Source organism: Acuticoccus sediminis, from assembly GCF_003258595.1.
Lineage (GTDB): Bacteria > Pseudomonadota > Alphaproteobacteria > Rhizobiales > Amorphaceae > Acuticoccus > Acuticoccus sediminis.
In genome coordinates, this window is the sequence record NZ_QHHQ01000010.1 from 1 (window position 1) to 111,741 (window position 111,741).

A 111,741-nucleotide genomic window follows, 5' to 3' on the forward strand; every position below is an offset into this window, starting at 1 on the left:
ACGGTTCCGTCGGCGTGGCGGGGGCAGCAGGTGCCGGCGTCGCGGCACGCTCGACGGCGCGCGGTGCGGCGGACGGCGTCGGCGCCGGGCGTGCCGGCGCGGCGGTCGCCGCGCGGGACGGCGCGGACGGCTCCGGCGTCAGACGGATGGGTCCGGACGGCGCCGGCTCGGCGGGGGCGAGGGAGGATGCCGCGGTCGGGTACTGGGGCGTGGCGCCGGTCCCCGCGACGCCCGCGGCCGGCGCGGCCGGTGCCGGCTGCGCGGGCGACAGGACCATCGGCCCGGCGCTCTCCTCGTCGCTGTCGCGGCCGAACGAGGGCACAAGGCCGCGCACGGTCCCCGTCACCCGGTCGGTCATCCGTCCGGTGAAACGGCCGATGCGGCCGAGGGGGCCGGGCTGCTGCTCGGCCTCGGCGGGTTCGCCCGCAGGGGGTGACTGCGCCAGCACGGGGGCCACCGTCGACGCAGCGACAATCCCTGCCGCGAGCGCCACCATCGCGCGCCTCACGATGTCACGGCGCCTTCTCGTAGCAGCGCGTTGATGGCCGCCACCCGACCAGCGGGATCGGCGTCAGACTCGAACACATTCACCGCGATGAACTCCACACGTGTCGCGATCATCAGGGCCATGGCGGCGTCGTCCGCCGGCCCCGCGAGGACGGCCGGGACTTCGAACAGGGCCTGCCACCAGCAGGCCATTTCCGCCGCGGACTCCAACAAGCTCGCCGTCGTCCCGAACCATACATAATCGGACCCGGCTTCGCCTAGGGTCATCGCCTCATGTCGGGATGCGGCGCTCGCGCCCACCGTCAGCCCCTCGGGCCGTGTCTCGACCGCGGCGATCCGTGCGGCAAAATCGCCCGTCAGGTGCACCCCGTCGGCGATGTCGGGCACCGGCCAGGCGTTTCTGCCCTCGGTCAGCTCGCGCTCGACGAGCGCCGCCGCGCCCGCATTCTGCGCCGCCAGAATGAGTTCAGAGGGCACATCGGGCCCTCCGAACACCACCGCAGCGACATCACCGCTCTCCAGCGCCGCCGCGACGCGTTGCGGCGCGGTGCCGGAGGGCACCGTGAGGATCAGCCTTTGCATGCCATGAACCTCACGATCATCGCTCTCGACCGGTTACGCAGCTTCGCGCTCGTCCTCGGCACGCCAGCGGCCCAGCGCGGCGAGACCGTTCATCTTCGCGCGGTGCTTGAAGGCGGCCTGCGCGGCGGGGACGTTCTCCTTCTTGCCGCTCCACGCCTTCAGGCACGCCTGCTGCAGGGCACGGCCGTAGGAGAAGGTCATCTTCCACGGGAAGCCGCCGATCTGGTTCATGATCGCGAGGTGCTCGGTCGCCGCCTCGTCGGACTGGCCGCCCGACAGGAAGGCGATGCCCGGAACCGCCGCCGGCACCGTCGCCTTGAGGCACTCGACGGTCCGCTCGGCGACCTCGCGGGTCGACACCTGCGGCCCGTTCTGCCCCGGCACGATCATGTTCGGCTTCAGGATCATGCCGGTGAGGTCCACGCGCTGCGCATAGAGCTCGTCGAACACGATGTTCAGCGTCAGCTCGGTCACCTTGTAGCAGGTGTCGACGTCGTGGTGGGAGTTCGGGCCGTCCATGATCACTTCCGGCTCGACGATCGGGACGATGCCGTTCTCCTGGCAGAGCGCCGCATAGCGCGCCAGCGCATGGGCGTTGCAGGCGATCGCGCCCGTGGTCGGCAGGCCCTCGGCCGGCAGGATGTCAATCACCGCGCGCCACTTCGCGAAGCGGGCGCCCAGCTTGTAGTACTCCTGCAGGCGGCCGCGCAGGCCGTCGAGGCCCTCGGTCACCTTCTCGCCCGGGAAGAGGGCGAGCGGCTTGGCGCCGGCATCCACCTTGATGCCCGGGACGGCGCCCGCCGCCTTGATCACCTCGGCGAAGCGGCGACCGTCCAGCGTCGACTGCCGCAGGGTCTCATCGAAGAGGATGACACCCGAAACATAGTTTTTCATTGCCTCGTCGGCAGTGAACAGCAGCTCACGATAAGCTTGGCGGTTCGCCTCGGTGTTCTCGACACCGATCTGGTCGAAACGCTTCTGGATCGTACCAGTGGACTCATCCGCAGCCAGGATGCCCTGACCATCGGCCATCATGGCCGCGGCAATGTCCTGCAACGTCTCACTCATCTCAAACCTCTCGGCGCTTTAGATTTCGTTTCGCTTCTTCTACCGCTTAATCGTGCGGCTTCAAAGCTTCGACGCCCGGCAAGGGCTTGCCTTCCAGCCACTCCAGGAAGGCTCCGCCGGCCGTCGAAAGATAGGTGAACTTGTCCGCCACACCGGCATGCGCCAGCGCCGCCACCGTGTCGCCGCCACCGGCCACGGACAGCATGCCCGCCGCGGTGCGCTTGGCCGCATGGCGCGCGACCGCGACCGTGCCGCGGTCGAACGGCTTCAGCTCGAACGCGCCGAGCGGACCGTTCCAGACCAGCGTATTCACGCGGTCCATTTCCTCGTTGATCTGGTGGACCGTGCGGCCGCCGACATCGAGGATCATCTTGTCGTGGTCGATGCCTTCGTTGACGCCGACGTGGATGTGCGGCGATTCCGCCTCGAACTTCTCCGCGGCGATCGCGTCCTTAGGCAGCATGATCGCGCAGCCGGCCCGCTCGGCCGCCGTCATGATCCTCAGCGCCGTGTCGGCCATCTCCCGCTCCACCAGGGAGTGCCCGATGTCGACGCCCAGCGCGTGCAGGAACGTGTTGGCCATGCCGCCGCCGACGACCAGCGCGTCGACCTTGGAGACGAGGTTCTCGAGCAGCTCGATCTTGGTGGAGACCTTCGCGCCGCCGATCACGGCCATCACCGGCCGCTTGGGGTGCGACAGCGCCTTGGCGAGCGCGGTGAGCTCGGCTTCCATCGAGCGGCCCGCGTAGGCCGGCAGACGGTGGGCGATCGCCTCGGTCGAGGCGTGCGCGCGGTGCGCGGCGGAGAAGGCGTCGTTGACGTAGATGTCGCCGTTGGCGGCGAGGGCGTCGGCGAAGGTGGCGTCGTTCTTCTCTTCGCCCTTGTGATAGCGGGTATTCTCCAGGACGAGGATGCCGCCGTCGGGGAGCCTGGCGATGGCCTCGGCCGCCGGCTCGCCGATGCAGTCGGACGCGAAGGCGACGTCGCGGCCCAGCGTCTCGGCCAGCGCGCCGACCACCGGCTCGAGGCTCATGTCCGCGATCCGCTCGCCCTTCGGCCGACCGAAGTGGGCGAGAAGGATCACCTTCGCGCCCTTGTCCGCAAGCTCCAGGACCGTCGGCTTCACCGCGACGAGACGCGCCGTGTCCGAGACCGCCCCGTCCTTCATGGGCACATTCAGGTCGACACGGACGAGGACGCGCTTGCCGGCGACGGGTCCAATGTCATCAAGGGTACGGGCGTCGGACAACGGATCCTCCAGTCACCATTCAAAACCGCAGCTTTCTTAAACGCGAAGCACGCTTGTGGGAACGGTCTACACGGTCAGAACGAGACGAGTGCGGCATTGCCATGGCCGGATGACGCATTCGATTAATGCGGTGAAAAAATTACTGAGATGTCATGAAACCCGGTCGTGTCCCGAACATTTGTTAGGTCCCACCGCCGCTTCGACGGTGCGGACTTAACCTGAAAGGTTCGTGTCATGGGTGAGTTGAAAGACAAGGCCAAGGGCCACGCGAAAGAGGCCGCCGGTTCGGTCAAGGTCGCGGCAGGCCGCGCGACCGGCGACCGCAAGATGGAAGCAGAGGGCCACGAACAGAAGGCCCGCGGTGAAGTCGACAAGGCGAAGGGCGCCGTAAAGGGCGCGCTTGGCGACAAGGTCTGAGCCCAGCCTGACTGAACGGAGGGACGATGTCCTCGCCCCTCCCCTCGGACCCCTGGTTGGTCGAGGAGCGCCCGCGCGGTTCCGCCGTGCGGGCATTTTCGTGCCATACGGGCGACGTCAGTCCGCCTTGCGCAGCCCGCCGAGCACCGCCTCCCGGTGACCTTCGAGGTAGGATCGCTCGGCCTCCGTCACGCGGTCCATGCCGTTGAGCGCGCGGTGCCACAGCGGGAAGATCGCCGCCGGACGGCCCACGATCTCGATTCGCGCCGCCTGCTCGGGCGTCAGCGTCAGGTCGAGGGCCCCGAGGTTGTCCTCCAGATGTGCCGCGGTTCGCGCGCCGAGGACGATCGAATGCACGTTCGGCCGGTCGCGCAGCCACGCGAGCACCACCTGCGGCACGCTGCGCCCGACCTCCGCCGCCACGCCCTTCAGAACGTCGATCACGTCCCAGAGCCTTCCGGTGTCGATGATGTGCGGCTCCGGCCAGTCGGCCTGGCGGGTGCCGGGCGCGGGCGGCGTGTCGCGGTCGATCCGGCCCGTCAGCAGCCCCTCGCCGAGGGGGCTCCAGATCATCGCCCCGACGCCGAGGTCCTCGCCGGCCGGGAGCAGCTCGTACTCGGCCTGCCGCGCCTCGGGCGTGTAGTTGATCTGCTGGGCGATAGGCTGCGGGGCGCCCATCATCCGCGCTGTCATCACCGTCTTGGCGAGCTGCCAGCCGGAATAGTTGGAAACGCCCCAGTAGCGGATCTTCCCGGCTCGGATCAGGTCCTGCATGGTCCCGACCGTCTCCTCGACGGGCGTCACGCCGTCCCACTGGTGGACCCAGTAGAGGTCGATCCAGTCGGTCTTGAGCCGCTTCAGGGACGCGTCGATCTGGCGCATGATGTGGACGCGGGAAGCGCCGCGGTCGTTCGGTCCGTCGCCCATCGCGGTGCGGACCTTGGTGAAGACGAGGACGTCGTCCCGCCGGTCATGGATCGCCTCGCCGAGGACGATCTCCGAATCGCCGCGCGAATAGATGTTGGCCGTGTCGAAGGCGTTGACGTCGGCGTCGATCGCCATGTCGATCAGGAGGCGCGCGTCGTCGACACCCGTCGAGCCGACCTGATGGAAGCCGTGGGTGCCGGCGAAGGTGACGGTGCCGAACACGAATTTCGAGACCATCATGCCCGATTGGCCGAGCGGCGAATATTCCATCCTGAACTCTCCCACCGGCCGGATCGTCGCATCGCGGGTGGCCGCCGGCCTCCGGCGCCCGCTTCGGTTCAGGAGAGACTCTTGCGCAAAAGGACCCAGTCCGTCACGGGGTTCTCCCATCCGTCCTTCACCGCGGGACGGCGCGCCGCCTCGCCGTAGCCCTTGCGCTCGTAAAGTCGCCGCGCACCGCGGTTGGCGTCCGAGACGATGATCGACATCTCGCCGATGCCCTCCTCGGCGGCGATGCCCTCGGCGAGGTCGATGAGCCTGCCGCCCCAGCCCTCGCCGCGCGCCTGCGGCAAGGTGGCGAGGACGTGGATATAGTAGGAGCCGACCGCGAGGTTCTCGAGCTCCTGCAGCGGGACGAAGCGGGGCGGCATGCCGTCGGTCCCCTCCGTGTCGCGGATCGGGTAGCCCATCAGCCCCGCGACCGCCGCCCCGTCCCGGTCCGCGACGATGACCTCGCCGGCCTCGGCCTTGCGGGCCATCCGTTCCCCGCCGATGGCCCACGGATCGCCGCCGTCGCCCGCGAGGTCCTGCCAGACGAGCATCGGAAGCCCCTCGCCCGCCCACATGATGAATCGGGCGAGGATCGGGCCGTCGGCCGCGGTGGCCAGACGGAACGGCGGTTCGATGTGCATGCGATCGGCTCCGTTGGGCCGCGAGCGCAATGCGGCCGGTGATGTGGATCACTCCCGGATGGGAGATTGCACCAGCCAAAACGGCAGGCTGTGCTCCTCAACACAGAGTGGCGGGACCGATCGCGCTAGGATTGCGGGATTTTGCGCCGCCGGAACGGGCGGCGGCCGCGTTCCGGGCCGGCGTACGCCGAAGACGACGTGGCGGCCGGACACCCCGAAACGCCACGATCGTCAACGTGCTGCCCCGGCAACGGACGGCGTGCTCGCCGGCACAGGGTTGCGTCCGGGCAGTCACTACCTCGGGCTGGGCGGCCGGTTCTGGTCGTCCGCCAATGAAGGGAGTGTCGCCATGTCGACGGAAGAGCGCGCGGAAAACCGCAGGGTGGAAATCGTCATCGCGCCGGACGTCGCGTCCTCGAACCTGCAGGACGCCCCGGCGGACCAGGGGACGGCGCCGGCCGCGAACGCGCCGGACATCTTCGACGAGATCCTGTTCCAGGATTCGATCTTCGGCCCGGAGGAGGACGACGCGTCCTTTGCCGCTCCGAACGATGCAGGCCCCGCCGTCACGTTCGAGGACTTCGGCGCCGCCGATTTCGCGATGCAGACGCACGACCTCTTCATCTGACCCGCGCCGGGTCGGCGATTCGCCGCGCGACGGCGGTCTGCCTGATGAAGCGTAGGGTGAACGTCGTCGCGTGCGGCGCGGACGAAGGCCGGGGTGGCAGGCGGTTGCATGCCCTGCGGCCGGAGGCGGATTTCAGCCTTGCCCGGCAGGTCCGGCCGCCGGTCGTGGTGGCCCGGAACGGGGATCCCGGCCACGGAAGGCGGCCGGGACGGAGTGCCGGCGCGCCAGACGGGCGCGCCGGGCCTTGCGAGCTAGATGAGCTTCGCCAGCGCGACCGCGGTGTCGGTCATGCGGTTCGAGAAACCCCACTCGTTGTCGTACCAGGAGAGGATGCGGCAGAAGTTGCCGTCCATCACCTTCGTCTCCGGCGTCGCGAAGATCGACGAGTGCGAATCGTGGTTGAAGTCCATCGAGACGAGCTTGTCGTCGGTGTAGCCGAGGATGCCCTTCAGCTCGCCGTCGGCCGCGGCACGGATCGCGGCGTTGATCTCGTCCACGGTGACGTCGCGCGCCGCCTCGAAGGTGAGATCGACGACCGACACGTTCGGGGTCGGGACGCGGATCGACACGCCGTCGAGCTTGCCGTTCAGCTCCGGCAGGACGAGGCCGACGGCCTTGGCGGCGCCGGTCGACGTCGGGATCTGGTTCATCGCCGCGGCGCGGGCGCGGTAGAGGTCCTTGTGGAGGGTGTCGAGCGTCGGCTGGTCGCCCGTGTAGGAGTGGATCGTCGTCATGAAGCCGCGCTTGATGCCAATCGTCTTGTTGAGGACGTAGGCGACCGGGGCGAGGCAGTTCGTGGTGCACGACGCGTTGGAGACGACGAGGTCGTCCTTCGTCAGCGCCTTGTCGTTCACGCCGAAGACGACCGTCCTGTCCGCACCCGTCGCCGGGGCGGAGACGAGGACGCGCTTGGAGCCGTTCTCGAGGTGCAGGGCGGCCTTATCACGCGCGGTGAAGATGCCGGTGCACTCCATCGCGACGTCGACGTCCGACCAGGGCAGCGCCTTCGGGTCGCGCTCGGCGGTGACGCGGATCGGACCGCGGCCGAGGTCGATGGTGTCGCCGTTCACGGTGACGGTGCCGGGGAACCGCCCGTGCACGGAATCGTAGCGCAGGAGGTGCGCGTTGGTCTCGACCGGCCCGAGATCGTTGATGGCGACGACTTCGACATCGGTGCGCTCGTTTTCAACGATTGCGCGCAACACGTTGCGTCCGATACGCCCGAACCCGTTGATAGCCAGCTTGACGGTCATGCCGTGCCCTCCAGAGAATTGGTCTTTGGGAGCGCATGTGCGTCATCCGCGAGCGAAGGGCAAGATAGCGCTACACTCAGGATTTACCGAAGCGCGAAAAATCGGGTTGTGCCGAGGGAGGTTGGGGGAGTGCCGAGGGGCACGATGCCGGTCGCCGCGGGAGGACCGCCGCCCGTGCCGGGCGAGCCCCGAAAGGGGATGGGGGGCGAAGCCACATCGGCCGTCGGACGGTTCGATCCCGGGACCTACAAAGTAGGTGGGCGCCGTTTTGCTCCAGCCCACGAGCCGGAACAGGGACAGCTCCCTTTAGGATCGATAAGGCCCCGGGGATGCAATTGTCCTAACGAACCGCGCAGCCTCGCCTGGGTCCCAATATAGTCGTGCCCAAGGGTCTGGAAAAGGGCGATTTCGCGCTCCCCGGACGTTTCCGAACACCCGCGTCCGGCCGGCCCCGGATTCGTGCTCGCGGCGATGCCGGGAGGCGCATCCGCCCCGGACCCGCGGGCGCCCACGCCGCCCGCGGAACGCGCCGCGGAACGGCGACAAACGGCCGCGTCGGACCTTCGCACGAGGTGCGCCGCCGCGGGGCGCGTGGCGGCGGCAGGCGCCGCTTCAGCGGCGGGCGAAGGCGAGCGCGGTGCCGCCCATGACGAGGAGGCCGCCGGTCAGCCGCTCCGCCAGCCGCACGCGCGAGCGGGTCAGGAGCTGACCGGCCCGCCCGGCGAGGACCGCGTACATGCAGTCGAAGATGCCCGCGACCAGCATGAAGATCCCGCCGAACACCGCGATCTGGATGCCGATCGGCTCGCTACGGTCGACGAACTGCGGGATGAAGGCGCCGAAGAACAGGAGCGCCTTCGGGTTCGCCCAGATCACGAAGAAGCCCTGCACAGCGTAGCCGAGGAGGGAGCGCGAATCGCCCTCCACCCGCGCGAGCTCGCCATCCGAGCGCAGGTGCTTGATGCCGAGCCAGACGAGGTAGGCCGCGCCCAGGAGCTTCAGCACGACGAACGCCTCGCCGATCATCGTCACGATGGCGTCGAGACCCGCGATCAGCACCAGGATCATCGTCGCGACGCCCACTTGCGTGCCGGCGATGTTGGCGAGGCCGGCGGCCGGCCCCCGTCGCAGCGAATTGGCCACGATGAGGCTGACCGTCGGGCCGGGGACGATCGCGAGCGCGGCCGAGGCCAGCACGAAGGTGATCAGGATCGAGACGTCGAACATGTCTGGAAGGCCGCCGGACCTAGAGCGAGAACGCCTTGCCGACCTCGGGGATGGTCACGATGCCGGCCTTGTCGCCCAGTTCGGCGAGGAACGTGTCGGGCGTCTGGTCGAGCATCGGGAAGGTCCCGTAGTGGCAGGGCACGACGGTATCGAAATTGAAAAACTTCCTGCACGCAAGAGCCGCGAGCTTGCCGCCCATGGTGAAGCGGTCGCCGATCGGCACGAGGCCCACCTTCGGCTCCCAGATCTCGTTGTAGAGGCCCATGTCGCCGAAGATGCCGGTGTCGCCCATTACGTACACGGTCTTCTCGCCCGGCGCGGTGATGATGAAGCCGAGCGGGTTGCCGAGGTAGACGGGGCTGCCGTCGACGTCGAAGCCGGACGAGTGGAAGGCGTTGACGAAGGACACCGCGACGCCGCCGAGGTCGAGCGTGCCGCCGTGGTTGCCGGGGTTCACCTTCTCGATGCCCTGGCGCCCGACGAAGTTGCAGATGTCGAAGCTCGACACGACGGTCGCGCCGGTCGCCTTGGCGACGGGGACGGTGTCGCCGATGTGGTCGCCATGGCCGTGCGTCAGCAGGATGTGGGTGATGCCGTCGGCGGCCTCTTGCCAGCCTTTGCCCCACGTCGGGTTCCCGGTGAGGAACGGGTCGATGAGAATCGACTGCCCGGCGATGTCGAGGCGGAAGGTGGCGTGGCCGTACCAGGTGAGCTGCATGGAATCCTCCAGACGCTTGCGTCGCGTGTTTCACGAGGACCTAGCACGCCCGGGCGCGATGCATAGAGGGAACGCGCGTCCGCACGCTTCCGCCACTCCCTGTCCCGACCCCGCGCCGCCCCCGGGCGCCGGCGCCCGGGGGCGACGCATAGCCGAATCCCGACACCAATTCGCCCCGCGCCGGTTGACGCAGCAGATTGACGACATACACCTAGATCCTATCCCCAGAAGGAAAGGTTAGCCGTCTTGGAGGCAGATGCCGCGCTCTCCGTCAAAAACCTCTTCAAGGTTTTCGGACCCGACCCGGATAAAGCAATCGCGCTTTATCATGAAGGTTTCACCAAAGATGAGGTGTTCCGTCGTACGGGGATGACCATTGGCGTCTGCGATGCCACCTTTGACGTGAAGGAAGGCGAAATATTCGTCGTGATGGGTCTTTCCGGCTCCGGAAAATCCACGCTGGTGCGGATGCTCAATCGCCTCATCGACCCGTCCGCCGGGGAGATCGTCGTCAAGGGCAGCGACATCGCGCAGATGAGCGAGAAGGAGCTCAACGCCTTCCGCCGCGAGCACATCTCGATGGTGTTCCAGTCGTTCGCGTTGATGCCGCACATGACCGTGCTGCAGAACGCATCGTTCGGGCTGGAGCTGTCCGGCGTCTCGCTCGCGCAACGCGAGGCCCGCGCCCGCGCCGCGCTGGAGCAGGTCGGCCTCGCCCCCTACGAGCAGAGCTATCCGAACGAACTGTCGGGAGGCATGCAGCAGCGCGTCGGCCTCGCCCGCGCGCTCGCCAACGACCCGTCCATCCTCCTGATGGACGAGGCGTTCTCCGCCCTCGACCCGCTCATCCGCACCGAGATGCAGGACGAGCTGCTGGCGCTGCAGGAGAAGGAGAAGCGCACGATCGTCTTCATCTCCCACGACCTCGACGAGGCGATGCGCATCGGCGACCGGATCGCCATCATGCAGGGCGGTCTCGTCGTGCAGGTCGGCAAGCCGGACGAGATCCTCTCCAACCCCGCCAACGACTACGTGCGCTCCTTCTTCCGCGGCGTCGACGTCTCCACGGTCCTGACGGTCGGCGACATCGCCTCCAAGCAGCAGGTGTCGATGTTCGACCGGGACGGGACGCTGCGCGCCGCGCGCGAGCGGATCGCCAAGGCCGACCGGGACTTCGCCTACATCGTCGACCGGCAGCAGAAGTTCCACGGCGTGGTCTCGTCGGCGAGCCTGGAGGATCAGCTCGGCAAGTCCGAGACGCACCTCGCCGCGGCGTTCCTCCCCGACGTCCAGCCGCTCGCCGCCGACCGGCGCATCGGCGACGTCATCGGCGAGGTGAACGCGGCGCCCTGCGGTCTCCCGGTCGTCGACGAGAAGGGGCGCTATCTCGGCGTCGTGTCCCGCGCGGTCCTTCTGGGCGCGCTCCACCGGGACGACGCCCCCGCCGCGGATACCGACGCCGAGGTCGCCCATGTCTGAGTTCACACACACATCGACCACGACCTCCGACCCCGCCGCGCCCGGCATCGAGCTGGCGCAGGCCGACAACCCGTGGGCCGCCCAGAGCGGCGGCGGGAACGGCAGCGACGCTCCCGCCAGCAGCAACCCCTGGGCCACAGGCTCCGGCGGCTCCGACGCGGCCGCCCCCACCCCGCAGGCCGACGCCCCGCAAGCCGACACCCCGGCCGGCGTGGACGCATCTGCGGCTGACGCGGCGCCTAATCCGTGGGGCGGCACCTCCGGCGGCGCGGCGGGCGGAGCCGACGGCCCCGGCGCCTCGGACGGCGCCAGCACCGACTGGCTGTCCGGCCTCGACGCGCCGACCGACGCGCCGAGCTTCGACATCCTCGACCCCTTCAACCACGCGATCATCCCGCTGGAGGCGTGGGTGGAGCGCGCGCTCGACTTCGTCGTCGCGAACTTCCGCCCGGTGTTCCAGGCCGTCCGCTGGCCCATCGACGGGGTGCTGTCGACCATCGAATCGACGCTGCTCGGCGTCCCCGCGCTGGTGATGCTCGTCCTCATCGGCCTCCTCGCCTGGCAGGCGGCGGGGCGGCGGCTCGGCGTCGGCGCCGTGCTGTCGTTCGCCTTCATCGGCCTGATCGGCGCGTGGGACCAGGCGATGGTGACGCTCGCGCTCGTCTTCACCTCGGTGTTCTTCTGCATCCTGATCGGCCTGCCGTCGGGCATCCTCCTCGCCCGCAACGACCGGGTGGCGGCGATCACCCGGCCGGTGCTCGACGCGATGCAGACGACGCCCGCCTTCGTCTACCTCGTGCCCATCGTCATGCTGTTCGGCATCGGCAACGTGCCGGGCGTGGTGGTGACGATCATCTTCGCGCTGCCGCCGCTGATCCGCCTCACCAACCTCGGCATCCGCCAGGTGCCGGAGGACCTCATCGAGGCGGCGAAGAGTTTCGGCGCCTCGAAGGGGCAGCTCCTGCGCAAGGTGCAGCTCCCGGTGGCGATGCCGACCATCATGGCCGGCGTGAACCAGACCCTGATGCTGGCGCTCTCGATGGTGGTGATCGCGTCGATGATCGCCGTCGGCGGCCTCGGCCAGATGGTGCTGCGCGGCATCGGCCGGCTCGACATGGGCCTCGCCACCGTCGGCGGCCTCGGCATCGTGCTGCTCGCCATCATCATCGACCGGATGACCCAGGCGATGGGCGTCTCCAAGCGCGATCGCGGCAACGTCGCCTGGTACGAGACCGGGCCGATCGGCCTGGTGCGGCGCCTGTTCGTCCGCTCCCGGCGGGCCCCATCAACCACCGCGGGCGTCAGTCCCGCCGAATGAGCCGTCCGGCGCCCCGCGCGCCGGCCCGGCACCGACACGCGGCTCGCGGAGAGCCGCACCCGAAACCCAGTCCAGGAGATTTCATGTTCCGCAAGTTCACCCGCACCAGCGTCGCCGCGATCACCGCGGCCGGCCTCGGCCTGGCTGTCGGCGGCACGGCGTTCGCACAGGACAAGCCCGGCGAAGGCGTCACGGTGATCCCGCTGAAGTCGTCGATCGCCGAGGAGACCTTCCAGACGATGCTCGTCATGAAGGCGCTCGAGGAGCTCGGCTACGACGTCCAGGACATCAAGGAGCTCGAGTATGCGGCGGGTCACGTCGCGCTCGGCAACGGTGACGGCACCTTCATGGCCGACCACTGGGACCCGCTCCACATCGACTTCTACAACGCCGCCGGCGGCGACGAGAAGCTCTACCGCGAGGGCGTCTACTCGCCCGGCGCGCTGCAGGGCTACCTGATCGACAAGAAGACCGCCGACGAGCACAACATCACCGAGATCTCGCAGCTCTCCGACCCGGAGATCGCCAAGCTGTTCGACAACGACGGCGACGGCAAGGCCGACCTCACCGGCTGCACCCCGGGCTGGGGCTGCGAGAAGGTGATCGAGCATCAGCTCGACGCGTTCGACCTGCGCGACACGGTCACCCACAACCAGGGATCCTACTCGGCCATCATCGCCGACACGATCACGCGCTACGAGAACGGCGAGCCGATCCTCTACTACACGTGGACCCCGTACTGGGTCTCCGGCGTGCTGGTCCCGGGCGAGGACGTCGTCTGGCTGCAGGTGCCGTTCTCCTCGCTCCCGGGCGAGCGGGCCGACGTCGACACCGCCCTTCCGGACGGCTCGAACTACGGCTTCCAGGCGAACGACCAGCGCATCGTCGCGAACCGCGAGTTCGCGGAGGCGAACCCGTCCGCGGCCAAGCTCTTCTCCATCATGAAGCTCTCGGCCAACGACATCTCGGCCGAGAACCTTCTGATGCGCGACGGCCAGGATTCGGAGGCGGACATCGAGCGCCACGCCGACGCCTGGATCAAGGGCCACCAGGAGCAGTGGAACGGCTGGCTCGAGGAGGCCCGCGCCGCCTCGGCCGACTGAGGCAGGCCCCTTCCCGCCCCTCGCGGGAGGTCCGGCGAACACGCATCCAAGGCGTCGGCCCCCGGGCCGGCGCCTTTCTTCATGGCCCCTCCCGGCGACACGACGCCCGTGCGGCAACACCGGCACGGCCCAGCCTGTTCCTCGGACCCAGCCGTCGCTGAAGCGCGGCAGGACGGAGCGCGAGGGCTTCATTCAGCGATGGCTGGGTCCGGGGGACAGGCGACCCCCGTTCCCCGGTGAAGCCCGAGCCCTTCGGGGCCCGGCGTCAGCCCGCCATCGCGAGGGCGCGGACGACGACCTTCTTCATGACCGTCGGCAGGCCCGCGTCGTCGGGGAGCGCCCACCACGCGCCGGCCGGGGTCGGTGCGTCGGCGGGGACGGCGGCGCTGTAGACGTCGACGGTGAGCTCGGCATGGGTGAAGCCGTGCGTGATGCTGCCGACGCCCGCCCAGCCGCCGTCGAACGGGGCGTGCTCGAGGGGCACGGCGACAGGCCCGCCCCAGGCGGAGCCGAACACCTCCGCCATGCCGCCCAGCAGCCCCCTGGCGGGCCGGCGGCGCAGCAGGATGGCTCCGTCCGGGCGGACGGCAACGAACGCCACGCCGTGCCACACCGAGCGGGCGCGTCTGGGCGCCTTGACGGGATAGTCGAGCATGTCGCCGGCGGCGGAGGCCGCGCAGCCCTCGCGCAGCGGGCAGATGCCGCAGGCGGGCGACTTCGGGGTGCAGATGGTGGCGCCGAGGTCCATCATCGCCTGGGCGAAGTCGCCGGGACGGTCCGCCGGCAGCATCGCCGCGACGATCGCCTCGACCTCGCGCCGGACCGTCTTCGGCGGCCGGGCGAGACGTGTGAGGCGGGCGACGACGCGCTCGACGTTGCCGTCGACCACGGGCGCCGGCTCGCCGAAGGCGATCGCGGCGATGGCGGCCGACGTGTAGTCGCCGACGCCGGGGAGCCCGGCGAGGCCCTCGCGGCTGACCGGAAAGCCGGTCGCCGCGACGACACGGGCGCAGGCGACGAGGTTGCGGGCGCGGGCGTAGTAGCCGAGGCCGGCCCACGCCGCCATGACGTCCCCATCGTCCGCCGCGGCAAGGTCGGCGATGGTCGGCCAGCGGGTCAGGAACGTCTCGTAGTAGGACTTCACCGCGGCGACGGTGGTCTGCTGGAGCATGATCTCCGAGAGCCACACGCGGTACGGATCGGCCGTCTCGCCGGGCTCGGCCCGCCAGGGCAGGCTCCGGCGGTGCCGGTCGTACCAGGCGAGGAGCGCACGCCCCGCCGCGCGGTCGGGCGCCGGAAGCGCCCTGAGGGCCGGCCGTCCCGACCCCGCTGCGGGCGCCGCGGCGCCATGCTCCGGTCCGTCTCCGTCGTCTGTGGCGGCGAAGAGGCTCGAGACGACGGAGCGCTGCGCCGCCGCGGCCCGGCGGGTGCGGCCCGGCTTCGCGGGCTCCGGCGCAGGTTCCTCGCCGGCGCCGGCCGTCCGGGCGCGTCTGCGCTTCGGGACCGCGGTCTCGGCCGCCGGGACCTCGGCGATCTCGCTCGCCTCCGGCGCCGCGGGGGCCTTGCGGGACCGGGTCACGCGCCGCTTGGGTGCCGCCTCGACGGCGGGCTCGGCGTCGACCGCCGGCGCCGGTTCGGGCGCATGACCGCGGGCCGGCGCGACCGGCAGCGCCCCGGCGGCGGCGGGCGGCCGGAGCGCCTCGCCCGTGTCCGGCCGCCCGGGCGCCGGCCCGGACTTCGCAGCCTTGGCGGATTTGCGGTTCTTGGGTTTTCGGGCCGCGAGGCGACGTGCGGCGCGGCGATCCGCCGGACCACCCGCCCTGGCCTTCTTCTTCATGATGTCGAGCGGCACTTTCATGCCACATCGGCAGCACGCCGCCATGACCTTGGCAAGAGGCCTCGTGCGCACGCGGGCGCCGGTCCCCGCTCTTCGCTCGGTGCGCGCCGCGACCGGCCCGGCACGCCCTTGCGGCGCCGCGAAGCGATTGCGCGACGGCGCAAATCGCGGCATCGATAGGCCCATGTCCAAAGCCCGCTCGCGCCACGCGGCCCTGCCGCTCGCCGAACTCATCGGCTCCCTGGTCACGCCCGCCTGCCGGCGGCGCGGGATCGCCAGCGCCGCGCTGATGCTGGATCCGGCCGACATCTTCGGCGAGCGCTTCGCCAAGGCCGCCGCCATCGAGCGGATCGTCTGGCCGAAGGGCTCACGGCTCGACGAGCAGTCCTCGCACGGCGCGACGCTCATCGTGCGGGCCGACGCGGCCGCCGCCATTGCGCTGCAGCACACCGCCCCGCAGGTCATCGAGCGCGTCAACGTCATGATCGGCTGGCCGGCGATCGCCCGGCTGCGCGTCACCCAGGTGCGCGGCCGCGCCCACCGCGAGCCGGCCTACCTCACCCCGGTGCCGCCGCCGCAGCCCCCGCGCGACGAGGCGCGTGCCGCCGCCATCGCCGAGGCCATGCAGAACGTCGAACACCCACAATTGAAGGCCGCATTGTCGCGGTTGGGGGCGAGTATCGAGACGCGCAGTTTATCCCAGCGTCGAAAGCCCACATAAGGGGGCGAGGATCAGAAGGGATATGTCTATGATCACCCGCCGCCACTTCGCTGCGATGACGTTGGCTCTGCCGCTCGCCGCGACGTCGCTCAACCTCGCCTTTGCGCAGGACGCCGCCCCCGCCGAGAAGGCCCCGGCCGAACCGCCGGCCGACATCGTCCTTGGCAGCGATGACGCCCCGGTGACCATCGTCGAGTATGCCTCGATGACGTGCCCGCACTGCGCGGCCTTCCACAATGGTCCGTTCAAGGACCTCAAGAAGGACTACATCGACACCGGCAAGGTGAAGTTCATCCTGCGCGAGTTCCCGCTCGACCGCCTGGCGCTGGCCGTGGCGGTCCTCGCCCGCTGCAAGCCGGAGAAGTACTACGACATCGTCGACCTCTATTTCGAGCAGCAGCAGCTCTGGGCGACCAACGACGACCCCGTCAGCAAGATGTTCTCGCTCGCCCAGCAGGCCGGCTTCTCCCGCGAGGAGTTCGAGGCCTGCCTCAACAACCGCGAGCTCTTGGAAGGCATCTACGCCAACCGCACGCGCGGCGAGCAGGACGGCGTGACGGGCACCCCGACTCTCTTCATCGACGGCGAGAAGTACGAGGGCGAGCGCACCATCGCGGCGCTCCGTGAAGTGCTCGACCCTAAAATCGACTCCTGATCGAGCGATTCGTAAAGCGCTGACGGACAACGGGAAACTGTTGTCCCCGGCTGCATCGCAAGACGGCGCGCGGGGATCACCGAAGCCGGGGAGAACCCGCGCAAGGTCTTGTTAACCCTTCATCAAGCAGGCTCAGAGGGACGCTCTTGACGGGGCGTAACCCTTGAAAAGCCAGGTGTGATGAAGTTCGATCGACTGCGCCTAATCGGGTTCAAATCGTTCGTCGAACCGACGGACGTCCTGATCGAGCCGGGCCTGACCGGCGTGGTCGGCCCGAACGGCTGCGGCAAGTCGAACCTCGTCGAGGCGCTGCGCTGGGTGATGGGCGAGTCGTCCTACAAGTCCGTGCGCGGCTCCTCGATGGACGACGTCATCTTCGCCGGCTCGGGCCGCCGGCCGACGCGCGACACCGCCGAGGTGACGCTGTTCCTGGACAACCAGGACCGCACCGCGCCCGCCGAGATCAACAACGCCGACCATCTGGAAGTCTCCCGCCGCATCAACCGCGGCGTCGGGTCGGACTATCGCGTCAACGGCAAGCTGGTGCGGGCGCGCGACGTCCAGCTCCTCTTCGCCGACGCGGCGACGGGCTCGCGCTCGCCCTCGATGGTGCGTCAGGGGCAGGTGGCCGAGCTGATCGCCGCGAAGCCGACCGACCGGCGCAACGTCCTGGAAGAGGCCGCCGGCATCTCGGGCCTCCGGGCGCGCAAGCACGAGGCGGCGCTGAAGCTGAACGCCGCCGAACAGAACCTGTCGCGCGTCGAGGACGTCGCCGGCGAGGTGGAGCGGCAGATGGAGACGCTGCGGCGCCAGGCCAAGCAGGCCCAGCGCTACCGCAAGATCTCCGAGGAGATCCGCACCCTCGAGGCGACGGTCCACCACCTTCGCTGGGTCGAGGCCCGCGCCGCGGTCCGCGACGGCGAGGCCGCGCTGACGTCGACGGCCGAGGCCGCGAAGACCGCCGCCGCGACCCAGGTCGGCACCGCCACCGAGGAGGCAGCCGCGCAGCACGCCCTCCCCGCGCTGCGCGAGGCGGAGGCGGCGGCGTCGACCGAGCGGCAGAAGCTCGCGGCCGCGATCGCCGCGCTCGACGCGAAGGACCGCGAGATCGCCGACAAGCTGTCCTCGTTGAAGCGGCAGGCCGAGGCGCTCGCCGCCGACCTGGAGCGACAGGACAAGACGAAGGGCGACGCCGCCGCGGCGGTCCTGCGCCTCGAGCAGGAAGAGGCCGAGCTCACCCGCGCCAATGCCGGGGCCGAGGAGCGGATCGCCGAGCGCGAGAGCGCCGCCGAGGAGGCCGAGGCCGCTGCCGACGACGCCGACCGGGCCGCCGTCACGGCGACCGAGCGCGCCGCGACCGTCCTCGCCGCGCGCGCCTCGCTGGACCAGTCCTACGCCCGCGCCTCCGCCGAGGCGAAGAAGGCCGCGGAGACCGTCACGCGTGGCGAGGCGGACCTCTCCCGGGCCGGCAACAGCGACGCCGTCGCCAGGCGCAACGCGGCAGCCGATGCCGTGCGTGCCGCCGAGGAGGCCGAGGCCGAGGCCGCCTCCCGCGAGGCCGAAGCCTCCGACGCCGAGGCCGAGGCCCAGCACGTCGAAGCCGACATGCAGCGCGCAGAGGCCGACGCCGCCGCGGCGGTCGCCGACACCGAGGCCGCCCTCGCCCCCACAAGGGCCGCGGAGGCCGCCGCGCGGGAGGCGCTCGCCAGGGTGCTCTCCGAGATTTCGGGGCTCGAGACCGAGGCGAAGGCGCTGGAGCGCCTCACCGCCTCGCTGGGCCGCGCCGAGGACGCCGTCCTCGACGACTGCACCGTCGCGCCGGGCTACGAGGTCGCCTTCGCCGCCGCGCTCGGCGACGACCTGGAGGCGCCCGTCAGCGACAGCGCCCCCGCGCGCTGGGCCGCGACGCCGCCCGCCGGCGAGGACCCGCCGCTTCCGGCCGGCGCGACACCGCTGGCCCCGCATGTCAGCGCGCCCCCGGCCCTTGCCCGGCGCCTCGCGCAGGTGGGGCTCGTCCAGGACGGCGCACTCGCCGGTGCGCTGCTGCCGGGCCAGCGGCTCGTCACCCGCGACGGCGCCCTGTGGCGCTGGGACGGCTACGCGCGCGCCGCGGGAGCGCCCAGCGCGGCGGCCGAGCGCCTTGCCCAGAAGAACCGCCTCGCCGACCTCGCCCACGAAATCGACGCGCTGGCCCCGAAGCGGGAGGCCGCCGAAGCCGCCATCGAGGCCGCCGAGGAGGAAGTCGCCGCGGCCGCGGAGCGCGACACGGCCGCCCGCGCCGCGCTGGCGGCGGCCCGGCAGGATGTCGTCGAGGCCCGCAAGGCGCTCGCCGCCACGCGCTCGGCCCTCGGCGCGGCCCGCAACGCTCTCGCCGCCCAGCGCAAGGCCGTCGCCGCCGCCAAGGAGCGCCTCGCCGGCGCCGAGACCGCCGCGAAGGAGGCGGAGGCCGCCGAGGGACGCATCGCCGCGACGCTCGACGCCGCCCGCGCCACCGCGGAGAACGCCGAGGCCGCGCTGATCGAGGCGGAGGCCGCGCGCGAGGCCGCCTCCGACGGATCGGCGGAGACCTCCGACCGCGACTGCGCCAAGGCCGCAGCGCAGGAGGCCCGCCGCCGGGCCACCGAGGCCGCCAACGCCGCCGAGCAGGAGCGGCGCGCCGCCTACGGCCGGGCCCGGCGCCTCGAGCGCCTCGCGTCGGAGCTCGGCGACTGGCGCGCCCGCCTCACCGGCGCCGACAGCCACCGCACGGATCTGGAAGACCGCCTCGCCGCCATCCTCGAGGAGCGGGAGGCGCTGGCCGACGCGCCGACCGACACGCAGGAGGAACGCTACCGCCTGACCCGCGCCGCGAAGGCCGCCGAGGCGGCCGACGCCGCCGCACGCGAGGCCCGCGCCACGGGCGAAGCGCGCGAGCGCGCCGCAACGCAGGCCGCCCGCGACGCGCTGGCCGCCCTTTCCGCCGCGCGCGAGGCGTCCGGCCGGGCCGAGGAGCGCACCGTCGCCGCCCGCAACCGCCTCGCCGAGGTCGAGGCCGCGCTGGTCGAGGCGCTGGACGTGCAGCCGGCCGCGGCGATGGGCCTTGCCGGCCTCACCCCCTCCTCCGAGCTGCCGCCGCGGGCCGAGTCGGAGAAGCGGCTGGAGCGGCTGAAGGGCGAGCGCGAGCGGCTCGGCGGGGTAAACCTCTGCGCCGAGGACGAGCTGACGGAGATCGAAGCCCGCCAGGGCGCGATGATCGCCGAGCGCGACGACCTCGTCGCCGCCATCGAGAAGCTGCGCGTCGGCATCCGCGAGCTGAACGGCGAGGCCCGCCAGCGCCTTCTGGCGTCCTTCGACAACGTCAACGCCGAGTTCCAGCGGCTCTTCAAGCACCTCTTCAACGGCGGCGAAGCCCAGCTCGTCCTCACCGAGGCCGAGGACCCGCTCGATGCCGGTCTCGACATCATCGCCCGCCCGCCGGGCAAGAAGCCGCAGGTGCTGTCGCTGCTCTCCGGCGGCGAGCAGACGCTGACGGCGACCGCCCTCATCTTCGCGGTCTTCCTCACCAACCCGGCCCCGATCTGCGTCCTCGACGAGATCGACGCGCCGCTCGACGACGCCAACGTGGAGCGCTTCTGCAATCTCCTCGACGAGATGGCGAAGACCACCGAGACGCGCTTCCTCACCATCACCCACAACCCGATCACGATGGCGCGCATGCACCGCCTCTACGGCGTGACGATGGTGGAGAAGGGCGTCAGCCAGCTCGTCTCGGTGTCGCTCGAGGCGGCGGAGGAGCTGCGGGAGACGGCTTAGCGCGTCCTGCGCCCCTTCCGGGCGCGGGCGTTGTCGGCGCGAGACCCCGGCGCCTCAGCCCACCGGGGCGAACAGCCGCAGGAAGGCCGACCCGAGGAGCAGCGTGTAGCCGATCGCGAGGCATGTCTGGTCGATCGGGCGCCAGTCCTCGACGTTCTTGCGGTGGCGATCGATCAGCAGGCCCCGGGCGCGACGGCGAAAGTCGGTATCGTCCGCCGCCTCACGGTCGGCGGTCCGCAGCGCCTGCAGACGCCTGCGCCGGAAATTCAGCGACCATACCGGGACCGACAGGACCGCGACGCCGCAGAACGCCGCGAGGTTGAGCCACCAGCCGAACGCGGGCATCACGCCGCGGGTTCGAGCCTCAGCTCCGCCGGGATCTCCTCGGACGAGATCACCAGCGCCATGTGGCCGTCGCAGGCCTCGACGTAGCGCTCGATCGACTGCATCTGCGGGGTCGGGCCGGTCAGCGCCTCGAGCCGCGAGACGACCGACTGGGTCAGACCGGAGGCCTCGGCGACCTCCTTCTGCGTCATCCCGCGCGCGTCCCGGAGGTTGCGGAGCTGGATGGCGATCTCGCGCTTGTGAGCGTTCGCCTTCTGGTGCTCGACGACCTCGGGGCGGGCCGCGCGCAGGCGTTCGCGGAGGGATGGGGTCTTGCCGGTCATGATGCAGCCTCCCACAACGGGTTGATGAGACCGAGCTGCGTCACCGCGATGTCCCTGCCGCGGCTGCAGGCGTACTCCCCGCCCGGCAGCGTGCCGTGCACCGTACGCGGCCGGGTCCGGTCCGTCCGCCTGACGGACACGATCAGCCGGCGCTGGGCGCAGTCGGGCAGCGGGATGGCGTAGAGCTCGTGCCGCCCGGCGATCAGGCCGCACCAGTCCCTGACGCTCGGCTCGCGGTCCTCGAGCATGCCGATCATGGTGTCGAGACCGTCCGCGCACTTCAGCGGAAGGGTCCGGAACTCCTCCAGGATCGCGTCCTCGTACCCCGGCACGGGCAATACCTCGAATTGCGCCATCACAGCTCGTCTGGGTCAGAATATAGCAACTGTGCGATAATCGGCAAGTGAGGCGACCTCGTGGCACACGGTCCCGCACCAGCGCGGACGGGTCCGGACGGCCCCTTGTCCACCCTCCCGCGCCGGCGCGCGTCCGCCTATTCCGCGACCATGCGGCCTATGAGGACGGACGCCTGGCTTTCGCAGCCCATCTCCGCGAACCAGCGCAGGAGCTTGCCGGGCTCGCTCACGTCGCGGTCGTCCGGCAGCCGGCGCACCGTGAACCGCAGCGTCCGCTCGCCGCGGTCGATGTTGACGTAGCCGGCCGACAGCAGCCCCTCCGGCACCGCCAGCGTATGCGCGCCGGCCGGCCAGTCCAGCGCGACGGGCGCCACCAGGGGGTTGCGCGCGGTGACGTGCTCCTCGCGCGTGGCGTCGGCGCGGAAGAGGCGCAGCTCGCCGTCGATGCAGCTCGTCCCCGCCTCCGCGACGTCCACTGCCCAGGCATTGGGCCGCGCCTCGGGCTCGGCGGGTGCGCCGGTCGCGGGCGTCGCCTCGAAGGCGCCGACGGTGCTCGTCGTGCCGCGGTGCCCGACCAGGATCGAGACCATCGACACCTCGTCCGGATCGCCGCCCCCGGCCCCGTCCACCGGCAGCGGACCGTCGTGCGGCCCCTCCAGGGTCAGCATCTCGCCGCGCTGCAGGTAGATGACGAGGTGCTCGCCCTCGTCCAGGTGGATCGAATCGCGGGAGGAGAAGATCGACCCGGTCTTCAGCCCGCTCCGCGCCGCCTCACCCTCCAGGACCGTCGCATCGGTCGCGAAGGCGGCGCCGGTCATGGCGAACAGCCACATCAGTATGGCGACAACACATGCTCTCATCACGACTTCCCCGGGCCAATGGACCGTGACGCTGTGCCTCGCGGACCCAGCGTCCTCTCAACTCCGCGCGATCAGATCGTCCACCGGTCCGGCCACCAGCCGAGCCGCGTGGACCGCGATCAGACGATCGGACGGCCGCTCGCCTGCCAGTGTCTTGAAGAGATCGCGAGCCCTCGCCTCCCCGTTCGCCATCGCCTCGTAGGCGGCGTCGTAGGTCGGGTCGGGCGCGTCGATCGGCTCGTAGCACGTGACCGGCTCGCGGCGTCCTTTTACCTCTATGCGACCCACAGGGCGAAATGCGCCTTCGGCCCGCCGCCGGGTGCGCTCCGAAACGAGGACGTGAGTGCCGACGCCATTGTTCGCCGACTCCAGCCGTGCCGCCACGTTAACACTGTCGCCGATGGCCGTGTAGTCGAAGAACCGGCGGCCGCCGAAGTTGCCGACGACCGCGAACCCGGTATGGACCCCGACCCGGGTAATGCCGAGCGCGATGCCCCTGTCACGCCACATGAGGCGCGATTCCTCGCAGTAGACGGCGAGCCGGCGGGCGCACTCCACCGCGCGCGAGGCCTGGTCGGGCTGGCGGTCCGGCGCGCCGAAGAACGCGACCAGCGCGTCGCCCACCAGCTTGTCGACCGTCCCCTCCGCCTCGAGCACGATGGAGATCATGCCGTCGAGGTAGGAGTTGAGGATCTCCGCCGTCGTCTCCGGCTCCAGCGTCTCGGCGAGCGCGGTGAAGCCCTGCAGGTCGGTGAAGATGTGCGTGACCTCACGCCGCTCGCCGCCGAGCTTGGGGTCCTCCTCCGCCTCCATGAGGCGGGTGACGACGCGCGGCGAGACATACTGGCCGAACATGTGGCGCAGCCGGTTCCGCTCCAGCCGGTCCCCCCGCCAGCGGTGCCCGAGCGTGCCTGCTCCGGCGAAGAGGAAGGAGAGGACCGGGGTCAGCATCGGCGGCGTCTCCACCGTCAGCGCGACGGTCGCCGCGGCGATGAGCCCGTAGAGCGCGATGCAGGCGAGCGCCGTCGCGATCGCCACCAGCGGCGCCAGCGGGCGCAGGCAGAGCCCCGCCACAGCGCCCACCACCGCCGAGAGGATCAGCGCCCAGGTCGGCAGCAGCTGCCGTTCGGTCCCCGCGAGGAGCTGGGAGAGGATGTGCGCGTGGACGACGACACCCGGGATGGTCCCCTTCTCCGCGCCGACCATCGCCGCACGCGGCGTCGCGTGCCGGTCACGCCCTTCGAGGTCGGCGCCGATGAGGACGTACTTGTCGCGGAACCAGGCGGGCGGCAGGCGGCCGACGAGGTGGGCGGCCGGCATGTTGAAACTGCCTTCCGCGTAGACGATCCGGCCGGCCGGCATGTCGTCCCGCTCGCCCGTCGCCCGGGTGAGCGCGAGGGCGAACGGCGGCGGGTCCGCGTCGCCCGGCAGGCGGCGGATGATGCCGTCCGCCCGGTCACGCAGGAGTGTCGCCTTGCCCCGCTGGCCCGGGAACGCGTCGGCGAACCGCACCTCCCGCTCCGTCAGCCCGTCGCTGCCGTCCCCGTAGGCGACGACGACCGGGCTGGACGCGCGCTCGACGGCGGCGCGCAGGGCGTCGTCCGCCGCCGGGGTCGTCGCCCGCTTGAAGAGGATGTCGAGACCGATCGCCGCCGGCCCCGCCGCGTCGAGCGTGGTGACGAGGTCGGCGAGAAACTCGCGGTCGACGGGGGAGATGTAGGGCAGCGTCTCGACCGTCTGCTGGTCGATCTTCACCACCACGATGCGGTCGCTGGCGGGCGGGGCGCGGAAGGCGAGGACGAAGTCGGCGAACGGTGTCTCGACGCGCTGGCCGATGAAGAGGCCGAGCAGCGTCGCCACCAGAGCGATGACGATGCGGGGCAGCGCACGGGCAAAGAGCCCGCGCTCCGTGCGCCGGCCGCGCCCCTCGGGCTCGCTCGCCGCCCCGTGACGCGTCAGCGATTCGTCGATCGCCTCGTCCAAGATCCGCTCGCCGCCCCTCGCGTTGCTCCGACGCCGCCGGGTCGGGCCCGCGGCGCATGTCGATCAGAGACAGAACGGCGGGGGCGAGGCAAGGCTACTGACTTCACGCCTTTGCCATTGTCGCGCGACGACGGGCGCGCAGACATCGTTTCGGTCCGCCCCTCACGCTCCCGGGCCGGGACCCGCGACGGGCTAGAGGCGCAGCTCGCGGCGCAGCTCGGTGCGCAGGACATCGAGGGGAACGAGGCCGGTGTCGGCCTCCACGTGCCAGTAGGTCCAGCCGTTGCAGCTCGACAGGTTGCGCACCGCGGCGCCGACCTTGTGGATCGACCCCTCGTAGTCGCCGGACCGGATCGAGCCGTCGACGCGCACGCGTGCCCGTGGGCCGTTGCGGCCGCCGACGAGCTCGTCCCCCGGCGCGACGCGCCCCGCCTCCACCAGGAGGCCGAACGGAATGCGCTTCGGCTTGCCCTCCGCGCCGACCTGGTCGAGGTCCTCGTGGGGCACGATGCGGGCGATGCGCCGCTGGGCGAGCTCGGCGTAGGCCGGATCCCGCTCGATGCCGACGAAATGGCGTCCGAGGCGGCGCGCCACGGCACCCGTGGTGCCCGTGCCGAAGAACGGGTCGAGCACCACGTCGCCCGGCTTGGACGACGCGAGCAGGATCCGGTTCAGCAGCGCCTCGGGCTTTTGCGTCGGATGCGCCTTCACGCCGTCGTCGCCGCGCAGGCGTTCCTGCCCGGTGCAGATCGGCAGCAGCCAGTCGGAGCGGTGCTGAAGGTCGTCGTTGAACGCCTTCAGGGACTTGTAGTTGAACGTGTAGTCCGTGCGGCTGGCGTCGGCGACGGCCCAGATCAGCGTCTCGTGCGCGTTGGTGAAGCGCCGGCCGCGGAAATTCGGCATCGGGTTGGTCTTCACCCACACGACGTCGTTCAGGATCCAGAACCCTTCGTCCTGCATCGCCGTGCCGACACGGAAGATGTTGTGGTAGCTGCCGATCACCCACAGCGTGCCGTTCGGCTTCAACGCGCGGCGCACGCCGGCGAGCCAGGCCCGGGTGAACTGGTCGTAAGCGGCGAAATCGGCGAACCGGTCCCACTCGGCCGACACGCCGTCGACCTTGGTCTGGTTCGGACGATAGAGCGCGTCCGACAGTTGCAGGTTATAGGGCGGGTCGGCGAACGCCACGTCCACGGACCCGGGCGCAATGCGTCCGAGCGCCGACAGGGCGTCGCCCACTAAAACCTGATCAAGAAGGGGCGGCCGAGACGCGCCCCGCGTCTCGGCCCGATGATCGCTCATTGCGACGCAGTACCCTCACGCAAATCGCATCCATTGATCTAGCCACAATGCGTGAAGGTCTGGTTAAGCGTCTTCGGTTCTTTCAGTTAACCCTAGTTAGGGATTTCGGCGGCGAGTCAGCGGCTTAGAACCCGTCTCGCCAGCCCCTCCGCGGGTTTGCGTCCTCCGGCGGCTCCTTCGGGGGCCGCCCCGGGCGCCACACTCATTAAAAATGAGGCGGCCCTTTCGGACCGCCTCATTCGCAAATCTCGCCATTTCGGAAGTGTCGGACCGGCGCGGCCGAATCAGCGGTGGACCGCCGAACCGGGGGACGCGCCGAACCGGGTCAGGCGGCCTCGTGGGAGATCGCCGGCAGGTCCGCCAGCAGGCCGGACGCCACCGCCATCCGCGAGATGGAGACGCGCCCGCCGCTGACGATGTCGTTGATCGCCCGCTGGGTCCGCGCGACGGTCGCCCCCCGCGCTTCGATCCACGCGTCCACCCGCTCGGCACCGGTTCCGGCCGTCGTGGTGCGCAGCACCTCCATGGCAAGGCTGCGGTGCGCGTCGGCGAGCGTGCGGCGCGCCCGGTCCAGCGCGAGGCCGTCATAGTAGTCGCCGATGTCGATGGAGCGGGCCGTCTCGTCGAGGCTGCGGATCTGGAAGCGGTCGTTCAGCGCGAAGAAGACCGAACCCGCCTCGGGGATCGAGACGCCGCACGCGGCCGCCACCACGACCACGTCGAGCGCGGCGGCGGCGACCGGCAGGCGTGCGAACGGGTAGGCCAGCTCGTGCGGCACGCCGTCCTCGACGAGGAGCGCGGCCTGCTGCTCGAGCTCCTCGGCGTCCTGCTCCGGCAGGATCTCCTTGAACGCGTTGCGCAGCTCGGAGATGCCGTCGCGGAAGCGGTCCACCACCGTCTGCAGCCCCTCGGCGAAGTCCTCGTTGCGCACGAACCAGATGGTCGCGTCGATGAGGAGCGCCCGGACCGCGGCGTACAGCCGGAGCTGCACCGAACCGTCGATCCTGTTGTCGAGCTGGTCGATCAGCGCATACATGTCCGGCAGGCCGAACGAGTCGCGAGCCGCCGCCGAGGCGCGCGCGATCTCCGACACCGGCGCCCCCGTCTGGTCGCCGATCCGCACGATGAAGGTCGGACCGCCACGGTTGATCATCGAGTTGGCGAGGATCGTCGAGATGATCTCGCGCCGCAGCCGGTGAGCCTGGATCTCCTCGGCGAAACGCTCGCGCATCTGCACCGGGAAATACCGCTCCAGCTCCTGCGACAGGTAGGCGTCGTCCGGCACGTCGGACTGCAGGATGTCGTCGAACAGCGTGATCTTCGAGTAGGCGAGGAGCACGCCGATCTCCGGCCGGGTCAGCCCCTCCCCGCCGGCGACGCGCGCGTCGAGGGCGGCGTTGGAGGGAAGGTCCTCGATCTCGCGGTCGAGGCCGCGCGGCTCCAGAACCTCCATCAGGCGGCGCTGAAGGCCGGAGTTCTGCGTGTTCTGCCGCTTGGAGAGCGAGATCGCGAGCGTCTGCAGGTAGTTGTTGCGCAGGACCAGCTCGCCGACCTCCTCGGTCATCTCCGCGAGCAGGACGTTGCGGTCCTCGCGGGTGAGCCTGCCCCTGCGCATCGCGTCGGCGAGCGCGATCTTGATGTTCACCTCGACGTCAGACGTGTTCACGCCCGCCGAGTTGTCGATCGCGTCGGAGTTGATGCGCCCGCCCTTGAGCGCGTAGGCGATGCGGGCCTGATGGCTGACGCCGAGGTTGGCCCCCTCGCCCACCACCTTCACCCGCAGATCGTCCGCCGTGACGCGGATCGCGTCGTTGGCGCGGTCGCCGATCTCGTGGTTCCCCTCGTTCTCGGCGCGCACGTAGGTGCCGATGCCGCCGAACCAGAGGAGATCCGCCGGCGCCTTCAGGATCGCGCTCATGACGTCCTGAGGGGTGAGCGGGCCGCGGCCGATGTCGAGCGCGACGCGCGCCTCGGGCGACAGGTCGATCGACTTCGCGTTGCGCGAGTAGATCCCGCCGCCCTGGGAGAGGGCCGTGCGGTCGTAGTCCTGCCAGGAGGAGCGCGGGAGGTCGAAGAGCCGCTTGCGCTCGTTCCAGGAGGTCTCCGGATCCGGGTTGGGGTCGATGAAGATATCGCGGTGGTCGAACGCGGCGACCAGCTTCGTCGCCTTCGACAGCAGCATCCCGTTGCCGAACACGTCGCCCGACATGTCGCCCACGCCCACCGCGGTGAACGCCTTCACCTGGATGTCGTGGTTCATCTCGCGGAAGTGGCGCTTCACCGCCTCCCACGCGCCGCGGGCGGTGATGCCCATGGCCTTGTGGTCGTAGCCCTGCGAGCCGCCGGAGGCGAACGCGTCGTCGAGCCAGAAGCCGTGCTCCTGGCTGATGGCGTTCGCGGTGTCGGAGAAGGTCGCGGTGCCCTTGTCGGCCGCGACGACCAGATAGGGGTCGTCCGGCTCGTGGCGCACCACCTCCGGCGGCGGGATGATCGCGTCGCCGTCGATGTTGTCGGTGATGTCGAGCAGGGTGTCGACGAAGACCTTGTAGGCCTCGCGCCCCTCCTCGGCGAAGGCGTCGCGCTGCGAGCGGTCCGGCAGGCGCTTGGGGAAGAAGCCGCCCTTGGCGCCGACGGGCACGATGACCGCGTTCTTGACCTGCTGCGCCTTCACGAGACCCAGCACCTCGGTGCGGAAGTCCTGCGGCCGGTCCGACCAGCGGAGCCCGCCGCGCGCCACCGCGCCGAAGCGCAGGTGCACGCCCTCCACCCGTGGCGAGTAGACCCAGATCTCACGGAACGGCGCGGGACGGGGCAGCGCCGTCAGCTTGTGCGGGTCGAGCTTGAAGGCGAACGTGCGCGCCAGCTCGCCGTCGTCCTCGTGCTGGAAGATGTTCGTTCGCAGCGTCGCCGTGATGAAGTTCTCGAAGCGGTGGACGATCGTGTCGTCCGCCAGCGTCTCGATGTCGTTGCACAGCTCCTCGATGCCGCCGATGATGGCGCCCTCGGCCTCATGCCGCGTCGCGTCGTCCTGCGCCGGGTCGAACCGCGCGTAGAAGAGCTGCACGAGGGAGGCGGCGAGGTCCGGGTACTTGCACAGCGTCTGCGCCATCAGGTCCTGGCCGTAGGCGATGCCCACCTGGCGCAGGTACCGCGAGATGGCGCGCAGGATCGCGATGTCCCGCCAGCCGAGGCCCGCGTTGAGGAGCAGCGCGTTGTAGCGGTCGCTTTCCGCCGCCCCTTCCCAGACGGCGATGAAGAGCGCCTGCAGCTTCTCGGCGTAGGCGCCGACGTTGAACTCGGCCCCGCTCGCCACCGCGAGGGTCATGTCGTGGATGTAGATGCCGTCGGTCGACTGCGGCACGCTCACGCGGAACGTGCGCTCGTTGACGACGATGAAGCCCATGTTCTCCAGGATCGGCACGCGGGCCGACAGCAGGATGGGCGCATCCTTGTGGTAGATCTTGAGGGAGCAGCGGTCCGGCCCCTCGGACGCGTCGCGCCGGAAGAAGAGGATCGCCGTCGGGGTCTCGTCGCTGATCCGCTCCAGGATGGTGATGTCGCGCACCGCCCGCTCGGCCGTGTAGGTCGCGCGGTAGGATTCGGTGAAGGACTCCGACCAGGTGGCGATCTTGAAGCGGTCGAGGCCCAGCTTCGGCGCCGCCGCGGCCGCGCGCAGCAGCTCGTCCGTCCAGGTGCGGATCATCGCCGCGATCCGGTCTTCCAGCTCCCGCGTGTCGGGCCGCGGCGTCTCGCGCTCGCGCCGGCCGATGATGAGATGGAGCCGGTTGAGGACGCCTTCCGGCATCGACAGGTAGCGGGCGGAGACGTGACCGTCGTAGGCCTCGGCCATCATCGCCTCGATGCGTTCGCGCACCTGGGTCGAGAAACGGTCGCGCGGCACGTAGATGAGCAGCGACACGAACCGGTCGAACGGGTCGATGCGCGGCAGCACCCGCACCCTCGGCCGCTCCGAGAGCTGCAGGATCGCGAGCAGGTAGCGCGCCAGCAGGTCCTCGTGGATCTGGAACAGCTCGTCGCGCGGGTAGGTCTCGAGGATGTGGCGCAGCGCGTTGCCGGAGTGGCTCTCCGGGTCGAAGCCGAGCCGGCGGAGCGCGTTGTTGGCCTTGCGCCGCAGCATCGGGATCTCGAACACCGACTGCGTGTAGGCGGCCGAGGTGAACAGGCCGACGATCCGCAGCTCGCCGACGAGCGCGCCGTTCTCGTAGCGCTTGACGCCGATATAGTCGAGCTGCGTGACGCGGTGGACGCGGCTCTTCACGTTCGCCTTGGCGATGAACACCGGCTCGGGGCTCTTGAGGAACTCGCGCACCTCCGGCGTCAGGGTGACGAGTTCGGAGCCGCGGCGCAGCACCTTGATCTCGGGGTCACGCAGGATGCCGAGGCCGCCGGCCTCCGTCGCCACCAGCTCGCCGTCGTCTGGCGAGCCGTCCAGCATGTACTGGCGCATGCCGGTCAGGATGAAGTCGTTGCGCTCCACCCGCTCCAGGAAGGCGATCGCCTCCTCCAGCACCTCGGGGTCCACCGGCGGCGGCATGTGGCGGTAGCGCTCGATCGCCTCCCGCAGGAGGGAGCGCATCTTCGGCCAGTCGCTGACGGCGGCGTCCACGTCGTGCAGCACGGCGAGCAGCGACCGGCGCAGCCTCTCGCGGTGCTCCGGATCGTCCAGCGGCTCGACGTGGATGTGCACGAAGCTCTCGTGCGCGAAGCCGTCGCCCGGCCGCGCCTCGCCGTGGAAGCCGATCAGCGTGCCGGCCGCGTTGCGCTCCACCGCGAGGATCGGGTGCACGACGAGGTGCAGCTCCAGGTTCTGCGCGTGAAGCTCGTTCTTGAGTGAGCCGAACAGGAACGGCTTGTCGTCGTTGATCGCCTCGATGATCGAGATCGAGTGGTGCGTGTCCTCCTCGGTCACGGCGATGATGTCGGGCGCCAGCACCCTGACGTTCGCCTGACCGAGCGTGCGGTTCTGCAGAGCGTTCCAGGCCGCCTCCGCGATCCGCATCAGGCCTTCGACGTCGTATTTGGCGAGATCCTCGGCCGCCGCGTGACGGAACAGAAGCTCCGAGAACGTGGCAAACCCGACGTCGCCCCCCTCTTCGCGGACCGTTTCGGCGAGCGCGCTGAGCTTGCCGTCCTTGGTCTCTTCGTCGTTTTCAAGCATGCTCGCTCCTCCCAGTCGGGCACATTGACAGTCGGGCCCCCTCTGTCCAGTCCCCAAAAAAACACATCACGCCAGGGACCCTTTAGCCATGCCAAATGAAGAACCGGTGATATCGCTGGAGTTGCCTCGCCCCGAGCTGTCCCCGGAAACCGAGGCCTACTTCGCCAAATGCCGCGAGAAACTGGGCCTCGTCCCCAATGTGCTGCTGGCCTACGCGTTCGACGAGAAAAAGCTCCGCTGCTTTACCGAGCTCTATAATGATCTGATGCTCGGGGTGTCCGAGCTGACCAAGCTGGAGCGCGAGATGATCGCCGTCGTCGTCTCCTCGGCGAACCGGTGCCACTACTGCCTCGTCGCCCACGGCGCCGCGGTGCGCGAGCTTTCGGGCGACCCCAGGCTCGGCGACACGCTGGTCGCCAACTGGCGCTACGCCGACCTCGACGAGCGGCAGCACGCGATGCTCGCCTACGCCTGGAAGCTCACCGAGAGCCCCTCGGAGATCGGTCCCGCCGACACCAAGACGCTTCATGACGTCGGCTTCACCGATCGGGCGATCTGGGACATCGCCTCCGTCGCGGCCTTCTTCAACATGACCAATCGCGTCGCGGCGGCGACGAAGATGCGGCCGAACGACGAATATTACGGGATGGCGCGTTCCTTCGGCGGAACGGCATAAAGCCCTCTGGTAACCTGCCCCGGCTTGTTGCATGAGCCACAGGCAAATCGGCATTTGGGAGATATCCGGTGGAGATCGAACAACTCATCGACCAGTTCCTGGCCCAGGACCCCAACCTTCTCGTTCCGGTGCTGGCCGGCTGCGTGATCATCCTGGGCGGACTGCTCATCGGGATCTTTCGGGGGATGACGGGCGGCGTCATCGTCGCGCTGCTGTTCGGCGGCGTGATGACGACCTCCCCCATCCTGCTCGGCAAGGTCGAGATCCCGGGCGAGACGGTCACGACCGACACCGTGGACCCCGCGCGCCTCGGCGCCGAGGTGGCGCACGGTGCGGCGCAGCTCGCCGTCGCCAACTCCGAGGCGGTGACCGGCCTCACCCGCGTCGTCAACTCCATGCGCCTCGCGATGGAGGGGCTCGGCCCGGTGCTGGCGCCGACCACGGAGGGGACGGAATCCTCCGGCGACACGGCCGACGTCGTCGCGCGCTTCACGCAGAGCCTCGACGCGGCCGGAACACAGCTTGACCAGGCGTCCGCCTCGCTGGACAAGATCAACAGCCTGCGCTCGGAGCTGGAAAGCGATATGAGCGAGCTGGAGAGCGCGCTGGACGGGGCGCCCGACGGCACTGCGACGAAATAGAGACGGAACGCGACGGACACGCGCGATCCGCGTGAGGGAGAGATGGCATGGAGCCATTCAAGACATTGACGGCGGTCGCCGCACCGCTGCCGATGATCAACGTCGACACCGACATGATCATCCCGAAGGACTACCTGAAGACGATCAAGCGGACCGGTCTCGGCCGCGGCCTCTTCGCCGAGATCTCGCGCGACAAGGACGGCAACCCGGACCCGGAGTTCCCGCTCAACAAGCCGCAGTACAAGGGCGCCGAGATTCTCGTCGCCGGCGACAACTTCGGCTGCGGCTCCTCGCGCGAGCACGCCCCGTGGGCCCTGCTCGACCGCGGGATCCGCTGCGTGATCTCCACCTCGTTCGCGGACATCTTCTATCAGAACTGCTTCAAGAACGGCCTGCTTCCCGTGAAGGTGAAGCCGGACGAGCTCGAGCGCCTGATGGCGCACGCCGAGCGCGGCGCCAACGCGACGCTGACGGTGGACCTGCCGAACCAGACCATCGAGGGGCCGGACGGCGAGCCGATCCGCTTCGACATCGACCAGGGCCTCAAGCACATGCTGGTCGAGGGGCTCGACGAGATCGGCCTCACCATGAAGAAGGCGCCGAGCGTCGCCGCCCACGAGGGCCGCATCGCCGAGGCGCGTCCCTGGATCTGAGCGGACCACGACCGGTCGAGGCGCCGTCACGGCGCCTCCTCCCCTACATACGCTCCTTGATCCCCCGGCGGATGAGCCACCAGTTCACCGGGTAGGACGTCGCGAAGCCGCAGAGCATCGCGAGCTGCATCATGAACCAGAACTCGACGCTGTTCGTGGTAAGCGGCGCCTGAAGGACGCGGGCGAAGATCACGAAGTTCGCGATCGCCATCGCGCCGTACATCCCCACCTGCCACGCCGTCAGCGACAGCGCGTCCGCCTTCAGCGCCAGCACCAGCGCCTCGCGCGGCGACACGTCCCGCATCGGCTTGATGGCATAATACTGGAACGCCACGCCGAAGCCGAAGGCGAGCAGGTAGTCCAGCACCCAGACGGCGAAGATCTTCTCCGAGAAGAGCGTCTGCCAGCCGAACGCCAGCGCGATGCTCGGCACGAAGAAGACCAGCCAATCCGCTATGATGTCGCCGAGCGTGCAGCCGCTGCCGCAGTGGCACGTGCCTTTGGCGACCGCGATCCAGAACGGCGTCTCGGCCTTCCCGCCGCCCGGCCCGTGGCCGGCGTCGTCGTCTGCCGCCCGATGCCCGCCGCCTTCCGCGCTGTTGCGGGCGCCATGATGGCTGCAGGGTGCCTCCCCATGCATCGCATGCCGTGCGCCGGGGTGCTCCGCGGGGGCGGGCTCCGGGGCCCGGCCATGCACCGCGTAGAACCACAGCGCGACCGGTCCGCCGAACAGCGCCGTCAGCGGCCACACGACCGACATGATCGCCATGTGTGGCGGGCGGCGCCGCACGTCGACGGCGACCATGATCGCGCAGACCGCGGCCGCGGCGAGGGAGAGGATGGCGAGGAGGTGGAGCCAGGCGGGGATCATGAAAACAGGAATGGCCTCGTGTGAGGGACACACGAGGCCAACCTTGTGACCCGGCGAGAGTTCCCGCCCGGCGCCGGATTTATCGTCCGAGCAGGGCCTTGGCCTTGGCGGCGACCGCCTTCGGCGTGATGCCGAAGTGCTCGTAGAGCTCCTTGTACGGGCCCGACGCGCCGAAGCCGGTCATGCCGACGAAGCCGCCGTTGCGGCCGACGATCGCGTCCCAGCCCTGCCGGATCGCCGCCTCGCACGCGACCTTCACGGTCGTGCCGCCGATGATGGAGTCGATGTAGTCCTCGTCCTGCTGGAAGAAGAGCTCGAACGACGGGACGCTGACGACGTCCGCCGCGACCCCCTCCGCCGCCAGAAGCTGCGCCGCCTCGACGACGATCTCCACCTCGGAGCCGCTGGCGAACAGGGTCGCCTCAGGCTTCTGCGTGGTGACGATCTTGTAGGCGCCGCGGCGCGACCGGTTCTGCGTCGCCGGACCCGGCGAGTGGACCGGCAGGTTCTGGCGCGTCAGAACGAGGATCGACGGACCCTTGTACTCGGCGGCGATCTCCCAGGCCTCGGCCGTCTCGACCGCATCGGCGGGACGCAGGACGAGGAGGTTCGGGATCGCCCGCAGCGCCGCCAGGTGCTCGACCGGCTGGTGGGTCGGCCCGTCCTCGCCGAGGCCGATGGAATCGTGCGTCATCACGTGGACGACGCGGATGCCCATCAGCGCCCCGAGGCGGATCGCCGGGCGAGAGTAGTCCGAGAAGCACAGGAAGGTGCCGCCGTAGGGCAGGAAGCCGCCGTGCAGGGCGAGGCCGTTCATCGCCGCCGCCATGCCGTGCTCGCGCACGCCCCAGTGGACGTACCGGCCGGAGAAGTCGCCCGGCGCGATCGGCGCGACGTGGTCGGTCTTGGTGTTGTTGGAGCCGGTGAGGTCCGCCGAGCCGCCGACGGTCTCGGCCAGCACCGCGTTCACCGTGTTGAGCGCCCGCTCGGACGCCTTGCGCGTCGCCATCGCCGGCTTCTCGCTGAGGAGCGCCTGCCGCAGCTTGGTCATGGCGGGCGCGAACTCGGACGGCAGATCGCCCCGCAGGCGGCGGTCGAACTCGGCGCGGCGCTCGGCGTCCATCGCCTCGTAGCGGGTGCGCCAGTCACGGTGCGCCTGGGCCGACTTCAGGCCGACGATGCGCCAGGAATCGCGGATGTCCTCCGGCACCTCGAACGGGCCGGCGGTCCAGCCGAGGGCGCTGCGGGTCGCCGCCGCCTCGGCCGTGCCGAGCGGGGAGCCGTGCACGCCCGCGGTGCCGGCCTTGTTCGGCGAGCCGAAGCCGATGACCGTGCGCGCCGCGATCAGCGTCGGCTTGTCGGACTGGGTGGCGCGCGTCAGCGCCGCGTCGATGGCGCCGAAGTCGTGCCCGTCGATCCGCTCGGCACGCCAGCCGGCGGCCTCGAAGCGGCGCACGACGTCACCGGTCTCGGCGATCTTCAGCGGTCCGTCGATGGAGATCTCGTTGTCGTCGTAGATGACGATGAGCTTCTTCAGCCGCATGTGCCCGGCGAGCGAGATCGCCTCGTGCGAGACGCCTTCCATCAGGTCGCCGTCGGAGGCGAGGACGAAGGTGCGGTGGTCCACCACCTGGTCGCCGAACTGCGCGTTGAGGAGCCGCTCGCCGAGCGCCATGCCGACGGCGGTCGCGATCCCCTGCCCCAGCGGACCGGTCGTCGTCTCGATTCCCTTCCCGTGGCCGTATTCCGGGTGGCCGGCGGTGACGGCGCCGAGCTGACGGAAGCACTTCAGCTGGTCGATCGAGAAGTCTTCGTAGCCGAGCAGATGGTAGAGCGAGTAGAGAAGCATCGAACCATGGCCCGCCGACAGCACGAAGCGGTCGCGGTTCGGCCAATCCGGATCGGCCGGATCGATGCGGATGTGTCGCGTGAACAGCATGGTCACGAGGTCGGCAGCGCCCATCGGTAATCCGGGATGTCCGGATTTCGCCGCTTCCACGGCATCGATGGACAGCATCCGCAACGCGTTTGCCATCGGTTTAAGCTTGTCCACATCCACCATCAGCGACACTCGAAAAGCTAGGTTCTTGTTGTTTGGGGCGCCCACATAGCGCACGAGTCGGGGGCGGCGCAAAACCCATTGGGCACAATTCCATGACGAGCGACGAATAAAGGGGGCCGAGCATAGCTGGATTGAGAACCAGTCAGGCCTTGGCGCGTCTCGAAGCGGCTCTGATACGCCTCGAGGCGGCGGCGGCCCTGAAGACCGACGCCGGCGGCATCGTCAGCGCGTTGAAGGACGATTGCGCCCGCCTGGAGCGCGACCGCGCCACGCTGGCCGAGAAGCTGGACGCCGCCGAATCCCGCGCCGAACGGTTGCGTCAGGCCAATCAGGAGGTTGCCGGCCGCCTGGTGAAGGTGATGGAGCGCGTTCGGCGCATGTCCGCCCCGATCAGCCCTGGCGAGGAGGACCAGCACTGAGCCAGGTACGTGTCGAGATCGACGGTCATCTCTACCGGATGTCGTGCGATCCGGGCGAAGAAGCGCGCGTCGAGACGCTCGCCAGGGAACTCGACGGCACGATCCGTGCGCTGAAGGGACGCATCGGCGAGATCGGCGACCGGCGCATCGCCGTGATGGCGGCGCTGACGATCCTCGACCGGCTGAAGACCGCCGAGACGCGCCTCGCCGAGCTGACGGAGGAGAACGTCCGGCTGGAGCGCGCCCGCGAGCGGGCCGCGCTGGCCGCGGAGGCGGAGGACGAACCGCTGATCGCGCGCATCGACGCTGCGACCGCCGCCATCGAGCGCCTCACCGCCGAGATCAACGCCAATGTGCGCAGCTCCCAGTCGGGCGCTGCCCGGACGGATGCGGACGGGGCGAGCTTCAGCCACGTCGTCCGCCGCACGCCCCCTGCCCCCACCCCGGACCCGCCGGAGGAGCCGGACCCGCCCGGCGACACCGCCCCGAGCTTCGCGAAGCGCTCGTAGGTCCGGGTCGCGTGCGGTCGCCCTGCGGGCGACCGGCCCGGTTTGCGGATCACGCGCCGTGTCCAGATCGCGCACGGCCGTGTCAGCGCGCGGCCTCGAGGACCCGCACGCATTCGATGAGCTCGGCGAGGATGGACGAGGGGTCGACGGTGATGGCCGGGTCCGCCGGGGACTTGGGAGCCGTGGGCCGGCCGCGGTGACGCACCAGCGCGTCGGGCGGGATGGCGCGCGCCGGCGGCGCCGCGGCGGCGACCGGAGGGGCCACCGCCTCCACGTGGCGCAGCAGCGCCCAGCCGCGCTTGGCGACCGCCTTGGCGCGGCCGTTGCGCAGGAACCCCATGACTTCGCGGAAGGAGCGGCCCTCGCCGTAGAGGAGCTCGGCGCAGCCGGCGAGCAGCGCCGCGTCTGCGGACCGGTAGTAGCGGCGCCGCCCGTCGACGATCGAATGAACGTCCGGGAGCCGGGCCTCGAGGTAGGTGAGAACGGACGGAGGGACGCCCACCTCGTCGGCGAGCCGCACAGCCTCGATCAGGCCGCGCCCGTCGTCCCCCGACGGGCTGGTCTCGCCATGGTGAGCGTTGTGAGCAGCAGATCCACCAGCCACCGGCGCCTCCCTCCAGGCGCCGCGAGATGCAGCGCTAGTGTCTGTTGCCCGGCTGCTCGTTAATATATCGCTTCAAGACATCGCTCGGCCGGAAGGTCACCACCGAGCGTTGCTCGATCGGCACCTCTTCGCCGGTTTTCGGATTGCGTCCGACACGCTCTTTCTTTTCGCGCACCTCGAACGCGCCGAAAGAGGACATCCGGACGGATTCGCCCCGTTCAAGCGCGGAGACGATCTCCTCGATAATCTGGTCGATAAGTTCCGCTGCTTCGGCGCGGGACACATTCACCTTGCTGCATACGGCATTGGCAAGGTCCGCGCGGGTGATCGTGCGTCCCATAGCTCCCCGATCATTTTTCGGCGCCACGCTTAGGCCGTGGCCCGGGTGGCTGCTCTATTTCTTACAAGCCAGTAAGGTAGATTGCAGTCCATAGCCGGGTCAACGCGTGTGTCTCATATTGGATCATAAACTTTGGTTATGATCCAATAAAAAGACTACCAGCGAACCAGTACCGCGCCCCAAGTGAAACCGCCGCCCATGGCCTCGAGGAGCACGAGATCGCCGCGTTTGATGCGTCCGTCGGCGGCCGCCTCGGCCAGCGCGAGCGGAATGGAGGCTGCGGACGTGTTGCCGTGATGCTGAACAGTCAGGATCACTTTTTCGGGGGCAATGCCTAATTTGCGGGCGCTGGAGTCGATGATCCGCTTGTTGGCCTGGTGCGGGACGAACCAGTCGATCTCCTCGGCGGTCACGTCCGCCTTGGCGAAGACGTCCTCGACGACGTCCACCGTCGCGGAAACGGCGAAGCGGAAGACCTCCTGGCCGCGCATGCGCAGGTGGCCGACGGTCTGGGTCGTCGACGGGCCGCCGTCGACGAAGAGCTTTTCCTTGTGGCTGCCGTCGGAGCGCAGGCATGCCGCGATCACGCCGCGCGCGTTCTCGCCTCCCGACCCGTCCGACGCCTCCAGCACCACCGCGCCGGCACCGTCGCCGAAGAGCACGCAGGTGGTCCGGTCCTCCCAGTCGAGGATGCGCGAGAAGGTCTCGGCGCCGATCACCAGCGCCCGCTTGGCGAGGCCCTGGGCGATCAGCGCGTCCGCCGTCGTCATAGCGTAGACGAAGCCGGAGCAGACCGCCGCGACGTCGAACGCGGCCCCCCGCGTGATGCCGAGGCGATGCTGCACGGCGACCGCTGTGGACGGGAAGGTGTTGTCCGGCGTCGCGGTGGCGAGGACGATGAGGTCGATATCGTCCGGACTGTAGCCGGCGCTGGCGAGCGCGGCGCGGGCGGCCCGCTCGGCGAGGTCGGAGGTGTACTCGCCGTCCGCGGCGAGGCGGCGTTCCTTGATGCCGGTCCGCGAGACGATCCATTCGTCCGACGTGTCGACCATCCTGGCCAGATCGTCGTTGGTGACTACGCGCTCCGGCAACGCCGATCCGACGCCCGCGATGCGGGTCGCCGGCGGTCGCAGCGGTCCGTGCGAGCGTTCCCCTGCCGCTTCGGCGTATCGATCAACCCGCGTTTGCAAGCTCTTTGGTCTCCGTCAGTGCCGCCACATCGAGGGCGATCCGGGCTTGTAGGTCGTTGCGCACCATGTCGTGCGCGAGCTCCACCGCGCTGGCGAACCCGTATTCGTCCGTTCCGCCGTGGCTCTTGATCACGAGGCCGTTGAGGCCGAGGAACACCGCGCCGTTGATCTTGCGTGGGTCCATCTTGTCGCGCAACCGCGCGAAGGCCGGCTTCGCCAGGACATAGCCGATCCGCGCCCGCAACGTGCGGCCGATCGACATGCGAAGGTATTCGGCCAGCTGCCGGGCCGTGCCCTCGGCCGTCTTCAGCGCGATGTTGCCGGAGAAACCCTCCGTCACCACCACGTCGACGATGCCCTTGCCGATGTCGTCGCCCTCGACGAACCCCTCGTAGCGCAGGCCCGGGAAGTTGCCGGTCTTGAGGATCTGCCCGGCGTCGCGGACCTCCTCTAGCCCCTTTACCTCCTCGACGCCGATGTTGAGGAGGCCGACCTTCGGCGTATCGATCCCGAAGACCGCGCGCGACATCGCCGCGCCGAGGAGCGCGTGCGTGACGAGGTTCTTGGTGTCGACGCCGATGTTGGCGCCGACGTCGAGCACCACCGACTCGCCGCGGATCGTCGGCCAGATCGCCGCGAGCGCCGGGCGGTCGACGCCCTCCATCCCGCGCAGGCAGAACTTCGCCATCGCCATCAGCGCGCCGGTGTTGCCGGCCGAGACGGTCGCCGAGGCGGTCCCGCCCTTCACCGACTCCAGCGCCTGCCACATCGACGACACGCGCCGGCCCATGCGCAGCGCCTGGCTGGGCTTGGCGTCCATCGGGATGGAGACCTCGGTGTGGTGGATGTTCGACCGGGCGGCGAGCTCGGGGTGTCTGGCGATCGCCTTCTCGATCTCGGCCTTGTCGCCGAAGATCTCGAACGCGAGGTTGGGGCAGCGCGTCAGCGCGACGGCCAGCCCTGGCACCGCCATGGACGGTCCCTCGTCGCCCCCCATGGCATCGATAGCCAGTCGGATCTCGCCTGTGGTCATGGAATCCTGTTCGCCGCCCTTTGCCGCGCCATCGCCATGCAGCGGCGCGGACCATAGTGGATGTGGTCGTCCGACAAAACGTCTAAGTCGGATTGTTCTTCAAACTCGCCAGAACCGCGAAGGGCGACGGCTCGTCCGCTTCCTCCTCGTCGGCCGGGGCGTCGAACTCGACCCCCGGTGCCCGTGGATACGGGTCGAGGCCGAGGGCGAAGTGCTCCAGCGCGATGGCGCCGACGTCGACCTCGTATCCCTCCAGACGCTCGGGCGGATCGGGCTCGTCCGGATCGACCACCACCTCCTCGCTCTCGGCAACGTCGGGATGGAGGCGAACGTCGAAGTCTTCCTCGACCCTGCCCGGCACCGGGTCAAGGGTCACCACGCACGCCTGCGTGACGTCGCCGCTGACGGTGCCGACGACGCGGACCCCTTCCCCGCGCCACGGCTTCAGCGTGAACTCGGCCTTCAGGCTCCCGATCGAGAGGACCTCGAGCGCCTCGGCGAGTTCGGCCCGCTCCTCGTCCGTGGCCTCGATCGTGATCGTCCTCTGCTCGTCGAGGCGGCGGACGTTGAAGGGGCGATGGAAGCGCGCGGTCATGACGCCACCTCAGCGACCGCGGCCGCGCCGGCGCCGGCCATTCGCGGCGCGAAGGCGTGAGGGTCCGGGAGATTTGGTCGCGCCTCGAGCCTGTCGGGCGCTGCCGCGCAGAGCGCCTCGAAATAGTCCGCGAGCGCGAACGCCGCCGGCGAATCGGGCCGTCCCGGCTCGTCCAGAACGTTCCGCGCCATGGCGGCGGCGAGGTCGGCCCGGTCGCCACGCGCGCTCAGGTAGGCTTCGTAGCGGCCGTAGAATGCAGCGCCCATCTTCTTCATCTTCTTCGGGACCGACAGATCGCTCACGCCGATGGTGCGCAGATTCTGGTCCATGTCGCTCAGGAAATGGTCGAACAGGGCCTGTCCGTCCACCCCCATGGCCTCCCCGTCCTTTAAGGCGTTGATAAAGGGGGTGATGTGGAGGACCACCATTTCGAAGCGTCCGTCCAATGTGTCCGCGACGCCATAATTTGTGTAAAAGACCGGCGATCGCGCCTGCGCAACGACGGCTTCGTAGAGCTGACGCACCGCGGGATCGGGCTTGTTGCGGAAGAAGAAGCGAAACATGGCACAGAACCCCTTACGCGCCTCAGATAAGTTGGGTGCGCGGCGTTTCGAGGTGAAGTCGCTCGTCGCCGTCGCTGCGGTATGTCTCACGCTCTCGGCATGTGCCACGAGCGAGGAGTTCACCCGCGGCCAGAAAATCACGCCGGACCAGCTCGAGCAGGTCCCGATCGGATCGTCGAAGGAGCAGGCTCTTCTCGCCCTCGGCACCCCGACCAGCACCGGTTTGGCGGGCGGTGAGGCCTTGTACTACATCTCGCAGACCAAGGGGCGAAACTTCGCGTTCCAAAAAACCGCCGTGCGGGACCGGCGCATCCTCGTCGTCTACCTCGACGACGACGGGAAGGTGCGACAGATCGCCGAATACGGCCTCAAGGACGGCAAGGTGTTCGACTACCTGTCCCGCAAGACGCGGACCTCGGGCAAGGACCTCGCCTTCCTGTCGCAGGTGCTCGCCGGCATGGCCAACCCGGAACTCTGACACGCTCACCGCCACTCGTCTGACCCGTCCGCGCGCCGCCTGAGGCGGTGCCGGCCGGGTCGTTCGCCGTCCGCACCGTTTCGCCGCGCCTCTGCGCGGCGGAGCGGTCGCGACATCCTGTCGCCTGTCTGCCGCGTCGGCGCGCCATCGTCAAACGTCGCGGATCGCGGGCGGATTTGCGCTGCCGCCGAGGCGGCCGCAATGAGCTATCGGGCGGAAAGTTCCCAAATTTTTGTCGGGAACGACCGCGGATGACCTCTCGTTAATCCGGCCATAGGCGACGCGGCGCAGATGCCGCCGACCCCGACAGCAACGTGTGGAGAGAGTCATGACCAAGACTGTTATGGCGGCCCTGCTGGCCGCGACGATGGGTGCTGGCATTGCTGCGACGCCGGCGGCTGCTCAGGTGACCGTGCAGTTCGGTGACACCGACAACTACAGCGTCCACGACCGCAACGCGGACCGCCGCGAGCATCGCCTCGACCACCGCGAGGACAAGGTGGAGGCGGAGGGCGACCGCCGCGCCGACTACGCCGCCTCGAAGGGCAACTACAAGCGGGCCGCGAAGATCGAGGAACGCTACGACCGCAAGCTCGACAAGATCGACGACCAGCAGGCCCGGGTGCGTGACTACGACCGCCGTCACGACGACGACGGTGTCACCATCCAGCTGAACTGATTCCGCGCTCCTCGGGAGCGTCTGGACGGACAAGGCCGCGCACAACCGTGCGCGGCCTTTTTCCGTTCGTCCGGCACCGGAGCGCGTGAGGGCTAGACGCCCTGGTGGGCGAGGACCGCGAGGAGCAGGAGCGCGACGATGTTGGTGATCTTGATCATCGGGTTCACCGCCGGCCCGGCCGTGTCCTTGTAGGGGTCGCCCACCGTGTCGCCGGTGACGGAGGCCTTGTGCGCCTCGGACCCCTTGAGATGCTTCACACCGTCGCGATCCACGAAGCCGTCCTCGAAGGACTTCTTCGCGTTGTCCCAGGCGCCGCCGCCGGCGGTCATGGAGATCGCCACGAAGAGCCCGGTCACGATCACGCCGAGGAGCATCGCGCCCGTCGCCGCGAACGCCTCGCCCTTGCCGGCGATGGCGTTGATCAGGAAGAACACCACGATCGGCGAGAGCACCGGCAGGAGCGACGGCAGGATCATCTCGCGGATCGCCGCCTTGGTGAGCATGTCCACCGCGCGGCCATAGTCGGGACGGTCCTTGCCCTCCATGATGCCCGGCTTCTCCCGGAACTGACGGCGCACCTCCTCGACGACCGAGCCCGCCGCGCGGCCGACCGCCGTCATCGCCACGCCGCCGAAGAGGAACGGCAGCAGACCGCCGAAGAAGAGCCCCACCACCACGTAAGGGTTCGCCAGCGAGAAGTTCAGCGTCTCCGACGTCACCCCCTGGAAGAAGGGGTACTGGTCGGAATGGGCGATGAAGTACTTGAGGTCCTCGGTGTAGGCCGCGAAGAGGACCAGCGCGCCGAGACCCGCCGAGCCGATCGCATAGCCCTTCGTCACCGCCTTGGTTGTGTTGCCGACCGCGTCGAGCGCGTCCGTCGTCGAGCGCACGTCCTCCGGAAGATCGGCCATCTCGGCGATGCCGCCGGCGTTGTCGGTCACCGGACCGAACGCGTCGAGCGCTACAACCATACCGGCAAGCGCGAGCATCGTCGTGACCGCAATGGCGATGCCGTAAAGCCCCGCAAAGGAATAAGTAAAGATTATTCCGGCGATGATCACGAGGGCCGGAAGCGCCGTCGCCTCGAGCGAGACCGCGAGACCCTGGATCACGTTGGTGCCGTGCCCAGTCACCGACGCCTGGCTGATCGAGCGTACCGGGCGGAAGCCGACGCCGGTGTAGTACTCGGTGATCCAGACGATGAGCCCGGTGATCACGAGGCCCGCCACGCCGCAGAGATAGAGGTCGAAGGGCGTGAAGGTGATGCCCGCGGCCGTCCCGGTCTGCGCCACGGCGTCTGCCACGGCGGCCGCGCCGTCGGTCCCGGCCGCCGTCGTGACTGCTTCGGCGGCCGCCGTCGCTCCCGCCGTCAGCGTCGTCGAGAAGGAGCCGAAGACGAGGTAGGTGACCGGCAGGAGGATGATGAGCGACAGGACGGCGGTGACGATGAAGCCCTTGTAGAGCGCACCCATGATGTTGGTGCCGCCGCCGAGCTTCACGAAGAAGGTGCCGACGATGGACGTCAGCACGCACGCGCCGCCGATGGCGAGCGGGTAGAGCATCGTCGCCGAGAGGTGGTCGCTGCCGGCGAAGTAGATCGCGGCGAGGACCATGGTGGCGACCACGGTGACCGCGTAGGTCTCGAAGAGGTCCGCCGCCATGCCGGCGCAGTCGCCGACGTTGTCGCCCACGTTGTCGGCGATCGTGGCCGGGTTGCGCGGGTCGTCCTCCGGGATTCCGGCCTCGACCTTGCCGACGAGGTCGCCGCCGACGTCCGCCCCCTTGGTGAAGATGCCGCCGCCGAGGCGCGCGAAGATCGAGATCAGCGAGGCGCCGAAGCCGAGCGCGACCAGCGCGTCGACGACGGTGCGCGAGGTCGGGTCATGACCGAGGATCGAGGTCAGGACGAAGAAGTAGACCGCGACGCCCAGCAGCGCGAGGCCGGCCACCAGCATGCCGGTGACTGCGCCCGACTTGAAGGCGATGTCGAGACCGCCCTGCAGCGACTGGGATGCGGCCTGTGCCGTGCGCACGTTCGCCCGCACCGAGACCAGCATGCCGATGTACCCCGCCGTCCCCGACAGGATGGCGCCGATGGCGAAGCCGACCGCGACGAGCGCGCCCAGAAGCCAGAAGACCAGCGCGAAGATGAGGACCCCCACGACCGCGATCGTGAAATACTGGCGGGCAAGGTAGGCCGAGGCGCCCTCCTGGATGGCGCCGGCGATTTCCTGCATCCGCGGCGTGCCGGCTGGTGCCGCGATGACGCTGCGTATCGCCCAGGCACCATAAAGCAGCGAGACGAGCCCGCACGCGATGACGATCAAAGTCGGGTTCATTCATTTCCTCCAGCGCGCGGCCCCTCTTTTCGGGGGTCCGCATCTCTTGTCGTTGCCGCTGGAGTAAAGCGGGCGTCAGCCCATCAGGCAAGCTTATCGGCTTGACGAATTTGGGATACGTAGCCGGCGATGCCCATCACAACCAGAGGGCAAGCGACGAGGCCGAGGAGCACCCAGTTGATGGGCGACCAGCCCGCCGTCTGGAACAGGACGCCCGACGAGAGGGAGGCGAGCGCCACCATGCCGAAGACGATGAAGTCGTTCGCCGCCTGGGTGCGCGCACGCTCCTCCGGCCGCTGCGCCTGGGTCAGCATCGCCGTGCCGCCGATGAAGCCGAAGTTCCAGCCGAGGCCCAGCAGGATAAGCGCGCCGTAGAAGTGGAAGAGCTCGAGCCCCATCAGCGCCGTCGCGCCGGCGAACGCCAGGAGCGCCAGGCCGATGGTGGCGATGATCTCCGCGCCGTAGCGGGAGATGAGGTTGCCGGTGAAGAAGCTCGGCGCGAACATCGCGATGACGTGCCACTGGATGCCGAAGGCCGCGTCGTCGGTCCCGAAGCCGCAGCCGAGCATGGCGAGCGGCGCCGCCGTCATCATGAGGCTCATCACGCCGTAGGACACGACGGCGACGAGGATCGCGAGCTGCACCTTCGGCTCCGCGAGGATCTGGCGCAGCGGCCGTCCGGCGGCCGCCTCCGCCGACTCCGGCGCGCGCAGCGGCCCGCGATAGAAGGCCAGGACGGCGATGCTGAAGAGCGCGAGGACGGCCTGCGCGAGGTAGGCGCCGGCGAAGGCGGTCGGCGCGAAGAGGTCGCGCGTCGCGATCACCGTCTGCGGCCCGATGATGCCGGCGAGGAGCCCGCCCGCGAGGACATAGGAGATCGCCTTGGGGCGGAACCCGGGCGTTGCCCCCTCCGCCGCGGCGAAGCGGTACTGCTGCACGAAGGCGAAGGAGAAGCCGCCGAAGAAGGTACCGACGCAGTAGAGCGGGAAGAGGCCCGTCATGATCGCCGTGAAGGCGATGAAGCCGCCGATCGAGGCGGTCAGCGCACCCGTCATGAAGCCGGCGCGACGGCCGACGCGGCCCATCAGCATGGCCGCCGGAATGGTCCCGCAGGCGGTGCCGACGATCATCAGCGAGACGGGAAGCGTCGCGAGGTGGGTGGATTGGCCCAGAAGCGTGACGCCGACGAGGCCGCCGAGCGCGATGGTGATGGAGGTGAGCGCACCGCCCAACGCCTGGGCAAGCGCGAGAACGAGCGCATTGCGCCGCGCGAGACGATCTTCGGGTTGCATGTGCCTCGCTTAGCCGCAGCCACGACGCGCCGCAAGGACGCGACGGGGCTGCGGCTATGACTGAGCCGAAGCTATATATTAATCCAATGGGGCGTGCCGCTTCGGCCGCGACCCCATGGAGAGCGACGGGGTGACCGTCTCCCGATCAGCGCGCCGGACGGTGCCCGCTCGCCAGCATCGTCATCTCCGGGATCATCGGCCGGACCTCGACCTCGTGGAACCCGGCCTTGGTGAGAGACTCGGCCAGCCAGCCGCTGTCCAGCGAGCGCGCCTCGGGGGTGAACGCCGTATGCTGGAGCTGCCACAGCGCGGCGAGCTTCGGTCCGGTGCGGTCCGCGTCGACGACGAAGTCGTGGATCAGGAGCCGGCCGCCGGGGGCCAGGTGGTCATAGGCCCGCGCGATGAGACCTTCGTGCGCGTCGCCCGGAACCCCGGAGAAGAGGTAGGACATGAGGACGACGTCCTGGTTCTTCGGCCAGATGTCCTCGCGCCCGTCACCCTCGACGTAGGTGATCCGGTCGTCCAGCCCCGCCTCCTTCACGTACTCCTTCCCGAGCGCGGCGACGTTCGGGTAGTCGACGACGGTAGCCTTGAGGTTGAGGTTCGCCTTGCACAGCGTGATCGCGAAGGCCCCCGTCCCGCCGCCGACGTCGAGCAGCGTGCCGGCATCGGAGAGGTCGATGTTGCGGGCGAGCTGCCGCGCCGGGCCGAGGGAGCCGGCGTGCTGGCTCTCGGAGTAGAGGCGGGCCTGTTCCGGGTCGGAGAACCAGTCGGCGTACGACGCGGTCGCGTCGTCCGGCAGTCGGTTCTCGAGGGCCGCCTCGATCTGGTCGATCAGCGGGTACATCTGCCGCCCGACCTGGAGGCGGAGGTAGTCGCCGAAGTCGTACTTGGCGCCCTTCACCAGAAAGGCTTCAGCCGCCGGCGAGTTCGCGTAGCGCCCGTCGTCGACCGTGACGAGGCCGAGGCCCGCGAGCGCGGTCAGCAGCGTCTCGGCCCGGTCGGGCTCCAGAGCGGTTTTCCCAGCGATGTCCTCGGCGGTCATAGGCCCGCTGGACAGGAGGGTGAACACGTCCGACTCGAGCGCTGCGAACAGCGCCTTTGATCCCATGTAGCCGAATGCGATTTGCGAAATTTCGTCTGCCTGCGTGAGAACGCCCATGCCATTCCTTCGAAGTGGATTACTCTTGTTTTAGGATAACATGTTCTCGACAATTTCAACCGCTTGGCCGCTATGACATGCGTCAGATGCACGAAAGATGCGGTTGCAATCGCGCGTCGGGGACGGCAGCTTCAGGCTGCGGGGGGAATGATATGTCTGGGCTGGCAATGCCGTCCGTCAATGCGGATATCATGGCGCGTCGGGCCGAAATCGTTGCGGCTCTGCGCGAAATCGTACCCGGTGAGGGTACGGTCGACGACGAAATCGGCATGCGGACTTATGAGAGCGATGCGCTCACCGCGTACCGGCAGATGCCGTTCGTCGTGGTCCTGCCGGAAACGGTCGAGCAGGTCGCGAAAGTGCTGAAATATTGTCATGAGAACGGCATCCGCGTCGTCCCGCGCGGCGCCGGGACCTCGCTCTCGGGCGGCGCCCTCCCCCTCGCCGACGCCGTGCTCGTGTCGATGATGCGCTTCAACCGCATCCTCGACATCGACTTCGACAACCGCACCGCCACCGTACAGCCGGGCGTGACCAACCTCGCCATCACCCAGGCCGTCAGCCACGAGGGGTTCTACTACGCGCCCGACCCCTCCTCGCAGATCGCCTGCTCCATCGGCGGCAACATCGCCGAGAACTCCGGCGGCGTTCACTGCCTGAAGTACGGCCTCACCACCAACAACGTGCTGGGGCTCCAGATCGTCACGATCGAGGGTGAGGTGATGCGCTTCGGCGGCAAGCACCTCGACAGCGAGGGCTACGACTGGCTCGCCTTCATGGTCGGCTCCGAGGGCCTTCTCGGCGTCGTCACCGAGGTGACGGTGCGCATCCTGCGCTCGCCGGAGACCGCCCGCGCCGTTCTCGTCGGCTTCCCCGACGCGGAGGACGCCGGCCGCGCGGTCGCCGCGATCATCGGCGCCGGCATCATCCCCGGCGGGATGGAGATGATGGACCGGCCGGCGATCCACGCCGCCGAAGCCTTCGTCCACGCCGGCTACCCGCTCGACGTCGACGCCCTCCTCATCGTCGAGCTCGACGGGCCGCAAGTCGAGGTTGATCACCTGCTCCAGCGCGTCGAGGCGATTTGCCGCGAGTACGGCTGCACCACCTGCCGCGTCTCCGAGAGCGAGGAGGAGCGGGCCAACTTCTGGGCCGGGCGCAAGGCCGCCTTCCCCGCGGTCGGCCGCATCTCTCCCGACTACATGTGCATGGACGGCACCATCCCCCGCCGCGAGCTGCCACGCGTGCTGAAGGGAATGGCCGAGCTGTCCGAGAAGCACGGCCTGCGTGTCGCCAACGTCTTCCACGCCGGCGACGGCAATCTCCACCCGCTGATCCTCTTCGACGCCAACCAGCCCGGTGAGCTGGAGCGGGCGGAGGCCTTCGGCGCGGACATCCTCAAGCTCTGCGTCGAGGTGGGCGGCTGCCTCACAGGCGAGCACGGGGTCGGCGTCGAGAAGCGCGACCTGATGCCGGAGATGTTCACCGAGGACGACCTGAAGCAGCAGCAGCGCGTCAAATGCGCGTTCGACCCGCAGCACCTCCTCAACCCGGGCAAGGTCTTTCCGGTGCTGCATCGGTGCGCGGAACTCGGCAAGATGCACGTCCACCACGGCAAACTGCCCTTCCCGGACATTCCGAGGTTCTGATGCGAACCCTACTCGTCGCGGCGGCCCTCGTCGCCGCCGCCCCCGCCTCGGCGCAGTCGCCCGCCGACATGAGCCCGTTCCGCATGGCAGACCGGTTCCTCGAGAACTGCGACGCGCGGGCCGACGCCAACGGCGACCGCCCGCCGGAGAACTACGGCTGCCTCAGCTACATGGCCGGCCTCGTCGAGGGCTACAGCGTCGCCGCATTCGCCAACGGCAACAGGCACCCCTACTGCCTGCCGCGTCCGGTGACGCTGGTCGAGATGATGGACATGATGGCCGTCGCCATCGAGCGCGGCGTCCCGCCCGAGACGCCGACGGCGGTGGTGCTGCACAACATCCTGACGGTCTCCTTCCCGTGCGACCGCGAGCCGGGCACCGCCGAAGCGACCGAGCCCGGCGCACCGGCGGACGGCGCCGACGAGGACACGCCCGCCGGGACGTCCGGCGGACGGCTGCCGATGGCGCCGGGCGCGCCGGTGGTCGGCGCCCCGGAGGGCGAGCCCGCCGCGGACGGCGCCCCCGTGATCCCGCCGACGCCCGAGACGCCCGGCACCGGCCTCCCCGCCGCGCCGAACGCACCCGTGGTCGGGGCTCCCGAGGGCGCGCCCGCCGGCGCGCTCGACAAGGCCGTCCCCGCCGGGACGCCGCCGCCGAGCGCGCCCGCCGGCACCATCGTCCCGGAAGAGACCCAGTCGCTGCCGTCCGACCGCCCGACCGTCCCGACGACCGGCGCGCCCGACGCCGCCGCGCCACCGGCGACGCCGGAGACCACCGAGACCCCGGCGACCCCCGACGCATCAACCAAGACGGCCAACTAGTGGCGAACACGCTGACCCCCGAAACCGCGGCGGACGTCGAGGACTACGTCGCGTCCGCCGTCGCCTCGTCCGAGCCGATCGAGATCGTCGGCGGCGGCACCAAGCGCTCCATCGCCCCGCCGATGCAGACCGGCTTCGTGATGGACCTCACCCGCCTCTCCGGCATCGTCACCTACGAGCCGGAGGAGCTGGTGCTGACGCTGCGCCCCGGCACCACCATGGCCGAGATCGAGGAGGCGCTGGTCGCCGCCGGGCAGATGCTGGCGTTCGAGCCGCCCGACCTCGTCCCGCTGCTGGGCGCCGAGGGACAGGCGACCTTCGGCGGCACGTTCGGCACCAACTTCGCCGGCCCGCGCCGCCTCACCGCGGGCGCCGTGCGCGACCACATGCTGGGCCTTTCGGCCGTCTCCGGCCGGGGCGAGAGCTTCAAGGCCGGCGGCAAGGTGGTGAAGAACGTCACCGGGTACGACCTCGCCCGCGCCCTCTGCGGCTCCTGGGGCACGCTCGCCGTCGCCACGGAGATGACGGTGAAGGTCCTGCCGCGGCCGGAGACCGAGACCACAATCGCGCTGCGCGGCCTCTCCACCGAGGCGGCGGTGCGGGCGATGTCGCGCGCCATGGGCTCGGCGGCCGACGTCTCCGGCGCGGCGCACCTGCCGGCGGACATCGTCGGCTTCATGGTCCCGGGCGCCGACGTGCCGCATACCGTGCTGCGGCTCGAAGGCTTCGGTCCGTCGGTCGCGGCGCGTGCCGAGGCGCTCCACCGCCTCTTCCCCGGAGAGGACATCGCCGAGATCGAGCGGGAGCCGTCGCAGGCGCTGTGGCGCGCGGTGCGCGACGTGGCGCCCTTCATCGGCAGCGGCGGCGCGGTGTGGCGGATCTCGGTGGCACCGACGGAGGGGCCCGCCATCGTCAAGGCAGCACCGGTCGGGAGCCGTGCCTTCCTCGACTGGGCGGGCGGGCTCGTCTGGGTCGAGACGCCAGCCACGGGCGAGGCCGGCGCAAGCGTCCTGCGCGAGGCTATCGCCAGGGCGGGAAGCGGTCACGCAACGTTGATCAGGGCCCCCGCCGAAATTCGGGCCGGGACGGCGACATTCCATAACCCGGCGGTAAATGTTAAGGCATTAAGTCAGCGGCTCAGGGCTGCATTCGATCCGCAGTCGATTCTCAACCCCGGTCGGCTGGCCCGCACGTAGAGCGTCGTCATTCGGCCCGAAACCGGTGCTATGACATGCTGCTTCGGAGCCGCAACGTTCAGCCGCGTTCGATCGTTGAAGAACCGATGAGCGACAAGGAGCCCCCTCAGCGCCCGGCACCGGCAGGCTCCGGGCCCAGCGTCCCGACGTCCGGCGCCAAGAAGCGCAAGGCGCCGCGCACCCGCACGGCCAAGGGCCCCGCCGGCCGCCCCCACCTGCCCGAGACGACGACCCCGGAGAAGACGGCGCCGGAGACCGCGGCCAGCGACCCGCGCGCGCCCCGCACCCACACGGCCGAGCCGCGCCAGGGGCCGGCGAAGTCCCGCCGCCAGCCGCGCATCGAGACGGCCGAGCACGCCGACCAGCCGGGGATGGTCAACGCCAAGCTCATCTACGCCGCGTACCTGACGAGCCCGGCCCTGCCGATCGCCGCCGTCGCCGCGTTCGCCTTCGCCCACTACGCCCGGCGCCGCCAGCCGCCGGCCTGGCTCGCCTCGCACTACACCTACCAGATCCGCACTTTCTGGGGCGCGGCGGCGGGATACGTGGCGAGCGTCGCGCTGTCGTTCGCGGGCGGCGGCGTGATCGTCTACCCGCTCGTCGCGGTGTGGCTCGTCGCCCGCTCCGTCCACGGGATCGTGCGCGCCGCGCACGCCCGGCCGATCGACGATCCCGAAGCGTTTCTTGTCTAATTCGCAATCGCGGGCACCGTCACGCATTCCGCCGGCGCGGGAAATGACATAGCGTCTCGGCATGCAGACGAACTTCTCCCCCGCGCAGCTCGAAGACCCGGCGATCCGCACCGCGGACGGCATCCTGCGCACCTGCGTGCACTGCGGCTTCTGCACGGCCACGTGCCCGACCTTCGTGCTTTTGGGTGACGAGCGGGACAGCCCGCGCGGCCGCATCTACCTCATCAAGGAGATGCTGGAGCAGGACCGGCCGGCGACGGCGGCGGACGTCCTGCACATCGACCGCTGCCTCTCCTGCCTCTCCTGCATGACGACCTGCCCGTCGGGCGTCCACTACATGCACCTGATCGACCACGCCCGCGCGCATGTCGAGGAGACGTATACGCGCCCCCTCGCCGACCGTCTGCTGCGGCGTGTGCTGGCGGCGGTCCTGCCCTATCCCCGCCGCTTCCGCGCGGCGCTGCGCCTCGCCGCGCTCGGCCGGCCCTTCGCGGGGATGATCGCGCCGCATGCGAAGCGCCCCGCCGTCAGCGCGACGTCGCCGAACCACATGGACGACGAGAACCGCGCGATGAAGCCGTCGATGCCCGCCGCGGTGAACGCCGCCCGCACCACCGCGCCGCGCGCCGACACCCTGTCGCGCATCGGCGCGATGCTGTCGCTCGCCCCCCGCGCCCTCCCCGCCGCCGCCGACGCGGCGCGCCCGGCGGTCCACGCGGCGGCGGGTCCGCGCAAGCGCCGCGTCGCCCTGCTGACCGGGTGCGCGCAGAGCGTCCTTGCGCCGTCGATCAACGCGGCGACGATCCGCCTGCTCAACCGCGCCGGCGTCGAGGTGGTGCAGCCGAAGGGCGAGGGCTGCTGCGGCGCGCTGGTCCACCACATGGGCTTCGAGGCGGACGCGATGGCCGCGGCCAAGGCCAACATCGCCGCCTGGCTCGGCGAGGCGGAGCGCGGCCTCGACGCCATCGTCATCACCGCGTCCGGCTGCGGCACCACGATCAAGGACTACGGCTTCATGCTGCGCGAGGATCCCGAGTGGGCCGAGCGCGCGGCCAGGGTTTCGGCCCTCGCCAGGGACGTCACCGAGGTCCTCGCCGACCTCGACCTCGGGCCGCCGGTGCGCGGGACCGACACGGTGATCGCCTATCATTCCGCCTGCTCGATGCAGCACGGCCAGCGGATCCGCACCGAACCCAAGCGACTGCTCACGGCCGCGGGCTTCACGGTGCGCGACGTTCCCGAGGGGCACCTGTGCTGCGGCTCGGCGGGCACCTACAACATCATGCAGCCCGGCATCGCGGCGCGCCTGCGCGAACGCAAGCTCGCCAACATCGGCCTCACCGGGGCGGACGTCGTCGCCACCGGCAACATCGGCTGCATCACCCAGCTCGGCGACGCAAAGGCCGTGGTCCACACGGCTGAGCTCCTCGACTGGGCCTATGGCGGCCCCCTCCCCGCCGCGGCCGGCGGGCACCTGCGCGAGCGCGAGGCGGTCGCGGCCGCCTGACCGGCACTCCCGCGCCCCCGGCGGTCGGGTCGGTCAGGGCGGTCAGACCGCCGCGGCGAACCGGGCCACGCGGCGGACGACGTCGGCATAGCGCGGCGCGTCCATCTTCTTCATCACCCGGTCGATGGTCACCTGCGCGTCGTAGGCGCTCTGTCCCGTCACCTTGGCGATCTGATCGAGCTTGGTGCCGCAGTAGATGAAGAACGCCATGAACGCCTCGTCCTCGCTGAGCCCGTAGGCGGCCATCACGCGCGGGACGATGGTGCGGGCGCGCTCGTGGTCGGCGGCGAGGTAGACCACCGCGGCGGGCGAGCTGAGCGGCGACAGCGACCAGAGCGGCGGCCGGCCCGCGACCTCGGGGATGCCGGACACCGTCAGCGAGATGTCGCCCAGGTAGCCGAGGTCCCGCAGCCGGACGGTGCGCGCGGCGACGCGGCCGGCGACCACCTCGCCGATCGCGGCGTCGACGATCCCCTCGGCCTCGGGCGTGCGCCCGCGCAAGGTGCCCTTGGCGTCGATCGACAGGCTCGTCGCGCTGAGGAGGCGGTCGGCGGCCGAGTTCATGTGCAGCACCTGGCCGAGGTGGGACAGCACCAGCACGCCGGTCTGCATCGTGTCGACGGTGGCGTGGATCCCGCGCGACCAGGACTGGCCGTTCAGTTCGGCGAGGGTCTTGAGGTGCGGCACCAGCCGCTCGAGCAGCAGCGACAGCGAGCCGGCATAAAGCTCCTCCTGCCGGTCGCTGAGTTCGACCGACGCGCACAGGATGTGGCGGCTGCTGCGCGCCACGTTGACGGCGATCCCGCCGACCCCGAACCCCTGCGGCCGCTTCCAGTCGGTGAAAAACTCCGTCCGTTCAATGCTCTGACGCTCGACGAAGTCCAGCGCGAGGGCTGGAGTATTCAAGGGAACGTCAATCAGACGTTCGTGATATGGGTTGCGATTGTTATAGTAATCTATGTATGACTTAATATATGCGTCGCCGAAACCCGAGGCTCCCACGACGACCTCGGACATGGCCAGAACGTCGATCCGTCGCAACGCGACGCCGAGAGGGTCGGAACTGAGCGTCGAAACCTTCGAAGCAAACCGTTGCAAATTGGATTCATCAATGACGCTGGCGAAGAGAAGACCGACGAGATCGCCATATAGTTTATCGTCGATATCCATGATCTTGTTCTACCTGCCGAACAACGCTACCAAGTCCAAACGTGCACTACACTGCCAGAACCCGGCCAAACGCCAGATGTCAGCCATTAGTTTCTAATGGAAAAGATATATCCTTGAAATAACGAAATTGCGCAATAAACCAATTCGCTGGCCGGCGCGGCAAGTTGCGAAATCATGTTTCGTTATTGAAGGCTGTGCATTTTCAACCCCCTACCGATCGGGAGCGCACGCCAGCAGTGGTGATTGATCGATGGCACGAATATTCGAACGTCGATCTCACGCCCCCGCACTATGCAGTATAGCGCAGATTTGATCTGAGGATCGGCTCAGGTGGGAAAGGGACCGTCCGCAAAGGTCACGTCGTGGTAGCCCTTGCGCCCGATCGTCCGCGCCAGCGCGCTGCCGATGGGCTCGCCCTCGGCGATCTGCGCGAGGATCGCGGCGAAGTCCCAGCGGGGACGCCAGCCGAGCTCGTCCATCGCCTTGCGGCTGACGTAGACGCGGTCGAACTCGTCCAGCATCTGCCAGCCGGCGTCCGCGTAGATGCGCTCGAACTGCGGGTAGAGGCGGGCCACCACGCCGCGCGGGTCCTTGCGGAGCGCCAGCGTGTCGGCCGGGGAGAACGGCGTCGGCGCGCTGATGATGTAGCGGGCGAACCCGCTCCCCGCCGTGAGCGCCGCGATGTGCGCCGTCGCGGCGTCCTCGATGTCGACGCGGCGGTAGAGGAACTCGTTGGCCTTGACGTTGGCCTCGCTCCAGCGCGCCCGGACCGAGGCGTTGTCGTCCTCCTCGGGGAAGAAGCGCGAGGTGCGCAGGACGATGACGTCCATCCCCTTCTCCCGCGCGAAGAGCGCGCAGAGATCCTCGGCGGCCGTCTTGGTGACGCCGTAGATGTTCTTCGGGACCGGCACGACGCTCTCGTCGATCCAGGCGGCCGGCTCGCCCGGCGCCGGGTTCAGCGCCGAGCCGAAGGCGCTCGTCGTGCTGGTGAAGACGAACCGCCGGATCCGGTGCTGCGCCGCCGCCTCCAGCAGGGCCAGCGTCCCCGACACGTTGGTCTCGACGAAGGCCGCCTTCGTGTGCGTCACCACGTGCGGCTTGTGGAGCGTCGCCGTGTGCAGCACCGCGTCGATGCCGAGCGTCGCCGTATAGGCGACCTCCGGGTCCGCGACGGACCCGACGATCTCGGTGTACGGCCCCGGCTTGATGTCGAGACCGATCGGGTCGTGGCCCGCCTCCGGCAGCATGCGCATCAGCGCTTCGCCAAGGTGGCCGGTGCTGCCAGTGACGAGGACGCGCATGACGGTCAGGCGCCGACCGCGACGAGGCCGTCTTTCTGCGGCTCGGGCATCACCGGGATGGCGCGCGGCACGCCGCCCCAGATGTTGTGGTGGCCGACGGCGTTGATGTCCGTCTCGCCGCAGAGCGCCATGGTGATGTCGAGCTCCTTGGCGAGGATCTCGAGCGCGCGCGTGACACCCGCCTCGCCGCCCGCGCCGAGGCCGTGGATGAAGGCGCGGCCGATGGAGGTCGCGTCCGCGCCGAGCGCCATCGCCTTCAGGATGTCCTGGCCGGAGCGGATGCCGCCGTCCATGTGGATCTCGATCTGGCCGCCGACGGCGTCGAGGATCGGCGGCAGCATGTCGATGGACGCCGGCGCGCCGTCGAGCTGGCGGCCGCCGTGGTTGGAAACGGTAATCGCGTCCGCACCGGTGCCGACGGCGATCCTGGCGTCGTCCGGATCGCCGACCCCCTTGAGGATCAACGGGCCGCCCCAGCGCTCCTTCACCCATTCGACGCTCGACCAGTCGAGCGTCGGGTCGAACTGGGAGGCGGTCCAGTCGGACAGCGAGCCCATGTCCGTCACGCCCTTGACGTGGCCGACGATGTTGCCGAACTGCCGGTGCTTGCAGCCGAGCATCTTCATGCACCAGGCGGGCTTGGAGGCGAGCTGGGCGATCACCTTCGGCGTCATTTTCGGCGGGGCGGAGAGGCCGTTGCGGAGGTCCTTGTGGCGCTGGCCGAGGATCTGGAGATCGAGCGTCAGCACCAGCGCCGAGCAGCCGGCGGCCTTCGCGCGCTCGATGAGGTCGGCCGCGAAGCCGCGGTCGCGCATGACGTAGAGCTGGAACCAGAAGGGCTTGGTGGTTGCTGCCGCGACGTCCTCGATCGAGCAGATCGACATGGTGGACAGCGTGAACGGCACGCCGAACTTCTCGGCGGCGCGGGCGGCGAGGATCTCGCCGTCGGGGTGCTGCATGCCGGTCATGCCGACGGGGGCGAGGTACAGCGGCAGCGAGCGCGTCTCGCCGAGGACCTTGGCCGAGAGGTTGCGCTTGTCGATGTTGCGGGCGACGCGCTGGCGCAGCTTGATGGCGGCGAAGGCGGCCTCGTTGTCGCGGTAGGTGCCCTCTGTGTACGACCCGGAATCGGCGTAATCGTAGAACATCCTGGGCGTGAAACGCCGGTGTCGCTCGCGCAGGTCCGCGATCGTGAGAGTGGGTGCCACGGGAAACCTCCTGGCCGTTCGGCCTCTTGCGCGGGATACTAACTCAGCTTTTTGCGAAGCGCACACCTCGCCGCCGCCTCCGGCGCGGCATGCCACAGCTGCGCGGCCGATGCGACACCGGCTGGACGGCATGCGCCATTTCGATGCAAGAAATCGTTGGACACGGGCGCCCTTAGGCCGGCCTTTGGCGCCGAGCCCGGTGGCTCACGTGCAGAACGGGACGGCGCGTTTCGGCACAAGCGGCCCGGTCCGAGAAGGATGAGTTTTGATGACTGCGTCGACCACCGCCCCCCTGATCGTCCATTTGCACGTTCCGAAGTGCGCGGGGACGAGCATCAACACGGCGCTCTCGAACCATTTCCGTACCCGCGCCTGCAGCCTCGCCAACGGGCGGGAGGCGGCGGCCTACACCGAGACGCACGACCCGGCGTGGATCGAGGCGAATCTCGACGCGATCTTCGGCCACCTCACCTGGGGCGCCCTGAAGGAGCACGCGCGGCCCTACGTCTATCTCTCGGCGCTGCGCGACCCGGTCGACCGGGTGTGCAGCTACTTCAACTACGTCCACCAGACCGAGGACCATCCGCTGCACGGGCTGCTGAAGCGCGAGCTGCGGGACATCAACCTCCTCGACGCGGCGTTCCTGGAGCGCAATCCGGGCGTGAACAGCGCGTGGTCGAACAACATGTCGAAGGCGCTGTCGGGCCTTCCCAAGATCAAGGTGAAGGACTGGCAGGGGGCGAGCCGCCAGATCGTCGACGCGATCCTCGACGGCCGCTTCGTCGTCGGCTCGCTGGGACATGTGACGAATTATCTGCGCGAGCGGGGCGTCGTGTCGGGCGAGCTGCCGCGGCAGAACGTGACGGACGAGGCCAAGGCGGACGACTTCTTGCTGGCCCGCCCTGCCTATCTAACGCCGGAGGTGCTGATGCTGCTGCACCGCAAGAACGTGCTCGACGTCCGCCTGATCTCGCTGGTGGAGCACGCCAACCGCATCCGCGCCGCCCGCCTCGCCGCGGCGGCCTGAGCGCCGCCCCTCCTCCCGCACTTCGCGCCGGGCGAACCGCAACGCGGGCGGCGGGCGGACGGGTCGTCGATGCCGTGCGAATCGCTGTCGCGGCCGGTGGCGGCGCGGCCGGACGGGCTGGGCGTGCGGGGAGGCTTCGGGCACAAAAAAACCCGCCGGACGGGCGGGGTTGGGTGGTACCGACACCTGGGTTCGAACCAGGGACCTCTGGATCCACAATCCAGCGCTCTAACCAGCTGAGCTATGTCGGCACGGAGCTGCGACGGGTCGTTGCCGCGTCGGTGGGGAGCATATGGCACATAAAAAGCGCGTCGGGAAGCCCGACGCGCTTTCACTTTGGACTTACGCGAATGGGATTACGCGTTGAACTTGTGAGTCGCGCGCTCCCAGGCCTCTTTCATCGGGCCGGAGGTCTCGGAGGCCAGCTTCTGCGCGGTCTCCTGCATCTCACGGGCCTGAGAGGCGAAAGCCTCGAACTGCTCACGCGCGAACTTGGTCTGCAGCTCGACGGCCTCCGAAACGGTCTTCGCGCCGGCAACTTCCTTCGCAAAGGCGAAGACGCGATCGGTGTTGGCCTGGGCCTGATCGATCAGCTTCAGGTTCAGCTCGGTGAACGACTTCCGAGCGGTCTCGTAGGTATCTTCCATCATGTCAGTCGCCTCCTCTGCGGCGTTGCGGGCATTTTCGTAAACTTGACGGGCCGTGGAGATGCCTTGTTCGGCCATCTCACGGACCAGCTTGGGGGTATCGTACCCCGGAAGGGCGGACGCGAACTGGTCGGTCGCCTTATCGGCAGCCTTGAATGCCTGGTTCACGACGGTGTCCGGGGTCGGAATGTTATCTTCGATCGACATTTTGACCTCCTCAACGGATCGCGGTTGTCAGAGCCGCGGCCATTATGACCGCGGTTCATTCGCCGCTGCCAACCCCTATGTAGCGCACCCATTGTGCAGTGCAACATATTTTTTGCGGTCGCTCAGAGTTGACCACCCGACGGGACGCTGCCTTGCAAAATCGTCGGGGGAAAACGACAAACGCGGCGATATTCCCCGCGTCCGCGTTGCACCCAGTTTAACACAATGGCAGCAAAGGTTGGTCGCAGTATTGGAAACTCACGTTACGGCAAGGAGATGGCATGGAGGCGGACGCTCCGATCGATATCGGCCGATTGTCACGGCCCGAAGCCGACGCGTTCCGCTACATTGCAAAGGCGCTCGGCGCGCAGTTTGCCGGTGACCTGCCCGATGATCTCGACCCCGACCCCCTCTCCCGCTTCGCCGGCGAAGTGTTCACCACGCGGTGGGACAAGCCGAAGGGTTCGATGCACGACGTAGCCCCGGTCGACGAGAAGGCGTGCGCCCTGCTGGAGCGCCTGCCGATCGCCTGCGTGGTGATCGTCAACGACGACATCGCCTTCATCAACCGCGCGGCCGTGATGCTGTTCGGCTATTCGTCGGCGAACATCCTCGAGGCCGCCGGCGGCACGGGGGCGCTGTTCGCCAGCGGCCGCCGCGAGCAGCCCGGCATCATGACCATGCGCACCGCCGAGGGGCAGACCTTCGGCGCCCGGGTCACGATGGCGACGATCGAGTGGGGCGGCGAGAAGGCGATGCTGCTGACCGCCCTGCCCTCGGAGGCGCCGTCCGGCGACGCGCGGGAGGGCAAGGCCGAGGAACCGAGCATCGACCCGCTGCTCGCGGTGATGGACGCCAACCCCGACCCGATCGCCATCGTCTCGCGCGGCGGGCACGTCGAGCTCTACAATCGCGCCTTCGAGGCGTTGCGGCCGGGCCGCAAGCCGGTCCGGCTCGAGGAGCTGCTGGACGCCGGCGACCTGCGCCACGTGTTCGACGTGATGAACCTGTCCTTCCTGCTCGCCGAGGGACCGGCCCGCTCGCCGAAGCCGGTGACGGCCGGGCAGGACCAGTATGCCCTGAGCGTCGGCGCGCTGCGGGAGCAGCAGCTCGCCTGCCTCGTCTTCCACAAGGTTCCGCCGGCACAGGCCGCCGCCGACGAGGCGGATGCCCCCGAGCCCGAGCCCGAGACACTGGCCATCGAGCCGCCGGCCGCCGTCGAGGCGCGCGTCGTGGCCCTGGACCAGACGGGCGCTCGTTCGGATGACGTGGAGGTGGTCGAGGTCCCGCGGGTGATCGAGGCGGAGCCGGTGATCGAGGCGGTGGCCGTGGAGACACCCGTCGGGGAGACCGCCGAGGACGAGGAGGCAGCGGCCCTTCCGGGCACGCCGCTGATGCGGGCGGTGCGCGACGTCAGGCGGCTGGTCCACGACGCGGCGGTCCTGCTCGTCTCGGACCGCGACGAGCTCGCCGAGGAGCCGGCCTCCCGCGCGGGCGACGAGGAGGTGGACCTCCTGCGCCTCGTCCTTCTCACCATCGCGACGCGCGGCGAGCCGCGCGCGGTGCTCACCGTGCGGCGCGACGGCGCGTCGATCGTGGTCGATGTCCCGGGGGCGCCGGAGCGCGCACTGGAGCGGGTCTCCGGTTCGGACCGCATCGCGACCCTCGCCGGGGTCGCGCATCGGACGGTCACGGTGGATCTGGCAGGGTCGGTGACGATTGCGCCCGCGGAGGATGTCGCGGACACGGACGTCGAGGAGAACTGAAGCGCCCGGGGCCCGTGCGCGAAGGCCCGGTCCGGCCACCAGTCCCTCCGGCGGCCCGCGCCTTGCAGCGCGAGGGCCGAGGCGGCGGTCAGACGGTGACGGGGTCGCGCAGTTCCTGCTCGGGCATCGGCACCCGCGGCTCGGACTTGGACTGACGGATCGTCAGCGACGTGCGCACACTCTCCACATTGTCCGCGGACGTCAGCGTCTCGATGATGAAGTTCTGGAACGAACGCAGCGTCTCGGTGATGCAGAAGAGGACGAAATCGACCTCACCGGACACCATCCAGGCATCGCGAACGATGGGCCAGGCGCGAAGCTGTTCCTCGAACTTCACGAGCTCGGCTTCGGTCTGGTTCTTGAGGCCGACGAACGCGAAGGCGGTCAGGTCGTACCCGAGCTCCTTTTCGTCGATCAGCGTGCGGTATCCCGTGATGATACCGTTCTGCTCCAGGGCACGGACGCGGCGCAGACACGGTGGCGCGGAGATCCCGGCGCGCCGCGCCAGTTCCACGTTGGTCATGCGCCCGTTGCTCTGCAACGCAGCAAGGATCTTCCAATCTACGGAGTCGAGGCGGACTTTCATGGCGGACGCGCGTATGCTCGCTTCTATTCAAGCTTGAAGGTTTGAGGACTTGTATCCTTTGGGTCCTACGTCAACCGTCCCTTCGCAAGAATTCTGTTCACAAAATGATACACCGGGGCGATCGCGCTGCCTCATTGTTTCAGCAGCGGGAAAGATAGGACATCACAGACAGGCTGTCGCCATCGCACGACGGTTACCATTCCGATATAGCGCCGTTGTTGCAGAAGAGTTCCCTCTGCCACCCCAATTAGATTCAGAAACTGTTCTCGTCATTGCTGCCGGGCGACAGAGTTTGACCCCTGCCCGGGCCATCGCCCGGCTGCCGTCGCCGCGGCCCTTCGTCCTCGCCCTGCAGCCGGTTTACTGGCGCCCGCGCGACTTCGACATGATCTGGGCGCCGCGGCACGACCGCCGCTGGGTAGACATCGCATTGCCGCCGCGGCTCGAGACGATCACCGCCCCCTCCGCCGTCGAGGCGGCGGACCGAGAGCGCGGCGCCGCCCTCATCGCGGCGCGGCTGCCGGAGCGGCGACCGCGCCTCGTCGGCGTCCTCGTCGGCGGCACGACGTCGCGCGACCGGTTCGGCGAGGCCGAGGCGGCAGCGCTCGGCGCGGCGCTCGCGGCGTTCGCCGCACGGCACGGGTGCGCCCTCGCCGTCACGGCGTCGCGCCGCACCGGGGCGGCGCAGACCGCCGTCCTGCGGGCCGCCCTCGCCGCGACGCCTCATACTTTCGTCGACGCCGGCGACGACGACGCCTCGCTGGCCTACGCGGGAATCCTCGAACTTTCCGATGCACTTATCGTCACGGCGGACTCCGTCGCGATGCTGAGCGACGCCGCGACGACGGGAAAACCCATCCTCGGATGGCGAATCGGTCGTGGAAAAGCGAGATTCGAAAAATTCTACAGCAGCCTGATCGCGTACGGTGCGATGCGCTGGTTTGCTGGGGATTTCCCCCAATGGTCCTATATTCCGTTGGATTCGGCCGGCGTGATCGCTGAGGCGTTGCGGTCCCGGCTGGGGTTGTCCAATGTTGCAGCGCAGCACAAATAGAGGTGCGTCGGCCGGCCTGTCCTCGCGAAAGGCGATCTTCATGAGTGATTCCGAGAACAACATCGTCAGGACCAAACTGCTGATCATCGGCTCGGGCCCCGCGGGGTACACGGCGGCGATCTATGCTGCGCGGGCCATGCTCGAACCGGTACTGGTCGCGGGCATCCAGCCCGGCGGGCAGATGACGATCACCACGGATGTCGAGAACTATCCCGGCTTCGCCGACGTCATCCAGGGTCCCTGGCTGATGGAGCAGATGCGCGAGCAGGCCGAGCACGTCGGCACGAAGATGCTCTACGACCATTTGACGGCGGCCGACCTCAGCCAGCGCCCCTTCCGGTTCGAGGGCGACAGCGGTACGAGCTACGTCGCCGACGCCGTGATCCTCGCGACCGGCGCCCAGGCCAAGTGGCTCGGGCTGCCGTCGGAGGAGCAGTTCAAGGGCTACGGCGTGTCCGCGTGCGCCACATGCGACGGGTTCTTCTACCGCGGCAAGAAGGTCCTCGTGGTCGGTGGCGGCAACACCGCCGTTGAGGAGGCCCTCTACCTGACCCATCACGCCGACAAGGTGACGCTCGTTCATCGCAGGGACAGTCTGCGTGCCGAAAAGATCCTCCAGGATCGCCTGTTCGCGCATCCGAAGATCGACGTGATCTGGAACGCCGAGATCGCCGAGGTCGAGGGTGCGCACGATCCTCTCGGCGTCACCGGCGCCACGCTGCGGGACACGGTGACGGGCGAGGAGCGCAAGGTCGAGGTGGACGGCGTCTTCGTCGCCATCGGCCACGCCCCGCAGACGGAGCTGATCAAGGACCAGCTTCGGCTCCGCTCGTCCGGGTATGTCTGGACCGCGCCCGACTCCACCGCGACGTCGGTCGACGGTGTCTTCGCGGCGGGCGACGTGACGGACGAGATCTTCCGTCAGGCCGTTACGGCGGCTGGCATGGGTTGCATGGCGGCGTTGGAGGCCGAGCGCTGGCTCGCCGCCAACCCGGCACGGCAGAACGAAACACTCGCGGCCTGAGGCCGCCACGCCCCCGAGCGGGCCTTGAAGGCAAGACAAGATGGACTGGGACAAGCTGCGGGTTTTCCATTCTGCTGCGCGCAAAGGGAGCTTCACGCACGCCGGAGAGGAACTCGGCATCAGTCAGTCGGCGGTCAGCCGTCAGGTGCATGCGCTCGAGCAACAGGTCGGCGTCGCCCTCTTCCACCGGCACGCCCGCGGGCTGCTGCTGACGGAACAGGGCGAGAAGCTCTTCCGCACGACGAGCGGCATTGCGCGTGAGCTGCAGGCGGTCGAGGGGGCGCTGGTCGACTCCCGCGACCGGCCGCGCGGCGTGCTGCGCGTGACGACCACGATGGGCCTCGGCACGACGTGGCTCTCCTCGCGCATCGCCGACTTCGTGGAGACCTACCCCGAAGTCCAGCTCCTGATGATCTTCGACGACAACGAGCTCGACATCGGCATGCGCGAGGCGGACATCGCCATCCGCTGGCGTCAGCCGACGCAGCCGGACCTCGTCCAGCGCCGCCTCTTCACGGTGCACTTCCACGTGTACGCCTCGAACGGCTACATCGCGAAGTACGGCGCGCCGGGGACGCTGGACGAGCTGGATGGCCACCGCCTGGTGACCTTCGGGCCGAACCCTCCGGGCTACCTGCGCGAGCTCAACTGGCTGGAGATCGCCGGCCGCTCGGCGGACGATCCGCGGCCGGCGAACGTGCGCATCTCCAACATGCCGGCGATGAAGAACGCGATCGCGGCGGGCGCCGGCATCGGCGTCCTGCCGGACTTCATCGTCGAGCGCGACGCCGACGACCTGGTGCGGCTCGACCTCGGGGCCGAGGCGCCGACCTACGACCTCTACTTCGTCTATGCCGAGGAGTTGCGCTCGTCGGCCCGCGTCCAGGCCTTCCGCGACTTCATCGTGGAAAAGGCGGAGGGATGGCGGTTCTGACCGCCACCACCGCGGGGACGGACGCCGGCGCCGAGCCCGCACGGGCCGCCGGGGCACGCCGGCGCGTCGCATGGCTCGACGCGGCGCGCGGCGTCGCGATCGTCGCCATGGTCCTCTACCACGGCTCGTTCGACCTCCTGTTCTTCGGCTACGTCGACTGGCCGGTGACGTCGCACCCGCTGTGGCGCGCCTTCGCGGCCGGGATCGCGTCGACCTTCCTGTTCCTCGTCGGTGTCAGCCTGGTCGCCGCGCATGGCAACGGAATCCGCTGGCGGCCCTTCCTGAAGCGCCTCGCATGGGTCGTCGCCGGCGCGGCGGCGGTCACCATCGGGACGGCCTTCGCGATGCCGATGCCGATCTACTTCGGCATCCTGCACGCCATCGCCCTCTTCAGCGTGCTGGCGCTGCCGTTCGTGCGCGCGCCCGTGGCCCTGACGGCGGCCGTCGCGGCCGTCGTCTTCGTGCTTCCGCACGTATGGCGCGACGCGCTCTTCTACGCCCCGTGGGCCTACCCGTTCGGCCTCGCCCCGCACATGCCGGTGACGTTCGACTACGAACCGATCTTCCCCTGGTTCGCGGTGACGCTTCTCGGCGTGGTGGCGGGACGCCTCGTGCGGCTGGTGCCGGGCGAGAAGCCCGTCGGGCCGGTCTGGCGCAGGATCGCCGTGCTGGGGCGCTGGAGCTTCCCGATCTACCTGCTACACCAACCTGTGTTGTTCGGGGCACTGATGGGGATCGCGATGCTGACCCGGCCCTGAGGCCCTGTTCATCCGAGGTTGGCACGGCCTACGCTATGGACGCTTCGTGTTCCGAGCCTTGGAAAGTCCTTCCCTTATGGTGCCGCACTGCGCCCGGCTCTTGGTGGCTCTGGCCATCGTGACGGCACTGCTGACGACGTCGCCGGCCGATGCCGGGCCGCTGCCGGGCTTCGCACCGGAGGTCGGGGCGGGCGTCGAGCTGGTCCAGGGCTATTGCGGGCGGCAGAATTTCGTCTGCCAGCGCAACTTCGGCCAGGGCCGCCGCTACCGCCGCTGCATGGCCCGGAGCGGCTGCGCGGTGCGGGGCGGCGGAAACGGCGGCGGCAACCGCTGCGAGGCGCGCGCCCGCTTCTGCGCCCGGCGCTTCCAGAACGGATCGCGCCAGTTCAACCGGTGCATGCGCCGCGGCGGCTGCTGAAATCCGGCCGACACGCTGAATAACGCGACTCGTGCGGCGCCACGCATTGGAGGTCGCGGCCGGCTGTGCCATATGGTGCTGACGGCGCAAGGGAGCGGACCTGTGGAACGCACGCGCAAATCAGATCAGACAGGCTCGATCGAGACGTGGGCGAACGAGCTTGGAACGGACGACGCCGGCCTCCCGGAGAGCGACGGCGCCGAACCCGCACGCGCGCCCGCCTCCAGGGCCGGGAACGGGACCAAGGCCCCCGCGAAGGCTGCCACGGCGAAATCCGCCAAGTCCGGCGGCAAGACCGCGAAGGGCGCCAAGACCGAGGGTAAGACCCGCGCCAAGGGGAGCGCCGCATCCGGCCGCACCTCGCGCGGGACGTCGATGGGCGGCAAGGCCTCGGCCCGTGACCGCGCCGCGTCCGGCCTCAACCCGGTCGCCGGCCTCGACATCGCGCTGGAAGACGCCGAGGCGCTGCCCGACAGCGGCGCCACCGCGACCGTCGCCGCGCTCGAAAGCCTCATCCAGAACGGCCGGCCGGAGTTCCGCGCCGGCGAATGGACTCCGCACCGCCCGCCCCGGCCGGACAAGTCCGAGGGCGGGGTCCCGCTGGACCTCGTCTCCGAGTACGAGCCCAAGGGCGACCAGCCGCAGGCCATCGCCGAGCTCGTCGAGGGACTGAAGCAGGAGGACAAGACGCAGGTTCTCCTCGGCGTCACCGGCTCCGGCAAGACCTACACGATGGCCAAGGTCATCGAGGAGTTGCAGCGTCCCGCGCTGGTGCTGGCGCCGAACAAGACGCTGGCGGCCCAGCTCTACGGCGAGTTCAAGTCCTTCTTCCCGAACAACGCCGTCGAGTATTTCGTCTCCTACTACGACTATTACCAGCCCGAGGCGTACGTGCCGCGGACGGACACGTACATCGAGAAGGAATCGTCGATCAACGAGCAGATCGACCGGATGCGCCACTCCGCGACGCGCGCCCTGCTGGAGCGGGACGACGTGATCATCGTCGCGTCCGTGTCGTGCATCTACGGTATCGGCTCGGTCGAGACCTATACGGCGATGACGTTCTCCATCCAGGTGGGCGAGCGTCTCGACCAGCGGCAGCTTCTGGCCGACCTCGTGGCGCTGCAATACAAGCGCTCCGACGCCAACTTCATCCGCGGCACCTTCCGCGTGCGCGGCGACACGGTCGAGATCTTCCCGGCGCACTACGAGGACCGGGCCTGGCGCGTGTCCCTCTTCGGCGACGAGGTGGAGTCGATCACCGAGTTCGACCCACTGACGGGCCGGAAGTCCGAGGAGATGGAGCTCGTCAAGGTCTACGCGAACTCGCACTACGTCACGCCGCGGCCGACGCTGCAGCAGGCGATGAGGTCCATCAAGGAGGAGCTGCGGCACCGCCTGGTGGAACTGAACAACGCCGGCCGCCTCCTCGAGGCGCAGCGGCTGGAGCAGCGCACGCGGTTCGACCTCGAGATGCTGGAGGCGACGGGCGTTTGCAACGGCATCGAGAACTATTCGCGCTACCTGACGGGCCGCAAGCCCGGCGAGCCGCCCCCCACCCTCTTCGAGTACCTGCCCGACAACGCCATCGTCTTCCTCGACGAGAGCCACGTGACGGTGCCGCAGATCGGCGCCATGTACAAAGGTGACTTCCGCCGCAAGGCGACGCTCGCCGAGTACGGCTTCCGCCTGCCCTCCTGCATGGACAACCGCCCGCTGCGGTTCGAGGAATGGGACATGATGCGCCCGCAGTCCGTCGCCGTCTCCGCCACCCCCAGCGGGTGGGAGATGGAGGAGGCGGGCGGCGTCTTCGTCGAGCAGGTCATCCGCCCGACGGGCCTCATCGACCCGCCGGTGGAGATCCGCCCGGCCAAGCACCAGGTCGACGACGTGCTCGGCGAGATCCGCGAGGTGGCGGACAAGGGCTATCGCACGCTCGTCACCACGCTGACCAAGCGCATGGCCGAGGACCTCACCGAGTACCTGCACGACAACGGCGTGCGCGTGCGCTACATGCACTCAGACATCGACACGATCGAGCGCATCGAGATCATCCGCGACCTCAGGCTCGGCACCTTCGACGTGCTGGTCGGCATCAACCTCCTGCGCGAGGGGCTCGACATCCCCGAGTGCGGCCTTGTGGCGATCCTCGACGCCGACAAGGAAGGCTTCCTGCGATCCGAAACGTCGCTCATCCAGACCATCGGCCGCGCGGCGCGCAACGTCGACGGCAAGGTGATCCTGTACGCCGACCACATGACGGGCTCGATGGAGCGCGCCATCGGCGAGACCAACCGGCGCCGCGAGAAGCAGCTCGCCTACAACGAGGAAAACGGCATTACGCCGGAGTCGGTGAAGCGGTCCATCGGCGACATCCTGGAGAGCCTCTACGAGCGCGACCACGTGCGCGTCGACAAGGGGATGGCCGAGGCCGCCCACGGCGCCATCGGCCACAACATGGCGGTCACGGTCGAGGACCTCGAGCGGCGCATGCGCGAGGCGGCGGCGAACCTCGAGTTCGAGGAGGCGGCGCGCCTTCGCGACGAGATCCAGCGCCTGCAGAAGACCGAGCTCATGCTCTCGGCGGACCCGATGGCGCGCCAGCGGGACATCGAGATGTCGGCCGGCCGCTACTCGGGCGAGCGCGACTACAACGCCTCGGCGACGCTCAAGACCCGCGCCAAAAAGCCGGACCTCGACAACATGGGTCCCGGCACCGACCGAGGTCGCGTCCGCCGCGCCCCGCTCCTCGACGGCGTCGAGGACGAGCGCGACCTGCCCCCCACCCGCGCGCGAAAAAACAATCTCGACGAGATGACAGTGAAGCGCACGGAGAAGTACAAGGCCAAGGCGCCGCCGCCGAAGCCGGACGACGACCCCGGCGTCGTCCTGCGCCACAAGGTCGGCGTGGGCAGCTACGAAGACCCCGCCGACGAGAAGCGGCGCGGACGGCGCAAGAGGAAGACCGGGCGGCCGGGAAACTAGCCGCGCGGCCATCGCCTCGGCCACCGCCCCCGCGACCCGGGGGAACGGGTCATGTCGAAGCAACCGTTGTCATTGAATCGTTTCGGTACGTGAGGCGCCGATGAGCACGCACACCACCCAGACCCCTGAGCTCGAAGTCATCACGAAGCTCAAGGCGGAACCGCCGAAGCTGCACAAGGTGCTGCTCCTCAACGATGACTACACGCCGCGCGAGTTCGTCGTGCGGGTGCTGAAGGCCGTCTTCCGCATCGGCGGCGAGACGGCCTACACCATCATGATGACCGCCCACCAGAAGGGCTCGTGCGTGGTGAGCGTGTACCCGGCGCAGATCGCCGAGACCAAGGCCAACGAGGCGAACGCGATGAGCCAGGACGCCGGCCACCCGCTGCAGTTCACCACCGAGCCCGAGGAATAGGCCCGCCGACCGGATTGTTTTTCAGCGACCGGCTCTTTTCAGGGTAAATCATTGAAAGCTAACGAGAAATCCCGGTCCCGCCGTCGAGGCGGCCGGGATTTCTCGCGTCTCCATGTCCGTGATGGAGGGGAACTGCGCACCCTGTGATCTCTAGCACAGGGTGCCGGCGGGATGTCCCCCATCTCATGGTTGTCGCCGGGACAGACCGGCCTCGAACAACACGGAGACAGACATGACCATCAAGACCGCCATCCTCGCCGCCGTGATCGGGCTCGCCACCGTCACCGGCGCCAACGCCGCCTACTCCGCCCCGCTGGGCGCCCCCGCCGCGCAGGCGGACGCCGGGATCACCCTGGCCGGCTATCACGGCCACGGCTATGGCCACAAGTACCATCACCGCAAGTACTACAAGCAGCACGTCTACTTCGAGAAGCACTGCTACAAGAAGAAGTACAAGGTCTACAGCCACCACCACCACGGCTACGTCTACAAGTTCAAGACCGTGTGCTACAAGCAGCCGGTGTACTACTAAGCGGGAGGGGCCTTCGGGCCCCTTTTTGCGTGGCCCGGCGGCATGGAGCGGCGCGTCCCGTGCGCCCCGCCTACGCCTGGTCCGCCCGCGCCACCGCCCGCAGCACGGCGCGGACGAAGCGCTCCCGCTCCGGCGGCAGCGGCTTGTTCGCCAGCGCCGCGACATGCGCGGCGAGGAAGTAGCCCGTCAGGCGGAAGCCGTCCGCCAGCGTCGCCGCATCGCACAGCGCGTCGCTCGTCAGGAAGGCCGGGAGCGGCAGCATCCGGTCCGCGTAGCGCGCGCCAGGCCCCCTGCCCACCGCCCGCCCCGTGCGCGGCGAGACGTAGACGAGGTCCTCCGTCGCCCCCGTCGCCGCGCAGTGGCTGAGGTCGAGGCCGAAGCCGAACTCGTCCAGCACGATCAGCTCGAACCGCACCCCCGCCTCCCCCGCCGCGCGCGGCAGCGCGAAGGCTTCGATCAGCGCGTTGGCGGCCGCGTAGAGGCGCGGATGCGGATCGCGCTCCGGCAGGAAGGCGAGGAGCGAGGCGATGGAGCCGATCCCGAACGCGCCCCAGGCGCTGTCCATCACCAGCCCCGCGCGAGCCTCGATCAGCTCCAGCGCGAAGGTGCCGAGCTGGTCCTCCAGCCGTCCGCGCCACGTCACCTCGACGCGGTTGCCCGGCTGCACCAGCGCACGCATCGTCTTGGAGCGCGCGCCGCGCACGAGGCCGGAGGCCCGCCCCTCGTTCGGCGTCAGCACCTCAATGATCTTGGAACTTTCGCCGAGCGGGCGCGCGGAGAGGATGAGGGCCTCGTCCTTCCACTCCATCAGCGCGCCGCCCGGACCATGCGCGTCCCCCGCTCAGCGGGAGAAGTCGAGGCCCATCACGCGGTAACGCTCGGGATCGTCGGTCCACCGCGGACGCACCTTGACGAACAGGAAGAGGTGAACGGGCGCGCCGACCAGCTTGGAGATCTCGTATCGCGCGGACATCGAGATGGCGCGGATGGTCTTGCCCTTCTCGCCGAGCACGATCTTCTTCTGCCCGTCACGCTCGACGAAGATCGCCTGCTCGATGCGCACGGACCCGTTGCGCAGGCTCTTCCACGTCTCTGTCTCGACGGTCGCCGAATAGGGCAGCTCGTCGTGGAGGCGCAGGGTGAGCTGCTCGCGCGTGATCTCGGCCGCGAGCTGGCGCATCGGGATGTCGGAGATCTGGTCTTCCGGGTAGAGCCACGGCCCCTTCGGCACGGAGAGGGCGAGGTGGCGTGACAGGTCGTCGACGCCGTCGCCGGTCTGCGCGGAGATCATGTAGGTGTCGTCGAAGCGGGTGATCTCGTTGGCCGCCTGGGCGAGCGACAGGAGCGCCGGCGGGTCCACCAGGTCGACCTTGGTGAGCACCAGCGTCTTCGGCTGGCGCACCTCGGTGAGCTCCTCCAGGATCTTGGCGTTCGCTTCGGTGATGCCGCGCTTGGCGTCGATCAGCAGGCAGACGCGGTCGGCGTCGTAGGCGTGCGTCCAGGCGGTCTTGACCATCGCCCGGTCGAGCCGACGCTTCGGCGCGAAGATGCCGGGCGTGTCCACCAGGATGATCTGCGCCGTGTCGGCCATGACGATGCCGCGCACGATGGCGCGCGTCGTCTGCACCTTGTGGGTGACGATCGAGACTTTCGCGCCCACCAGGGCGTTGACGAGCGTCGACTTGCCCGCGTTGGGCGCGCCGATCAGCGCGATGATACCGCAGCGCTGCTGGTCCATCGGGATGGACGGCGCGTCGGGCATGTCCGCGGCTGCGGGCGGGGCTTCGACCGCCTCCACGGCTGCGGGGTCGTTCTCGGAGGCAGCGTCATCGGCGGCCGGCTTGGGTTCGTCGGCCACTTATGAGGGCTCCCGTTGAGACAGACGTAAAAGTGCGGCGCGGGCGGCGTTCTGCTCGGCCTCGCGCTTGGAGCCGCCCTCCCCTTCGGCGAGGACCTCCTCGCCGTTCACCACCTCGATGACGAAGTGCGGCGCGTGGTCGGGGCCGGTGCGGACCTTCAGGCGGTAGACGGGCGGACGGCCGCCCTCGGCCTGCAGGCGCTCCTGCAGGCTGGTCTTGGCATCGCGGTCGATGCCCTTGTCGTCGAGGAGCGGCCCCCAGACCCTGAGGATCGCGGCCTCGGCGGCGGCGAACCCGGCGTCGAGGAAGATCGCGGCGAGCACGGCCTCGCAGGCGTCGGCGAGGATCGCGGCCTTGCGCCGGCCGCCGGCCTGCGCCTCCGCCGCGCCGAGGCGCAGCGCATCGTCGATGCCGAGGAGGAGCGCGCGGTCGGCGCAGGTTTCCTTGCGCACCAGCGCGTTGAGCCGGCGGGCGAGGTCGCCTTCGTCGGCGGCCGGGTCGCGGCGGTAGAGCTCCGCCGCGATGGTGAGGCCGAGGACGCGGTCGCCCACGAATTCCAGCCGCTGGTAGTTCGGGCCGCGGCCGTTGGCGTGGACGCTGGCGTGGTTCAGGGCCTCGATCAGGACGGTCCGGTCGGCGAAATTGTGCCCCAACCGAAGCTCAAGCGTGTCGAGCGTCTCGTCAGACCGTTGGGCCACCGAAGTTGTCTCCTACAGGGTTGTGAATATGCGGTCCCACCGGACGGCCCACGGCCAATTCCAGATCTGCCAAATGGGAGTCCCCTCGCCGATTGAGAAGAAGATAACTTCGGCGCGACCCACAAAATTCTCGAACGGCACGTATCCGACGCCGGACTGGCTGCGGCTGTCGGTCGAGTTGTCCCGATTGTCGCCCATCATGAAGTAATGGTCCGCGGGGACGGTGTAGACCTGCGTGTTGTCGAACAGGCTGTTGGGGCTGGAATCCAACACCTCGTACGTCACCCCGTTCGGCAGGGTCTCCTCGTAGCGCTCGGCCCGGACCTCGCGCCCGTTGGCGCCGACTTCGACATAGTCCGAAAGCCGGCGGCGGGGGACGGCGACGTCGTTGATGTAGAGGATACCCTCGCGCACCTGGATCCGGTCGCCCGGCAGACCGATGACGCGCTTGATGTAGTCCGTCGCGTTGTCGCGCGGGAGCTTGAAGACGGCGACGTCGCCACGCTCCGGCTTGGAGGCGAGGACGCGGCCCGACATCGGAATGAATCCGAACGGGACCGAATACCGCGAATACCCGTACGAATATTTCGAAACAAAGAGATAATCGCCCACCAGCAGGGTGTCGACCATCGAGGCAGACGGGATATTGAACGGCTGGAACAGGAACGTCCGGATCACCAACGCGATCAGAAGTGCCTGAACGATGACCTTGATCAACTCGTACAGGCTGCCCTCGCCATCCGACGTCTTTTCTTTCGCCACGCTCATCGAAACCCCTTGTGCGGCGCGTACTCAACACGCCCTTCGCCGCCGGGCGGCACGAACCCTTCGCTCTTAGAGCGTCAGGCACTGTCAAGCAATCGACGGTCAACGCTCGGCGCTGGCCACCAGTTACCGAGGAATGGCCTCGATCACCACGAAAGCCTGCGCCAGGGGGTGATCGTCGGTCATGGTGAGATGGATCGCCGGGACATGTCCGTCGGGGATCATCGCATTCAGTCGGCTGAGCGCACCGCCGGAGAGGTGCAGCGTCGGCTGGCCGGACTTCAGGTTAACCACGCCCATCTCACGCCAGGCAACCCCCATGCGGATGCCTGAGCCGAGCGCCTTCGAGCACGCCTCCTTGGCGGCGAAGCGTTTGGCGTAGGTCGCGGCGGGCTGGACGCGCCGCTCGGCCTTGGCCCGTTCGATCTCGGTGAAGACGCGTTGCGTGAAGCGGTCGCCGAACCGGTCCAGCGTCTTCTGGATGCGACGAATGTCGATGAGGTCCGAGCCGATGCCGATGATCACTTCTCGCCCTCGTGCTCGATCTCCCTGATCCGCTCCGAGGGCGCGATCAGGTCCGCAGGGGTGATCTCCACCGGGTGCATGCGGCGGTTGTGGGCGGCGGCCGCGAGGCGGGCGGCCCGCAGCGACTGCGACATCATCACGGTCGAGCGCACCAGCAGGTAGAACCCGCCGCCGATGACCGCGCCCATCACAGCGCCGCCGACGAACATCGGCTTCAGCGTCGGCCAGATGGTGTCGAAGGACTGGGTCAGGAGGTCGAAGGAGATCTCGAGGTCGCCGGGGTGGACCGCGCTCGGCGAGGGGCCGAGGATCAGTTCGCCGAGCTGAAAGGAGCTCAGCCAGATCAGCGGGAACGTCAGCGGGTTCCCGACGGCGGTGCCGAAGGCGGCCGCGATCAGCGAGCCGCCGACGACCCAGGCGAGCGCGAACGACAGCAGGAAGTGGAAGCCGACCAGCGGCGTGCACGATGCGAACGCGCCGGCCGCGACTCCCGCGGCGATGGCATGGGGGGAGGCTTCGAGACGCAGGACGCGATGCTTGTAGTAGCGGAACGATCGTCCGAACGACCGACGTGGCCAGGCCGCAATCCGCAGTCGCTCACGAAATGACGGCCGTGCCCTGCGGGCGAACAGCATGAAACCTCCTCCGAACCCGACGGACCGCGCCCCGAGAGGCTGGCTTAATGGCTGGTGCGTGCTGCCTCGGCCACCGTCGTCAGCCCCCGCAACCTGTCGAGTACCCGTGACAGATGCGCGGAATCACGCACCTCGATATGGAGGCTCAGCTCACGATAATCAGGGGTCTTCATTACGACAGTGAGTTCGCCGAGATCAGCGTCCTCGGATTCGAGCGCTTCGGCGATCTCTGCGAACACGGTTGGCCGGTTCGACGCGACGACCCGGACAGCAGCTGTATAGAGCGTCCCCGCGGCGCCGGAAAGATCCCACGACACGTCGACCCAGCAGTGCGGGTCCGCAGCGACCGCGGCCATCGCCTCGTTGGCCCCTGCGGGGTAGATCGTCACACCCTCCCCCGGCTGCAGGATGCCGACGATGCGGTCGCCCGGGATCGTCGGGTGCAGGGGGGCGAAGGTGATGGGCAGGTCCTCGGCATGGCCGCGGATCTTCACGGCCGCGCCGTTCTTGCCGAGCACCGGCGGCACGCCATCGTCCGGCTCGTAACCCAGCGCCAGCAGCGCTTCGCCCGCGGAGATCTGGCTGCTGCCGATGGCGTAGGCGATGCTGTCGGCGTCGGAATGGCCCAGCCGCTCCGCCGCAAGGGCGAGCGAGGGCTGGTCGGTGAGCCCGCGGCGGACGACCTCGTTCTCGAACAGCTGGCGGCCGAGGCGGACGAACTTGCGCCGGTCCTGCTCGCGGTTGGCGCGGCGGATGGCGGCGCGCGCCTTGCCGGTGACGGCGAGAGCATGCCAGGCGGAGGGCGGATGCGCGCCCTCCTTGCAGAGGATCTCCACCTCGTCGCCGTTCTGCAGCGGCGTCACCAGCGGGCGCGGGTGGCCGTTGATGCGGCAGCCGGTACAGGTGTTTCCGACGTCGGTGTGGACCTGGTATGCGAAGTCGATGGGTGTGGCGCCCGGCGGCAGGGCGATGAGCTTGCCCCGCGGGGTGAAGCAGTAGACCCGGTCCTGGAACAGCTCGAGCTTGGTGTGCTCCAGGAATTCCGCCGAGGAGCCCCCGTCGGACAGCAGCTCGATGGTGTGGCGCAGCCAGGCGTAGGCTTCCGAATCGCGGGCCAGCTCGCCGTGGCGGGGCGAGGTGCCGTCCTTGTAGAAGGCGTGCGCGGCGATGCCGTACTCGGCGAGGCGGTGCATCTCGTGGGTGCGGATCTGCAGCTCAATGCGCTGCTTGCGCGGACCCACCAGCGTGGTGTGGATCGAACGGTAGCCGTTCTGCTTCGGCGTCGAGATGTGGTCCTTGAAGCGGCCCGGGACCGACTGCCAGATCGTGTGCACCACGCCGAGCGCGGCGTAGCAGTCCGCCGTCGTGTCGACCAGGATGCGGAAGCCGTAGATATCCGACAGGTGGTCGAAGTTGATCGACTTGCGCTGCATCTTGGCGAAGATCGAATAGGGCTTCTTCTCCCGCCCGGTGACCACGGCGGCGAGGTCGTTGAGCCGCAGCCGCTCGGAGAGCTCGGACTCGATCTCGGCCAGGATGGACCCGACGGCGGCGCGGCGCTCGGCGAGCTTGGCCTCGATGACGGCCGCCTCCTCCGGATGGAGGACGTGGAAGGCGAGGTGCTCAAGCTCCTCGCGCATCCAGAAGATGCCCATCTTCCCGGCGAGCGGGGCGTAGACCTCCATCGTCTCCTGGGCGATGCGGCCGCGCTTGTGCACCGGCACCCAGTGGATGGTGCGCATGTTGTGCAGCCGGTCGGCGAGCTTGACGAGGAGGACCCGCACGTCGTCGGCGACGGCCAGGAGGAGCTTGCGCAGGTTCTCGCCCTGCTTGTCGGCCTGGCTGACGAAGTCGAGCCGGCCGATCTTGGTGAGGCCCTCGACGAGCTTGCCGATGCGCGGTCCGAAGAGCTGATCGATCTCGGCGCGGGTCGCGTCGGTGTCCTCGATCGTGTCGTGCAGGAGCGCGGTCGCGATGGTGGAGTCGTCGAGACGCATCTGCGTCAGGATCGCCGCGACTTCGAGGGGGTGGGAGAAGTACGGGTCGCCGGAAGCGCGCTTCTGGCCGCCGTGCTTGGTCATCGAGTAGACGTAGGCGCGGTTCAGGAGCGCCTCGTCCACGTTCGGATTGTAGGCCGCGACTCGCTCGACCAGTTCGTACTGCCGCATCATCGGCCGTTGCGGCCCTTCCGCTGTCCCCCCAGAAAACGTTAGCTGGGGGTGGGACGGCTGCGCTGCAATACGCGTCTGGACCTCGCCAGCGTGAACGTCGTTGCCGGTCAGGGTCCGCAGCATCGTCGGGTCTGGTGCCTCCGATTAGACCTCTTCGGTCCGCTCCGGCGGCACGAGCGTCTCCATCGCGCGGAGAAGCTCGTCCTCGGACATGGAATTGAAGGTCTGGTCGATGGAATCCTCGGCACCGGAGGACTGCTGGATGGCAGCCTGCGACGGCACCTCGGCCTCGGGCTCGTCCACTTCGACGTTCTTCTGGAGGGAGTGGATCAACTCCTCCTTAAGATCTTCGGGGTGAAGTCGCTGGTCAGCGATTTCGCGAAGGGCGACCACCGGGTTCTTGTCGTTGTCACGATCGACCATAATGGGTGAACCGGACGAGATCATGCGGGCACGGTGGGCCGCCAGCAGAACCAGCTCGAAGCGGTTCTCCACTTTGTCGACGCAATCTTCCACTGTAACGCGCGCCATGGCGGACTCCGAAATGAGTTGACAAGAAGGGTGTCCCGATACCAAGCACACTCGACCGACGCAAGCGTCATGTTGTAGCATCATGTGTCATGGGGAGGGGCGGTCCCCTTTTTGGCCCCTATTTGTGTGATAGCAGTGCTTCCGCATTCCCGGACCAGTGCGTCGCCTTGAACATATGAACAGAAAGACCCCGAATGTTCGACCCCCGAGAGAAGATCGCTCTCTTTATTGACGGCGCCAATTTGTATAGCGCCGCGCGATCGCTTGGATTCGATATTGATTATAAGCGATTGCTCTCCGTCTTTGGTGAGAAGGGGTATCTCCTTCGCGCCTACTACTACACTGCACTCGCCGAGGATCAGGAATTCTCGACGCTCCGCCCGCTGATCGACTGGCTCGACTACAACGGTTATTCCGTCGTGACGAAACCGTTGAAGGAATTCTACGATCAGAGCGGCCGCCGGAAGGTCAAAGGCAACATGGACATCGAGCTGGTCATCGATGCCATGGAACTGGCCGACCAGGTCGACCACATCGTGCTCTTTTCCGGGGATGGCGACTTCCGTCGCCTCGCCGAGGCGCTCCAGCGCAAGGGCAAGAAGTTCAGCGTCGTGTCGACGCTGCAGACCCAGCCGCCGATGATCGCCGACGACCTGCGCCGCCAGTCCGACCACTTCATCGAGCTGGCCGACCTGCAGGCCCAGATCGGGCGCGACCCGTCCGAACGCAATCCGCGCCCCGAGCGTGAACGCGTGACCGCCGAACGTCACGTCCATCCGACGGCTTGAGGCCCGGATCGTCGGACCAGCCGCGGGATCCGGATCGGAATTGTCCGCTCTGCCCGCGGCTCGTCGCCTACCGTGAAGAACAGAGGGCCCTCGAGCCCGACTGGCACAACGCGCCCGTCCCGACCTTCGGGGACACGGGCGCGCGCCTCCTCGTGGTCGGCCTCGCCCCCGGCCGCACCGGTGCGAACCGCACCGGACGCCCGTTCACGGGCGACTACGCCGGCGTCCTCCTCTACGCTGCCCTCTCCGCCGCCGGCTTTGCCAACGGCCGCTTCGACGCACGCCCGGACGACGGCCTCGTCCTGACCGACGCCGCCGTCACCAACGCCGTGCGCTGCGTGCCGCCGCAGAACAAGCCGACCACGGCCGAGATCCGCGCCTGCGCGCCCTTCCTCAGCGCGACGCTCGCCGCCCTTCCCCAGGTCGAGGTCGTCCTGGCGCTCGGCCGCATCGCCCACGACGCGGTGCTGCGGACCATCGGCGCCCGCCTGTCCGCACATCCCTTCAAGCACGGGGCGGTCCACAGCACCGCGTGCGGCCTGAAGGTGGCCGACAGCTACCACCCCTCCCGCTACAACGTGAACACCGGCGTCCTGACGGACGCGATGTTCCACGCGGTGCTCGCCAACGTCCGCACCCTGGTCGACGGAACCGAGGACGGCAGCGCCGCCATCGCCGCGCGCTGAGCGGACCGGCGGGCCACCGAACGACGGGCTGAATCGGGGCGCGCGAAGGCGCCCCCCGTCGCCTCCCGCACCGGCGTATTTCAGGAATGCACGAAGCGTCCGGCATGACAGTCATGCAGCGCTGGCGGACAGGCGGCGGAACCGCTACCGGACCCAGTCGACGCTTCTGAAACGCAAAGCGGCCCGCCGGTGAGGCGGGCCGCTTTTCTGTTCCGATCGTCCGTCCCGCGCCGTCGGCGGCGGTCCGAAGCGCTGATGGACACCGGCCCGGGGGCGGGCCGGCGCACCCGGCCGTTATCTGCCAAACCTGGTGCTGAGTGTCAGGCCCGTGATGACCTGCTGCACCGCCGGCTCGATGATCGTGAGGAACTTGTTGAACTCGACCGAGGGGTGCGTGGACACGTAGAGCAGGTCCTCGTCGCGCAGCTCGAACGTCTGCATCAGGAAGAAGCTCTTCGGATCCTTCAGGTTGAGGCGGTAGACCACCGGCACCATCGTGCCAGCGTGCGCCACGCTGGCCCGGTCGGAGAGCTGCTTGGCGATGGAGTCGGGCTCGAAGCGGAAGAGGAAGATGCCGCGCGCGTCCGCCTGCAGGTCGTTGAGGCCGCCGGCCTTCGCCAGACCCTCGGCAAGCGTTACGCGGCGCGCCTCGAACGGGATCTCGGATTTCGTCGTGGTGGCGCCGTAGACCGTATAGCTGCGCGGCGCTGCGGCGAGGAGGATCGTGTCGCCCGGCTGGACGGCGACGTTGTCCTCCGGGTTGTCGAACAGGTCCTCCATGTCGGCGCTGGCGACCTTGGAGCCGCGCCGCAGGATGATCCGCGTCTGGAAGGTCGGGATCTTCGAACCGCCCGCCGCCGCGATCACGTCCAGCACGCGGAAGCCGGAGACCGGCACCGGGACCTTACCGCCGGAGCCGACCTCGCCCAGGATGGTCACCGTATTGACCACGCTGTTGGCGACGAGGACCTGGACCTGCGGCTGGATCGCCTTGTCCTGCAGCGCCTCCTCGATGGAGACGCGCAGCGACTTCGGCGTGCGCCCGGCGGCCTGCATCGTGCCGACGTAGGGGACGAACACCTGACCGTCGTTGTCGATCACCGAGGTGATGGAGGTCGCCTTGGAGTTTTCCGAGGAGAACAGGCCGTCCGCGCCGGCCTCGAAGATGTTGACGGTGATCTGGTCGCCGATGGCGAGGCGCACCTGCGCGTCCCCGAAGTCGACCCGGTAGAAGGAGGAGAAGCCCTTGGCGCGGTACTGGCCGGTGACGTTCGCCACGTGCTCGTTGATGTCGACGACGACGTACGAGGCCGGGGGCCCGTTCTCCGGCTGGGTGTCCATGATGACGTTGGCAGAGGGGCCGCTCGACGGCACAGCGCCGCAGCCAGCGAGAGCTGCCACACAGGCCAGCGCTATCCACCTCAGCATCATCGAGAGGTCCCCGTTCCGTACACAACACCGAAACGCTTAACACCGTCATTGACCTATGGGGACCGCTATTGATCCTCGGAAGCCAACATCCAGACAGAACGTGGCATCCGCGCAACATGGATCAGTAGTGCCGAGATGATTTTCTCCCCGCCTGTCACAAAAGCAGAAGAACCCTGGGAACTATAGTTAATACCGCGTTGCCAAAGCGCTCGAACAGAGCATCAGGTCCGGTTACGTGATTCGGTCTCGGATGGCTGCGGCGATCAAAATACAGAAGCCCCAGATCAGGAAGCACGTGACGCCAACGATCGCGACCCACCGCAATGCTTCCGGATAGGTCGCCTCTTCTGGCGCCTCACCTCGAACGAAAACGCTGAGATAGCGCTGTTGCTTCAGCGCCTCGATGCGCGCGGCCTCCAGCGTCTCGTAGGAGGACTGGTACTGGTTGAGGGCGAACTCGCGCTCAGCCACCAGTTCCTCGTACCGCGAGAGGCGCTCGGTCAGGACCTGGTCGTCGTTCACCACGTCGCCCTGGTCGGCGATGGCGACGCGACGCCGCTCGGCCTCGATCTGCTGCCGCAGCGCGTCGATCTGGTTGCGCACGTAGATGACGCGGGGCGAGTTGTCGCTCATCGTCGAGCGCAGCGCGGTCAGCAGCGATTCGAGCTTGGCGACCTCCGACTCGAGATTGCCGACCACGGACTGGCGGGTCTCGGCGGTCTTCTCCGGGCTGATTTCCTGGGTATCGCCCCGGAAGGCCGCCACCGCCTTGCGGGCGTCCGCATAGCGCGTCTCGGCGAGGTCGACCTCGCGCTGGGCCGCGCGCACGCTGTCCTCGCGGGCCCGGAGCGAGATCTCGTTGACGAGGTCCTCGGACTTCTCGATCACCTTGCGCGTGATCGCCTCCGCGTCGCCGGGCCGGAAGGCGCGCACGGTCAGCGTCAGGATCCCGGTCTCGAGGTCGTATTCGACCGAGGCCATCATGTTCCAGTATTTGACGAGATTCTCGATCGGAATGGTCGGGTCGAGGCGGTAGTACGGGTCGGCCGAGGGGCGGCTGTAGACCTCGAGGAAGTTCGCCTCGGAGATCAGCGACTGCACCATGGCGCGCGACAGGATGTACTCCTGGACGATGAAGCTGTCCGCGATCTCGGTGCCGACCGAGCCGCCGGCGGCCGCGAACAGGCCCGCGCCGTCCATCGCGCCGCTGGAATCGGCCGAGCCGCGCACCGAGAACAGGCTGTTCGTCGCGTACTGCGGGCTCGCCATGAAGACGTAGAAGCCGGCGACGATGATCGCCGGCAGGATGACGCACAGGCCGAAGCTCCACCGCGCGATGTGCGCGAACCGGGACGTCGTCTTGGCAAGCTGGACTCGGGGCGGAAGCGCGAAGACCTGGACCGGCGGCGGCGGAGCGGGGGCCGGCGCCTCCTCGCGCAGATCAGGGAGGGTCTCGGCGTCGTCCTCGGGCTCGACCGGAACAGGGGCGTGACGACGCTCGGCCAGGCGGCGCTGGCGGCGCTCCGTACGTGTCATGCGTGTTCCGCGGCGGTCCCCGTCAGGCAGGGGAACGAGGGTGTTGTTGGTCATAAAGCCCTACATGACATCCACGGCAACGGACTCGTCATCGCTGTCGTCGTCCTTGTCGTCCTGGCCCGCAAACGGGTTCGGGTTCTCCGGCACCGGGAGAACCAAATACATCTCGATCGCCTTCGCCACATCCTCGAACTGGAACAATCGTCCATTATACAAGATATAAGCCAGATCGCAGTTGCCCGGGATCTGGCGGGGATCCGTGACGGTGGCGATGTAATCCCGGGCGGTGACGGCGGCCAGCATCGCTTCGAGCCGCTCGTTCGGCTTCCCGAACATCGCGGCCCGGAGCGGACCGTCGATGATGTGGCAATCGAAATCGGCGATCAGAAAGAGCATCAGCCCGATCCGACGCTTCATGATAGCCGGGAGACTCTTGACGCGTTCGTGCAGCTGGCTCTGCTGGAAATTGCAAATCTCACACGTCGCGCCCATCAGATAGGTCGGATCGACGTGCAACACCCTCGCAACGAACAACAAATTTTGCCGCAATGTCAATTTTTGGTCGAGGAAGCCGCTGTACGACACCGCCCACGAGAGCCGCGAATTGACGACCACCCGGCCGGTGTGGACCGAGCGGCGCTTCAGCATCACGTCGATCATGACGGTCTTGCCCGAGCCCTTGTGGCCGAGCACCGCGATGCGCCGCTGCTTCGGGAACGTCGCCGTCAGGTCCTTGAAGACCGCGTAGCGGCTGGTCTTCGACTTCATGATGACGGTGCACCTGTCGATCGCGACATGGCACTCGTCCGCATCGATGAACGACTGCGCGGCCTGCAGGTCCTCGTCGGAGATGTACGAGATCCGCTCGTCACGTGCCCGTGCGGCCTCGTCGAAAGAGACGACGTTCGTCTCAGCCATGACCTCTCCAACGCATGTGGGTGGGCGCGGCCGACCGCATTTCCACCATACTCGACGGCCAACCGGCCGGGGATGTCCTTTGCGACGGGGCCACGCCAGCGCGGCGGCACCGTCTGTTCGATCCGGCGTCCGCGCCCCGTGGTCAGGGCGCGCCGCCTCGGTCCCTCTGGCGGCATGGCCCGCACCGGCGAGGCGCCGCGATCTCGTGGGAGGCTCGGCCTCCGCCGCCCGTTCCGGGCGCAAAACCCGCCTTCGAAAGGCGCCGCCGCAGCGCAAGACGCCGGCTGGACGATGCCGCCGTCTCTCGCACGACTGGGGCAGCCGCTCCAGCCATCATCCGGCAGAGCGGCCCTGCAATCCTGGGTGGGCGGAGCGACGTCCGCAGCACCACCGCACCGACAAATAGCGATTTTCCGCAGCAGCGCAAAGTCGCTCGCCGCCGGCGCCGTCGATCGTGATCGCCGCAGCGGTGGAAAACCCAGTGCGCGCAGGCCCCTACCGCCCGCCGCGCGGCCGGCGGCAAAAGCGGTGCACGGCGCGGCCGTGTCAGACCGCCCGCCATGGCAACCGCTTCGACGCGCCGGATTCGCCGCCGCGGGCTGTTCGGCCCGATTGGGACTTGACCCCGCCCCCTTCGGCATGACCTTGACCGCATGACCCTCGACCCGACACTGCGCCTCGTCCTCTTCGACTGCGACGGAACCCTCGTCGACAGCGGCTCCGTCATCGTCTCGTCCATGCAGGGCGCCTTCCGCAGCGAGGGCCTGCCGCCGCCGCCGGACGAGGAGGTGCGGGCCATCATCGGCCTCTCGCTGCCGCGCGCGGTCGCCGTCCTCGCCGCCCGCCACCCGGAAGCGCCGGTGGACATCCTCGTCGCCAGCTACAAGACCGCCTACCGCGACCAGGCGCTCGCCACGACCGGCCTCGAGCCGACCTTCCCCGGCACGCTCGAGGCGCTCGCCGCGATCTCCGGCGACTCGACGCTGCTGGGCGTCGTCACCGGCAAGTCGCGCCGCGGCCTCGACCGCGTCCTCGCCGAGCACGGCATCACCGATCGCTTCGCCGTCACCGTCACCGCCGACGACGCCGCGTCCAAGCCCGCGCCTGAGATGGTGCTGAAGGCCCTCGCGGCGACCGGCGCCGAGGCGCGCAACGCCGTCGTCATCGGCGACACGGTGTTCGACATCGAGATGGCGCGGAGCGCCGGCGCCGCGGCCATCGGCGTCGCCTGGGGCTACCACCCCGCGCCGGACCTCACGTCCGCGGGCGCTGCGGTCATCGCCCAGTCGATGGCCGAGCTCCCCGCCCTCGTCGAGGCCGTCCTCGCCGGGACCATGACATGACGGGCCGCGACACCACCCCGCGCCCGCCGGAACCCATCCGCCGCTTCTACAAGGAGGCGACCGTCGCGCCGCACGCCGGCGGCGAGGCGCGGATCCTCCTCGACAACCGCCCGGTCCGCACCCCGGCCAAGGCGCACCTCGCGGCGCCGCCGTCGATCGCGGAGCGCATCGCGGCGGAGTGGAACGCCCAGGGCGACTACATCCTTCCCATCTCGATGCCGATGACGCGCCTCGCCAACACCGCGATCGACGGCGTCACCGCCGCGCTCGACCCGGTGAAGGACGACATCGCCAAGATGGCGCAGAGCGATCTCGTCATGTACCGGGCCGACTTCCCCGCCGGTCTCGTCGCCGAGCAGAAGGCGCACTGGGACCCGGTCGTCGCGTTCGCGGAGGACGCGCTCGGCGTGCGCATCATGCTGGCGGAGGGAATCATGCCGGTCGAGCAGGACCCGCGGCTGAGCGAGGGGGTACGCCGACGCCTTCCCGCCACGCCGCTGCCGCTCGCCGCGTTCCACCAGCTCACGACGCTGACCGGCAGCGCCCTCACCACTCTCGCCTTCACCGAGGCGCTGCTCGACTTCGAGCGCGCGTGGCAGGTGGCGCATGTGGACGAGGACTGGAACATCCGGGAGTGGGGCGAGGACGCCGAGGCCGCCGCGCGCCGCGCCCAGCGCCGCAAGGATGCCGAGGCCGCCGCCTTCGTGCTCCGCCCGGAGGCCGTGCCGGCCGCGTCCTGACGGCCCCGGCCACTTGTCACGCCCTTCAATAAGCGCTTGAAAACAAGCACTGGCGGCCAGCCCGCCACAAATCCAGCAAGCGGCCAAGCCGCCACGACATAGACGGAGGAGCCGCATGAAGGACGTGTTGATCGAGCTCGAACGGCGCCGCGACGAAGCCCGCGCCGGCGGCGGGGCGAAGCGCATCACCGCGCAGCACGAGCGCGGCAAGCTCACCGCCCGCGAACGGCTTGAGGTCCTTCTCGACGAAAACTCCTTCGAAGAGTTCGACATGTTCGTCGAACACCGCTGCACCGACTTCGGCATGGATTCGCAGAAGTACCCCGGCGACGGCGTCGTCACCGGCTGGGGTACCATCAACGGCCGCCAGGTGTTCGTCTTCGCCAAGGACTTCACCGTCTTCGGCGGCTCGCTCTCCTGGACCCATGCCGAGAAGATCATGAAGGTGCAGGACATGGCGGTGCGCAACCGCGCCCCCATCATCGGCCTCTTCGACGCCGGCGGCGCGCGCATCCAGGAAGGCGTCGCGGCGCTCGGCGGCTACGGCGAGGTGTTCCAGCGCAACGTGCTCGCCTCGGGCGTCATCCCGCAGATCTCGGTCATCATGGGCCCCTGCGCGGGCGGCGACGTCTACTCCCCGGCGATGACGGACTTCATCTTCATGGTCCGCGGCACGTCCTACATGTTCGTGACCGGCCCCGAGGTGGTGAAGACCGTCACCAACGAGACGGTGACGGCCGAGGAGCTCGGCGGCGCCGACGTCCACACCACGCGCTCGTCCGTCGCCGACGGCGCCTACGACGACGACATCGCCTGTCTCATCGACGTGCGCCGCCTCGTCGACATTCTGCCCGCCTCCAACGTCGCGACGGCGCCGGTCCTTCCGACCGAGGACCCCTGGGACCGCATCGAGATGAGCCTCGACACGCTCATCCCCGACAGCCCCACCGCCCCCTACGACATGAAGGAGCTGCTGGAGAAGGTCGCCGACGAGGGCAGCCTTTTCGAGATCCAGGCCGCCTTCGCGAAGAACATCATCACGAGCTTCGGCCGCATCGAGGGCAAGACGGTCGGCTTCGTCGCCAACCAGCCGCTGACGCTGGCGGGCGTTCTCGACTCGGACGCCTCGCGCAAGGCCGCCCGCTTCGTGCGCTTCTGCGACGCCTTCAACATTCCGATCGTCACCTTCGTCGACGTCCCCGGCTTCCTTCCGGGCACTGCGCAGGAGTACGGCGGCCTCATCAAGCACGGCGCCAAGCTCCTCTTCGCCTACGCCGAGGCGACGGTGCCGAAGGTCACGCTCATCACCCGCAAGGCCTACGGCGGCGCCTACGACGTCATGGCGTCCAAGCACCTGCGAGGTGACATCAACTACGCCTGGCCGACCGCCGAGATCGCCGTGATGGGGCCGAAGGGCGCCGCGGAGATCCTCTACCGCGCCGACCGCGACAATCCCGAGGCGCTCGCCAAGCGCATCAAGGAGTACGAGGACCGCTTCGCCAACCCGTTCGTCGCCGCCGAACGCGGCTTCATCGACGAGGTGATCCTGCCGCACTCCACGCGGCGCCGCATCGCCCGCGCGCTGCGCCTCCTGCAGGAGAAGCGGCTGGAGAACCCCTGGCGCAAGCACGACACGATCCCCCTTTGAGGCCGGATCACCCGGCCGCACGGGCCCGGATCGGCGCGAGATGATCGGGCGCGAACGATGAGCGACACCGTGACGATCCTGCCGTCCGACGCCGTGGGCGGGGACCCGCAGGCGGCGGGCGCGCTGCGCGGCGCCGCAGCGCTGGTCGCGGGCGGCAGCGGCCGGCTCGGCCGGCTCGTCGCGCTCGGCCTCGCGCGCGAGGGCGCCGCCGTCGCCGTCGGCTACCGCACCGGCGACAAGCGGGCGGCCGCCGTGGTCGACGCGGTCACCGGAGCCGGCGGCCGCGCCATCGCCGTCCCACTCGACCAGACGGACGAGGCCTACGTCAGCACCGCCGTGGAGACCACGGCGCACTTCCTCGGCGGCGTCGACATCCTGGTGAACGCGGCCGGCATCGCGCATGGTCGCAAGCCGGTCGCCGCCGGCGACCTCGACGCGCTGACCCCGCTCCTGTGGGACCAGCTGATGACGGTGAACCTGCGCGGCCCCTATCTCCTCGCCCGCGCCGCCGCGCCGTACCTTCGCGCCTCGCGGTGGGGCCGGATCGTCAACGTCGGCGCGCACATCGGCCCGGATGCCGCCGGCTCGGCCGCGGCCTGCGCGACGAGCATCGCGAGCGTCGCCTCGCTCACCCGCTTCCTCGCCGCCGCGCTGGCGCCGGACGTCGCCGTCCACTGCGTCGCACCGGCGCTAAAGACCGTGCCGGACCCGGCCGATGCGGCCGGCGGCAGCACGCGCCCGGGCACTGCGCCCCAAACTCCGAGCGGTCTCGACGAGGTCGCGCGCCGGGTTCTGGCCCACTGCCTCGGCGAAGATCGGGCGGGCGAGACGTCCGTGTTCGGTGCCGTCACCCGCTGACCGGTCAGCCTACCAGCGCACGGGGCTCCCGACGGCGGCGTCCCCGGCGTCGACCGCCTCGATCGCCGCCAGCACCTCCGGAAGGTCGCCCGGCACGTTCAGCATCACGGTCCCCGGCGGCACGATGTCCGGACGCCCGAGCGACCCGCGCGGGGTCAGGCGGACGGTGACACGCCCCGGGGCAAACTGCTGAAGCCGCTCCATGATCGCCGGAACGTCGAAATAGCCGGTGATCGACTGGCCGATCACCTCCCGAACGCCCGCCTCGTCCGTCACCGGCTCCTCGCGGGAGGCCGAGATGAACGGAATTTTCGGCGCGGACACCGGATGCGTGGCGAAACAGGCCTCGAACGCCTCCCGCGCCGGCTGGATGGCGTCGGTGTGCCAGGGAGCCTCCGACGGCTGCGGGATCCAGCGCCAGCCCATCTCGCGCGCGAGCCAGGCCGCTTCGGAGAGGGCGGGCTCGAACCCGGAGACGAGGAAGACGTCCGGCGCCAGAATGCCGGCGAGCTGGATCGCTCCGAGGTCCGACACCTCGTCGCAGAGGTCGCGCGCGCCGTCCGCCCCGGAGCCGATCAGGAGACCGGTGCCGCCGCGCGGCAGCTTCGCCGCCAGCTCGCCCTGGACCCGCCCGCGCTCGCAGGCGAGGCGCATCATCGTCTCGAAGTCCAGCGCCCCGGTGGCGTAGGCGACCATCATCTCCCCGAGGCTGAGGCCCCCGACGGCCGCAGGCTCCGGCAGCCCGTGGCGCCGCGCATAGTCGAGCGCGATCGCGGCGGCGAGCGGGTGCCCGACGGTCTGCACCTCGACGCGGCTGTGCACACGGGGATCGCGATGGGTGGTGAGCGCGATCAGGTCGCGCCCGACGATCTCGGTCGCCCACTCGTACTGCTCGCGCGCTTCACGGTCGGCGCTGGCGAAGCGGAGCGCCATGTCCCAGGCCGGCCGCCCACGCCCGGTGAAGAACAACGTGTACCTTGCAGACGTGGTTTGCGCGTCGGTCATTCCCACCTGCCAAGTCGTTGTCTTGTCCGCGGTCGAATCACTGTGCCCCGCAGGACGCATAAGTTTTACCCCATGCCGGTGCAAAAAACACGTCCGGCCGGTGACGGCGGCCCCGCCGCCGGCCGCCGTGCCCGGCCCTCGCGCAGTCCTATAGGGCGCTCAGGACGAGGAAGGCGAGCGGCACCAGGAGCGCCGTGAGCGCACCGTTGAGTGCCATCCCGATCCCGGCGAAGGCGCCGGCGATGGGGTCCACCTGGAAGGCGCGCGCGGTGCCGATCCCGTGCGCCGCCACCCCGGCCGCGAAGCCGCGCGCCCGCATGTCCTTCATGCCGAGGAGGTTCATCAGCGGCGTCACGGCGACGGCGCCGATGATGCCGGTCAGGATCACAAGCACCGCCGTCAGCGCGGGAATGCCGCCCAGCGCGTCGGCGATGCCCATCGCGATCGGCGTCGTCACCGACTTCGGCGCCAGCGAGGCGAGGACGTCCGCCGGCAGCCCCAGCGCCCAGCCGACGGTCAGCGCGCACACCACGGCGGTGACCGAGCCCGCCAGCAGCGCCGCCGCGATCGGCTTGGCGGACCGGCGCACTAGCGCCCGGTTCTGCACCAGCGGCACCGCCAGCGCGACGGTGGCCGGGCCGAGCATGAAGTGCACGAACTGCGCGCCCTCGAAATAGGTGGGAAACGGCGTGCCGGTCGCCTGCAGCAGGCCGATCACCAGGAGCGCCGACACCACCACCGGGTTGGCGAGCGGGTGTCGCCCCACCGACGCGGCGAGGCGGTCCGCTAGGGCGTAGGCGATGACAGTCACCGTCAGCCAGGTGAGCGGCTCCTCGGAGAGGTAGACCCAGAGGAGGGAGACATCCTCGGTCATTCGCCGGCCATCCAGCGGAAGGTGAGCGCCGCCGCCGTCAGCGCCATCACGGTCGAGACGACGAGCGCGGCGACGAGCGCGAAGCCGTACTCCATGAAGAGCTCGCGGTGCTCGATCACCCCCACCGCCGCCGGTACGAAGAGCAGCGACAGGTTGGAGAGGATGGCGCGTGCGGTGCCGTCCATGGTCTGGCTGACGCGGCCGCGAACGAGGAGCCCGACGCCGAGCAGCGCCGCGCCGACCACCGGTCCGGGCACCGGCAGTCCGACCAGACGCACGAAAATCTCGCCCAGGAGCTGACACCCGAGCAGCAGGGCGATGGCATTGATCATAGGGGCCTCGTTTGATTTGGGTTTCTGCCCAGTATGCGGCTACAACCCATCCAACACGATCGGCTGAAGGGACGGAAATGTTCGAGAAGATCCTGGTGGCGAACCGCGGCGAGATCGCCTGCCGTGTGATGCGCACCTGCAAGCGCCTGGGCATCGGCACCGTAGCGGTCTATTCGGACGCCGACCGCCACGCGCCTCATGTCGAGATGGCCGACGAGGCCGTCCGTATCGGCCCGCCCCCCGCCGCCGAATCCTACCTCGTCATCGACGCGATCCTGGACGCCTGCGCCAAGACCGGGGCGAGCGCGGTGCATCCGGGCTACGGCTTCCTGTCGGAGCGCGCCGCCTTCCCCGAGGCACTCGCCAAGGCCGGCATCGTCTTCGTCGGCCCGAACCCCGCCGCCATCGAGGCGATGGGCGACAAGATCGAATCCAAGATCCGCGCCGACGCCGCCGGCGTCTCGACCGTCCCCGGCGGCAAGGGCGAGGTGGCGAACGCCGATGAGGCCGTAGCCATCGCCGAGGAGATCGGCTACCCGGTCATGATCAAGGCCTCCGCCGGCGGCGGCGGCAAGGGCATGCGCATCGCCCACTCCAAGTCCGAGGTCGCCGACGGCTTCGACCGCGCCCGCTCCGAGGCGAAGTCCTCGTTCGGCGACGAGCGCGTGTTCGTCGAGAAGTTCATCGTCGACCCGCGCCACATCGAGATCCAGGTGCTGGGCGACAAGCACGGCAACGCGATCCACATCCTGGAGCGCGAGTGCTCGATCCAGCGGCGCAACCAGAAGGTCATCGAGGAGGCGCCCTCGCCCCTCCTCTCCCCCGAGATCCGGGCGAAGATGGGCGCCCAGGCCGTCGCACTCGCCAAGGCGGTCGGCTACGATTCGGCCGGCACGGTGGAGTTCGTCGCCGACCAGAACGCGAACTTCTACTTCCTGGAGATGAACACCCGTCTCCAGGTGGAGCACCCGGTGACCGAGCTCATCACCGGGCTCGACCTCGTCGAGGAGATGATCCGCGTCGCCGCCGGCGAGCCGCTGCGCTACGCCCAGGACGACATCAAGCCGAACGGCTGGGCCGTCGAGGCGCGGCTCTACGCGGAGGATCCGGACCGCAAGTTCCTCCCCTCGATCGGCCGCATCCGCCGCCTGTCGATGCCGAAGGACTCGGCCGGCGAGACCACCGTGCGCGTCGACACCGGCGTGGTCGAGGGCTCGGAGATCTCGCGCTTCTACGACCCGATGATCGCCAAGATCGTCACCCACGGCCCGACCCGCGAGGCGGCGATCGACACGATGTCCGTCGCCCTCGACGAGGTGGCGATCGACGGCATCCGGCACAACGGCACGTTCCTGGCGGCGCTGATGGCGCACCCGCGCTGGCGCGAGGGGAACCTCTCCACCGGCTTCATCGCCGAGGAGTTCCCGGACGCGCCGACGCTCCCGGCGAACGGCGAGATCCACCGCCTGATGGCCACCGTCGCCTTCGCCGAGGAGGCGCGCGAGGCGCTGCGCCGGTCGACCTTCGGCTCGCACCCGACGCCGGTCCCGGGCGCCCTCTCCGCGCTCTTCGACGACGACACGCGCATCGAGGGTGCGGTGAAGCCGAGCCCCGACGGCGTGGACGTCACGATCGACGGCAAGACGCACAGGGTCGTGCGCGAGCGCTGCGGCCTGGGCGTATGGCGCGGCACGGTGGACGGCGAGCTCGTCTCGATGGGTCTCGACGAGACGCCGCACGACTTCGGCCTCACCTACCGCGGCCGGCGCCTGAGGGCGAAGGTCCGCCGCCCGCGCGTCGCCGACCTGCAGGCCTACATGCCGGAGATCTCGGCCGCGGACACGGCCAAGAAGGTGCTTTGCCCGATGCCGGGGCTCGTCGTGTCGCTCAACGTGGCGCAGGGCGACCAGGTGGAGGACGGCCAGCCGCTCGCCGTGATCGAGGCGATGAAGATGGAGAACGTCATCCGCGCCGAGCGTTCGGGCAAGGTGAAGGCGGTCCATGTCGCGGAAGGTGCGAGCCTTGCCGTCGACGCGGTGATCCTCGAGTTCGAGTGATGGCGACGCGCTTCCTCATCGCCGGCCGGGTGCAGGGCGTCGGTTACCGCGCCTGGCTGCAGGAGGAGGCGAAGCGCCGTGGCCTTCGCGGCACGGTGCGCAATCTCGCCGACGGCCGGGTGGAGGCCGTCGTCATCGGCAGCTACGAGGAGACCGACGCGCTCCTCAGCGCCTGCCGCCAGGGGCCGCCGATGGCGACGGTGACGGGCATCGGCCTCGACCCGGTGGCCGACCCGGGCGTCGAGGACTTCGTCGTCCTGCCCACCGGCTGACAGGAACGGCGCAGCGTCCGGGCGCCGGGTGGCCGCGCCGCTAGATGTCGCCGACGCCGCCCTGCAGGATGCGGCCCCCCGGCAGGAGCGCGGCAGGAACGCGGCCCGCTCCCCGCCGCGGTGCTGGCCGAAACGAGCGTGCCGCCACCCGCCCGGAACGGCGCACCCACCCGGCCGGATCGCGGCGCTCGCCAGATGGGAGACAACGCATGCGGATTCTGGAAACCGCGCTCTACGCGGAGAACCTCGAAGAGACGGCAGCCTTCTACGAGACCGTGCTGGGGCTCGAGAGGTTCGCCGAGGTGGAGGGCCGGCATGTCTTCTTCCGGCTCGACGGCAGCGTCCTGCTGCTCTTCAAGCCGTCGGCGACGGCGGTGCCGCCCGCGCCTGACGCGCTCCCGGTCCCGGCGCACGGGACGGCGGGGCCCGGCCATGCCTGCTTCGCGGCGCCCGGGGGCGACCTCGACCGCTGGCACCAGCGCCTGATTGCCGCCGGGGTCGCGGTGGAGAGCGCGTTCACGTGGCCTCAGGGAGGCCGCTCGGTCTATTTTCGCGACCCGGCCGGCAACTCGATCGAGTTTGCCGAGCCGCGGATCTGGGGCCTCTCCTGACGCTGCTCGGGCGAGGCCGTTCCGGGTCGAGCGAGCCCGCTCGCAGGAGCGGGATCAGACCAGGAGGCGCATCGGCTGCTCGATGTAGCCGGCGAAGGACTGCAGCACTTCCGCGCCGAGGGCGCCGTCGACCGCGCGGTGGTCGACCGAGAGCGTGACGGTCATCACGGTGGCGATGGCGAGGGCCCCGTCCTTCACCACCGGCCGCTGCTCGCCCGCGCCGACGGCGAGGATCGAGCCGTGCGGCGGGTTGATGACGGCGGCGAAGTCCTTGATCCCGAACATGCCGAGGTTGGAGACGGCGGTCGAGCCGCCCTGGTACTCGGACGGCTGGAGCTTCTTGTCCCGCGCGCGCTTGGCGAGGTCCTTCATCTCGTTGGAGATGACCGACAGGGTCTTCGTGTCGGCCTTCCTCACCACCGGGGTGATGAGGCCGTCCGGGATCGCCACGGCGACGCCGACGTCGACGCCGGTGTGGATCAGGCGGGACGCGGAGGTGAAGGTGGCATTCGCCATCGGCACGTCGCGGAGCGCGAGCGCCATCGCCTTGATGACGAAGTCGTTGACCGAGAGCTTGTAGGCGGGCTTGCCGTCGCCGTCCTTCGGCGCGGCCCCATTGAGGTCGCCACGCAGCTTCAGGAGGGCGTCGAGCTCGACGTCGCGCGTCAGGTAGAAGTGCGGGACGGTCTGCTTGGACTCGGTCAGGCGGCGGGCGATCGTCTTGCGCATGCCGTCGTGCGGGATCTCCTTGTAGGTCCCGGCCTCGAACATCGCCTTGATCTGGTCGTCGGTCATGCCGACGGGAGCGCCGGTGGGCGACGGGGCCTTCGCGGCGGGCGCCTCGGCCGGCTTGGCGGCGGGGGCCGCGGCGGGAGCCTTGCCGGCGGCGGCGGTGCCGGAGGTCTTCGCCTTCTCGACGTCGGCCTTGACGATGCGGCCGTGCGGGCCCGTGCCGGCGACGGCGGAGAGGTCGATGCCCCCCTCCCTGGCGAGCCGGCGGGCGAGCGGAGAGGCGAAGACGCGGTCGCCGTCATGGGAGACCGGCCCGGCGCCGTTGGACGCGGGCGCGGGGCTCGCTTCGGCCTTGGCCGGCGCGGGCGCCTCGCTCTTCGGCTCCTCGGCCTTGGTCTCGCTGCTCTTCGCCTCGCTCTTGGCGGGGCCGGACGGGACGGACCCGAGGTCCGCCGCGGACTCGCCCTCGCCGAGCAGGATCGCGATGGTGTCGTTCACGGGAACGTCGGCGGTCCCTTCGGCGACGACGATCTTGCCGACGGTTCCTTCATCGACGGCCTCCACTTCCATGGTGGCCTTGTCGGTTTCGATTTCTGCGATGATGTCGCCGGCGGAGACGGTGTCGCCTTCCTTGACGAGCCATTTCGCGAGCGTTCCCGCCTCCATCGTAGGCGACAAAGCCGGCATCAAGATCGGGGTAGGCATGGCGCGTCCTCAAAGTTGTCGCTTGAACGCGCCGGAACGCCTCCCCGCGCGTCGGCTGGACTGTTGGACAAGCGGCGCGTGAATGCAAGGCGCCGAAACACCGCAAATGCCTAGTGACGCGCCAAGGTTTCAGTGTATGGCCCGGACAACGACCGCGAGGCCCCGATGCGCATCCTCTTCCTGCACAATAATTTTCCTGGTCAGTACCGCCGGATCGCCAACCACCTGAAGTCGATCGATGGCGTCGAGATGCTGGCCGGAACTCTGGCAAGCAACCAGCAAGATATCGGGATCAAGAAGATCCCCTACGAGCTGCACCGGGACGTGGCCAAGGGCATCCACCCGACGCTCGTCACCGCGGAACGCGCCGTTTTGACCGGGCAGGCCGCCTTCAAGGCCCTCTATCCCCTGAAGAACCAGGGTTGGGAGCCGGACCTCGTGTGCGCGCACTCCGGCTGGGGACCGTCGCTCCTCATCAAGGAGCTGTGGCCGAAGACGAAGATGCTGAGCCTCTACGAGTGGTACTACAACGCCCGGGGCAGCGACGCGGACTTCCTGGAGCCGATCAACCACGACGCCGCGGCCCGCGCCCACTTCAAGAATATCCCCATCCTGCTCGACATCGCGTCGATGGACTGGGGCAGCTCGCCGACGCGCTGGCAGCACAGCCAGTTCCCGAAGCACCTGACGCACAACATGTCGATCCTGCACGAGGGGGTCGACTGCGACTACTTCCGGCCCGGTCCCGATTCGGTGACGGTCGGCGAGCGCACGTTCACCGCCGAGGACGAGGTGATCACCTACGTGGCACGGGGGATGGAGCCCTACCGCGGTTTTCCACAGTTCATGGAAGCCGTGGCGAAGCTGCAGCAACGCCGGCCAAACCTCCACGTTCTGATCGCCGGCAACGACCGGACCGCGTACGGCAAGACCCGCAAGGACGGAAAGACGCACCGCGAGCACGCGCTGGAGACGCTCGACCTCGATCTGGACCGGATCCACTTCCTGGGCCTGGTGCCGCTGAAAACCTTGCGTTCCATGTTTAGAATCACGAAAGCGCACGTCTATTTGACGGTTCCGTTCGTGCTGTCGTGGTCATTGCTGGAAGCCATGGCGTCCGGCGCGCCGATCGTCGGGTCGGACACTCAGCCGTTGCATGAAGTTGTGGATGATAAACGCAACGGTCTTCTGACGCCGTTCTTCGATTCGAACCGCCTCGCCGACGTGTTGGAACGCGTCTTGCGTCAGGACGTGGACCGGGCAAGCCTCACGAAAGCTGCTCGACGCACGATCACGGAACGCTATGCGCTTCCCGTGATCCTCCCGAAGCAATGGGGGCTGATGCAGGCAGTGGCGAAGGGTGAACGGCCCAAAGTGTGACGTAGAAGACTTTAAGGGGGGCTGCCGCCGACGAATATCCGTCGGTGGAAGCGCAACATCCAAAGGGATGATGGGCGACGGGCCAGACCGGTCGCACCTTATCCTCGTCGAATGCGCAACTCGTAAACTGAAGATGTAACGGACTAATGACAGCAAACATGCCGTAGGCGGCCAGTCTCCGGAAGGGCGGTCGCCAGCGACAGAAGGAGAATCCTGATGCGCAAATTCGCTCTCTTCGCCCCCCTCGCCGCCCTTGCTTTCGTCGGCGCGGCTGAAAGCGCGGATGCCAAGACCGTCTGCAAGGAACGCGCGGAGATGATCCAGATCCTCTCGCGCAAGTTCAACGAACACCAGCGTTCGTTCGGCCTTCAGAACGACCGTCGCGTGCTCGAACTCTATGCGTCCGCGGACGGCACCTGGACCGCGATCCTGTCCATGCCGAACGGCAAGTCCTGCGTCGTCGCCGCCGGCGAGGCCTGGACCATCCTTCCCCCGATGCCGTCGGGCGAGCCGGCCTGACCCGACCGGCCATCCGGCCCGATGAACGGGCCGGTTTACTGCCCTTGACTTGCACCGTTGCATAGCTGCGGCGAAGGTCCTACGGCTCCTTGTCAATAAACGCGAGGAGGACGCCGTGAGCGTTGAGGGCAAAATCATCTTGGTGACGGGCGCAAGCCAGGGCATTGGCAAGGCCTGCGCGCTCACTCTGGCCAGGCACGGCGCGAAGGTCGTCGCCGCGGCCCGCAGCGAAGACAAGCTGAAGGCCGTCGCCGCCGAGGCCGAAGGCACCATCCTTCCGGTCGCCTGCGACGCGACCGACGAAGCGTCCGTCAACGCCATGTTCGAGCGGATCAAATCGGAATTCGGCCGGCTCGACGTGCTGTTCAACAACGCCGGCGCCAACGTTCCCGGCGCCAACTTCGGCGACGTGACGTACGCCGACTGGCGCAAGGTCGTCGGCGTCAACCTCGACGGTTGCTTCCTGGTGGCGAACGGCGCCTACCGGATGATGCGCGACCAGTCGCCGATGGGCGGGCGGATCATCAACAACGGCTCGATCTCGGCCTATGCGCCGCGTCCGGGCTCGGTGGCCTACACCGCCTCGAAGCACGGCATCAGCGGCCTCACCAAGACGATCAGCCTCGACGGCCGCAAGTACGACATCGCCTGCAGCCAGATCGACATCGGCAACGCGCAGACCGACATGGCCTCGCGCATGGCCCAGGGCGTGCCCCAGGCGAACGGCGAGATCGCGGCCGAGCCGCTCATGGACGTCCAGGTCGTCGCCGACACGATCGTCTACATGGCGGGGCTGGACCTGTCCGCGAACGCGCAGTTCCTCACCATCATGGCGACGAAGATGCCGTTCGTCGGCCGCGGCTGACGGGCGCGCATACCGCGCCCGGCCTGACCCGGAGCGGGCGCCTCGCGGCGCCCTCCCCTTACGCGATGCTTTCGATCACGCCCTGATCGGTGACCACGCAGGACGCCTGGCCGCCACCCACGCTCAGCAAGACCGTGTAGCGGCCCGGCGCCGTCTGCGACGAGGAGATCGGCAGCACCTCGCCGGACGCGCCTAGGCGCGTCTGCGCCTCGGAGGCGCACATCAGCTGCAGGTCGGCCGGCGCCGTCACCACGGTCTGACGCACCGACCCCGAGGAGGCCGCCGGCGTCGATCCCGTCGACGATGACTGGCAGGCGCACAGACCGAGCGCACAGCCCGCAATCACCAATCCAAGCTTGACCATTGGCAAGTTCCCTTAAACGCCGCGATAGAGGGCGGCACCCTGCATCAACACGATGACCTTCGCGCCGACCTCGACACGGCTGTAGAGGTCGATGACGTCCTCGTTGTTCATGCGGATGCAGCCTGACGAGATGTCGAGGCCGATCGACCACGGCTCGGTGGTGCCGTGGATGCGGTAGATCGTGTCCCGCCCGCCCTCGTAGAGGTAGAGCGCCCGCGCGCCGAGCGGGTTTTCCGGGCCGCCCGGCATGCCGTTGGCGTACTTCGCCGCCTTCGGGTCGCGCGCCACCATCTCCGGCGGGGGCGTCCACACCGGCCACTCCTGCATCCGGCCGACGTTCACGATGCCGGCCCAGCCGAAGCCCTCGCGCCCGACGCCGATGCCGTAGCGGATCGCCTTGAAGTCACCGAGCACGAGGTAGAGGAAGTGCCGGTTGCCGTCGATGACGATCGTCCCCGGCTTCTCGGCCGTGCGGAAGGTCACGACCTGGCGGCGGAAGTCACTCGGCACCTGGCCGTGCTGGCGGTAGTACTGGATCGCCTTGGAGGGATCGTACGACACCCACTTCCTGCTGGTCGGATCGAAAACCTCCGTCGCGTGCGCGGCCCCCAGCGCGACCAACAGGCCCGCAGCCGCCACGCCGATTCGGGCGAATTTCGATCTCATTGCGTCCACTCCGCGATCTTGTCTGCGTTCGTCTCGACCCACTCTTTCGCGACGGTGGCCGGGTCGCGGCCGTCCACGTCGATCGCGTAGCTCATCGCCTCGGCGTCGGCGTCGGTCAGCGCCATCTTGTTGAGGAAGGCGACGATCTTCGGCTGGTACTCGGCAAAGTCGGTCGCGTAGCCGATGTGGTAGTACGCCGTCTCCCACGCCGACGAGGCCTGCGAGTTCGTCAGCCACGCGGGGTCCTCCTCGGGAGAGAGGACGTGCCAGGTGGACGGGTCGTGCGCCGGCTCGTCGAGCGTCACGATGTCGTGCAGCGCGTGCACGTGGTGCGGCGAGTAGCAGTAGAAGACGATCGGCGTGTCGAGGGCCTCCGCGGCGTCCACCGCCGCCATCGCCATGTCCTCCGGCATCGTGAGGAGCATCATCGTCTGGTCGTAGCCGTAGCTCCGGGCACGCAGGCGCTCGATGCGCGTCGCCGACCACTCGAAGTCGCCGATCCACATCTCGCCCTTGCCGTCGCCGTCGGTGTCGAAGTTCGCGGCCATCTCCGGGTTGGCGAGGTCGGCGACGCTGGAGATCCCCGTCTGCTCGACCGTGCCGCGGGTGGTGCAGATGTTCTGCGTCGCCGCGACCCGGGCCGGCGCCAGGGTCAGCGTCTTCAGCTCGTCGGTATACTTCTTGACGTCGACCGACGAGTTCGGGAGCCAGATCTCCGGGTGAATGTCGACTTCACCGCGGTCGATGGCGTCGAACAGCTGCACCGTCCCGATCGGCCGCAGCTTCACCGCCACGTCGTACTTCGCGGCCAGAACGTCGCCGATGATGTTCGCGGTGACCTGCGCCGTGGGCCAGTCCGGTACGCCTATCACCACGGTCGTTTGGGCCGCGGCAGGGGCCGTCCAGGCCAAAACCCCCGCCAAAGCTAACACCCGCCGCATGGTCGCCTCCCCGTCAGCAGGCGCATGAGCACCTGGTTTTTAAAACTCAGACGACCATGCATGCCGATTCACAAGGCGCAAACCATAGCGGGAACTGACTGAGAATGTGTGACCAAACTTCAACAGACGGTATGCCGCAGTTTACCGCCGGACCGCACTGCCCTTATTAGGAACAAATTGTGAACTTGAAGGATTGGGCATGCCGTCCGCGACAGGTCGAAGCCGCAGCCTCAGGGAAAAGCTCGCGATTCTCGCGGATGCGGCGAAATACGACGCCTCCTGCGCGTCGTCCGGCACGACGAAGCGCAACGCCAGGGCGTCCGGCGGCATCGGGTCGACGGAAGGGTCGGGGATCTGCCATGCCTACGCCCCGGACGGGCGGTGCATCTCCCTCCTGAAGCTGCTGCTCACCAACGCCTGCATTTACGACTGCGCCTACTGCATCAACCGCGTCTCGAGCCGGATCGAGCGCGAGGCGTTCACGCCCGAGGAGGTCGTCGACCTCACCCTCGCCTTCTACCGCCGCAACTACATCGAGGGGCTCTTCCTCTCGTCCGGCATCATCCGCTCCGCCGACCATACGATGGAGCAGCTCGTGCGCGTGGCGAAGACGCTCCGCGTCACCCACGGCTTCCAGGGCTACATCCACCTCAAGACGATCCCGGACGCCTCGGCGGAGCTGATCGACGAGGCGGGACGCTGGGCGGACCGCCTCTCCATCAACATCGAGCTCCCCACCGAGCGCGGCCTCAGGTCCTTCGCGCCGGAGAAGAGCGGGCGGGTCATCAAATCGTCGATGGCCGCCCTGCGAACCGGGATCGACGCCTCCCGCGAGACGCCGCGGCGGGGTGGCCGGCACCGCCCGCCGCGCTTCGCGCCCGCCGGCCAGTCGACGCAGATGATCGTCGGCGCGGACGGGGCGAGCGACCTCACGATCCTCACCACCAGCCGGACCCTCTACACCTCCTACGACCTGCGCCGGGTGTACTACAGCGCCTTCTCGCCGATCCCCGACGCCTCCTCCGCGCTGCCGCCGTCGCCGCCGCCGCTGGTGCGCGAGCACCGGCTCTACCAGGCCGACTGGCTGACGCGCTTCTACGGCTTCGAGCTCGCCGACCTCGAGCGGGCCACCGACGGCGGGATGCTCGACCTCGAGATCGACCCCAAGCTCGCCTGGGCGCTCGCCCACCGCGACCGCTTCCCCGTCGACCTCAACCGCGCCCCAAGGGAGATGCTGCTGCGCGTGCCCGGTCTCGGAGTGAAGGCCGTGGACGCGATCCTGCGTACCCGCCGCCACCGCCGCATGCGCTTCGAGGACCTCACCCGCCTCACGCCCACCGCGCGCAAGGCGAAGCCGTTCATCGCGCTGGAGGGGTGGCAGCCGGCCCGCCTCCTCGACGCGGCGGATCTTCGCGCCCGCTTCGTCAGGCCCGCCGCGCAGCTCGACCTCTTCGCGGCGGCCCCCGCCCCGGTCTCTGGCCCGGACTCTGCCCCGGTCTCTGCAACGGTCTCTGCCGCGGCCGCTGCCGCGACGCCATGACCGCCGCACGCGCCGCCGCGTCCGGTCGCTGGCACGTCGCGCTGAACCACCCCGCCGACTTCGCGACCTTCCGCGTCGCCGCCCGCACCCTCACCGCGCATGGGATCTCCTCGCGCGATGTCGACTGGTCGGTCGGCGCGCCGGACGGCGGGCTCTTCGGCGCGCCCCGTTCGGTGGACGAGTTGCCGCCCCCGCCGGCCGAGCGCATCCCCCGCGCTCCCCGCGCCTTCGTCGACCTTGCCGAGCGGCTCGTCTGCCACCGGGACATCGAGCGCTTCCACCTCGCCCACCGCCTGCTGGAGCGGTTCGCCGGGGAGCCACGCCTCCTCGAGATTGCCAGCGACCCGGACGTCGCGGCGGCGCGGACGATGGCCAAGAACGTCGACCGCTGCGCGCACAAGATGAAGGCCTTCGTCCGCTTTCGCGAGACCACGGACGCCGACGGCACGCCGCGCTACGTCGCGTGGTTCGAGCCGGAGCATCATACGCTTGACCGCACCGCCCCCTTCTTCGTGCGCCGCTTCCCGGGGATGCGCTGGTCGATCCTCACCCCCACCCGCTCCGCCCACTGGGACGGCGAGACGCTGACCCTCGCCGAGGGCGCCTCGCGCGAGGTGGCGCCGGACGGGGACGTCAACGAGGAGCTCTGGCGCACCTACTTCGGCGCGATCTTCAACCCGGCACGGCTGAAGGTGAACGCGATGCGCTCTGAGATGCCGAAGCGCTACTGGAAAAACATGCCCGAGGGCGACATGATCGCGCCCCTCATCCGCTCGGCGACCGAGCGGACGGACGGCATGGTCGCCGCGCCGACGCGTGCCCCGGTCCGCTCCACCCGCCTCGCCCGCGAGCAGGAGCGCGAGGAGGCCGAGATCGCGGCGCTGACGGACAACATCACCTCGCTGGCGGACCTGAGGCGGGCCGCCTCCCGCTGCCAGCTCTGCCCCCTCCACGCGCCGGCGACGCAGACCGTCCACGGCGAGGGCGATCCGAACGCGCCGCTCATGTTCGTCGGCGAGCAGCCCGGCGACCAGGAGGACCTCGCCGGCCTGCCCTTCGTCGGCCCCGCCGGCCAGCTCTTCGACCGGGCGCTCGAGGCCGCCGGGATCGACCGATCGCGTGTCTTCGTCACCAACGCGGTGAAGCATTTCAAATTCGAGCCGCGCGGGAAGCGGCGGATCCACAAGACGCCCGGCGCCTCGGAGGTCTATGCCTGCAAGGTGTGGCTGGACGCGGAGCGGGCGCTCGTCAGGCCGGCGCTGACCGTCGCTCTCGGGGCGACGGCGGCGCGGGCGCTGTCAGGCGGACCGGTCCGGATCGGCGACGTCCGGGGGAAGCTGATGAACTGGGCCGATGGTGCTCGCGGATTTGTGACCGTCCATCCGTCGTATCTCCTGCGACTCACGGACCCGGATGCGAAACAGGCGAAGCTTGAAGAATTCATAGCTGACCTGTCACGAGTGCGTGAACTGACCCCCCTATGAGGGTTGCGATCCGGGGCCCATCGCCGCTCAGTCAGGCTGAGTTCATTAAGCCTATGCAACGGTCGCGGGTGTCACTCGTTGTCGAGGATGTCTAAGCGCCGTATCTAGTAGTTGCGTTTGGTGAAAACCGAATTTTGGGGACCTTCCATGCGCCTACTGATAGCGGCCATAATTGCAGTACTTTTCGTCGGTGAAGCGGCGGCACAATCCTGCAACTCCCTTCGCAAGCAGTTGGCCGCCGCTGAGAGCGGAAGTGGCAACGTGTCGCGCCTTCAGGCGCAGCACAAAGCCTACCGATGCGATCTGCCGAGCCGCTTCGGACGCCATCAGGCGTGCGCCGGGATCGATGCGCGGCTTCGCGACGCGCGCAGCGGCGGGAACAGTCGGCAGATCGCGTCGCTGCAGCGCCGGGTGAACGACGCCTGCTCGACGCGCGTCGTCCAGCAGCGCGAACGCGCCCCGCAGCAGAGCACGATGATGATCGGCGGCCGCGTCGTCACGGGCGTCCACACCGAGGGTCGCCGGCGCGGCGGCGGCTTCTTCTCCAACCTCTTCGGCGGCGACCGCAACCAGGACGTGGAGTACGTTCGCGGCGAGCCCGCCAGGGGCGTCGAGCGGCTGGACCTCGGCGAGGCCCGGCCTGCGCGCAACCGCGCGGCGTCGTCTGACGGGACCGACGCCTACACCACCCTCGCCACCACGTCGGGCGGCCGCAGCAAGGGCAACCTCCGCGTCGGCAACTCACGCACGGTATGCGTGCGGCTGTGTGACGGGTTCTATTTCCCGATCAACAACAACTCCCACTCGGACAATTACTACGACGAGCTCGCCATGTGCGTCGGCCGCTGCCCCGGCGCCGACGTCTCGCTCTACGCGCACAGCAACGGCTCCCCGGTGGAGAGCATGCGCTCGACGATGACGGGCGAGCGCTACGTCAACCTTCCGACCGCGTTCTCCTACCGCAAGCAGATCGTCCCCGGCTGCGGCTGCCAGCCGATGTCCACCGGCGCGCCCGACGACGCGACCGTCGACCAGGTCGTCGCGTCCATGAAGAGCGAGGCCGTGGTGACCGCGTCCGCCGCGACGGCAACGGCGACCGACGCCACGCAGAGCGCCGACTGGACCCCCTATCAGGCGATCTACGACGAGACCGGCAAGCCCCTGCCCCCGCTGAAGACCGACCGCAACTCCGAGCCGCCTGAGCGGCTGATGGGCCTCAGCCTGCCCGAGTACACCCCGCGCAAGCGTTCCGGCTCGGCGACGAGCGTGGCGATGGACGGGTCGGACGACTTCCGCGACGTGGGCCCGCAGTTCTACTCCGAGAACGGCCCGGTGACGCCGATCGTCGCCACCAGGACGCGCGCGACGGGTTTCATGACGACGGCGGTGACGGTGATCCCGCTCGGCACCACCACCCCGCGCAACGGCACGCCGGCTGCGGTCTCCCCGGCGGCCATCTCGGGCGGTACCGTCGCCGAGACACCGGCCCTGGAAGAAGCCGTCGATGCGCCGGCGGAGCTGGAATCCGCCGCGGTCGACACAGCGAGCGCGGTCGCCGTGTCCGCGGTCCCGGCGGCCGCGACGCAGGCCGCACCGCTCCATGCGGTGCCCCGCCCGAACCACTTCCGCGTCCGCACCGGCGGCTGACGCGCGGCCCGGCTCACCGGCCGTCGCCGCGACGGCCGGACCTCGCCGTCTCGCGTTCCAACGCACCGCATCCACGCGATTTTGCACAGTGGCCAGGGAAGCCTGACCGCCCGGCTAGCAGGACCGGCATGGAGCGCGCTTGACGTGCGTGAACGGACGGTGCCGCCCGGAACGACCTTCAGCCAGCCCGGGCGAGCGCGGCCTCGAGCCGGCGTGCGGTGGCGTCGCGGCCGAGGAGCAGGAAGAACGGGCCGAGCTCGGGCCCCTTCTCCTCGCCGGTCAACGCGAGGCGCAGCGGCATGAAGAGAGCCTTGCCCTTCGCGCCCGTCGCCGCCTTCACCGCACTGGTCCAGCCCTTGAACGTCCCCTCGTCCCACGGCTCGGCCGGGAGCGCCTGGAGCGCGGCCTCGAGCACCGGACGGTCGGCGCTGCCCGGCTGCACCGCCGCCGGCCCGTCGCGCAGGATCGCGATCCACGGACCGATGTCCCGCCGCCGGCCGAGGTTTCCGCGCAGCGCCGCCCAGACCGCGGGGTCCGTCACGCCGTAGGTCTCGGCGAGCCACGGAGCGACGGCCTCGAACGGCATCTCGTGCAGCAGCGCGGCGTTGAGGCGCTCCACGTCGGCGGGGTCGAACGTCGCCGGCCCGCGCGAGATCGAGGCGAGGTCCGCCCGGGCGCACAGCGCCGCGAGGTCGGCCACCGGCTCCACCGGGTGCGACGTTCCGGTCAGCACCGCGAGCGAGGCGACCGCCATCGGCTCCACCTCCTCCGCCCGCAGCCGGGTCAGAGACAGCGGATTGTCCCGCTTCGACAGCGGCTCGCCGTCGGCGCGGGTCAGCAGATTGTGGTGGCCGAAGTCCGGCGCCGCGGCGCCCAGCGCCTCGAAGATCGCGATCTGTACGCCTGTGTTGGTGATGTGGTCCTCGCCGCGCACGACGAGGGTGACGCCCATGTCGATATCGTCGACCACGGAGGTCAGGGTGTAGAGGTAGGTCCCGTCCTCGCGAACAAGGACCGGGTCGGAGATCGAGTCGAGGTTGACCATCTGCTCGCCGCGGCAGCGGTCGTCCCAGGTCCGCGCCCCGTCCGGCAGCCGGAAGCGCCAGTGCGGACGGCGCCCCTCCGCCTCGTATGCCGCCTTCTCGCCGGGCGTCAGCGCGAGGCCGGCGCGGTCGTAGACGGGCGGGCGGCCACGGGCGCGCTGCAGCGCGCGCTTGCGCTCCAGCTCCTCCGGCGTCTCGTAGCAGGCGTAGAGCGCCCCCGCCGCGCGCAGCCGGTCGGCGGCGGCGTCGTAGAAGGCCAGCCGCTCGGACTGCCGCTCCAGCCGCGACGGCTCGATACCGAGCCATGCGAGGTCCGCCTCGATCGCCGCGGCGTACTCCGCCCGGGACCGCTCCACGTCCGTGTCGTCGAAGCGCAGGATGAAGCTGCCGCCGGTCTGCACGGCGACGGCGTAGTTGTAGAGCGCCGTTCGGGCGTTACCGATGTGGATCTCGCCGGTCGGCGACGGTGCAAAGCGGACGGTTTCAGGCATCACGATATCGGTTGGTGATCGGGTAGCGTCGGTCTCCGGCCGGCCGGGGTGCCAGCCGCAGACGGGGTGTCGAGCGGCGCCGCATGACCTCGCCGTCGGCCACCCTCTCGGCCACCCATCGCACGGATCTAGCCTCGTAGCCGTCCTTAACCAGCTCGTCCACGCTGGCGTCGCCGTCGAGGAGCTCGGTCAGGATCCGGTCGAGCAGGTCGTCGTTCGCCGGCGCTCCCTCGAGGCCGCACGGCGCCTCGATCAGCGCCGCGGCGACCACCGGTCCCTCCGGCCCCTGCGCGCCGTCCGGGCGGGTGGCGTTGCGCCACCGGGCGAGCGCCTTCACCTCGCTGCGGCAGAGCTCGGCCATCGGGTTCACGCCGCGGCCGACCGGCCCGGCGCCCAGCGCGACGGTCGACGAGCTGGCCGAGCGCACGATGAGCCCGCCCGTGCCGACCGCCTCCAGCACCGCGTCCGCCATGCCCCGGCGCAGCACCGCGCCGTCCGCGGCGCCGAAGTCGCCGGAGGGTAGCGCCAGCCGGCGGCACGCGAGGCCGAAGGGCGCGGCGACGCCGGTCTCGTCGAAGGCGACCGCCTCGACCCGGTCGGCGCCCACCGCGTCGACTGAGATGGCGGCGGCGACGGCGGACTCCACGTCGTCCTCCAGCGCCAAGACGATCCGGTCCGCGCGCTTGAGGCGCACCAGGTCGCGCAGGCCCAGCACCGACGCCGACCAGATCGCGGCCTCCCCGTCAGGCAACGCGATCCGCTCGCCCGGTTCCAGCGTCCACCCGTCGTACGACCGGCGGAAGACGAGCCGCGCCGAGGTGGAGGTGAAGGCCGGGAGCTGATGCGTCAGCCGGCGGTCCGCCCCCAGCGCAAACGACGCACCGTCGAAGACGTATTCGTCGCGCCCGCCGACCGCGTTCACCACCACCAGCGGCAATTCGCTCTCGACCACCCGGGCGACGGCGATGTTGAGCCGCCGGTCCGCCTCGTAGGGCGTGTAGGGCGAGGCGACCGGCGCGATGAGGATCTCCGCCCCCGTCTCGGCGAGGCACTCCACCACGTCCGCGCCGAGGAGGTCCTCGCCGATGGGAAGGCCGATGCGCACCCCGGCGATGTCCACCGGCCCCGGCATGTCCGCCGAGGCGAAGGCGCGCGACTCGTCGAACGGCCCCGCGTCGACCTCAACCTTGTGGCGCACCTTGTCGACGCGGCCGTTCTGCAGGATGGCGCAGGCGTTGGTGAGGCGCCCCTCCTCCAGCCAGGGGGTGCCGATGGCGACGGCCGGGCCGTCGGCGAGCGCCGCCGCCAGTGCCTCCACCTCGGTCATCGCCTGCTCGGCGAAACCGTGGCGCCGGGCGAGGTCCCAAAGCGGGGCGCCGGAGAGGAACAGCTCGGGAAAGACCACCAGATCGGCCCTGGCGCTTCGGCAGGCCGCTTCGGCCATGGCGCAGTTGCCGGGAAGGTCGCCCAGCACGGGATCGAGCTGCTGGATCGAGACGGTAAAGGTGTCGCGCATCAGGTCCTGTCAGGTCATCGGCATCGCGGGCCGGTGCCGCGCTCCTTAGCCTGATCTCCCTGCCGGACGAAAGGCGGCGGCGCGCCGCGACCACCGGCATGCCCCCTGGCCGCGCCTGCGACGACACCTCGCGGACCGACCGGCGCCGCGCGAGGGGACCGGCGAGACGGCGACGGTCCGCAGGGCACGCGCGGCCATCCGGCGACAGCCCGGCAGCGGGGACGCGCGTTCGCCGCCTTCGCTGTGACTGTTCACGCAGCGCGTCGGCCCGCGCGGGCCGGCCGCCAGAACGAAGGGGCGGAGCCGGAGCCCCGCCGCCGTTTCCCGCCTTTACGCCGCCTTGCGGGCGGTGCGGTCGCGCTTCTCGGCCTGGAGGTTCTCGGCCATCAGGAACGCCAGCTCGATCGCCTGCTCCGCGTTGAGGCGCGGGTCGCAGTGCGTGTGATAGCGGTCCGAAAGCGTCTCCTCCGTCACCGCGCGGGCGCCGCCGGTGCACTCGGTGACGTTGGTGCCGGTCATCTCGATGTGGATGCCGCCGGCGTGCGTGCCTTCCGCCCGGTGCACTGCGAAGAAGGACTGCACCTCCTTCAGGATCCGGTCGAACGGACGGGTCTTGAAGCCGGCCGCCGAGATGGTGTTGCCGTGCATCGGGTCGCACGACCAAACCACCTTCTTGCCCTCGCGCTCCACCGCGCGGATCAGCGCCGGCAGGTGGTCGAGCACCTTGTCCGCGCCGAAGCGGCAGATCAGCGTCATCCGGCCCGCCTCGTTGTGCGGGTTGAGGATGTCGAGCAGCTCCAGCAGGCCGTCCGGCGACAACGACGGGCCGCACTTGAGGCCCAGCGGGTTGTTGACGCCACGGCAGTACTCGACGTGCGCATGGTCCGGCTGGCGGGTGCGATCGCCGATCCAGATCATGTGGCCGGAGGTCGAGTAATAATCGCCGGTCAGCGAGTCGACGCGGGTGAACGCCTGCTCATAGCCCAGCAGCAGAGCCTCGTGGGAGGTGTAGAGCTCGGTCGACTGAAGCTGCGGCGTCGACTCGGCGGAGACGCCGCAGGCGCGCATGAACTCGAGCGCCTCGGTGATCCGATCGGCCAAGGCACGATAGCGATGGCCCTGAGGCGAGTCCTCCACGAAGCCCAGCATCCAGGAGTGGACGTTGTCGAGGTTCGCGTAGCCGCCCTGGGCGAAGGCACGCAGGAGGTTGAGCGTCGCGGCGGACTGCCGGTAGGCCATCTCCATCCGCTGCGGATCCGGGGTGCGCCCCTCCGGCGTGAAGGCGATGTCGTTGACGATGTCGCCCTTGTAGGACGGCAGCTCCAGCCCGTCGCGCTTCTCCATCGGCGACGACCGCGGCTTGGCGAACTGCCCTGCGATGCGGCCGACCTTGGTCACCGACGACGCCGACCCGTAGGTCAGGACGACGGCCATCTGCAGGAAGACGCGGAAGAAATCGCGGATGCCGTCCGGGTGATGCTCGGCGAACGCCTCGGCGCAGTCACCGCCCTGGAGCAGGAAACCACGACCCTCGGAGATCTCGGCAAGCTCGGCCTTGAGCGCGCGTGCCTCACCTGCAAAAACGAGCGGCGGCCAGGACGCAAGGCGTGTCTCCACGGCTTCCAGAGCCGCGGCATCGGGATAGTCAGGGATCTGCTTGACCGGTTTGGAACGCCAGCTGGACGGACTCCAGCCTGGCGCGCTGTGGCGAAGCGGTGTCTCGTTTTTCATGGCGCTTACCCAACACGTTCAGGGAAGCGCTTCATCCGTCGACATGAACGTGGCGTCAACCATTCTTAGCATCCGATCGCTCAAGTCGCGCTCGTTTTCGGTCAACTGTTGTGCACGTGGGTAACGGGGTGCCGCACGATCGTCTAAAATCGGGACATGCCACCCGTCGGTGGTGGCCATGAAGCGCTCCACCCCGGCCTCGCCGAATTCCCTCAGGAAACCCTGGATGACCACGTCGACGTAGGACAGGTGGACCGGGTTGCCGGCATCGCCGAACCGGTCCGCCTCCGCGTTGGCGCGAAAGATCAGCGCACCGGCGCCCAGCGCCTCGGCCGCGAGGGCGTCGTAGCGATATTCGCGCGCGTCGATCACCGGGCGGTAGTCGTCGTCGAAAGTGACGAGAAGGCCCTCGATCGTGTCGTCGCCCGGTACCACCGAGAGCGCGCAGACGCCGCCCGCATGGGCGACGCTGCTGGCCCGCCACGCCCGGCGCCACCCCTTCAGGCTGACCGGCTCCGCCGAGACGTGCGGCGGAAGCGTGTTGCGGTTGACCAGCGAGCCGTAGCCGAAGACCGAAAACGTCACGCTGCCTTCCGCCTCAGCTGCGCAGACGGGGTGCGCATCGTCACCAGCTCCTCGGCGGCGGTCGGGTGCACCGCGACGGTCGCGTCGAAGTCGGCCTTGGTGGCGCCCATCTTCACGGCGATGCCGAGGAGCTGCGCCATCTCGCCCGCCCCATGGCCGACGACGTGGACGCCGAGCACCTTGTCGGTCTCCGCATCGACCAGCACCTTCATCAGCATCCGCTCGTCACGGCCCGAGAGGGTGGCGAGCATGGGCCGGAAGGAGGCGCGGTAGACGTCGACCGCGTCGAACGCCTCGGCCGCCTCCGCCTCGGTCAGGCCGACGGTGCCGATCTCCGGCTGCGAGAAGACCGCCGTCGGGATCAGGGTGTGGTCGACGTGCCGGGGCGTGTTGCCGAACACGGTGTCGGCGAAGGCATGCCCCTCGCGGATCGCCACCGGCGTGAGGTTCACGCGGTTCGTGACGTCGCCGATCGCGTAGATCGACGGCACCGAGGAGCGGCTCTCGTAATTGACCTTCACGGCGCCGACGGCGTCTAGCTCGACGCCGGCGTTCTCGAGCCCCAGCCCCTCGGTCGCCGGGCGGCGGCCGGTGGCAAAGAGGATCTCGTCCGCCACGAGGGACTTGCCGGTCGACAGGTCCGCCGTGATCCCGTCCGCGTCCTTCGTGAGCTTGGTGAAGATCGCGTCGAACTCGAACCTGACGCCGCGCTTCTCCATCTCGGAACGCACGCAGGCTCGGACCTCGTCGTCGAACCCGCGCAGGATTTCCGGCCCGCGGTAGACGAGCGTCGTATCCGCGCCGAGGCCGTTGAAGATCCCCGCGAACTCGACCGCGATGTAGCCGCCGCCGGCGATCACCACGCGGCGCGGCATCTTCTTCAGGTAGAACACCTCGTTCGAGGTGATGACGTGCTCGATGCCCGACAGGCTCATGTCGAGCCAGGGCGTCCCGCCCGTGGCGACGAGGATGATCCGCGCCGTGACGACGCGGTCCTCGGCGCAGATGCGCACCTGGTGCGGCCCTTCCACGACGGCGCGGCTCTGGAACAGCTCGGCGCCGGAGGCGGTCAGGTTGCGGATGTAGATCGCGTTCAGCCGGTCGATCTCGGCATCCTTGTGCGCGATGAGGGTCGTCCAGTCGAACGTCGCCTCGGGCACGGTCCAGCCGTAGCCCTTCGCGTCCTCGAACGCCTCGGAGAAGGCGCTCGCGTAGACCATCAGCTTCTTCGGCACGCAGCCGCGGATGACGCAGGTTCCGCCGACGCGATGCTCTTCCGCAACGGCGACCTTGGCGCCGTACTGCGCGGCGATGCGCGCCGCGCGGACCCCGCCGGAGCCCGCGCCGATGACGAAGAGATCGTAGTCGAACTCGGGCACGGCCTTAAAGCGCGCCCGCCGCGACGAGGCGCTTGCGGGCCTCTTCCAGCATCTGCTCGGACAGCTCCTGCTCCCACTGGCGCGCGGCGCCGACGCTGAGCGCGGTGATGCTGGGCGTCAGCTCGACGAACTTGCGGCCGGTGTCGCTCTCGAAGAACGCCTTCATCTCCTGAAGCTCCTCGGTCGTGAAGCGGCGGGCCCAGACCTGCTGGATCGTCTTGGCGAGGTCGACGCGGCGCGGGGCGAACTCGAGGGCGACCTGCAGGACGACGTCCTCCACCTCGCGCGCGATGCTCGGGTTGTTGCGGGTGAAGACGTTCTGAACCTGGGCGGCGATCCGCGGCAGGATATCGTCGAAGGACTGGGCCGATTCGGTCAGGTCGACGACGTCCTGCGCGAGCGCCAACTGCTCCGGCGTGACGTTGACGTTCTCTCCGCCGGCCGCGGGGGCCGTGGCATTCTGCGCGTAGGCCGGCGCAATGGCGAGGGAAAGACCAATGGCGGCAGCAAGTGCAAGAGCACGCATCGTGGGACCCCTAACGGTCTACTGGCGATTTACCGGGCGCTTGAAGCAAGTCGCAGCCCAACTTGCAAGCCATCCATGCTCTTGGCGTGACGGTGCGCCACGGTTATCCCGTCACGAAAGCGGAGACGTGACGTGAACGGATTGGCGGTTTTCGACCTCGACGGGACGCTGGTGGACACAGCTCCCGACCTCATCGACACCTGCAATGTCGTGCTGGGCCGGCGCGGCGTTCCGGCCATCGCGGGCGACATTCTGCGCCCGCACATCAGCATGGGCGCCCGCGCGATGATCGCCGCCGCGCTGCATGATGCCGGGATCACCATGAGCGATCCGGACCTCGATTCGGCCTACGAGGATTTCCTCGGCCACTACGCCGAGCGCATCGCCGAGCTGAGCCGCCCCTTCCCGGAACTCCTCGCCGCCCTCGACACGCTGGACGCCGCCGGCGTCGGCCTCGCCGTGTGCACCAACAAGCGGGAGCAGATGGCGAAGACCCTCCTCGGCGCGCTCGAGCTCGCGCCCCGCTTCCGCTTCATCGCCGGCATCGACACCTTCTCGGTCTCCAAGCCGCATCCGGGCCACCTGACGTCGACCGTCGAGGCAGCCGGCGGCACGATCGAGCGGACCGTCTTCGTGGGCGACAGCGACGTCGACTACAAGACGGCGCGCGCGGCCGGGGTCCCGTTCGTCGGCCTCGCCTACGGCTACTCCAACGTCCCGATGGCCGAGCTCGGCCCCGACCGGCTGATGCAGCGGGAGGAGGACGTCGGCGCCGCGATCCTCGGCCTCATGCGCGCCCCGGCGGGCTGACGCCTCAGGCCGGGAGCGACTGCAGGACGTCGGGGATCGGCACGGAGCGGCGCGTCGCGAAGTCGAGGATCATCACCCGAACGTCGCCGCGGGCGATGACCTTGCCGGTGCGCACGTCGTCCACCTGGTGCAGGAGCGCCATCGACTTCGGCGCGACGTCGGGGATCCAGGAGATCTGCCGCAGAACCGCACCCGGCTCGACCGTCCCGAACACGGTCAGCTTGCTCTCCACCGCGATGCGGCCCCAGTTGCGCTCGGCCATGAAGGCGCTGCCCATCCCGGCGAAGGCCCAGACGTGGGCACCGGCGTCGCTGAACCCGCTGATGAACTCGAACGACCGGTAGCGACCCACGGCGTCGAACGAACGCGGGTCCGCCACGCGGATATTGGAGAGCGTCGCCGCGCCCCGCTCCAGCCTGGCGACCGCGTCGGCGGGCTCGGCCGGCTCCAGCGGCACGCTGCGCGGCATCGCCGCGGCCACCTCCTCCGCCGGGACGCCGCCGATTCCGGCGAGGCCGTCCACCTGGTCGAGCGCGGTCGCGGCGGTTTCACCGGTCTCGGGGTTCTCCAGGAGGTGGACGATCCGCCCGTTCGCCGGACCGCCGATCACGCGGCCGGACCGCACCCGCGTCATGGCGTCGGCCCGCAGCTCGCGGTGGAAGCGGACGTGGCGGCTCTTGACGGTGACCGAAGGATGGCCGGTCAGCGCCGCCAGCATCTCCAGCGCCTCGTCGAAGCGCTTTGCGTAGTAGCGGACGTTCAGGTGGTCGTTCGTGTCGCATTCCCACTTCTCGACGTATCCAACGTGCGTGCTGACGAGCGCCATCTATCGAACGGTCCTTTTCTGGGGGGCTGCGCGGAGCGCGCCACATTTCCGGCCCCCGAGGCATATGGACCGCGGCGCCGTTCGTCGACCCTCGCTGGGCTTCCGGACACGGCCCAGATCTTAATTAATTGATTAACTTGCGGGCGGAAATGCGGTACTCCGGGGCAGCGACAATCATCGGAGGACCCCAACATGAAGATCGACGGGTCGGTGGCGGCCATCATCACGGGCGGGGCGTCGGGGCTCGGCGCCGCGACGGCTCGCGCCCTCGCGGTCCGGGGCGCCAAGGTGACGCTCTTCGACCTCAATGCCGCCAGGGGCGAGGCGCTGGCCGCCGAGATCGGCGGCACCTTCGCCAAGGTCGACGTCGCCGACGAGGCGAGCGCCATCGCCGGGTTCGAGGCGGCGCGGTCCGCCCACGGGCAGGAGCGCATCCTCATCAACTGCGCCGGGATCGGCAGCGGGGCGCAGCGCACCGCCAGCATCGACCGCGAGAGCGGGAAGCCGACGCGCTTTCCCACCGACCGGTTCGAGAAGGTCATCGCGGTGAACCTCGTCGGCACCTTCCGCTGCATCGCGCTCGCCGCGGAGGGCATGCTCACGCTGGACCCGCTCGAGCACGGGGAGCGCGGCGCGATCGTCAACACCGCGTCGGTGGCCGCCGAGGACGGACAAATCGGCCAGGTCGCCTATACGGCATCGAAGGCCGGCATCGTCGGGATGACGCTTCCGATCGCGCGCGACCTCTCCAACGCGGGGATCCGCGTCAACACGATCCTTCCCGGCATCTTCGACACGCCGCTCCTCGCCTCCGCGCCGGAGAAGGTGCGGACGGCGCTCTCCGCGTCGGTCCCCTTCCCGCAGCGGCTCGGCGACCCGGACGAATACGCCCAGCTCGCCCTGACGATGATCGAGTGCAGCTACTTCAACGGCGAGGACGTCCGTCTCGACGGCGCGATCCGCAT

At 69.2% G+C, this 111,741-nt stretch carries 104 protein-coding genes, 1 tRNA gene, 1 other RNA gene and 2 pseudogenes (1 of these 108 only partly in view); 47 read left to right on the plus strand and 61 right to left on the minus strand.

What is annotated here, in order from left to right; genetic code table 11:
• From DLJ53_RS30170 to DLJ53_RS30185, 4 genes and pseudogenes are all read right to left on the minus strand, one after another.
• Positions 1-496 (minus strand): annotated as a pseudogene (locus DLJ53_RS30170) (hypothetical protein); the annotation flags it as partial.
• Between the two features lie 8 nt (positions 497-504).
• The gene (locus DLJ53_RS30175; RefSeq protein ID WP_111352045.1) at positions 505-1,089 is read right to left on the minus strand and encodes a thiamine phosphate synthase; all 585 of its coding nucleotides are present in this window, start codon (positions 1,087-1,089) and stop codon (positions 505-507) included.
• Positions 1,090-1,122: 33 nt separating this feature from the next.
• Positions 1,123-2,157 carry a class I fructose-bisphosphate aldolase gene (locus DLJ53_RS30180; protein ID WP_111352046.1) on the minus strand — a complete coding sequence of 345 codons (1,035 nt, stop codon included), beginning with the start codon at positions 2,155-2,157 and terminating at the stop codon, positions 1,123-1,125.
• A 46-nt stretch (positions 2,158-2,203) separates the two neighbouring features.
• Positions 2,204-3,406, minus strand: a complete 1,203-nt coding sequence (locus DLJ53_RS30185; protein ID WP_111352047.1) for a phosphoglycerate kinase — start codon at positions 3,404-3,406, stop codon at positions 2,204-2,206.
• Between the two features lie 234 nt (positions 3,407-3,640).
• Here DLJ53_RS30185 and DLJ53_RS30190 point away from each other — a divergent pair, with 234 nt between their 5' ends.
• Complete coding sequence (locus tag DLJ53_RS30190; RefSeq protein ID WP_111352048.1) at positions 3,641-3,823, plus strand: CsbD family protein; 183 nt, start codon at positions 3,641-3,643, stop codon at positions 3,821-3,823.
• Positions 3,824-3,940: 117 nt separating this feature from the next.
• Here the strand turns inward: DLJ53_RS30190 and DLJ53_RS30195 are convergent, their stop codons facing one another.
• Both DLJ53_RS30195 and DLJ53_RS30200 read right to left on the minus strand, forming a co-directional pair.
• Positions 3,941-5,020 carry an aldo/keto reductase gene (locus DLJ53_RS30195; protein WP_111352049.1) on the minus strand — a complete coding sequence of 360 codons (1,080 nt, stop codon included), beginning with the start codon at positions 5,018-5,020 and terminating at the stop codon, positions 3,941-3,943.
• A gap of 68 nt (positions 5,021-5,088) precedes the next feature.
• Complete coding sequence (locus DLJ53_RS30200) at positions 5,089-5,661, minus strand: GNAT family N-acetyltransferase (RefSeq protein ID WP_111352050.1); 573 nt, start codon at positions 5,659-5,661, stop codon at positions 5,089-5,091.
• A 349-nt stretch (positions 5,662-6,010) separates the two neighbouring features.
• On the opposite strand from DLJ53_RS30200, the gene DLJ53_RS30205 reads away from it, so the two are divergent.
• Positions 6,011-6,289, plus strand: coding sequence for a hypothetical protein (locus DLJ53_RS30205; protein ID WP_111352051.1), 279 nt, complete (start codon positions 6,011-6,013; stop codon positions 6,287-6,289).
• Positions 6,290-6,540: 251 nt separating this feature from the next.
• Here DLJ53_RS30205 and gap read toward each other — a convergent pair whose 3' ends face one another.
• From gap to DLJ53_RS30225, 4 genes are all read right to left on the minus strand, one after another.
• Positions 6,541-7,542 carry a type I glyceraldehyde-3-phosphate dehydrogenase gene (gene gap / locus DLJ53_RS30210; protein ID WP_111352052.1) on the minus strand — a complete coding sequence of 334 codons (1,002 nt, stop codon included), beginning with the start codon at positions 7,540-7,542 and terminating at the stop codon, positions 6,541-6,543.
• Between the two features lie 204 nt (positions 7,543-7,746).
• Positions 7,747-7,904, minus strand: a non-coding RNA gene (gene ssrS, locus DLJ53_RS30215) — 6S RNA.
• 250 nt (positions 7,905-8,154) lie between these two features.
• Positions 8,155-8,769 (minus strand): LysE family translocator, encoded by a 615-nt coding sequence (locus DLJ53_RS30220; RefSeq protein WP_111352053.1) that lies wholly within the window; start codon positions 8,767-8,769, stop codon positions 8,155-8,157.
• A gap of 19 nt (positions 8,770-8,788) precedes the next feature.
• Positions 8,789-9,487, minus strand: a complete 699-nt coding sequence (locus DLJ53_RS30225; protein WP_111352054.1) for a metal-dependent hydrolase — start codon at positions 9,485-9,487, stop codon at positions 8,789-8,791.
• A gap of 246 nt (positions 9,488-9,733) precedes the next feature.
• Here DLJ53_RS30225 and proV point away from each other — a divergent pair, with 246 nt between their 5' ends.
• From proV to proX, 3 genes are all read left to right on the plus strand, one after another.
• Positions 9,734-10,966 (plus strand): glycine betaine/L-proline ABC transporter ATP-binding protein ProV, encoded by a 1,233-nt coding sequence (gene proV / locus DLJ53_RS30230; protein WP_111352055.1) that lies wholly within the window; start codon positions 9,734-9,736, stop codon positions 10,964-10,966.
• On the plus strand, positions 10,959-12,284 hold the full coding sequence (gene proW, locus DLJ53_RS30235; protein ID WP_111352056.1) for a glycine betaine/L-proline ABC transporter permease ProW: 1,326 nt from the start codon (positions 10,959-10,961) through the stop codon (positions 12,282-12,284). Before proV ends, proW begins: the two co-directional genes overlap by 8 nt.
• An 83-nt stretch (positions 12,285-12,367) precedes the next feature.
• Positions 12,368-13,387 carry a glycine betaine/L-proline ABC transporter substrate-binding protein ProX gene (proX, locus tag DLJ53_RS30240; protein WP_111352057.1) on the plus strand — a complete coding sequence of 340 codons (1,020 nt, stop codon included), beginning with the start codon at positions 12,368-12,370 and terminating at the stop codon, positions 13,385-13,387.
• Between the two features lie 265 nt (positions 13,388-13,652).
• On the opposite strand, the gene DLJ53_RS36565 is transcribed toward proX, so the two are convergent.
• Positions 13,653-14,621 carry an A/G-specific adenine glycosylase gene (locus DLJ53_RS36565; protein ID WP_342353614.1) on the minus strand — a complete coding sequence of 323 codons (969 nt, stop codon included), beginning with the start codon at positions 14,619-14,621 and terminating at the stop codon, positions 13,653-13,655.
• A 787-nt stretch (positions 14,622-15,408) separates the two neighbouring features.
• Here DLJ53_RS36565 and DLJ53_RS30250 point away from each other — a divergent pair.
• From DLJ53_RS30250 to DLJ53_RS30260, 3 genes are all read left to right on the plus strand, one after another.
• Positions 15,409-15,945: a DciA family protein gene (locus DLJ53_RS30250; RefSeq protein WP_162409705.1), complete on the plus strand. Its 537-nt coding sequence runs from the start codon at positions 15,409-15,411 to the stop codon at positions 15,943-15,945.
• Between the two features lie 28 nt (positions 15,946-15,973).
• Positions 15,974-16,600, plus strand: coding sequence for a DsbA family protein (locus DLJ53_RS30255; RefSeq protein WP_202913441.1), 627 nt, complete (start codon positions 15,974-15,976; stop codon positions 16,598-16,600).
• 180 nt (positions 16,601-16,780) lie between these two features.
• Positions 16,781-20,392 carry a chromosome segregation SMC family protein gene (locus DLJ53_RS30260; RefSeq protein WP_111352061.1) on the plus strand — a complete coding sequence of 1,204 codons (3,612 nt, stop codon included), beginning with the start codon at positions 16,781-16,783 and terminating at the stop codon, positions 20,390-20,392.
• Between the two features lie 54 nt (positions 20,393-20,446).
• Here DLJ53_RS30260 and DLJ53_RS30265 read toward each other — a convergent pair whose 3' ends face one another.
• The 7 genes from DLJ53_RS30265 to DLJ53_RS30295 all read right to left on the minus strand — a co-directional run bounded on the left by DLJ53_RS30265 (position 20,447) and on the right by DLJ53_RS30295 (position 30,740).
• On the minus strand, positions 20,447-20,740 hold the full coding sequence (locus tag DLJ53_RS30265; RefSeq protein ID WP_146620141.1) for a hypothetical protein: 294 nt from the start codon (positions 20,738-20,740) through the stop codon (positions 20,447-20,449).
• Positions 20,737-21,060, minus strand: a complete 324-nt coding sequence (locus DLJ53_RS30270; protein ID WP_111352063.1) for a helix-turn-helix domain-containing protein — start codon at positions 21,058-21,060, stop codon at positions 20,737-20,739. Before DLJ53_RS30270 ends, DLJ53_RS30265 begins: the two co-directional genes overlap by 4 nt.
• Positions 21,057-21,416 (minus strand): hypothetical protein, encoded by a 360-nt coding sequence (locus DLJ53_RS30275; RefSeq protein ID WP_111352064.1) that lies wholly within the window; start codon positions 21,414-21,416, stop codon positions 21,057-21,059. Before DLJ53_RS30275 ends, DLJ53_RS30270 begins: the two co-directional genes overlap by 4 nt.
• Positions 21,417-21,553: 137 nt before the next feature.
• Complete coding sequence (locus DLJ53_RS30280; protein WP_146620142.1) at positions 21,554-22,276, minus strand: hypothetical protein; 723 nt, start codon at positions 22,274-22,276, stop codon at positions 21,554-21,556.
• Positions 22,277-22,333: 57 nt separating this feature from the next.
• Positions 22,334-24,259, minus strand: coding sequence for an adenylate/guanylate cyclase domain-containing protein (locus DLJ53_RS30285; protein WP_111352066.1), 1,926 nt, complete (start codon positions 24,257-24,259; stop codon positions 22,334-22,336).
• 192 nt (positions 24,260-24,451) lie between these two features.
• Positions 24,452-25,561 carry a site-specific DNA-methyltransferase gene (locus tag DLJ53_RS30290; RefSeq protein WP_111352067.1) on the minus strand — a complete coding sequence of 370 codons (1,110 nt, stop codon included), beginning with the start codon at positions 25,559-25,561 and terminating at the stop codon, positions 24,452-24,454.
• Positions 25,562-25,886: 325 nt separating this feature from the next.
• Positions 25,887-30,740 carry an NAD-glutamate dehydrogenase gene (locus tag DLJ53_RS30295; RefSeq protein WP_111352068.1) on the minus strand — a complete coding sequence of 1,618 codons (4,854 nt, stop codon included), beginning with the start codon at positions 30,738-30,740 and terminating at the stop codon, positions 25,887-25,889.
• A gap of 88 nt (positions 30,741-30,828) precedes the next feature.
• On the opposite strand from DLJ53_RS30295, the gene DLJ53_RS30300 reads away from it, so the two are divergent.
• From DLJ53_RS30300 to leuD, 3 genes are all read left to right on the plus strand, one after another.
• Positions 30,829-31,416: a peroxidase-related enzyme gene (locus DLJ53_RS30300; RefSeq protein ID WP_111352069.1), complete on the plus strand. Its 588-nt coding sequence runs from the start codon at positions 30,829-30,831 to the stop codon at positions 31,414-31,416.
• Between the two features lie 68 nt (positions 31,417-31,484).
• Entirely contained in the window at positions 31,485-32,057 is a 573-nt protein-coding gene (locus DLJ53_RS30305; protein WP_111352070.1) for a hypothetical protein, read from the plus strand.
• Between the two features lie 47 nt (positions 32,058-32,104).
• The gene (leuD, locus tag DLJ53_RS30310) at positions 32,105-32,710 is read left to right on the plus strand and encodes a 3-isopropylmalate dehydratase small subunit (protein WP_111352071.1); all 606 of its coding nucleotides are present in this window, start codon (positions 32,105-32,107) and stop codon (positions 32,708-32,710) included.
• 43 nt (positions 32,711-32,753) lie between these two features.
• Here the strand turns inward: leuD and DLJ53_RS30315 are convergent, their stop codons facing one another.
• Both DLJ53_RS30315 and tkt read right to left on the minus strand, forming a co-directional pair.
• The gene (locus tag DLJ53_RS30315; RefSeq protein ID WP_111352072.1) at positions 32,754-33,581 is read right to left on the minus strand and encodes a DUF4396 domain-containing protein; all 828 of its coding nucleotides are present in this window, start codon (positions 33,579-33,581) and stop codon (positions 32,754-32,756) included.
• Between the two features lie 79 nt (positions 33,582-33,660).
• Complete coding sequence (gene tkt / locus DLJ53_RS30320) at positions 33,661-35,643, minus strand: transketolase (RefSeq protein ID WP_111352073.1); 1,983 nt, start codon at positions 35,641-35,643, stop codon at positions 33,661-33,663.
• A 149-nt stretch (positions 35,644-35,792) separates the two neighbouring features.
• On the opposite strand from tkt, the gene DLJ53_RS30325 reads away from it, so the two are divergent.
• On the plus strand, positions 35,793-36,062 hold the full coding sequence (locus DLJ53_RS30325) for a DUF4164 family protein (RefSeq protein WP_162409707.1): 270 nt from the start codon (positions 35,793-35,795) through the stop codon (positions 36,060-36,062).
• Positions 36,063-36,079: 17 nt separating this feature from the next.
• Positions 36,080-36,571, plus strand: coding sequence for a cell division protein ZapA (locus DLJ53_RS30330; protein WP_226583028.1), 492 nt, complete (start codon positions 36,080-36,082; stop codon positions 36,569-36,571).
• A gap of 82 nt (positions 36,572-36,653) precedes the next feature.
• Here DLJ53_RS30330 and DLJ53_RS30335 read toward each other — a convergent pair whose 3' ends face one another.
• The 6 genes from DLJ53_RS30335 to DLJ53_RS30360 form a co-directional block, all read right to left on the minus strand.
• The gene (locus DLJ53_RS30335; RefSeq protein ID WP_162409709.1) at positions 36,654-37,175 is read right to left on the minus strand and encodes a MerR family transcriptional regulator; all 522 of its coding nucleotides are present in this window, start codon (positions 37,173-37,175) and stop codon (positions 36,654-36,656) included.
• Between the two features lie 34 nt (positions 37,176-37,209).
• Positions 37,210-37,515: an integration host factor subunit alpha gene (locus DLJ53_RS30340; RefSeq protein ID WP_111352077.1), complete on the minus strand. Its 306-nt coding sequence runs from the start codon at positions 37,513-37,515 to the stop codon at positions 37,210-37,212.
• A gap of 155 nt (positions 37,516-37,670) precedes the next feature.
• Entirely contained in the window at positions 37,671-38,627 is a 957-nt protein-coding gene (locus DLJ53_RS30345; protein WP_111352197.1) for a beta-ketoacyl-ACP synthase III, read from the minus strand.
• 61 nt (positions 38,628-38,688) lie between these two features.
• Positions 38,689-39,738: a phosphate acyltransferase PlsX gene (gene plsX / locus DLJ53_RS30350; protein WP_111352078.1), complete on the minus strand. Its 1,050-nt coding sequence runs from the start codon at positions 39,736-39,738 to the stop codon at positions 38,689-38,691.
• An 82-nt stretch (positions 39,739-39,820) separates the two neighbouring features.
• Positions 39,821-40,333, minus strand: a complete 513-nt coding sequence (locus tag DLJ53_RS30355; RefSeq protein ID WP_111352079.1) for a YceD family protein — start codon at positions 40,331-40,333, stop codon at positions 39,821-39,823.
• Positions 40,330-40,896, minus strand: coding sequence for a ubiquinol-cytochrome C chaperone family protein (locus DLJ53_RS30360; RefSeq protein WP_111352080.1), 567 nt, complete (start codon positions 40,894-40,896; stop codon positions 40,330-40,332). The genes DLJ53_RS30355 and DLJ53_RS30360 overlap by 4 nt, the downstream gene beginning before the upstream one ends.
• Here DLJ53_RS30360 and DLJ53_RS30365 point away from each other — a divergent pair.
• Positions 40,895-41,374: an outer membrane protein assembly factor BamE gene (locus tag DLJ53_RS30365; RefSeq protein WP_111352081.1), complete on the plus strand. Its 480-nt coding sequence runs from the start codon at positions 40,895-40,897 to the stop codon at positions 41,372-41,374. The genes DLJ53_RS30360 and DLJ53_RS30365 overlap by 2 nt on opposite strands.
• A 328-nt stretch (positions 41,375-41,702) precedes the next feature.
• On the plus strand, positions 41,703-42,053 hold the full coding sequence (locus tag DLJ53_RS30370; protein ID WP_146620143.1) for a hypothetical protein: 351 nt from the start codon (positions 41,703-41,705) through the stop codon (positions 42,051-42,053).
• A 92-nt stretch (positions 42,054-42,145) separates the two neighbouring features.
• On the opposite strand, the gene DLJ53_RS30375 is transcribed toward DLJ53_RS30370, so the two are convergent.
• The 3 genes from DLJ53_RS30375 to DLJ53_RS30385 form a co-directional block, all read right to left on the minus strand.
• Complete coding sequence (locus DLJ53_RS30375; RefSeq protein WP_111352083.1) at positions 42,146-44,392, minus strand: sodium-translocating pyrophosphatase; 2,247 nt, start codon at positions 44,390-44,392, stop codon at positions 42,146-42,148.
• Between the two features lie 83 nt (positions 44,393-44,475).
• Positions 44,476-45,684, minus strand: a complete 1,209-nt coding sequence (locus tag DLJ53_RS30380) for an MFS transporter (protein ID WP_111352084.1) — start codon at positions 45,682-45,684, stop codon at positions 44,476-44,478.
• A 145-nt stretch (positions 45,685-45,829) separates the two neighbouring features.
• On the minus strand, positions 45,830-46,846 hold the full coding sequence (locus DLJ53_RS30385) for a methyltransferase (protein ID WP_111352085.1): 1,017 nt from the start codon (positions 46,844-46,846) through the stop codon (positions 45,830-45,832).
• Between the two features lie 152 nt (positions 46,847-46,998).
• Between DLJ53_RS30385 and DLJ53_RS30390 the strand changes: the two genes are divergently transcribed.
• From DLJ53_RS30390 to DLJ53_RS30410, 5 genes are all read left to right on the plus strand, one after another.
• A complete protein-coding gene (locus DLJ53_RS30390) occupies positions 46,999-48,495 on the plus strand; it encodes an FAD-linked oxidase C-terminal domain-containing protein (RefSeq protein WP_111352086.1) in 1,497 nt (498 codons plus the stop codon).
• Entirely contained in the window at positions 48,495-49,316 is an 822-nt protein-coding gene (locus DLJ53_RS30395) for a Rap1a/Tai family immunity protein (protein WP_111352087.1), read from the plus strand. The genes DLJ53_RS30390 and DLJ53_RS30395 overlap by 1 nt, the downstream gene beginning before the upstream one ends.
• Positions 49,316-50,512, plus strand: coding sequence for a glycolate oxidase subunit GlcE (gene glcE, locus DLJ53_RS30400; RefSeq protein ID WP_202913442.1), 1,197 nt, complete (start codon positions 49,316-49,318; stop codon positions 50,510-50,512). The genes DLJ53_RS30395 and glcE overlap by 1 nt, the downstream gene beginning before the upstream one ends.
• A gap of 86 nt (positions 50,513-50,598) precedes the next feature.
• Positions 50,599-51,204 carry a DUF4870 family protein gene (locus DLJ53_RS30405; RefSeq protein WP_146620144.1) on the plus strand — a complete coding sequence of 202 codons (606 nt, stop codon included), beginning with the start codon at positions 50,599-50,601 and terminating at the stop codon, positions 51,202-51,204.
• Positions 51,205-51,265: 61 nt separating this feature from the next.
• Positions 51,266-52,711: a heterodisulfide reductase-related iron-sulfur binding cluster gene (locus DLJ53_RS30410; RefSeq protein WP_111352089.1), complete on the plus strand. Its 1,446-nt coding sequence runs from the start codon at positions 51,266-51,268 to the stop codon at positions 52,709-52,711.
• Positions 52,712-52,753: 42 nt separating this feature from the next.
• Here DLJ53_RS30410 and DLJ53_RS30415 read toward each other — a convergent pair whose 3' ends face one another.
• The 3 genes from DLJ53_RS30415 to DLJ53_RS30425 form a co-directional block, all read right to left on the minus strand.
• A complete protein-coding gene (locus DLJ53_RS30415) occupies positions 52,754-53,617 on the minus strand; it encodes a helix-turn-helix transcriptional regulator (RefSeq protein ID WP_111352090.1) in 864 nt (287 codons plus the stop codon).
• A 590-nt stretch (positions 53,618-54,207) separates the two neighbouring features.
• Entirely contained in the window at positions 54,208-55,182 is a 975-nt protein-coding gene (locus DLJ53_RS30420; RefSeq protein WP_111352091.1) for an NAD-dependent epimerase/dehydratase family protein, read from the minus strand.
• Between the two features lie 5 nt (positions 55,183-55,187).
• The gene (locus DLJ53_RS30425) at positions 55,188-56,390 is read right to left on the minus strand and encodes an alpha-hydroxy acid oxidase (RefSeq protein ID WP_111352092.1); all 1,203 of its coding nucleotides are present in this window, start codon (positions 56,388-56,390) and stop codon (positions 55,188-55,190) included.
• 268 nt (positions 56,391-56,658) lie between these two features.
• Here DLJ53_RS30425 and DLJ53_RS30430 point away from each other — a divergent pair, with 268 nt between their 5' ends.
• On the plus strand, positions 56,659-57,417 hold the full coding sequence (locus tag DLJ53_RS30430; RefSeq protein WP_111352093.1) for a sulfotransferase family 2 domain-containing protein: 759 nt from the start codon (positions 56,659-56,661) through the stop codon (positions 57,415-57,417).
• Positions 57,418-57,591: 174 nt separating this feature from the next.
• On the opposite strand, the gene DLJ53_RS30435 is transcribed toward DLJ53_RS30430, so the two are convergent.
• Positions 57,592-57,668 (minus strand) — tRNA-His (locus DLJ53_RS30435).
• A gap of 105 nt (positions 57,669-57,773) precedes the next feature.
• Complete coding sequence (locus DLJ53_RS30440) at positions 57,774-58,271, minus strand: phasin (RefSeq protein WP_111352094.1); 498 nt, start codon at positions 58,269-58,271, stop codon at positions 57,774-57,776.
• Between the two features lie 281 nt (positions 58,272-58,552).
• Here DLJ53_RS30440 and DLJ53_RS30445 point away from each other — a divergent pair, with 281 nt between their 5' ends.
• Positions 58,553-60,037, plus strand: coding sequence for a nitrogen regulation protein NR(II) (locus DLJ53_RS30445; protein ID WP_111352095.1), 1,485 nt, complete (start codon positions 58,553-58,555; stop codon positions 60,035-60,037).
• A gap of 88 nt (positions 60,038-60,125) precedes the next feature.
• Here the strand turns inward: DLJ53_RS30445 and DLJ53_RS30450 are convergent, their stop codons facing one another.
• Positions 60,126-60,623 carry an Lrp/AsnC family transcriptional regulator gene (locus DLJ53_RS30450; protein ID WP_111352096.1) on the minus strand — a complete coding sequence of 166 codons (498 nt, stop codon included), beginning with the start codon at positions 60,621-60,623 and terminating at the stop codon, positions 60,126-60,128.
• 292 nt (positions 60,624-60,915) lie between these two features.
• Between DLJ53_RS30450 and DLJ53_RS30455 the strand changes: the two genes are divergently transcribed.
• From DLJ53_RS30455 to DLJ53_RS30490, 8 genes are all read left to right on the plus strand, one after another.
• A complete protein-coding gene (locus tag DLJ53_RS30455; protein WP_244935199.1) occupies positions 60,916-61,677 on the plus strand; it encodes an ELM1/GtrOC1 family putative glycosyltransferase in 762 nt (253 codons plus the stop codon).
• Positions 61,678-61,717: 40 nt separating this feature from the next.
• The gene (trxB, locus tag DLJ53_RS30460) at positions 61,718-62,701 is read left to right on the plus strand and encodes a thioredoxin-disulfide reductase (protein ID WP_111352098.1); all 984 of its coding nucleotides are present in this window, start codon (positions 61,718-61,720) and stop codon (positions 62,699-62,701) included.
• A gap of 40 nt (positions 62,702-62,741) precedes the next feature.
• Positions 62,742-63,635, plus strand: a complete 894-nt coding sequence (locus tag DLJ53_RS30465; protein ID WP_111352099.1) for a LysR family transcriptional regulator — start codon at positions 62,742-62,744, stop codon at positions 63,633-63,635.
• Positions 63,623-64,393: an acetyltransferase domain-containing protein gene (locus tag DLJ53_RS30470; RefSeq protein ID WP_111352100.1), complete on the plus strand. Its 771-nt coding sequence runs from the start codon at positions 63,623-63,625 to the stop codon at positions 64,391-64,393. Before DLJ53_RS30465 ends, DLJ53_RS30470 begins: the two co-directional genes overlap by 13 nt.
• A gap of 118 nt (positions 64,394-64,511) precedes the next feature.
• Positions 64,512-64,811 (plus strand): hypothetical protein, encoded by a 300-nt coding sequence (locus DLJ53_RS30475; RefSeq protein ID WP_146620145.1) that lies wholly within the window; start codon positions 64,512-64,514, stop codon positions 64,809-64,811.
• A gap of 72 nt (positions 64,812-64,883) precedes the next feature.
• Positions 64,884-67,796, plus strand: coding sequence for an excinuclease ABC subunit UvrB (uvrB, locus tag DLJ53_RS30480; protein WP_111352102.1), 2,913 nt, complete (start codon positions 64,884-64,886; stop codon positions 67,794-67,796).
• A 100-nt stretch (positions 67,797-67,896) separates the two neighbouring features.
• Entirely contained in the window at positions 67,897-68,211 is a 315-nt protein-coding gene (locus DLJ53_RS30485; protein ID WP_111352103.1) for an ATP-dependent Clp protease adaptor ClpS, read from the plus strand.
• 232 nt (positions 68,212-68,443) lie between these two features.
• On the plus strand, positions 68,444-68,743 hold the full coding sequence (locus tag DLJ53_RS30490; protein ID WP_111352104.1) for a hypothetical protein: 300 nt from the start codon (positions 68,444-68,446) through the stop codon (positions 68,741-68,743).
• 70 nt (positions 68,744-68,813) lie between these two features.
• Here the strand turns inward: DLJ53_RS30490 and recO are convergent, their stop codons facing one another.
• The 8 genes from recO to rpoZ form a co-directional block, all read right to left on the minus strand.
• Complete coding sequence (gene recO / locus DLJ53_RS30495; RefSeq protein WP_111352105.1) at positions 68,814-69,551, minus strand: DNA repair protein RecO; 738 nt, start codon at positions 69,549-69,551, stop codon at positions 68,814-68,816.
• Between the two features lie 33 nt (positions 69,552-69,584).
• Positions 69,585-70,505, minus strand: coding sequence for a GTPase Era (gene era / locus DLJ53_RS30500; RefSeq protein ID WP_111352199.1), 921 nt, complete (start codon positions 70,503-70,505; stop codon positions 69,585-69,587).
• A 96-nt stretch (positions 70,506-70,601) separates the two neighbouring features.
• The gene (rnc, locus tag DLJ53_RS30505) at positions 70,602-71,300 is read right to left on the minus strand and encodes a ribonuclease III (RefSeq protein WP_111352106.1); all 699 of its coding nucleotides are present in this window, start codon (positions 71,298-71,300) and stop codon (positions 70,602-70,604) included.
• 12 nt (positions 71,301-71,312) lie between these two features.
• Complete coding sequence (gene lepB, locus DLJ53_RS30510; protein ID WP_111352107.1) at positions 71,313-72,068, minus strand: signal peptidase I; 756 nt, start codon at positions 72,066-72,068, stop codon at positions 71,313-71,315.
• Between the two features lie 123 nt (positions 72,069-72,191).
• Complete coding sequence (acpS, locus tag DLJ53_RS30515; protein ID WP_111352108.1) at positions 72,192-72,590, minus strand: holo-ACP synthase; 399 nt, start codon at positions 72,588-72,590, stop codon at positions 72,192-72,194.
• On the minus strand, positions 72,587-73,225 hold the full coding sequence (locus DLJ53_RS30520) for a DUF2062 domain-containing protein (RefSeq protein WP_111352109.1): 639 nt from the start codon (positions 73,223-73,225) through the stop codon (positions 72,587-72,589). The genes acpS and DLJ53_RS30520 overlap by 4 nt, the downstream gene beginning before the upstream one ends.
• Positions 73,226-73,269: 44 nt before the next feature.
• On the minus strand, positions 73,270-75,396 hold the full coding sequence (locus tag DLJ53_RS30525) for a RelA/SpoT family protein (RefSeq protein ID WP_111352110.1): 2,127 nt from the start codon (positions 75,394-75,396) through the stop codon (positions 73,270-73,272).
• A gap of 144 nt (positions 75,397-75,540) precedes the next feature.
• Positions 75,541-75,927, minus strand: coding sequence for a DNA-directed RNA polymerase subunit omega (gene rpoZ / locus DLJ53_RS30530; protein WP_111352111.1), 387 nt, complete (start codon positions 75,925-75,927; stop codon positions 75,541-75,543).
• A 194-nt stretch (positions 75,928-76,121) separates the two neighbouring features.
• On the opposite strand from rpoZ, the gene DLJ53_RS30535 reads away from it, so the two are divergent.
• Positions 76,122-76,715 (plus strand): LabA-like NYN domain-containing protein, encoded by a 594-nt coding sequence (locus DLJ53_RS30535; RefSeq protein WP_111352112.1) that lies wholly within the window; start codon positions 76,122-76,124, stop codon positions 76,713-76,715.
• On the plus strand, positions 76,712-77,401 hold the full coding sequence (locus DLJ53_RS30540; protein ID WP_111352113.1) for a uracil-DNA glycosylase: 690 nt from the start codon (positions 76,712-76,714) through the stop codon (positions 77,399-77,401). The genes DLJ53_RS30535 and DLJ53_RS30540 overlap by 4 nt, the downstream gene beginning before the upstream one ends.
• Positions 77,402-77,695: 294 nt before the next feature.
• On the opposite strand, the gene DLJ53_RS30545 is transcribed toward DLJ53_RS30540, so the two are convergent.
• The 3 genes from DLJ53_RS30545 to DLJ53_RS30555 all read right to left on the minus strand — a co-directional run bounded on the left by DLJ53_RS30545 (position 77,696) and on the right by DLJ53_RS30555 (position 81,286).
• On the minus strand, positions 77,696-78,802 hold the full coding sequence (locus DLJ53_RS30545) for a polysaccharide biosynthesis/export family protein (protein WP_162409713.1): 1,107 nt from the start codon (positions 78,800-78,802) through the stop codon (positions 77,696-77,698).
• 261 nt (positions 78,803-79,063) lie between these two features.
• A complete protein-coding gene (locus tag DLJ53_RS30550; protein ID WP_146620146.1) occupies positions 79,064-80,368 on the minus strand; it encodes a KpsE/RkpR family capsule polysaccharide export protein in 1,305 nt (434 codons plus the stop codon).
• 60 nt (positions 80,369-80,428) lie between these two features.
• Positions 80,429-81,286 carry an ATP-binding cassette domain-containing protein gene (locus DLJ53_RS30555; protein WP_111352116.1) on the minus strand — a complete coding sequence of 286 codons (858 nt, stop codon included), beginning with the start codon at positions 81,284-81,286 and terminating at the stop codon, positions 80,429-80,431.
• Between the two features lie 653 nt (positions 81,287-81,939).
• Between DLJ53_RS30555 and DLJ53_RS30560 the strand changes: the two genes are divergently transcribed.
• The 4 genes from DLJ53_RS30560 (at position 81,940) to DLJ53_RS30575 (ending at position 85,875) form a co-directional block, all read left to right on the plus strand.
• Entirely contained in the window at positions 81,940-82,629 is a 690-nt protein-coding gene (locus DLJ53_RS30560; protein WP_211100709.1) for an HAD family hydrolase, read from the plus strand.
• Positions 82,626-83,369, plus strand: a complete 744-nt coding sequence (locus DLJ53_RS30565) for an ATP12 family chaperone protein (RefSeq protein WP_111352117.1) — start codon at positions 82,626-82,628, stop codon at positions 83,367-83,369. Before DLJ53_RS30560 ends, DLJ53_RS30565 begins: the two co-directional genes overlap by 4 nt.
• A 115-nt stretch (positions 83,370-83,484) precedes the next feature.
• On the plus strand, positions 83,485-85,017 hold the full coding sequence (locus DLJ53_RS30570) for an acyl-CoA carboxylase subunit beta (protein WP_111352118.1): 1,533 nt from the start codon (positions 83,485-83,487) through the stop codon (positions 85,015-85,017).
• A 57-nt stretch (positions 85,018-85,074) separates the two neighbouring features.
• Positions 85,075-85,875 (plus strand): SDR family NAD(P)-dependent oxidoreductase, encoded by an 801-nt coding sequence (locus DLJ53_RS30575; RefSeq protein ID WP_111352119.1) that lies wholly within the window; start codon positions 85,075-85,077, stop codon positions 85,873-85,875.
• Positions 85,876-85,884: 9 nt separating this feature from the next.
• On the opposite strand, the gene DLJ53_RS30580 is transcribed toward DLJ53_RS30575, so the two are convergent.
• The 3 genes from DLJ53_RS30580 to DLJ53_RS30590 form a co-directional block, all read right to left on the minus strand.
• On the minus strand, positions 85,885-86,880 hold the full coding sequence (locus DLJ53_RS30580) for an ACP S-malonyltransferase (RefSeq protein ID WP_146620147.1): 996 nt from the start codon (positions 86,878-86,880) through the stop codon (positions 85,885-85,887).
• A 148-nt stretch (positions 86,881-87,028) separates the two neighbouring features.
• Positions 87,029-87,754 (minus strand): LrgB family protein, encoded by a 726-nt coding sequence (locus DLJ53_RS30585; protein ID WP_111352121.1) that lies wholly within the window; start codon positions 87,752-87,754, stop codon positions 87,029-87,031.
• On the minus strand, positions 87,751-88,086 hold the full coding sequence (locus tag DLJ53_RS30590; RefSeq protein WP_111352122.1) for a CidA/LrgA family protein: 336 nt from the start codon (positions 88,084-88,086) through the stop codon (positions 87,751-87,753). The genes DLJ53_RS30585 and DLJ53_RS30590 overlap by 4 nt, the downstream gene beginning before the upstream one ends.
• A gap of 77 nt (positions 88,087-88,163) precedes the next feature.
• Here DLJ53_RS30590 and DLJ53_RS30595 point away from each other — a divergent pair, with 77 nt between their 5' ends.
• The 3 genes from DLJ53_RS30595 to DLJ53_RS30605 all read left to right on the plus strand — a co-directional run bounded on the left by DLJ53_RS30595 (position 88,164) and on the right by DLJ53_RS30605 (position 91,026).
• Complete coding sequence (locus DLJ53_RS30595; RefSeq protein WP_111352123.1) at positions 88,164-90,143, plus strand: acetyl-CoA carboxylase biotin carboxylase subunit; 1,980 nt, start codon at positions 88,164-88,166, stop codon at positions 90,141-90,143.
• Positions 90,143-90,415 carry an acylphosphatase gene (locus tag DLJ53_RS30600; RefSeq protein WP_111352124.1) on the plus strand — a complete coding sequence of 91 codons (273 nt, stop codon included), beginning with the start codon at positions 90,143-90,145 and terminating at the stop codon, positions 90,413-90,415. Before DLJ53_RS30595 ends, DLJ53_RS30600 begins: the two co-directional genes overlap by 1 nt.
• Before the next feature lie 209 nt (positions 90,416-90,624).
• Positions 90,625-91,026, plus strand: coding sequence for a VOC family protein (locus tag DLJ53_RS30605; RefSeq protein WP_111352125.1), 402 nt, complete (start codon positions 90,625-90,627; stop codon positions 91,024-91,026).
• Between the two features lie 54 nt (positions 91,027-91,080).
• Here DLJ53_RS30605 and DLJ53_RS30610 read toward each other — a convergent pair whose 3' ends face one another.
• The gene (locus DLJ53_RS30610) at positions 91,081-92,463 is read right to left on the minus strand and encodes a pyruvate dehydrogenase complex dihydrolipoamide acetyltransferase (protein ID WP_111352126.1); all 1,383 of its coding nucleotides are present in this window, start codon (positions 92,461-92,463) and stop codon (positions 91,081-91,083) included.
• Between the two features lie 165 nt (positions 92,464-92,628).
• Here DLJ53_RS30610 and DLJ53_RS30615 point away from each other — a divergent pair, with 165 nt between their 5' ends.
• The 3 genes from DLJ53_RS30615 to DLJ53_RS30625 all read left to right on the plus strand — a co-directional run bounded on the left by DLJ53_RS30615 (position 92,629) and on the right by DLJ53_RS30625 (position 95,227).
• Positions 92,629-93,843 (plus strand): glycosyltransferase, encoded by a 1,215-nt coding sequence (locus tag DLJ53_RS30615; RefSeq protein WP_111352201.1) that lies wholly within the window; start codon positions 92,629-92,631, stop codon positions 93,841-93,843.
• 216 nt (positions 93,844-94,059) lie between these two features.
• A complete protein-coding gene (locus tag DLJ53_RS30620; protein WP_111352127.1) occupies positions 94,060-94,362 on the plus strand; it encodes a hypothetical protein in 303 nt (100 codons plus the stop codon).
• Positions 94,363-94,477: 115 nt separating this feature from the next.
• Entirely contained in the window at positions 94,478-95,227 is a 750-nt protein-coding gene (locus DLJ53_RS30625; RefSeq protein WP_111352128.1) for an SDR family oxidoreductase, read from the plus strand.
• A 58-nt stretch (positions 95,228-95,285) separates the two neighbouring features.
• On the opposite strand, the gene DLJ53_RS30630 is transcribed toward DLJ53_RS30625, so the two are convergent.
• Genes DLJ53_RS30630 through DLJ53_RS30640 form a run of 3 tightly spaced genes read right to left on the minus strand, consistent with a single transcriptional unit; the run spans position 95,286 to position 97,129 of the window.
• Complete coding sequence (locus tag DLJ53_RS30630; protein ID WP_146620148.1) at positions 95,286-95,591, minus strand: hypothetical protein; 306 nt, start codon at positions 95,589-95,591, stop codon at positions 95,286-95,288.
• A 12-nt stretch (positions 95,592-95,603) separates the two neighbouring features.
• Positions 95,604-96,257 (minus strand): L,D-transpeptidase, encoded by a 654-nt coding sequence (locus DLJ53_RS30635; protein ID WP_111352130.1) that lies wholly within the window; start codon positions 96,255-96,257, stop codon positions 95,604-95,606.
• Complete coding sequence (locus DLJ53_RS30640) at positions 96,254-97,129, minus strand: ABC transporter substrate-binding protein (protein ID WP_202913444.1); 876 nt, start codon at positions 97,127-97,129, stop codon at positions 96,254-96,256. Before DLJ53_RS30640 ends, DLJ53_RS30635 begins: the two co-directional genes overlap by 4 nt.
• 268 nt (positions 97,130-97,397) lie before the next feature.
• On the opposite strand from DLJ53_RS30640, the pseudogene DLJ53_RS30645 reads away from it, so the two are divergent.
• Positions 97,398-98,648, plus strand: a pseudogene (locus tag DLJ53_RS30645) (putative DNA modification/repair radical SAM protein); the annotation flags it as partial.
• Positions 98,649-98,734: 86 nt separating this feature from the next.
• A complete protein-coding gene (locus DLJ53_RS30650; RefSeq protein ID WP_111352133.1) occupies positions 98,735-100,222 on the plus strand; it encodes a UdgX family uracil-DNA binding protein in 1,488 nt (495 codons plus the stop codon).
• 153 nt (positions 100,223-100,375) lie between these two features.
• Here DLJ53_RS30650 and DLJ53_RS35370 read toward each other — a convergent pair whose 3' ends face one another.
• Positions 100,376-100,732, minus strand: coding sequence for a hypothetical protein (locus tag DLJ53_RS35370; RefSeq protein ID WP_162409714.1), 357 nt, complete (start codon positions 100,730-100,732; stop codon positions 100,376-100,378).
• Here DLJ53_RS35370 and DLJ53_RS30655 point away from each other — a divergent pair.
• Positions 100,697-101,869, plus strand: a complete 1,173-nt coding sequence (locus DLJ53_RS30655) for a DUF2865 domain-containing protein (RefSeq protein ID WP_162409716.1) — start codon at positions 100,697-100,699, stop codon at positions 101,867-101,869. The two genes, DLJ53_RS35370 and DLJ53_RS30655, sit on opposite strands and share 36 nt — an antisense overlap.
• A 178-nt stretch (positions 101,870-102,047) precedes the next feature.
• On the opposite strand, the gene DLJ53_RS30660 is transcribed toward DLJ53_RS30655, so the two are convergent.
• From DLJ53_RS30660 to DLJ53_RS30685, 6 genes are all read right to left on the minus strand, one after another.
• Positions 102,048-103,403, minus strand: coding sequence for a glutamate--tRNA ligase (locus DLJ53_RS30660; protein ID WP_111352135.1), 1,356 nt, complete (start codon positions 103,401-103,403; stop codon positions 102,048-102,050).
• A complete protein-coding gene (locus tag DLJ53_RS30665) occupies positions 103,396-104,919 on the minus strand; it encodes a nitrilase-related carbon-nitrogen hydrolase (RefSeq protein ID WP_111352136.1) in 1,524 nt (507 codons plus the stop codon). Before DLJ53_RS30665 ends, DLJ53_RS30660 begins: the two co-directional genes overlap by 8 nt.
• Before the next feature lie 330 nt (positions 104,920-105,249).
• Positions 105,250-106,650 (minus strand): class II 3-deoxy-7-phosphoheptulonate synthase, encoded by a 1,401-nt coding sequence (locus DLJ53_RS30670; protein ID WP_111352137.1) that lies wholly within the window; start codon positions 106,648-106,650, stop codon positions 105,250-105,252.
• A gap of 18 nt (positions 106,651-106,668) precedes the next feature.
• Positions 106,669-107,235 (minus strand): gamma-glutamylcyclotransferase family protein, encoded by a 567-nt coding sequence (locus tag DLJ53_RS30675; RefSeq protein ID WP_111352138.1) that lies wholly within the window; start codon positions 107,233-107,235, stop codon positions 106,669-106,671.
• Positions 107,232-108,614: a glutathione-disulfide reductase gene (gene gor, locus DLJ53_RS30680; RefSeq protein WP_111352139.1), complete on the minus strand. Its 1,383-nt coding sequence runs from the start codon at positions 108,612-108,614 to the stop codon at positions 107,232-107,234. Before gor ends, DLJ53_RS30675 begins: the two co-directional genes overlap by 4 nt.
• Positions 108,615-108,618: 4 nt before the next feature.
• The gene (locus DLJ53_RS30685; protein ID WP_111352140.1) at positions 108,619-109,140 is read right to left on the minus strand and encodes a DUF2059 domain-containing protein; all 522 of its coding nucleotides are present in this window, start codon (positions 109,138-109,140) and stop codon (positions 108,619-108,621) included.
• A 132-nt stretch (positions 109,141-109,272) separates the two neighbouring features.
• Here DLJ53_RS30685 and DLJ53_RS30690 point away from each other — a divergent pair, with 132 nt between their 5' ends.
• Complete coding sequence (locus DLJ53_RS30690) at positions 109,273-109,950, plus strand: HAD-IA family hydrolase (RefSeq protein ID WP_111352141.1); 678 nt, start codon at positions 109,273-109,275, stop codon at positions 109,948-109,950.
• Between the two features lie 4 nt (positions 109,951-109,954).
• Here the strand turns inward: DLJ53_RS30690 and DLJ53_RS30695 are convergent, their stop codons facing one another.
• Positions 109,955-110,776: a thioesterase family protein gene (locus DLJ53_RS30695; RefSeq protein ID WP_162409718.1), complete on the minus strand. Its 822-nt coding sequence runs from the start codon at positions 110,774-110,776 to the stop codon at positions 109,955-109,957.
• Positions 110,777-110,968: 192 nt separating this feature from the next.
• Between DLJ53_RS30695 and DLJ53_RS30705 the strand changes: the two genes are divergently transcribed.
• Positions 110,969-111,741: the 5' portion of an SDR family NAD(P)-dependent oxidoreductase gene (locus DLJ53_RS30705; RefSeq protein ID WP_111352144.1), read on the plus strand. It continues 13 nt past the right edge of the window; the window shows 773 of its 786 coding nt (coding positions 1-773); the start codon lies at positions 110,969-110,971; its stop codon lies beyond the right edge, outside the window.

What these genes read in the sequence shown, in the direction of transcription:
- DLJ53_RS30175 (WP_111352045.1), bottom strand. Translation starts at nt 1,089, where the DNA reads ATGCAAAGGCTGATCCTCACGGTGCCCTCCGGCACCGCGCCGCAACGC.
- DLJ53_RS30180 (WP_111352046.1), bottom strand. Translation starts at nt 2,157, where the DNA reads ATGAGTGAGACGTTGCAGGACATTGCCGCGGCCATGATGGCCGATGGT.
- DLJ53_RS30190 (WP_111352048.1), top strand. Translation starts at nt 3,641, where the DNA reads ATGGGTGAGTTGAAAGACAAGGCCAAGGGCCACGCGAAAGAGGCCGCC.
- DLJ53_RS30195 (WP_111352049.1), bottom strand. Translation starts at nt 5,020, where the DNA reads ATGGAATATTCGCCGCTCGGCCAATCGGGCATGATGGTCTCGAAATTC.
- DLJ53_RS30200 (WP_111352050.1), bottom strand. Translation starts at nt 5,661, where the DNA reads ATGCACATCGAACCGCCGTTCCGTCTGGCCACCGCGGCCGACGGCCCG.
- DLJ53_RS30205 (WP_111352051.1), top strand. Translation starts at nt 6,011, where the DNA reads ATGTCGACGGAAGAGCGCGCGGAAAACCGCAGGGTGGAAATCGTCATC.
- gap (WP_111352052.1), bottom strand. Translation starts at nt 7,542, where the DNA reads ATGACCGTCAAGCTGGCTATCAACGGGTTCGGGCGTATCGGACGCAAC.
- DLJ53_RS30220 (WP_111352053.1), bottom strand. Translation starts at nt 8,769, where the DNA reads ATGTTCGACGTCTCGATCCTGATCACCTTCGTGCTGGCCTCGGCCGCG.
- DLJ53_RS30225 (WP_111352054.1), bottom strand. Translation starts at nt 9,487, where the DNA reads ATGCAGCTCACCTGGTACGGCCACGCCACCTTCCGCCTCGACATCGCC.
- proW (WP_111352056.1), top strand. Translation starts at nt 10,959, where the DNA reads ATGTCTGAGTTCACACACACATCGACCACGACCTCCGACCCCGCCGCG.
- proX (WP_111352057.1), top strand. Translation starts at nt 12,368, where the DNA reads ATGTTCCGCAAGTTCACCCGCACCAGCGTCGCCGCGATCACCGCGGCC.
- DLJ53_RS30250 (WP_162409705.1), top strand. Translation starts at nt 15,409, where the DNA reads ATGTCCAAAGCCCGCTCGCGCCACGCGGCCCTGCCGCTCGCCGAACTC.
- DLJ53_RS30255 (WP_202913441.1), top strand. Translation starts at nt 15,974, where the DNA reads ATGATCACCCGCCGCCACTTCGCTGCGATGACGTTGGCTCTGCCGCTC.
- DLJ53_RS30260 (WP_111352061.1), top strand. Translation starts at nt 16,781, where the DNA reads ATGAAGTTCGATCGACTGCGCCTAATCGGGTTCAAATCGTTCGTCGAA.
- DLJ53_RS30270 (WP_111352063.1), bottom strand. Translation starts at nt 21,060, where the DNA reads ATGACCGGCAAGACCCCATCCCTCCGCGAACGCCTGCGCGCGGCCCGC.
- DLJ53_RS30275 (WP_111352064.1), bottom strand. Translation starts at nt 21,416, where the DNA reads ATGGCGCAATTCGAGGTATTGCCCGTGCCGGGGTACGAGGACGCGATC.
- DLJ53_RS30280 (WP_146620142.1), bottom strand. Translation starts at nt 22,276, where the DNA reads ATGAGAGCATGTGTTGTCGCCATACTGATGTGGCTGTTCGCCATGACC.
- DLJ53_RS30290 (WP_111352067.1), bottom strand. Translation starts at nt 25,561, where the DNA reads ATGAGCGATCATCGGGCCGAGACGCGGGGCGCGTCTCGGCCGCCCCTT.
- DLJ53_RS30295 (WP_111352068.1), bottom strand. Translation starts at nt 30,740, where the DNA reads ATGCTTGAAAACGACGAAGAGACCAAGGACGGCAAGCTCAGCGCGCTC.
- DLJ53_RS30300 (WP_111352069.1), top strand. Translation starts at nt 30,829, where the DNA reads ATGCCAAATGAAGAACCGGTGATATCGCTGGAGTTGCCTCGCCCCGAG.
- leuD (WP_111352071.1), top strand. Translation starts at nt 32,105, where the DNA reads ATGGAGCCATTCAAGACATTGACGGCGGTCGCCGCACCGCTGCCGATG.
- DLJ53_RS30315 (WP_111352072.1), bottom strand. Translation starts at nt 33,581, where the DNA reads ATGATCCCCGCCTGGCTCCACCTCCTCGCCATCCTCTCCCTCGCCGCG.
- tkt (WP_111352073.1), bottom strand. Translation starts at nt 35,643, where the DNA reads ATGGTGGATGTGGACAAGCTTAAACCGATGGCAAACGCGTTGCGGATG.
- DLJ53_RS30340 (WP_111352077.1), bottom strand. Translation starts at nt 37,515, where the DNA reads ATGGGACGCACGATCACCCGCGCGGACCTTGCCAATGCCGTATGCAGC.
- plsX (WP_111352078.1), bottom strand. Translation starts at nt 39,738, where the DNA reads ATGACCACAGGCGAGATCCGACTGGCTATCGATGCCATGGGGGGCGAC.
- DLJ53_RS30355 (WP_111352079.1), bottom strand. Translation starts at nt 40,333, where the DNA reads ATGACCGCGCGCTTCCATCGCCCCTTCAACGTCCGCCGCCTCGACGAG.
- DLJ53_RS30365 (WP_111352081.1), top strand. Translation starts at nt 40,895, where the DNA reads ATGGCACAGAACCCCTTACGCGCCTCAGATAAGTTGGGTGCGCGGCGT.
- DLJ53_RS30360 (WP_111352080.1), bottom strand. Translation starts at nt 40,896, where the DNA reads ATGTTTCGCTTCTTCTTCCGCAACAAGCCCGATCCCGCGGTGCGTCAG.
- DLJ53_RS30370 (WP_146620143.1), top strand. Translation starts at nt 41,703, where the DNA reads ATGACCAAGACTGTTATGGCGGCCCTGCTGGCCGCGACGATGGGTGCT.
- DLJ53_RS30375 (WP_111352083.1), bottom strand. Translation starts at nt 44,392, where the DNA reads ATGAACCCGACTTTGATCGTCATCGCGTGCGGGCTCGTCTCGCTGCTT.
- DLJ53_RS30380 (WP_111352084.1), bottom strand. Translation starts at nt 45,684, where the DNA reads ATGCAACCCGAAGATCGTCTCGCGCGGCGCAATGCGCTCGTTCTCGCG.
- DLJ53_RS30385 (WP_111352085.1), bottom strand. Translation starts at nt 46,846, where the DNA reads ATGGGCGTTCTCACGCAGGCAGACGAAATTTCGCAAATCGCATTCGGC.
- DLJ53_RS30390 (WP_111352086.1), top strand. Translation starts at nt 46,999, where the DNA reads ATGTCTGGGCTGGCAATGCCGTCCGTCAATGCGGATATCATGGCGCGT.
- DLJ53_RS30395 (WP_111352087.1), top strand. Translation starts at nt 48,495, where the DNA reads ATGCGAACCCTACTCGTCGCGGCGGCCCTCGTCGCCGCCGCCCCCGCC.
- DLJ53_RS30405 (WP_146620144.1), top strand. Translation starts at nt 50,599, where the DNA reads ATGAGCGACAAGGAGCCCCCTCAGCGCCCGGCACCGGCAGGCTCCGGG.
- DLJ53_RS30410 (WP_111352089.1), top strand. Translation starts at nt 51,266, where the DNA reads ATGCAGACGAACTTCTCCCCCGCGCAGCTCGAAGACCCGGCGATCCGC.
- DLJ53_RS30420 (WP_111352091.1), bottom strand. Translation starts at nt 55,182, where the DNA reads ATGCGCGTCCTCGTCACTGGCAGCACCGGCCACCTTGGCGAAGCGCTG.
- DLJ53_RS30430 (WP_111352093.1), top strand. Translation starts at nt 56,659, where the DNA reads ATGACTGCGTCGACCACCGCCCCCCTGATCGTCCATTTGCACGTTCCG.
- DLJ53_RS30440 (WP_111352094.1), bottom strand. Translation starts at nt 58,271, where the DNA reads ATGTCGATCGAAGATAACATTCCGACCCCGGACACCGTCGTGAACCAG.
- DLJ53_RS30445 (WP_111352095.1), top strand. Translation starts at nt 58,553, where the DNA reads ATGGAGGCGGACGCTCCGATCGATATCGGCCGATTGTCACGGCCCGAA.
- DLJ53_RS30450 (WP_111352096.1), bottom strand. Translation starts at nt 60,623, where the DNA reads ATGAAAGTCCGCCTCGACTCCGTAGATTGGAAGATCCTTGCTGCGTTG.
- trxB (WP_111352098.1), top strand. Translation starts at nt 61,718, where the DNA reads ATGAGTGATTCCGAGAACAACATCGTCAGGACCAAACTGCTGATCATC.
- DLJ53_RS30465 (WP_111352099.1), top strand. Translation starts at nt 62,742, where the DNA reads ATGGACTGGGACAAGCTGCGGGTTTTCCATTCTGCTGCGCGCAAAGGG.
- DLJ53_RS30470 (WP_111352100.1), top strand. Translation starts at nt 63,623, where the DNA reads ATGGCGGTTCTGACCGCCACCACCGCGGGGACGGACGCCGGCGCCGAG.
- uvrB (WP_111352102.1), top strand. Translation starts at nt 64,884, where the DNA reads ATGGTGCTGACGGCGCAAGGGAGCGGACCTGTGGAACGCACGCGCAAA.
- DLJ53_RS30485 (WP_111352103.1), top strand. Translation starts at nt 67,897, where the DNA reads ATGAGCACGCACACCACCCAGACCCCTGAGCTCGAAGTCATCACGAAG.
- DLJ53_RS30490 (WP_111352104.1), top strand. Translation starts at nt 68,444, where the DNA reads ATGACCATCAAGACCGCCATCCTCGCCGCCGTGATCGGGCTCGCCACC.
- recO (WP_111352105.1), bottom strand. Translation starts at nt 69,551, where the DNA reads ATGGAGTGGAAGGACGAGGCCCTCATCCTCTCCGCGCGCCCGCTCGGC.
- era (WP_111352199.1), bottom strand. Translation starts at nt 70,505, where the DNA reads ATGCCCGACGCGCCGTCCATCCCGATGGACCAGCAGCGCTGCGGTATC.
- lepB (WP_111352107.1), bottom strand. Translation starts at nt 72,068, where the DNA reads ATGAGCGTGGCGAAAGAAAAGACGTCGGATGGCGAGGGCAGCCTGTAC.
- DLJ53_RS30520 (WP_111352109.1), bottom strand. Translation starts at nt 73,225, where the DNA reads ATGCTGTTCGCCCGCAGGGCACGGCCGTCATTTCGTGAGCGACTGCGG.
- DLJ53_RS30525 (WP_111352110.1), bottom strand. Translation starts at nt 75,396, where the DNA reads ATGATGCGGCAGTACGAACTGGTCGAGCGAGTCGCGGCCTACAATCCG.
- rpoZ (WP_111352111.1), bottom strand. Translation starts at nt 75,927, where the DNA reads ATGGCGCGCGTTACAGTGGAAGATTGCGTCGACAAAGTGGAGAACCGC.
- DLJ53_RS30535 (WP_111352112.1), top strand. Translation starts at nt 76,122, where the DNA reads ATGTTCGACCCCCGAGAGAAGATCGCTCTCTTTATTGACGGCGCCAAT.
- DLJ53_RS30550 (WP_146620146.1), bottom strand. Translation starts at nt 80,368, where the DNA reads ATGACACGTACGGAGCGCCGCCAGCGCCGCCTGGCCGAGCGTCGTCAC.
- DLJ53_RS30555 (WP_111352116.1), bottom strand. Translation starts at nt 81,286, where the DNA reads ATGGCTGAGACGAACGTCGTCTCTTTCGACGAGGCCGCACGGGCACGT.
- DLJ53_RS30560 (WP_211100709.1), top strand. Translation starts at nt 81,940, where the DNA reads ATGACCCTCGACCCGACACTGCGCCTCGTCCTCTTCGACTGCGACGGA.
- DLJ53_RS30565 (WP_111352117.1), top strand. Translation starts at nt 82,626, where the DNA reads ATGACGGGCCGCGACACCACCCCGCGCCCGCCGGAACCCATCCGCCGC.
- DLJ53_RS30570 (WP_111352118.1), top strand. Translation starts at nt 83,485, where the DNA reads ATGAAGGACGTGTTGATCGAGCTCGAACGGCGCCGCGACGAAGCCCGC.
- DLJ53_RS30575 (WP_111352119.1), top strand. Translation starts at nt 85,075, where the DNA reads ATGAGCGACACCGTGACGATCCTGCCGTCCGACGCCGTGGGCGGGGAC.
- DLJ53_RS30580 (WP_146620147.1), bottom strand. Translation starts at nt 86,880, where the DNA reads ATGACCGACGCGCAAACCACGTCTGCAAGGTACACGTTGTTCTTCACC.
- DLJ53_RS30585 (WP_111352121.1), bottom strand. Translation starts at nt 87,754, where the DNA reads ATGACCGAGGATGTCTCCCTCCTCTGGGTCTACCTCTCCGAGGAGCCG.
- DLJ53_RS30590 (WP_111352122.1), bottom strand. Translation starts at nt 88,086, where the DNA reads ATGATCAATGCCATCGCCCTGCTGCTCGGGTGTCAGCTCCTGGGCGAG.
- DLJ53_RS30595 (WP_111352123.1), top strand. Translation starts at nt 88,164, where the DNA reads ATGTTCGAGAAGATCCTGGTGGCGAACCGCGGCGAGATCGCCTGCCGT.
- DLJ53_RS30600 (WP_111352124.1), top strand. Translation starts at nt 90,143, where the DNA reads ATGGCGACGCGCTTCCTCATCGCCGGCCGGGTGCAGGGCGTCGGTTAC.
- DLJ53_RS30605 (WP_111352125.1), top strand. Translation starts at nt 90,625, where the DNA reads ATGCGGATTCTGGAAACCGCGCTCTACGCGGAGAACCTCGAAGAGACG.
- DLJ53_RS30610 (WP_111352126.1), bottom strand. Translation starts at nt 92,463, where the DNA reads ATGCCTACCCCGATCTTGATGCCGGCTTTGTCGCCTACGATGGAGGCG.
- DLJ53_RS30615 (WP_111352201.1), top strand. Translation starts at nt 92,629, where the DNA reads ATGCGCATCCTCTTCCTGCACAATAATTTTCCTGGTCAGTACCGCCGG.
- DLJ53_RS30620 (WP_111352127.1), top strand. Translation starts at nt 94,060, where the DNA reads ATGCGCAAATTCGCTCTCTTCGCCCCCCTCGCCGCCCTTGCTTTCGTC.
- DLJ53_RS30630 (WP_146620148.1), bottom strand. Translation starts at nt 95,591, where the DNA reads ATGGTCAAGCTTGGATTGGTGATTGCGGGCTGTGCGCTCGGTCTGTGC.
- DLJ53_RS30635 (WP_111352130.1), bottom strand. Translation starts at nt 96,257, where the DNA reads ATGAGATCGAAATTCGCCCGAATCGGCGTGGCGGCTGCGGGCCTGTTG.
- DLJ53_RS30650 (WP_111352133.1), top strand. Translation starts at nt 98,735, where the DNA reads ATGACCGCCGCACGCGCCGCCGCGTCCGGTCGCTGGCACGTCGCGCTG.
- DLJ53_RS30655 (WP_162409716.1), top strand. Translation starts at nt 100,697, where the DNA reads ATGATGATCGGCGGCCGCGTCGTCACGGGCGTCCACACCGAGGGTCGC.
- DLJ53_RS30660 (WP_111352135.1), bottom strand. Translation starts at nt 103,403, where the DNA reads ATGCCTGAAACCGTCCGCTTTGCACCGTCGCCGACCGGCGAGATCCAC.
- DLJ53_RS30665 (WP_111352136.1), bottom strand. Translation starts at nt 104,919, where the DNA reads ATGCGCGACACCTTTACCGTCTCGATCCAGCAGCTCGATCCCGTGCTG.
- DLJ53_RS30670 (WP_111352137.1), bottom strand. Translation starts at nt 106,650, where the DNA reads ATGAAAAACGAGACACCGCTTCGCCACAGCGCGCCAGGCTGGAGTCCG.
- DLJ53_RS30685 (WP_111352140.1), bottom strand. Translation starts at nt 109,140, where the DNA reads ATGCGTGCTCTTGCACTTGCTGCCGCCATTGGTCTTTCCCTCGCCATT.
- DLJ53_RS30695 (WP_162409718.1), bottom strand. Translation starts at nt 110,776, where the DNA reads ATGGCGCTCGTCAGCACGCACGTTGGATACGTCGAGAAGTGGGAATGC.